Source organism: Cupriavidus nantongensis (assembly GCF_001598055.1).
GTDB classification, from domain to species: domain Bacteria; phylum Pseudomonadota; class Gammaproteobacteria; order Burkholderiales; family Burkholderiaceae; genus Cupriavidus; species Cupriavidus nantongensis.
Genome location: NZ_CP014844.1, coordinates 3105811 through 3219651, shown reverse-complemented (window position 1 = coordinate 3219651; position 113841 = coordinate 3105811). Strand labels below are relative to the sequence as shown.

Sequence of the window (113841 nt, the reverse complement as noted above, 5' to 3'; positions counted from 1 at the left end):
CGCGCACGCGCAGCAGATAATCCGGACGCTCATCGAAGACCGAGGCATCGACCTGGTACTGGCGGTCGATATGCTCGGCGGCCAGGATGGGACTGCCCGCTGCAACGCGGCCCACCAAAGGAAGCGTCAGCTGCAATACGCCGGCCATCGGCAACGAGAACTGGTCCGGCAGCTCCGAATCGCTGCGCGAGACCTTCAGCCGGATGCCACGCGACGCGCCCGGCGTCAGTTCGATCACGCCTTTGCGGGCCAGCGCGCGCAGGTGTTCTTCGGCGGCGTTGGGCGAGGAGAAACCGAACTCCGCTGCGATCTCGGCGCGGGTAGGGGGGAAGCCGGTACGGCGGATCGTGTTGCGGATCAGATCGAAAATCTGCTGCTGCCGGGGTGTCAGGGTCGCCATGGGATCGCCGTTCCGTGCAGGGCCGCTGGGATGGATGACGGAGGCTCTGGTCCGTTATCCAGCATCCGGCGGGCCGGGCACTGTATGTTTAAACAGTATGCTGTGATTTTATACAGTATCGGCGTCAGTGCAAGCAGAATTTTGAGGCTTGTCGCATGGACGCCGGCCAGGGCGCCTGATCCCGGCGCGTGCCCCCGCTACAATCGCCTTTCCCTTATCCAGAACAAAATCCTTGCGCGCTCCCATGACCCAATTGCCTCGCATCGTCGTATTGGCCACCGGCGGCACCATCGCCGGTGCGGCCGGCAGCGCCGCCAGCAGTGCCCGCTACCAGGCGGCGACCGTGCCGGTGGCCTCATTGCTGGCGGCGGTGCCGTCGTTGCAGTCGCTGGCCCGCATCGAGGCCGAGCAGGTGGCGCAGGTCGACAGCAAGGACATGACCTTCGCGCTGTGGCAGGCACTGGCGGCGCGGGTCGGGCACTGGTCGGCGCAGCCCGGCGTGGCTGGCATCGTGATCACGCACGGCACCGACACGCTGGAAGAAACCGCGATGGCGCTGCACCTGACGCAAGCGTGCCCGGTGCCGGTGGTGATGACCGCGGCGATGCGTCCGTCGACGTCGCTGTCGGCGGACGGGCCGCTGAACCTGCTCGATGCGGTGCGGGTCGCCGCCCATCCGGATGCGCGCGGCAAGGGTGTGCTGGTGGTACTGAACCAGCAGATCCACGCGGCGCGGGACGTGGCCAAGGCGCATACGTCGGCGGTCGATGCCTTTGTCTCGCCGTGCGGGCCGCTGGGGTTCGTGCAGGACGACTACGTGCGCTTCGCCCGTGCGCCCCGGGCGGCAACGCCGATCGGGCCGATGCCGGCGGCGTGGCCGCTGGTGGAGATCGTAGCCAGCTACGCCCAGCCGGGCAGGGTGGCGGTGGATGCGCTGGTGCAGGCAGGAGTCGCCGGGCTGGTCGTCGCCGCGGCCGGCAATGGCTCGGTCCACGAGGTGCTGGCGGCGGCCCTTGCCGACGCCGCGGCCGCCGGAGTGGCGGTCGTGCGCAGTTCGCGTACCGGTGCCGGGCATGTGGCGATCCCGCCGCAGCCCAGTCCTGCCGATGGTGTGTTCGTGTCTGCCGCGGACCTCAACCCTTACAAGGCGCGCGTCTTGCTGGCGCTCGCCCTGGCGGCGGATGCGGGGCTGGCGCGCGCTCCGGCGCGGTTGCAGGCAGTCTTCGCCAGCGCCTGATTTGTCCGTGAAATCAGCGGCTTGCGTTGTTGCGGCGCGGCGGGCTATAATTTAAGGCTATTCAACCTTGCCACACCGGACTCGTGACGCCCGGGTGGCTAATCCCAAAAGGAGCGTCAATGCGTCATTACGAAATCGTCTTCATCGTCCACCCGGACCAGAGCGAACAAGTGCCGGCCATGATCGAGCGCTACAAGCAGCTCGTGACCTCGCAGAACGGCAACGTTCACCGCGTGGAAGACTGGGGCCGTCGCCAGATGGCTTACATGATCCAGAAGCTGGCCAAGGCCCACTACGTTTGCCTCAACATCGAATGCGGCAAGGAAACCCTGGCTGAACTGGAACACGCATTCAAGTTCAACGACGCCGTCCTGCGCCACCTGATCGTGCAGACCAAGAAGGCCGAGACCGCACCTTCGCCGATGATGAAGGAAGTGCAGCGCGAAGAAGCCCGCAAGGCCGCGCAAACGACCACCGAAGGCCAGGCCGCCTAAGTGCGGACTGCGGTGCGCGCCGTGGCTGACAGCGTCGGCCGAGGCACCAGCGGAAACCGCAACGATTGCAACCGGCAAGAGGCCCCGCGTTGAACCAGCTTCGGCTTGCCGCCACCCTGGCGGAACGCGATGCCCTGCGCTATACCCCGGCCGGGGTCCCCGTCGTGAACTGCATCCTGCAGTACAGCGGCGAGGCCGTCGAGGCGCAGACGCCGCGACAGGTCGAGTTTGCAATCGCTGCGATGGGAATCGGCCAGGTTGGCCAGCGTCTGGAGCGGCTACCGCTCGGCACGCTGCTCGACTGCGAAGGATTCCTGGCCCGCAAGCACCGCAACAGCAAGGCTCTCGTCTTTCACATCACTGGATGTAAAGCATTCGAAAAGGATTGAATCATGGCATTCGTCAAACGTGACAACAAGAACAAGAAGCGCTTCCAGCAACAGAACCCGCTGTTCAAGCGCAAGCGCTTCTGCCGCTTCACCGTGGCTGGCGTCGAACAGATCGACTACAAGGATCTGGACACCCTGAAGGACTTCATCGGCGACAACGGCAAGATCACGCCGGCCCGCCTGACCGGTACCAAGGCTCACTATCAGCGTCAGCTCGATACGGCCATCAAGCGCGCGCGTTTCCTCGCGCTGATGCCGTACACCGACCTGCACAAGAACTGATCAGGCCCTAGGTCCGTAAGGAGAGAACACGATGCAAATCATTCTGCTGGAAAAAGTCGTCAACCTGGGCAACCTGGGTGACATCGTCAAGGTGAAGGACGGTTACGCCCGTAACTTCCTGATCCCGGGCAAGAAGGCCCGCCGTGCCACGCAAAGCGCCATCGCTGAATTCGAAGTCAAGCGCGCCGAGCTGGAAAAGGCCGCTGCCGAGAAGCTGGCCGCCGCGCAAGCCGAAGGCGAGAAGCTGAACGGCCTGAACGTCCAGATCACCCAGAAGTCGGGTGTGGACGGCCGCCTGTTCGGTTCGGTGACCAACGCCGACATCGCTGAAGCCCTGGCTGGCCAAGGCTACAAGCTGGAAAAGGCGCAGGTTCGCCTGCCGAACGGTCCGCTGAAGACGGTTGGCGATCACCCGGTCAGCGTTGCGCTGCACACCGACGTCGTGGTCGACGTGACCGTGTCGGTGGTGGGCGAGAGCGTCTAAGGACGCGCCGCCTTGGCCGGCGCACGGCGCCGGCCAAAGCCCCGCAAGCATTGAAAGAAGGCAGGAGCCCCGGCTCCTGCCTTTTTTGTTGCCCGGCCGCCGGCTTGACCGGCTGCGCTGGACGGCGCTGTCGCCAAATGTCCGGCGAAGTGTGTCCACCCGCCGTTATAATCCCTCCCCATGAACGCGCCCGTCGCCGACCCCCAACTCGATAACCTCAAGGTTCCGCCGCACTCCATCGAAGCCGAGCAATCGGTGCTCGGTGGCCTGCTGCTGGACAATGCCGCCTGGGACCGCATCGCGGACTTCCTGTCCGAGGCGGACTTCTACCGTTTCGACCACCGGATGATCTTCCAGAGCATCGCCCGGCTGATCTCGGCGACCAAGCCCGCCGACGTGATCACGGTCTACGAGATGCTGCAGGTGGCCGGCAAGGCCGAAGAGGTGGGCGGGCTGGCGTACCTGAATTCGCTGGCGCAGAACACCCCCAGCGCGGCCAATATCCGCCGCTACGCGGAAATCGTGCGCGAGCGCTCGGTGTTGCGCAAGCTGGTGACGGTGGCCGACGATATCGCCTCGGCCGCGTTCGCGCCCAAGGGGCGCGAGGTGCGCGAGCTGCTCGACGAGGCCGAATCCAAGGTCTTCGCGATTGCCGAAGAAGGCTCGCGCGGGCAGAAGGGCTTCCAGGAAATCCAGCCGCTGCTGACCCAGGTGGTGGAGCGCATCGACGAGCTGTATCACCGCGATTCGACCACCGACGTCACCGGCGTGCCGACCGGCTTTATCGACCTGGACAAGATGACCAGCGGCATGCAGCCGGGCGACCTGATCATCGTCGCCGGCCGTCCGTCGATGGGCAAGACCGCGTTCTCGCTGAACATCGGCGAGCACGTGGCGGTGGAGCAGGGCCTGCCGGTGGCGGTGTTCTCGATGGAAATGGCGGGCACGCAGCTGGCCATGCGTATGCTGGGCTCGGTCGGGCGCCTCGACCAGCACCGGCTGCGTACCGGGCGCCTGCTCGACGAGGACTGGCCGCGGCTGACGCATGCGATCCAGCGCATGAACGACACCCAGCTGTTCATCGACGAAACCCCGGCGCTGAACCCGATGGAACTGCGCGCGCGCTCGCGGCGCCTGGCGCGCCAGTGCGGGCAGCTGGGCCTGATCATCATCGACTACCTGCAGCTGATGTCGGGCTCCGGCGGCGGCGAGAACCGCGCCACCGAAATTTCAGAAATCTCTCGTTCCCTGAAGGGCCTGGCGAAGGAACTGAATTGCCCGGTGATCGCGCTGTCGCAGCTGAACCGCAGCCTGGAACAGCGCCCCAACAAGCGCCCGGTGATGTCCGACCTGCGCGAATCGGGCGCTATCGAACAGGATGCCGACGTGATCCTGTTTATCTACCGCGACGAAGTCTATAACGCCGATTCGCAGGACAAGGGCACCGCCGAAATCATCATCGGCAAGCAGCGTAACGGCCCGATCGGCACGGTGCGCCTGACCTTCCTCGGCCAGTTCACGAAGTTCGACAACTTCAGCGGCGGCCCGGCTTTCTTCGACAACGACACCTGACGAAGTCAAGCGGGTCGGCCCTCCGGCGTGCCTGCCCGTCTCGTTTGTGCCAAATACGCGGGCAATGTCCCGCTAACCCTGTAAAATATTGCGCTTTGATGACAGTCGCCATCCGCGGCGGTCATGCTCGCGTCCGCTTAATCCCGCAACACCATCCGCAGCGATACCACGCTGCCACAAGGAACATTCCATGTTCGGCCGATTCATGCCCACCGAGGGCAAGTTCTTCGAATATTTCAACCAGCACGCCGACTGCGCGGTGACCGCCGCCCATGAACTGCAGGCCCTGGTCAACGACCTGCCCAACGCCGAGGCCCATGCCCGGCGCGTCCAGGCCACCGAAAAGAAGGCCGACCGGATCACGCACGACACCATCGACCTGCTGCACAAGACCTTCATCACGCCGCTGGACCGCGACGAGATCCACAAGCTGATCACGACCATGGACGACATCCTCGACCTGATGGAGGACGTGGCCGAGACCATCTCGCTGTATGACGTGACCAACCTGACCGACGAGGCGCTGCGCCTGGCCGCGATCTGCGTGCAGTGCTGCGACCAGGTCAAGATCGCCGTGGGCCTGCTCGAGGACATGGGCAACGCCAGCACGATCCTGAAGACCGCGCAGCAGATCGACCAGCTCGAATCCGAGGCCGACCGCGTGATGCGCTCGGCGATGTCCAAGCTGTTCCGCGACGAGACCGACGTCAAGCGCCTGATCAAGCTGAAGGCCATCTACGAGCAACTCGAGACGATCACCGACAAGTGCGAGGACGTCGCCAACATCATCGAAGGCATCGTCCTGGAAAACGCCTGAGGCGGCAATCGGCATGCAGACCATACAAATGAGCCTGTGGGTGATCGCCTTGCTGGTGGCACTGGCCTTGCTGTTCGACTTCATGAACGGCTTCCACGACGCGGCCAACTCGATCGCGACGGTGGTGTCCACGGGCGTGCTCAAGCCGCACCATGCGGTGGCGATGGCGGCGATGTGCAACGTCGTCGCGATCTTTGTGTTCCACCTGAAGGTGGCGGCCACGGTCGGCACCGGCACCATCCAGGGCGGGGTGGTCGACCACTATGTCATCTTCGGCGCGCTGGTCGGGGCGATCGCGTGGAACGTCATCACCTGGTACTACGGCATTCCGTCGTCGTCGTCGCATGCGCTGATCGGCGGGCTGGTCGGTGCCGCGGTGGCCAAGGCCGGCACCGGCGCGCTGGTGGCCAGCGGCCTGCTGAAGACCGTGGCGTTCATCCTGGTGTCGCCGTTCCTCGGCTTCCTGCTGGGTTCGCTGATGATGGTGATGGTCGGCTGGACCTTCTTCCGCACGCCGCCATCGCGCGTCGACCGCTGGTTCCGGCGGCTGCAGCTGGTCTCGGCCTCGCTGTACAGCCTGGGCCATGGCGGCAATGATGCGCAGAAGACCATCGGCATCATCTGGATGCTGCTGATCGCCAGCGGCCACGTGCTCGCCGGCGATCCGCCGCCGACCTGGGTGATCGTCAGCTGCTACGTGGCCATCGGCATGGGCACGCTGTTCGGCGGCTGGCGCATCGTGCGCACCATGGGCCAGAAGATCACCAAGCTCAAGCCGGTGGGCGGCTTCTGCGCCGAGACCGGCGGTGCGCTGACGCTGTTCTTTGCCTCGGCGCTGGGCGTGCCGGTGTCGACCACGCACACGATCACCGGCGCCATCGTCGGGGTTGGCTCGTCGCAGAAGATGTCGGCGGTGCGCTGGGGCGTGGCCGGCAATATCGTCTGGGCCTGGGTGCTGACGATTCCGGCTTCGGCCTTCATGGCGGCGATCGCATGGTGGATCGGGCGCCATATCCTGTAACGCGGCATTAGCCGCTGATGCAAAAAGCCAGGCAAATGCCTGGCTTTTTGTTTGTCCGCGCTGGTTGCTCAGCGGTTGGCGAAGGCGGCGATGGGATCGTCGTCGTCGGGCAGCGGGGCGGGTTCCGGCACGAGGGGCGCCGGAACGGGCGCGGGCACCGGTGTCGCCGGCGCCGGCGGCAGGTTGACCGCACCGGCCACCACCCGCCGCGCGCCGTTGTAGCGCGAGGCCCAGTAGGGCTTGCCCATGTCCTCCAGGCGCACGGTGCCGCCGGACGATGGCGCATGGACAAAGCGGTTCTGGCCGACGTAGATGCCGACATGCGAGTTGGCGCGGCCGGTGGTGTTGAAGAACACCAGGTCGCCGGAAGCGACTTCGCTGCGGTCGAGCGAGCTGCCGCGCGTGCCCATGGCCTCGGTGGTGCGCGGCAAGTTCACATTGGCGGCGCGCGCGACCACATAGCGCACCAGGCCGCTGCAGTCGAAGCCGGCATCGGGCGTGTTGCCGCCGTAGCGGTAGGGGGTGCCGACCAGCGACATCGCCTGGATCGAGATTTCCTCCAACCCGGCGCTGGGATCGGTCATGGGCTTGCCGGGCGCACGCGGCAAGCTGCCATGGCGGGAGGGCGGGGAGCTGGCACACGCCGCCAGCAGCAGCGCGGCGGCACACAGCAGCGGCAGCCCGGCCCGGGTGAGCGGGCCGGGCAGTGCGGAAGGACTGGAAGAACTACGGGTACGGCGCAATGGCATCGCTGGATTCCGGTCGCCGGCCTGCCGGCGCACCGGAAGCCTTGCCGCTACCAGCGTAGCTGGGCGTTGCGCGTACCGGTGCTGACCTTGATCGACTTGGCCTGGCCCTTGTAACTGGCCTCGATATTGTAGCTGCCTTCAGGCGCACGTATCAGGCAGCGGGGGCCGGCGGCGCGGAAGCTTGCGACCTCCTGCTCGTCGCGCACCAGCCTGACCGCGACATCGGACAGGAACTCGCCCGCGGCGCCCTGCGTGAACAGGACGCCGATATTGAAATCCTTCTCGCGCGCGGCCAGCGCCTGGCGCTCGTCTTCGGCGACACCGCCGCAGACATAGCTGACCGGGCCCATGGTGCGGATCACCAGTTCGTCAGCCGCGGCGCGCGCCTGAAGCGGTCCGGCCAGGACCATGGCGGCGCCGATCAGCGCGGCCCGGCGGAGATGCTGTGGGTTCATCGACGCCTCCAGTTGGGGATGCGGGACAACAAGCGGACGTGCGGACATCATAGCCGCATTGCGCTTGCCGCTCACGACAGCGGGCCCGGGCCCCTTCCGCGGGGAAGGGTGCCCGGGCCCGCTGTCAGCGTCAGAGCACGTCGCCGGCGTGGTCGGCCAGGCGCGAGCGCTCGCCGCGCGCCAGCGTGATATGGCCGCTGTGGCTCCAGCCCTTGAAGCGGTCGACCACGTAGGTCAGGCCCGACGAGCCCTCGGTCAGGTAGGGCGTGTCGATCTGCGCGATATTGCCGAGGCAGATGATCTTGGTGCCGGGGCCGGCGCGTGTCACCAGCGTCTTCATCTGCTTGGGCGTCAGGTTCTGCGCCTCGTCGATGATGACGAACTTGTTGACGAAGGTGCGGCCGCGCATGAAGTTCATGCTCTTGACCTTGATGCGCGAGCGGATCAGCTCCTGGGTCGCGGCGCGGCCCCAGTCGCCGGCGCTGTCGTCGCTCTTCTGCAGCACTTCGAGGTTGTCGTCGAACGCGCCCATCCACGGCTGCATCTTCTCTTCCTCGGTGCCGGGCAGGAAGCCGATGTCCTCGCCCACCGGCACGGTGGCGCGGGTGACGATGATCTCGTTGTAGAGCTTCTGGTCCAGCACCTGCTCCAGCCCGGCCGCCAGTGCCAGCAGCGTCTTGCCGGTACCGGCCTGGCCCAGCAGCGTGACGAAGTCGATGTCCGGGTTCATCAGCAGGTTGAGCGCGAAGTTCTGCTCGCGGTTGCGCGCGGTCACGCTCCACACGTTGTTCTTGTGGTGCGTGTAGTCCTTCAGGGTCTGCAGCAGCGCGGTCTTGCCGTTGATCTCCTTGACTTGCGCATAGAGCGGCAGGCTGCCGTCGACGGGCTCGAGGTAGACGAACTGGTTGACCAGGAACGACGGCACCAGCGGGCCGGTGAGGCGGTAGAACATGGCACCGGACTTGGGGTCCTGCCAGCTTTCGACGCCCTTGCCGTGCCTGGCCCAGAAGTCGCCGGGCAACTGCATCACGCCCGCGTAGAGCAGGTCCTTGTCCTCGAGGACCTGGTCGTTGAAGTAGTCTTCGGCGGGCAGGCCCAGGGCGCGCGCCTTGATCCGCATGTTGATGTCTTTCGACACCAGCACCACCTGGCGCTCGGGATACTGCTGCTGCAGCGCGCTGACCACGCCCAGGATCTGGTTGTCCGCCTTGCCCTGCGGCAGGCCTTCGGGCAGCTTGATGTCGTTCAGGCGCGTCTGGAAGAACAGCTTGCCCTGCGCGTCGCGGTTGCCCAGGCTGGCCAGCGACAGGCCTTCGTCGAGCACGCCGTCGGTGCCGCCCACCAGAGAATCGAGCGTGCGGCTGACCATGCGCGCGTTGCGCGCGACTTCGCTCATGCCCTTCTTGTGGTTGTCCAGCTCTTCGAGCGTCATCATCGGCAGGTAGATGTCGTGCTCTTCGAAGCGGAACAGCGAGGCCGGGTCGTGCATCAGCACGTTGGTGTCGAGCACGAACAGCTTGCTCGGGCCTTCGGCCTTGCGCGCGCGGCGCGTGGTGCCGGTCGACGGCTTGACCAGGCTTACCGGCGCGGCGCTGACGGCCGGCGTCGATACCGCGGGTGTCTCGGTGCTGCGGGCGCGGGTGCCGCCGGCGGCGCGGGCCTTGACTTCAGGCACCTGCGTGTCGCCGGTTTCCAGCAATGCCACGCGCTCGAGCGCCGGCACAGGTTTCTTGCCCTGTGTGGCGGCTTTGGCCTTAGGCACCGCGGAGACCGGAGCAAACTCGCTCGGATCCAGCAATTGGGCAGGCTTGGCGGGCATGGTAGGCAGCGGCATGCTTGGCTTTCCTTTCAGGGGGACAAGAAGGGGGCGGGGATGTCCGCGGATGAGGACAGACGTGGCTGCAAACAAAAAAGCCGCCATGCCTGCGGAACAGGGGTGGCGGCTCTTGGGCGGACTGCCGACATGGCAGGTCCGCTACCGGCCTGTGGCGCAAAGCGCCTGGGCCGGGGAGTCGAAACAGCGTGGCATCCGGAATCTGAACTCATTACGGGCCAATGTATCTGAAGGCTTTGGGTTTGGCAATTGGGTTTGCCAACGTTTGCCACGTCCGGATCGAAGCCATTACGGTCAACGGCACGCGGGCATTGCGTCAGAGGCCGCGCACGATCTCCAGCACTTCGTCGACGTGGTTGGGCACCTTGATGCCGCGCAGCTCGTGTCGCAGGATGCCCTTGCCGTCGATGACAAAGGTGCTGCGCTCGATGCCGCGGTGCTCCTTGCCATACAGCTTTTTCATCTTGATGACATCGAACAATGTGCACACATTTTCGTCGGCATCGGAGATCAGTTCGAACGGCAGTTCCAGCTTGGCCTTGAAGTTTTCATGCGAGCGCAGGCTGTCGCGCGAGATGCCGAACACGTGCACGCCGGCCTTCTCGAAATCCTCGTACTGGTCGCGGAAGTTCATTGCCTCGGTGGTGCAGCCCGGCGTGTTGTCCTTCGGGTAGAAGTACAGCACCACCGTCTTGCCGCGGTAGTCGGCCAGGCGGAAGGTGGCGTCGCCGGTCATCGGCGCGCTGAAGTCGGGGATGGCCTTGTTGAGACTGACGGTCATGCTTGTGGCTCCTTGGGGGAGGGGCAGGGGATCGGTGAGATCGTTGGAATCGGGACAGGGGCTGCCGCCTCAGCGCGAGCAGATTGGGGCGCCTCACGCGGACTTCAAGCGTGGCGGCTGCTCAACTTTCGCCGTGGCCGCGTCAGGCGGCCTCGGGCTCGAGCAGCAGCACCGCCGCCACCTTGCGGCCCTCGGCCATCAGGATGTTGTAGGTGCGGCACGCCGCCTGCATGTCCATGGCATCGACGCCGACATGGCGGCGCGCCAGCGACGCGGTCAGGCGCGGGTGCGGAAAGCGCAGCCGCGAGCCCGTGCCGAGCAGCACCACTTCGGGTCCCAGTTCGGACAGCTGCTCGAAATGCGCGGGCTCCAGGTCTTCGAAGCGGTCGACCGGCCAGGGCCGGACTTCGCCCTCCGGCATGACCAGCACCGAGTTGGTGTGGCGCACGAGGTTGATTTCGATATAACCGGGCCCGTAGGCCGTGACGGTATTGAGCGACTGGGGCTGGTCGGCGTGGAGTTTCACTTGGGGATCTCGGCGGTGGCGGGCGCGGGCTGGCGGGCGGGTCCGCAGAGCGGCGGGCCGGCGGGCCTGGCGGGCCATGGATGGACGACAGCGGGCAGGCGGCCGCGGTGCGCGCGGACAGCGCACGCTGCAATGCAAGAATCCCTGCCGAAGTCTGTCATAATCCGATAAATTATAGCTTTTGCCTCCCTGTCTGCCACGTTTGCGTTGCATCGCAGCGGACGGCGCCTCCGCATTCTTTCAGATTCTGTCAGATCGCCCCGATTCCCAGTCCGGTGCCGCCGACGCGGCACGCCACGCTTGCCCGACATCGCCGTGAAACCCATCCAGAAATCCAACAAACTCAATAACGTTTGCTACGACATCCGCGGGCCGGTGCTGGAAAAGGCCAAGCAGATGGAGGAAGAAGGGCACAAGATCATCAAGCTGAATATCGGCAACCTGGCCGTGTTCGGCTTCGATGCGCCGGAGGAAATTCAGCAGGACATGATGCGAAACCTGCCGAATTCGGCAGGTTATTCTGATTCCAAGGGCATTTTCGCCGCGCGCAAGGCGATCATGCACTATACCCAGCAAAAAAATATCGAAGGCGTCGGCCTGGACGATATCTATGTGGGCAACGGCGCCTCCGAGCTGATCGTGATGGCGGTCAACGCGCTGCTCAATACCGGCGACGAAGTGCTGGTGCCGGCGCCGGACTACCCGCTGTGGACCGCCGCGGTCAGCCTGTCGGGCGGCACGCCGGTGCACTATATCTGCGACGAGTCCAACGAGTGGATGCCCGACCCGGCCGATATCCGCGCGCGCATCACGCCGCATACCAAGGCCATCGTCATCATCAACCCGAACAACCCCACCGGGGCACTGTACTCGGACGAACTGCTGCTCGAGATCGTCGCGATCGCGCGCGAGCATGGGCTGATCATCTTCGCCGACGAGATCTACGACAAGGTCCTGTACGACGGCAATACCCATACCTCGATCGCCTCGCTGTCGACCGACGTGCTGACGGTGACTTTCAACGGCCTGTCGAAGAACTACCGCTCGTGCGGCTACCGCGCCGGCTGGATGGTGGTGTCGGGCGACAAGCGCCCGGCCATCGACTACATCGAAGGCCTGAACATGCTGTCGTCGATGCGCCTGTGCGCCAACGTGCCGGGCCAGTGGGCGATCCAGACCGCGCTGGGCGGCTACCAGAGCATCAACGACCTGGTCGCCGAAGGCGGGCGCCTGCGCCGCCAGCGCGACCTGGCCTACGAACTGATCACCGCGATCCCGGGCGTGACCTGCGTCAAGCCCAAGGCGGCGCTGTACCTGTTCCCGAAGCTGGACCTGTCGATGTACCCGGTGCAGGACGACCAGGAGTTCATCTATGAACTGCTGCAGGAGTCCAAGGTGCTGCTGGTGCAGGGCTCCGGCTTCAACTGGGCCCGTCCGGACCATTTCCGCATCGTGTTCCTGCCGCACGAGGAAGACCTGCGCGAGGCCATCGGCCGCATCGCGCGCTTCCTCGAGGCCTACCGAAAACGCCACGGCAAGGCCGCGGCCTGATTATTTTCGCCGGCCGCGCCGCAACCCATCCTTAGCAACTCAGAAGATTGTCCATGAACCCCATCAAAGTTGGCCTGCTCGGCATCGGTACCGTCGGTAGCGGCACGTTCAACGTGCTCAAGCGCAACCAGGAAGAAATTCGTCGCCGCGCCGGCCGCGGCATCGAGATTGCCGTGGTGGCCGATCTCAACACCGAACGCGCGCGCGAGCTGACCAACGGGGAAGTGGAAGTCGTCAGCGACGCCAACGCGGTGGTCAACCGCCCCGACATCGACATCGTCATCGAACTGATCGGCGGCTACGGCATTGCGCGCGAGCTGGTGCTCAAGGCGATCGAAAACGGCAAGCACGTGGTCACCGCCAACAAGGCGCTGCTGGCCGTGCATGGCAACGAGATCTTCGAGGCCGCGCGCAAGAAGGGCGTGATCGTCGCCTTCGAGGCCGCGGTGGCCGGCGGCATCCCCATCATCAAGGCGCTGCGCGAAGGCCTGACCGCCAACCGCATCCAGTGGATCGCCGGCATCATCAACGGCACCACCAACTTCATCCTGTCCGAGATGCGCGACAAGGGCCTGGATTTCGACGCGGTCCTGAAGGAAGCGCAGCAGCTGGGCTACGCCGAGGCCGACCCGACCTTCGACATCGAGGGCGTCGACGCCGCGCACAAGGTCACGCTGATGAGCGCGATCGCCTTCGGCATGCCGGTGCAGTTCGACAAGGCCCACGTGGAAGGCATCACGAAGCTGTCGGCCATCGACATCAAGTACGCCGAAGAACTGGGCTACCGTATCAAGCTGCTCGGCATCACCCGCCGCCGCGAAGACGGCGTCGAGCTGCGCGTGCATCCGACGCTGGTGCCGGCCACGCGCCTGATCGCCAATGTGGAAGGCGCGATGAACGCGGTGCTGGTGCAGGGCGACGCCGTCGGCGCCACGCTCTACTACGGCAAGGGCGCCGGCGCCGAGCCGACCGCCTCGGCGGTGATCGCCGACCTGGTCGATGTGACCCGCCTGCACACCGCCGATCCCGAGCACCGCGTGCCGCACCTGGCGTTCCAGCCTGACGAGCTGTCGAGCGTGCCGGTGCTGCCGATCGAAGAGATCAACAGCTCGTACTACCTGCGCATGCGCGTGTCCGACGAGACCGGCGTGCTGGCCGAGATCACGCGCATCCTGGCCGAGGGCGGGATCTCGATCGACGCCATGCTGCAGAAGGAATCGCGCGAAGGCGAGCCGCAGACCGACATCATCATCCTGACCCACATCACGCGCGAGAAGCACGTCAACGCCGCCATCGCCAGGATCGAGGCACTGCCCACCGTGCTGTCCGCGGTGACGCGCCTGCGCATGGAAGAACTGAACTAAGGGCCGGACCGGACCATTGTCATGAAATACCAGTCGACCCGCGGCCACGAGATGCCGCAATCGTTTTCCGAGATTTTGCTGGGCGGCCTGGCGCCGGACGGCGGGCTGTACCTGCCCGCACAGTATCCGCAGGTCACGGCCGATGAGCTGGAAGCGTGGCGCAAGCTGCCGTACGCCGACCTGGCCTACGAGATCCTGCGCAAGTTCTGCGACGACATTCCCGCCGAAGACCTGCGCGCGCTGACGCGCAAGACCTACACCGCCGAGGTGTACTGCAACGCGCGCGCCGGCGACAACACCGCCGACATCACGCCGCTGCGCACGCTGGGCGAGGAAGGCGGCACGAAGCTGCAGCTGCTGGGCCTGTCCAACGGCCCGACGCTGGCGTTCAAGGACATGGCGATGCAGCTGCTCGGCAACCTGTTCGAGTACGCGCTGGCGCGCGCCGGGCAGGAGCTGAACATCCTCGGCGCCACTTCCGGCGACACCGGCAGCGCGGCCGAATACGCGATGCGCGGCAAGCGCGGCATCCGCGTGTTCATGCTGAGCCCGCACCGCAAGATGAGCGCGTTCCAGACCGCGCAGATGTTCAGCCTGCAGGACCCGAACATCTTCAACATCGCCATCGACGGCGTGTTCGACGACGCCCAGGACATCGTCAAGGCGGTCTCGAACGACCACGCCTTCAAGGCGCGCCAGAAGATCGGCACGGTCAACTCGATCAACTGGGCGCGCGTGGTGGCCCAGGTGGTGTATTACTTCAAGGGCTGGCTGCTGGCGACCGACGGTCCCGGCCAGAAGGTCTCGTTCTGCGTGCCCTCGGGCAACTTCGGCAACGTCTGCGCCGGCCATATCGCGCGCATGATGGGCCTGCCGATCGACAAGCTGGTGGTCGCCACCAACGAGAACGACGTGCTCGACGAGTTCTTCCGCACCGGCGCCTACCGCGTGCGCAAGTCGGCCGAGACCTACCACACCTCCAGCCCCAGCATGGACATCTCCAAGGCCTCGAACTTCGAGCGCTTCGTGTTCGACCTGCTGGGCCAGGATGCCGGCAAGCTGGCGGCGCTGTTCCGCGACGTGGAAGAGAAGGGCGGCTTCGACCTGGCGGGCACGCCGGAATTCGACCGCATCCGCCAGTTCGGCTTCGTCTCGGGACGCAGCATGCACCAGGACCGGCTGGCGACCATCCGCGACCTGTCGTCGCGCTATGGCATCACCATCGACACGCATACCGCCGACGGCATCAAGGTGGCGCGCGAGCATCTCAGCGCCGGCGTGCCGATGGTGGTGCTGGAAACCGCGCTGCCCGCAAAATTTGCCGACACCATCCGCGAAGCGCTCGGCCACGAGCCGGAGCGCCCGGCGAAGTTCGAGGGTATCGAGAGCCTGCCGCAGCGCTTCGAGGTGATGCCCGCCGACGCCGCGCAGGTGAAGGCCTATATCGCCCGCCACACCGGCCTGTAAGCGCGGGAAGGTACGGACGCGGACGTGGCTGCGGCGCCGCCGCGTGCCGGGTCCGGTCCAACTCGCTACAATCAGGCTGCGGGCCCGATCCACGGTCCCCGGATTGCCAGCCCCGCGCGCGGGTGCCGGCAATGCGCGGGCCGTTTTTCATGGGCCAACCCTTTCCCACATCGCACCATGACTCAAGCCGCAGCACCTTCCCGTCCCCCGATGCTGACCATGGCCCAGGCGCTCGACGCGCTGCTTGCCGCCGCCCGGCCGCTGGCGCAGGCCGAGCCGATCGACACGCTGGCCGCCAACGGCCGCGTGCTGGCCGCGCCGGTGACGAGCACGCTGCGCGTGCCGCCGGCCGACAATACCTCGATGGATGGCTACGCCGTGCGCGCCGCTGACGTGCCGGCCGCGGGCACGCGGCTGCGCGTGTCGCAACGGATTCCCGCCGGCCATGTCGGCACCGCGCTGGAGCCGGGCACCGCGGCGCGCATCTTCACCGGCGGGCTGATTCCTCCCGGCGCCGATGCCGTGGTGATGCAGGAGCAATGCACGGCCGACGGTGACGACGTGATCGTCAACCACGTGCCGCAGTCGGGCGAATGGGTGCGGCGCGCCGGCGAGGACATCGAAGCCGGCAGCGTGATCCTGCCGGCCGGCACGCGGCTGACGCCGCAGGCGCTGGGGCTGGCCGCATCGGTCGGCCAGGCGCAGCTGGAGGTGGTGCGCCGCGTGCGCGTCGCGGTGTTCTTCACCGGCGACGAACTGGCGATGCCGGGCGAGCCGCTCAAGCCGGGTGCGATCTACAACTCCAACCGCTTCACGCTGCGCGGCCTGCTGGAAAACCTGGGCTGCGAGGTCAGCGACTTCGGCATCGTGCCCGATACGCTGGCGGCCACGCGCGAGACGCTGCGCCGCGCGGCGCAGGGCCATGACCTGATCATTACCTCGGGCGGCGTCTCGGTCGGCGAGGAAGACCATATCAAGCCCGCGGTCGAAGCCGAAGGGCGGCTCGATATGTGGCAGATCGCGATCAAGCCGGGCAAGCCGCTGGCGTTCGGGCAGGTCGACAGCGGCAGCGCGCCGGCGTTTTTCGTGGGGCTGCCGGGCAATCCGGTGTCCAGCTTCGTGACCTTCCTGCTGTTCGTGCGCCCGTTCATCCTGCGCCTGCAGGGCGTGGCCGAGGTGACGCCGCGGCGCCTGCCGCTGCGCGCCGATTTCGAGCTGAACAAGGGCGACCGCCGCAACGAGTTCCTGCGCGCGCGAATCAACCCTGAGGGTGGGCTCGATCTGTTCCCCAACCAGAGCTCGGGCGTGCTGACCTCCACCGTGTGGGGCGACGGCCTGATCGACAATCCGCCCAACCAGGCGATCGCGCGCGGCGACACCGTGCAGTTCATTCCGTTTGACGGCCTGCTCGCGTAGCGGCCGGCATGACCAGGATGCAGAAGGCAGCAATGATCATCGAACTCCGATTCTTTGCCAGCGTGCGCGAGCAGCTCGGCGTATCCGCCGAGCGCGCCGAGGTGCCGCCCGAGGTGCGTACCGTCGGCGCGCTGCGCCAGTGGCTGCGCCAGCGCGGCGGTGCCTGGGCCGAGACCCTGGCCGAGGGCCGCGCGCTGCGCATGGCGGTCGACCATGCCGTCGCCCGCGCCGATACCGTGCTTGCCGACGGCTGCGAAGTCGCGTTTTTCCCGCCCGTGACCGGAGGCTGAGATGAGCGTCAGGGTGCAGCGTGAGGATTTCGATCTCGGCGCGGAAGTCGCGGCACTGCGCGCCGATAACCCGCAGGTCGGCGCCGTGGCCAGCTTTATCGGCACCGTGCGCGATGTCAGCGAGGGCAGCGCCGTCAGCGCGATGGAGCTGGAGCACTACCCGGGCATGACCGAGAAGGCGCTGGCGCAGATCGAGGCGGCGGCGTGCGCGCGCTGGGAACTGCTGGGCGTCACCATCATCCATCGCGTCGGCCCGCTGCTGCCGCTGGACCAGATCGTGCTGGTCGCGGTGGCATCGAAGCATCGCGGCAATGCCTTCGCCGCGTGCGAATTCATCATGGACTACCTCAAGTCCGAAGCGCCGTTCTGGAAGAAGGAAGAAACGCCGGAGGGCGCGCGCTGGGTCGATGCACGGGTGACCGATGAAGACGCGCTGAAGCGCTGGGGCATCCAGTCGATCAACGCCAGCGGCGAGGACCAGCCCTGATGGGGGCGTTGGGGTTTGTCGCGGTCGGTGTCGGCGCCGCGGCGGGGGCATGGCTGCGCTGGGGATTCTCGGTGCTGTGGAATGCCGTCAACCCGGCAATGCCGTACGGCACGCTCGCGGCCAACCTGCTGGGCGGCTACCTGGTCGGGCTGGCGGTCGGCTTCTTCGATACCCATGCCGGCCTGCCGCCGGAATGGCGCCTGCTGGCCATCACCGGTTTCCTTGGCGGGCTGACCACGTTCTCGACGTTTTCGAGCGAAGTCGTCGCCAACCTGATTGCCGGCGACTATGGCTGGGCGGCGATGCACCTGCTGCTGCATCTCGGCGGCTCACTACTGCTGACCGCGCTGGGGCTCTGGACCTACCGCATGCTGGCCTGATCGGCGTCCCGGATCAGCGCCAGCAGCGCGGCATTGAAGGCCTGTGCCTGCTCCATATGCGGGCTGTGGCCGGCACCGGCCACCACGCTGAACCCCGCCGCGGGATGCAAGGCCCGCGTGGCCATGCCCACTGCCGGCGCATACAGCCGGCTGGACTCTCCGTACAGATGAAACAGCGGCAGGCGCGCCGTGCGCAGCGTGTCGCGAAAATCCTGCCGCGCCATGTCTTCCCACAAGCTGGCCAGCGTCGCGGCATCGCACAGCTGCGCCATGTGCGCGACGCGCTGCGTCGCCGCTGCCTGCGGTCGCCGTCCTGCCGCCCACAGGCCTGAAGCCACTGACGGCGCCAGCCGCAGCCAGTCGGCGCGGACGCGCTCCGCCATCTGGCGGGCATGGGCGAGGTCGTAATGGCCGTGCAGCCCATGCGGCCAGCCCGGGTCGGTGACCATGCGGGGCGTCATGTCGATGCTGCCCACCGCCGCGATTGATAGTTGCGGCTGGTCGCGCAGCAGCGCCCATGCCACCATCGCGCCCATCGACCAGCCCGCCACCACCACGTCAGCCAGCCCCAGGTGCGCGACCAGCGCGGCCACATCGCGCGCCAGCGCCGCGATGGTCGCGCCCGCGCGCTGCCGCGACAGCCCATGCCCGGCATGGTCGGGCGCGATCACACGGAAGCCGGCCAGTGCCAGCGCGCGCTGTCCGTCAAAGGCCGCGCCGTTGACCGACCAGCCGTGCAGCAGCAGCAGGGGCCGTCCATGGCCAGCCTCGCGCCAGCCGGGCAGCGCGCCGCGCGCCGGATGGAGCGCATAGGGCGGCGCGGCGGGGCTGGCGGGTACCGGATCGGAAGCGTCCAACGGCGTGTCTCGGCTGGTGGAAGGGGAAAGGAATGTCCCAAAGGATGTCCCGGATGCTGCCCGGGTGAGGGTGCCCCTCTATTGACATCCACGCCGGGCAATTTATACGATGAAACATGAATCAGATATCAGGTTTTGCCTGAATGTCGGTTCCAGGCGACGGCAGGGGCGAGGAGGCAGCTGTAGGCGCCGTCATTACAGGCAGCGGTCGGCATTTCCATGACAAGGCGCGCAGCGCCACCGGAGACAAGATGTCCACCACCCAGACTGGCGACACCGGCATAGCCGACGTCGACGCCACCGGCCCGGCCGGCGGCATGGGCCCGCCCAAGACCGCGCGCGGGCAGAAAACGCGCGAAGCGCTGCTGCGCGCCGCCGAGAAGGTGTTCGGCGAGAAGGGCTACTACGCCGCGTCGATCTCCGAGATCACGCAGGAAGCCAAGGTGGCGATGGGCACCTTCTACCTGTACTTCAAGGACAAGGAAGACATCTTCCGCGCGCTGGTCGGGCACATGCTGGAACTGGTGCGCGCGCACCTGCGCAAGCACGTGGCCGCCGCCGAAACCCAGATGGAGGCCGAGCGCCTGGGCCTGAAGGCGTTCCTGTCCTTCGTTTCGCGCCACAAGAACCTGTACCGGATCGTGCTGGATTCCTACTCGGTCGACGAGACCATCTACAGCAGCTATTTCCAGGTGTTCGCCGAGCTCTACAGCCGGCGCCTGACCCGCGCCGAAGAGCAGGGCGAGATCGTGCCGGGCGATGCCGAGGTGCGCGCCTGGTGCCTGATCGGCATCAGCAATTTCCTCGGCATGCGCTATGCGCGCTGGAAGCGTCCGCCATCGATGGAGAAGGTGGTCGACACCGCGTTCGACCTGATCGCGCACGGCTTGCAGCCGCGCCAGACGCGATAGGCGCGACAGGCCCGATTGCGCCGTACCGGCCCGCATGCGCCGCCAGCCGGCATGCCACGCAGTTGCAGCAGGTTTCATCCCTACAAACACAAACGAGACCGAACCAGGAGACCGCAATGCATTGCAACCCCCACGCCCTACGCGCCCTGGCCCTGGCCGCCGCGCTGCTCGGCACCGGCGCCGCGCTGGCCAAGGACATCCGCATCGCCCACGTCTACGACAAGACCGGCGCGCTCGAGGCCTATGCCAAGCAGACCCAGACCGGCCTGATGATGGGCCTGGAGTACGCCACCAACGGCACCATGACCGTCAACGGCAACAAGCTGGTGGTGATCGAGAAGGACACCCAGGGCAAGCCGGACGTGGCCAAGGCGCAGCTGGCCGCGGCCTACAGCGACGACCGCGCCGACATCGCGGTGGGCCCGACGTCATCGGGCACGGCGCTGGCGATGCTGCCGGTGGCCGAGGAATACAAGAAGGTGCTGCTGGTCGAGCCCGCCGTGGCCGACTCCATCACCGGCGACAAGTGGAACCGCTATATCTTCCGCACCGGCCGCAATTCGTCGCAGGACGCGATTTCGAATGCGGTGGCGCTGGACAAGCCGGGCGTGACCATCGCCACGCTGGCGCAGGACTACGCCTTCGGCCGCGATGGCGTGAAGGCGTTCAAGGGCGCGCTGAAGAACGCCAAGATCGTGCATGAGGAATACCTGCCGACCAATACCACCGACTTCACCGCGGGCGCGCAGCGGCTGTTCGATTCGCTCAAGGACAAGCCGGGCCGCAAGGTGATCTTCATCATCTGGGCCGGCGCCGGCAACCCGTTCAAGATCGCCGACCTGGATCCCAAGCGCTACGGCATCGAGATCGCCACCGGCGGCAATATCCTGCCCGCGATGGCCAGCTACAAGAATTTCCCGGGCATGGAAGGGGCCACGTACTACTACTTCGGCATCCCCAAGAACAAGGCCAACGAGTGGCTGGTGTCCAACCACTACAGCAAGTTCAAGGCGCCGCCTGATTTCTTTACCGCCGGCGGCATGAGCGCGGGCATCGCGCTGGTCGAAGCGCTGAAGAAGACTCATGGCGAAACCGGCTCCGAGAAGCTGATCGCGGCGATGGAAGGCATGTCGTTCGACACGCCCAAGGGCCGGATGACCTTCCGCAAGGAAGACCACCAGGCGATGCAATCGATGTACCACTTCAAGATCAAGGTGGACCCGGCCTTTGCCTGGGGCGTGCCTGAACTCGTGCGCGAGATCAGGCCCGAGGAAATGAACGTGCCCGTGCGCAACCACCGCTGATGGACGCGCCAGCCTCCTTCGCCAGGCCTGCCCCGGTGCGGCCCCAGCCTGCGGGCCAGCCCGCGGGCGCGGCGGCGTCCGCGGCACGGCCGCTGCTGGAAACGCGCGGGCTCACCATCCGCTTTGGCGGCCACGTCGCCGTCAATGCGGTGTCGTGCGCGTTCCGGCCCGGCGAGCTGACCTGCATCGTCGGCCCCAACGGCGCCGGCAAGACCACGTATTTCAACCTGATCTCGGGACAGCTGCCGCCCACTGCAGGGCAGATCCTGCTCGACGGCGAGGACGTGAGGCGCCTGCCGGTGTCGCACAAGACCCGGCGCGGCATCGGCCGCGCGTTCCAGCTGACCAGCCTGTTCCCGCAGCTGTCGGTGCTGGAGAACGTGCGCCTGGCGGTGCAGGCGCGGCAGCAGCGCGGCATCGATTTGTTCTCGATGTGGTCGGCCCACCGCGACCTGCAGGCGCAGGCCATGGCGATCCTGGAGCGCGTGGCGCTGGCCGGCAAGCGCCAGCTGACGGTGGCGTCGCTGCCGCACGGCGACCAGCGCAAGCTGGAGGTCGGCATCTTGCTGGCGCTGCAGCCGCGCGTGTTCATGTTCGACGAGCCCACCGCGGGCATGAGCGTCGACGAAGTGCCGGTGATCCTGGACCTGATCCGCGAGATCCGCCAGGACCGCAGCAAGACCGTGCTGCTGGTCGAACACAAGATGGACGTGGTGCGCTCGCTGGCCGACCGCATCATCGTGCTGCACAACGGCACGCTGGTGGCCGATGGCGACCCGGCCGAGGTAATCGCATCGCCGGTGGTGCAGCAAGCCTACCTGGGCCTGCCGGAAGAGGAGGGCAGCCATGGCTGAGGCGACCACGGCGCAGCCGATCCTGCAACTGCGGGACGTGCAGACCCATATCGGCCCGTACCACATCCTGCACGGCGTCAGCTTCACGGTGCCGCGCGGCGGCGTGACCATGCTGCTGGGGCGCAACGGCGCCGGCAAGACCACCACGCTGCGCACCATCATGGGCCTGTGGCAGGCCAGCGCCGGCAGTGTCAGCTTCAATGGTGCAGACATCACGCGCCTCAGCACGCCGGCGATCGCGCAGGCCGGCATTGCCTACGTGCCCGAGAACATGAGCGTGTTCTCCGACCTGACCGTGGCCGAGAACATGCGCCTGGCCGCCCGCACCGGTGCCATCGACGAACGCCGGCTGGACTGGGTATTCCGCATGTTCCCGGCGCTGAAGACCTTCTGGCACCAGCGCGCCGGCGTGCTGTCGGGCGGGCAGAAGCAGATGCTGTCGGTGGCACGCGCCATCATCGAGCCGCGCCAGCTGCTGATCGTCGACGAGCCGACCAAGGGGCTGGCGCCGGCGATCATCCAGAACATGATCCATGTGTTCCGCGAGCTGAAGCAGACCGAGGTGTCGATCCTGCTGGTGGAGCAGAACTTCCATATGGCGAAGTCGGTGGGCGATACGGTGGCGGTGATGGACGATGGCCGCACGGTGCATAGCGGCACGATGGCGGCGCTGGCGCAGGATGAAGGATTGCAGCAGAAGCTGCTGGGGCTGTCGCTGGCGGCGCATCAGTAGGCCTTTGCAGTTGCGCAGGTTGACTGCCCTCTCCCGCAAGCGGGAGAGGGAGCACACAATCAGCACGAACAGACACATGACAACTTCAACCACCTTGCCGGCCGCAACCCCGGCCGCACCACCCGGCGTCCGCCTCGACTGGACCCCGCTCGCGCTCGCGCCGCTGCTGATGCTGCTGGCCTTTCCGCTGGTCGGCAGCCCGTCGACCTGGCTCACGCTGACCATTGCCGGCCTGGCGATGGGGATGATCATCTTCGTGGTGTCGTCCGGGCTGACGCTGGTGTTCGGCCTGATGGACGTGCTCAACTTCGGCCATGGCGCGTTCATCGCGCTGGGCGCCTATGTCGCGGCGTCGGTGCTGCTGCCGCTGGCGGGCTGGGTCGAGGCCCACAGCCTGGCGCTGAACCTGTCGGTGTTCGCGCTGGCGATCGCCGCGGCGATGGTGGCCGCCGGCGCGGTCGGGCTGTTCTTCGAGCGCGTGGTGGTGCGTCCGGTCTACGGCCAGCACCTGAAGCAGATCCTGATCACGATGGGCGGCATGATCGTGGCCGAGCAGCTGATCAAGGCGATCTGGGGCCCGGAGACGATCGCGCTGCAGGTGCCCACCACCTTCCGCGGCGCAGTGCTGCTCGGCGACGCGGCGATCGAGAAATACCGGCTGATCGCGATGGCGCTGGGGCTGGTGATCTTTATCGCCATGCTGCTGCTGCTCAACCGCACCCGCATCGGCCTGCTGATCCGCGCCGGGGTGGAGAACCGCGAGATGGTCGAGGCGCTGGGCTACCGCGTGCGCCGGCTGTTCGTCGGCGTGTTCGTCGCGGGCGCAGGGCTGGCAGGTCTGGGCGGCGTGCTGTGGGGCCTGTACCAGCAGAACATCACCGCGGCGATCGGGGCACAGGTCAATGTGCTGATCTTCATCGTGATCATCATCGGCGGGCTTGGTTCGACCACGGGCTGCTTTGTCGGCGCGCTGCTGGTAGGGCTGGTGGCCAACTACACCGGTTTCCTGTTCCCCAAGGTGGCTCTGTTCTCCAACATCCTGCTGATGATGCTGATCCTGCTGTGGCGCCCGCAAGGGCTGTTCCCGGTGGCGCGGCGCTGAGGGCAACGACCATGATCCGACTTCTCTCCGGCGACCTGCCGCGCAGCCGCGTGCTGGCGGCGTTGCTGCTGCTGATCCTGATTGCGCTGGCGTGCGCGCCGTTCGCGTTCCCCGGCGCGCGTGCGCTCAACATGGCGGCCAAGATCTGCATCTTCGTGGTGCTGGTGGCCAGCTACGATTTGCTGCTGGGCTATACCGGCATCGTCTCGTTTGCCCACACCATGTTCTTCGGCATCGGCGGCTATGGCGTGGCCATCGCCATGTCGCGCATGGAGCCGGGCTGGGGCGCCTTGCTGGCGGGCACGGCCGGCGCGCTGGCGGTGTCGGCGCTGCTGGCCTTGCTGATCGGCTTGTTCTCGCTGCGGGTGCGGGCGATCTTCTTTGCCATGATCACGCTGGCGGTGGCCACCGCCTTCGCCACGCTGGTGTCGCAGCTGTCGGAGTGGACCGGCGGCGAGGATGGATTGACCTTCAAGGTGCCGGAGGTGCTGCGTCCCGGCTTTACGCTGGGCGACGCCGAATGGCTGGGCGTGCCGCTAAGCGGCAAGCTGCTGAGCTACTACCTGGTATTCGGCGGCGCGCTGGTGCTGTTCCTGGCGCTGCTGCGCATCGTCAACTCGCCGTTCGGCCGGGTGCTGCAGGCGATCCGCGAGAACGACTTCCGCGCCGAGGCGATCGGCTACCGCACCGTGGTCTACCGTACGGTGTCGACGGTGCTGTCGGCGATGTTCGCGACGCTGGCGGGCGTGCTGATGGCCATCTGGCTGCGCTACAACGGCCCCGACACCTCGCTGTCGTTCGAGATCATGGTCGACATCCTGCTGATCGTGGTGATCGGCGGCATGGGCACGCTCTACGGCGCGGTGATCGGCACCGTGCTGTTCCTGCTGGCGCAGACCTACCTGCAGGATGTGATGAAGCTCGCCAGCGACGGCACCGCCGCGCTGCCGCTGCTGTCGGCGCTGCTGCATCCCGACCGCTGGCTGCTGTGGCTGGGCCTGCTGTTCGTGCTCAGCGTCTATTATTTCCCGCAAGGCGTGGTGGGGCGGCTGCGCCGCAGCGGGCCGGTCCAGGACATCGCCAGCTGAGCGGAGGCCAGCCCATGTACGTGATCGACTGGCTGCACCGGAACGCGCAGCATTTCCCCGACAAGGTCGCGCTGGTGGACGTGGAGAGCGGCCGCCACGTGACCTATCGCCACGTCGACGAGCGCGCCAGCCGCTTTGCCGAATACCTGCGCGACCATCTGCGGCTGGCGCCGGGCACGCGCGTGGCGGTGCTGGCGCACAACAGCTCCGACTATCTCGAGATGCTTTATGGCTGCGCCAAGGCCGGCATGGTGATGGTGTGCCTGAACTGGCGCCTGCCCGCGGCCGAGCTGCTGCCGATCCTGCACGACTGCACGCCGCAAGTGCTGGTGGCGGGCGACGGCTTCCTGGGCGTGGCGGCGGAGCTGGCGCGTGCGGTGCCGCTGCGCGCGGTGCTGCACCTGGCCGATGACGAAGCCGCCGACGTGCCCGGCGGCTGGACCGAATATGAGGCCGTGCTCGACGCCGCGTCCGGCCGCATCATCGAGATGCCGTGCCGCGACGAGAACGAAATCTGGCACCTGCTCTACACCTCCGGCACCACCGGCAAGCCCAAGGGAGTGATCCAGACCTACGGCATGGTGTTCTTCAACGCCGTCAACGCGATGCTGGCCAACCAGATCACGCGCGACGACGTCTTGCTCAACGTGCTGCCGTTCTTCCATACCGGCGGCCTGAACCTGTATGCCAACCCGGTGCTGCACGCCGGCGGCACGGTGCACATCATGCGGCAGTTCGAGCCGCAGGCCGTGCTGGCCCGGCTCGACCGCGGCAGCGGCACGGGCATCACCATGTTCTTCGCGGTGCCGTCGGTGTACCTGTTCCTGAGCCAGCATCCGGGCTTCGCGCAGGCGGACCTGTCCGGCGTGCGCAATATGGCGGCGGGCGGCTCGCCGGTGCCGCGGCCACTGCTGGAAGCCTACCTGGCCAAGGGCGTGACCATCCGCTTCGGCTTCGGCATGACGGAGACCGGCCCGACGGTCTTCGTGTGCGACGAGGACACCGCGCGCCGCAAGCTCGGCAGCATCGGCAAGCCGGTGGGATCGATGCTGACCCGCATCGTCGATCCGCTCGGCGTCGACGTAGGCCCTGGCGAGCGCGGCGAACTGCTGATCAAGGGGCCGGGCGTGACACCGGGCTACTGGAACCTGCCCGAGGCCACCGCGCAGGCGCTGCGCGACGGCTGGCTGCATTCCGGCGACATCGCCTATTGCGACGAAGACGGCGACTACTACATCGTCGACCGCGCCAAGGACATGTTTATCTCGGGCGGCGAGAACGTCTATCCGGCCGAGGTCGAGAACGTGCTGTTCCAGCTGCCAGGCGTGGCCGAGGCCGCGGTGATCGGCACGCCGGATCCGCGCTGGGGCGAGGTAGGCATGGCGCTGGTGGTGCTGCGCCCGGGTGCCGCGCTTGACGCCGATGCCGTGATCGCTCATTGCAAGGCGCACCTGGCCGGCTACAAGGTGCCGCGCCAGGTGCGCTTTCTCGACGCGCTGCCGCGCACGCCGTCCGGCAAGGTGGAAAAGCACAAGCTGCGTGCGGGCCTGGCCGGAAACAGCGGCTGAAGCGCGCACCAGTTGCCGTGGCTTGATGTCGTTCCCGTTGTTCGCGGTCGAAGTCTTCGCAGTCTTCGCAGTTTCCGCAGTCTTCCATCGACGTATGTCTCGACGGCCCGCGGGGCGGGCGACAGAAGGAGGTTGACATGCAATCCACGCAGCATTCGCCGCGGTACCGCGGCCTCAGGCTCACGGCGCTGGCGGCGGCCACATCGATGCTGGCCGCATGCGGCTCCAGCGACGACATCGACAACGGCAACGGCAACGGCAACGGCGGCAACCCCAATACCAAGCCGGCCTATATCGGCGCGGTCACCATCAACAGCTACGACGGCGCCAGCGACGACTTGCTGACCGGCGGCCTGGGCAAGGACGGCCTGGCCAGCAGCACGGCGCCGCTGCCGCTCAATCCGGCCGCGCCCACCGCGGCGGAACTGCGGCGCTATGCGATCTATACCAACTATCGCGCCATTGTCGATACCAGTGCCGGCGGCGGCTACGGCTCGCTCTATGGGCCCAACGTCGATGCGCAGGGCAATGTCACCGCGTCGGAAGGCAAGGTCGCGGGCGTCGAGTACCTGGCCTATTCCGACGACGGCTCGGGCCAGCAGAACGTGACCATGCTGGTGCAGATACCGACCACGTTCAACCCCGCCAGGCCGTGCCTGATCACCGCGACCTCGTCCGGCTCGCGCGGCGTGTATGGCGCCATCGGCACCGGCGAATGGGGCCTGAAGCGCGGCTGCGCGGTGGCCTATACCGACAAGGGCACCGGCGCCGCGCCGCATGACCTGGATACCGACACGGTGCCGCTGATCGACGGCACCCGCACCACGCGCGCGGCCGCCGGCAAGAACGCGCACTTCGCCGCGCCGGCCGGCGCTACCTCGCTGGCCGAATTCACCGCCGCCAACCCGCACCGGCTGGCGTTCAAGCACGCGCATTCGCAGCGCAACCCGGAGAAGGACTGGGGCAAGTTCACGCTGCAGGCGGTGGAGTTTGCGCTGTGGGCCATCAATGACCGCTTCGGCGCCGTGTCGGCCAACGGCACGCGCCAGCGCACGCTGGACCAGGACAAGGTCCTTGTGATCGCATCGAGCGTGTCCAATGGCGGCGGCGCTGCCGTGGCGGCCGCCGAGCAGGATGCCGGCGGCCTGATCGACGGCGTGGCGGTGGCCGAGCCCAACCTGAACATGCCGCCCAACACCGGCATCGTGGTGCGTCGCGGTGCGGCGCAGGTGGCGGCATCCGGCCTGACGCTGTACGACTACACCACCACCGCCAACCTGCTGCAGCACTGCGCCGGGCGCGCCACCGCGCTGACCCAGGCGCCGTTCTACACCAATCCCACGATGGCGCCGTTCTTCGCCGCGCGCTGCCAGACGCTGGCCGAGAAAGGGCTGGTCACCGGCGCCAACACCGACCAGCAGAGCGCCAGCGCGCTGCAGGCGCTGCGTGCCGCCGGCTGGGAAGCGGAATCGGATGACCTGCATCCGTCGCTGGCCGCGTTCGACGTGGCCGCCGCGATCGCGGTCACCTACGCCAATGCCTACGCGCAGGCCAGCGTGACCGACCGGCTGTGCGGCTACAGCTTTGCCGCCACGCTGACCGACCTGAAGCCCGCCGCCGTTGCACCGGCCGCGCTGGCGTCGATGTACGCCACCGGCAACGGCATTCCGCCGCAGGCACCGGTCCAGCTGATCAACGACCGCGATCCGCAGCACGGGCCCTACCTGAACCTGCCATCCGTGTCCGCGTCGACCCAGCGCGCCGACCTCAACTACGACGGCGCCAGCTGCCTGCGCAACCTGCTGACCGGCTCCGATGCGGCGGCACTCGCGCTGCAGGCCGGCCAGGCGCTGACGCTGCGCAACGGCAACCTGCGCGGCAAGCCGGCGCTGATCGTGCATGGGCGCAGCGACGCGCTGCTGCCGGTCAACCATACCTCGCGCCCCTACCTGGGCCTGAACCGCCAGCAGGAGGGCGTGACCAGCAAGCTGTCCTACGTCGAGGTCGAGAATGCGCAGCATTTCGATGCCTTCATCGGCGTGGTGCCGGGCTATAGCAACCGCTATGTGCCGCTGCATGTCTACCTGAACCGGGCTTTGGACGCGGTCTACGACAACCTGACCAGCGGCAAGGCGCTGCCGCCGTCGCAGGTGGTGCGGACCACGCCGCGCGGCGGCACCCTCAACACCCCGGCGCCGGCGCTGCTGCCGTCCAATGTGCCGCCGTTCGCCGCCACGCCTGCGCCCGGCAACGCCATCACCGTCACCGCCAATACCGTACAGGTGCCCGACTGATGCACGACGACCTGCCGCGCGTGCTGTCGCAGCGCGATTTCGACCGCTTCGCCGCGCTGTCGCGCGACGACAACCCGATCCACTGCGATCCGGCCTTTGCCCGCGGCACGCATTTCGGTGCCACGGTGGCGCACGGCATGTTGCTGTTCTCGCTGCTGTGCGCGCACAGCGCGCGGCAACTGCCGCAGCCGGCCTTGCCGGTCGCGCAGACGCTGATGTTCCCGGCGCCGGCGTTCGTTGGCGATGCGGTGCAGTTTGCGCTGTCCGCACAGCCGGCGCCCGCCGGGCTTGCCGCCTACGCCACCACGGTGACCTGTGCAGGCGGCCCCGGCCACGCGCCGCGGGTAACGGCCGTCGGCGAGTCGTGCTGGCTGGCGGACGCGAGTCCTGCCGCACTGGCCGGCCAGTCAGTCGCAGCGGACCCGGTTGCGCAGGACGGCGACGCGGCCCTGTACGGCCTGCGTCCGGGCCAGCAGGCGAGCGCGGTGCGGGCCTTCACCGCGGCGGACCTGGACGAGTACATCGCGCTGACCGGCGATGCCAACCCGTTCCATGCCGATGCGGGCTTTGCCCGCACGCGCGGTTTCGCCGGCCCGGTGGTGCCGCTGCCGCTGCTGGCCGGCATGTTCTCGGACCTGCTCGGAACCCGGCTGCCCGGCCGCGGCACCGGCTGGATGAAGCAGTCGCTGCGGCTGGCGGCGCCGGCCCGTCTGGACGAGCCGCTGACGGCCCGCGTGCGCATCGTGCGGCTGCGCGCGGACAAGGACCTGGTCAATCTCGCCAGCGTTGTCATCGGCGCCGACGGCCGGGCGGTGGTGCAGGGCGAGTCGCTGGTGCTGGTGCGCAACCTCGCCGACAAGGCTGCAGACCGCGCCGCGTAGCCGGCGCGCGTATCGCTGGCATCACATCCCGCCTCGACAGCGCGCCTGCGCCGGGCAACGCTGGAGCGCGCGATTCCGCGCGGAATGCGGCCTTGAAATGTCACGGCAAAGCCTTATCTTTCGGTATGACATCGAGTGTCCGGCAGGGCATACGGGCGCGCCGGCAAGCAACGCCGGCGCCAGCGCCCGCGCATCAGGACACGACCTATCCGAGAGAGGGAATCCTTATGCGTCTTGACAAGCTGACCACCCGGTTCCAGGAAGCGCTGGCTGATGCGCAAAGCCTGGCGCTGGCCAACGACAACCAGTACATCGATCCGCAGCACGTGCTGCGCGCCCTGCTGGCGCAGGACGACGGCGCTGCCAAGGCGCTGCTGGCGCGCGCCGGCGCCAACGTGCAGGGCCTGCAGACCGCGCTCGATGCGGCCATCAAGCGCCTGCCGCAGGTGCAGGGCACCAGCGAGGTCCAGATTGGCCGCGAGCTGGTAAATCTGCTCAATGCCACCGAGAAGGAAGCGATCAAGCGCGGCGACCAGTTCATCGCCAGCGAGCTGTTCCTGCTCGCCGTCGCCGACGACAAGGGCGAGGCCGGGCGCATCGCGCGCGAGCACGGACTCAACCGCAAGTCGCTGGAGTCGGCGATCCAGGCCGTGCGCGGCGGCGATTCGGTCAACAGTGCCGAGGCCGAAGGCCAGCGCGAGGCCCTGAAGAAATACACCATCGACCTGACCGAGCGCGCCCGCATCGGCAAGCTCGATCCCGTGATCGGCCGCGACGACGAAATCCGCCGCGCGATCCAGATCCTGCAGCGCCGCACCAAGAACAACCCCGTGCTGATCGGCGAGCCGGGCGTCGGCAAGACCGCCATCGTCGAAGGCCTGGCGCAGCGCATCGTCAATGGCGAGGTGCCGGAAAGCCTGAAGAACAAGCGCGTGCTGGTGCTGGACATGGCCGGCCTGCTGGCCGGTGCCAAGTACCGCGGCGAGTTCGAGGAACGGCTCAAGGCCGTGCTGAACGACGTCGCCAAGGACGAGGGCCAGACCATCGTCTTCATCGACGAGATCCACACCATGGTCGGTGCCGGCAAGGCCGAAGGCGCGATCGACGCGGGCAACATGCTCAAGCCGGCGCTGGCGCGCGGGGAGCTGCACTGCATCGGCGCGACAACGCTGGACGAATACCGCAAGTACATCGAGAAGGATGCCGCGCTCGAGCGCCGCTTCCAGAAGGTGCTGGTCGACGAACCTAGCGTCGAGGCCACCATCGCCATCCTGCGCGGCCTGCAGGAAAAGTACGAGCTGCACCACGGCGTCGAGATCACTGACCCGGCCATCGTCGCCGCGGCGGAGCTGTCGCATCGCTATATCACCGACCGCTTCCTGCCCGACAAGGCCATCGACCTGATCGACGAGGCCGCCGCGCGCATCAAGATGGAAATCGATTCCAAGCCGGAGTCGATGGACAAGCTCGAGCGCCGTACCATCCAGCTGAAGATCGAGCGCGAGGCGGTCAAGAAAGAGACCGACGAAGCCTCGCTGAAGCGCCTGGAGCTGATCGAGCAGGAGATCGCACGCCTGGAGAAGGAATACGCCGACCTCGACGAAATCTGGAAGGCAGAGAAGGGCGCCGCGCAGGGCACGGCCGCGCTGAAGGAAGAGATCGAGAAGGTCAAGCTCGAGATCTCCAGGCTGCAGCGCGAAGGCAAGCTCGACAAGGTGGCCGAGCTGCAATACGGCAAGCTGCCGGGCCTGGAAGGCAAGCTCAAGGCCGCGACCGATGCCGAGGCGCGCGAGCAGAAGCAGCCCAACAAGCTGCTGCGCACGCAGGTGGGCGCCGAGGAAATCGCCGAAGTGGTCAGCCGCGCCACCGGCATCCCGGTGTCGAAGATGATGCAGGGCGAGCGCGAGAAGCTGCTGAAGATGGAAGAGCGCCTGCATGCGCGCGTGGTCGGCCAGGACGAAGCCGTGCGGCTGGTGTCCGACGCGATCCGCCGTTCGCGTGCCGGGCTGGCGGACGAGAACAAGCCTTATGGCTCGTTCCTGTTCCTGGGCCCGACCGGCGTCGGCAAGACCGAGCTGTGCAAGGCGCTGGCCGAGTTCATGTTCGACTCGGAAGAGCACCTGATCCGCATCGACATGAGCGAATTCATGGAGAAGCACAGCGTGAGCCGCCTGATCGGCGCGCCACCGGGATACGTGGGCTATGAAGAAGGCGGCTACCTGACCGAGGCCGTGCGCCGCAAGCCGTACAGCGTGGTGCTGCTCGACGAGGTCGAGAAGGCCCACCCGGACGTCTTCAACGTGCTGCTGCAGGTGCTGGACGACGGCCGCCTGACCGACGGCCAGGGCCGCACCGTGGACTTCAAGAACACGGTGATCGTGATGACCTCCAACCTCGGTTCGCAGATCATCCAGTCGATGGCCGGCGAGCCGCAGGAAGCGATCAAGGGCGCGGTCTGGCAGGAAGTGCGCACGCATTTCCGGCCGGAATTCCTCAACCGGATCGATGAAGTCGTGGTGTTCCACGCGCTCGACCAGAAGAACATCGAGTCGATCGCGCGCATCCAGCTGCAGCGCCTGCAGGCTCGCCTGGCCCGCATGGACATGACGCTGCAGGTCAGCGACATGGCGCTGGAGAAGATCGCCAGCGCGGGCTACGACCCGGTGTTCGGGGCGCGTCCGCTCAAGCGTGCGATCCAGCAGCAGATCGAGAACCCGGTGGCGCGGGCCATCCTCGAAGGCAAGTTCGCGGCCAAGGATGTGGTGCCGGTGGATTATGCCGACGGCGAGTTCACGTTCGGGCGGAAGCTGGACTGAGGCTGAGCGTCGCCTCCCCGCACATGGGGAGGCGTGGTCAAGCGTTGCCATGCACAATCCCTGCGCGCGAGCGCAGGGATTTTTTCTTTCTTGGCCGCCGTGTAATGTGGTCCGCACCCGTGCAAATATTTCACGCGGCATTGGAGACAGCGCTACGGCAGCCAAGGGATTGCAGGGTGATGCTAAGTGGCACGTTTTTCGCGTTGCAAAAGGGTTGAGTTTCCGCACAAGGCGCTGCGCCCACGCAGCCCCATCCCCCAGGAGCCCTTTATGACCGACAAGCCTTTCCTCACAGACGTCAAGACCCTGCGCGAGCGTGCGCGTCAGCACATCGACGAAGGGGCGGTGACCGCGGGCTATGCCGCCGACCGCGACACCGTGCTGAAGCTGCTGAACGACGCGCTGGCGACCGAACTGGTCTGCGTGTTGCGCTACCGACGCCACTACTACATGGCCAAGGGGCCGAATTCGAAGAGCGTCGCCGATGAATTCCTGGCCCATTCCAACGAAGAGCAGGGCCATGCCGACCAGATTGCCGAGCGCATCGTGCAGCTGGGCGGCGAGCCTGACTTTGCCCCGGACGGGCTGACCAGCCGCTCGCATGCGGAGTATGTGCCCGGCACCTCGCTGACCGACATGATCAGGGAAGACCTGGTGGCCGAGCGCATTGCCATCGACAGCTACCGCGAGATCATCCAGTTTCTGGGCGAGCGCGACCCGACATCGCGCCGGCTGATGGAGTCGATCCTGGCCGTGGAAGAGGAGCATGCCGACGAGATGGCCGACCTGCTGAGCCGGCAGGGCGGCGGCTGATGCGATTGCCGCGCACTTGATATGGGTCAAGCCGCGGCCGCAGGCGGCCCGATAAGATCTGCCCTGTCATGGAGATGCGGGGGCGCTCTTCATGACTTGTCTACCCGTTTCCAGAATGGAAACTTCGCCCGCACCGGTTTGCCGGTGCGGGCGTTTTCTTTTTGGGCGTGCTGTTTGCGCCACCCGCACGCTCAGCCATCCCTGCCGGTGAGTGCCTCGCACCGGCATGCCCATATTTCCGTCGGATCTTATGCAGAAAACGGCGAAGGATCGGCGAAACCCTTCGTTCCGTTCGGATTGCCCCGTCGGTAGTCTTGCTCCTGACACAGCCCGCCCTGCCAGGCGGGCCAAGCAAACAGGCGCAAGGCGCCATTCACGACACTGACGGGAGCAACACAAGATGATCCGCAAACTGGCCATCGGCCTGGCTGTGCTGGCAGCAATCGGCGCGGCGCAGACCGCGAGCGCTGCCAACCTGCTGAACGTTTCCTACGATCCGACGCGCGAGCTGTATGTCGATGTCAACGCCGCGTTCGCCAAGGCATGGAAGGCGCAGGGCGGCGACGCCGTGAACGTGCGCCAGTCGCACGGCGGCTCGGGCAAGCAGGCGCGCTCGGTGATCGACGGGCTCGACGCCGACGTGGTCACGCTGGCGCTGGGCTACGACATCGACGCCATCGCCGAGAAAGGCCTGATCAGGCCGGACTGGCAGAAGCGCCTGCCACACAACGCTTCGCCGTACACCTCGACTATCGTGTTCCTTGTGCGCAAAGGCAATCCCAAGGGCATCAAGGACTGGGGCGACCTGGTCAAGCCCGGGGTGCAGGTGATCACGCCCAACCCCAAGACCTCGGGCGGCGCGCGCTGGAACTACCTGGCGGCGTGGGGTTATGCGCTGCGCCAGCCGGGCGGCAACGACGCCAGGGCGCGCGAGTTCGTCGGCGAATTGCTCAGGCATGTGCCGGTGCTGGATTCGGGCGCGCGCGGCGCCACCACCACCTTTGTCGAGCGCGGCCTGGGCGATGTGCTGATCGCGTGGGAGAACGAAGCCATCCTGGCAATCAAGGAGCTGGGCCCGGACAAGTTCGACATCGTCGCGCCGTCGGTGTCGATCCTGGCCGAGCCGCCGGTGGCGGTGGTCGACAAGGTGGTCGACAAGAAGGGCACGCGCAAGGCGGCCGAGGCCTACCTGCAGTTCCTGTACACCGACGAAGGGCAGGAGATCGCGGCGAAGAACTACTACCGCCCGATCTCGCAGAAGGTGGCGGCCAAGTACGCGGCCAATTTTCCGAAGGTGAAGCTGTTCACCATCGACGAGGTGTTCGGCGGCTGGCAGAAGGCGCAGAAGACCCACTTCGCCGACGGCGGCTCGTTCGACCAGATCTACCAGCCCGGCAAGAAATAAGACCCCCAGACTGGAGCGCCGGGCCGCGTGGGGCGGCCGCGGCGTCGACCGGTCGATCCGAACAAGGAAGCCCGATGTCCATCCTGACGCTCTCCGGCAGCCCGTCGGCCCAGTCCCGCTCCGGTCTCGTGCTGGCGCACCTGCGCGCGGCGCTAGAGGCTGCCGGCGAACGCACCCGCCATCTCGACCTGCGCGACCTGCCCGCCGGCCCGCTGCTGGCCGCGCGCACGGACGATCCGGCCATCGATGCCGCCATGCGCGCCGTGGCCGAGGCGCAGGTGGTGGTGTTGGCCACGCCGGTCTACAAGGCCGCCTACAGCGGCCTGCTCAAGGCCTTCCTGGACCTGCTGCCGCAGACCGGGCTGCGCGACAAGATCGTGCTGCCGATCGCCACGGGCGGCAGCCTGGCGCACGCGCTGGCGATCGACTACGCGCTGCGGCCGGTGCTGGCCGCGCTCGGCTCGCGCCAGATCCTGCCCGGCATCTTTGCCGTCGACCAGCAAATCGAAGCGGTCGATGCCGCCGGCGCGCGCCAGGCGCGCTTCGATGCCGCGCTGACGGCGCGGCTGGACGAAGGCGTGCTGCGCGTGCGCGATGCGCTCGCGCATGCCCGCATCGAGGTGCCGCTCGACGTGGTGCCCGGCGCCTATGTCCACCGCGCCGCCGCGATCGCGGTGGCCGAGCGATGTTCCGCCTGAATTGATGGCTTGACTGTAGTGGCGCCGGCCAGCCCGGCGCAACGGCAGCGACGCGATGCCACCCGCCATGCGGTGGCAGGGCGGCGTGCTGCCGCAACCATCCCGGACATCGATCTCGCCCGCGGCACATCGTCGCGGGCCATGGAGGACTTCACATGACAACGACCAACCCGCTGCGCGCGGCAAGCCAGCGCCGACGACTCATTACCGCAGCGCTGGTGCTCGCCACCGGCCTGGCCTACGGGATTCTGCCCGGCCGCGCCGAAGCGCAATCGACCAGCATCGACCCCAAGGTGCTGCGCATCGGCTACCAGAAGTACGGCACGCTGACGCTGCTGAAGGCGCGCGGCACGCTGGAGAAGCGCCTGGCGCCGCAAGGCATCAGCGTCAGGTGGACCGAGTTTCCGGCGGGGCCGCAACTGCTCGAGGGGCTCAATGTCGGCGCCATCGACTTCGGCACCGTCGGCGAGGCGCCGCCGATCTTCGCGCAGGCCGCGGGCGCGCAGCTGGCCTATGTCGGCAACGAACCGCCGGCGCCGGTGGCCGAGGCCATCGTCGTGCCCAGGGGCTCGGCGCTGCGCTCGGTGGCCGACCTGCGCGGCAAGCGCGTGGCGCTGAACAAGGGCTCCAACGTGCATTACCTGCTGGTGCGCCAGCTTGAGCAGGCCGGCATCCCCTACAGCGAGATCCAGCCGGTCTACCTGCCGCCGGCCGATGCGCGCGCCGCCTTCGAGCGCGGCGCGGTCGATGCATGGGTGATCTGGGACCCGTTCCTCGCCGCCGCCGAGAAGCAGCTGGGCGCGCGCGTGCTGGCCGATGGCCGCGGCGCGGATGGCAAGAACGTGGTCAGCAACCACCAGTTCTACCTGGCCTCGCGCCCTTATGCGCAGGCCCGGCCGGAAATCGTCAGCCTGATCCTGGAGGAACTGGCGACGCTCGGCACCTGGGCGCAACAGCACCCGAAGGAGGCCACCACCGTGCTGACCGGTGAAACCGGCCTGCCGGCCGATGTGCTCGCGCTGGCGGTGTCGCGCTTCTCGTACGGCGCGCGCCCGGTCAGCGCCGAGGTGCTGGCCGAGCAGCAACGCATTGCCGATGCCTTCTATTCGCTGAAGCTGATTCCCAAACCGGTCAAGGTCGCCGATGCACGCTGGACCGCGCCACAGCAGCAGGCCAGGCGCTGACACGCCAGCCGACAAGAACAGGAGCACGACATGCAAGTATTCTGGTTCATCCCCACCCACGGCGACAGCCGCTACCTGGGCACCTCCGAAGGCGCGCGCGCGGTGGGTTTCGATTACCTCAGGCAGGTCGCCGTGGCCGCCGACACGCTCGGCTATGAAGGCGTGCTGATCCCGACGGGCCGCTCATGCGAAGACCCGTGGGTGGTGGCATCGGCGCTGGCCGCGGTGACGCAGCGCCTGAAGTTCCTGGTAGCGGTACGCCCCGGCCTGATGGCACCGACGCTGGCCGCGCGCATGGCCGCGACCTTCGACCGCGTTTCCAACGGCCGCTTGCTGATCAACCTCGTCACCGGCGGCGATCGCGCCGAGCTCGAGGGCGACGGCCTGTTTCTCGACCACGCCGAGCGTTACGAGGCCTCGGCCGAATTCCTGCGGATCTGGCGCCAGGTGCTGGCCGCCAGCCATGACGGCGGCAAGGTCGACTACGACGGCAGGCACCTGAGCGTGAAGGGCGCCACCGTGCTGTACCCGCCGCTGCAGCAGCCGCATCCGCCGGTGTATTTCGGCGGCTCGTCGGCGCCGGCGCATGCGCTGGCGGGCGAGCAGGTCGATACCTACCTGACCTGGGGCGAGCCGCCTGCGGCAGTGGCGCAGAAGCTGGACGACGTGCGCGGCCACGCCGCGCGCCACGGCCGCACGGTGAAGTTCGGCATCCGGCTGCATGTGATCGTGCGCGAAACCGATGCCGCGGCGTGGGCCGCGGCCGAGGAGCTGATCAGCCGGCTCGACGACGACACCGTGGCGCGCGCGCAAGCGGTGTTCGCCAATATGGATTCCGAGGGCCAGCGCCGCATGGCCGCGCTGCATGCCGGCGGCACGCGCCGCACGCGCGCGGCGCTGGAGATCAGCCCGAACCTGTGGGCCGGTGTCGGCCTGGTGCGCGGCGGCGCCGGCACCGCGCTGGTGGGCGATCCGCATACCGTTGCCGAACGCCTGCGCGAATACGCCGCGCTGGGCATCGATACCTTCGTGCTGTCCGGCTATCCGCACCTGGAAGAAGCCTATCGTTTCGCCGAACTGGTGTTCCCGCTGCTGCCGCGCGCGCTGCGGGCGAAATTCGACACGCTGCCGGGCAAGGTGCTGTCCGGCCCGTTCGGTGAAGTCATGGCGACCGGCATCGTGCCGCGCGCCGCGCAAAGCTGAGGAGGGCAACCATGACCGCTCCGCTGTTACCGCCGCCGCGCCAGGCGCCGCAGGCCTTGTGGCGCGCCGCGGCGCCGTGGATCGTGCCGGTGCTGCTGATCGTCGCGTGGCAGCTGGCGTCGCAGCATGGCTGGCTGTCCAGCCGCGTGCTGCCGGCCCCGCTGGCCGTGGTGCAGGCCGCGTGGGAACTGGCGCGCTCCGGCGAGCTGTGGCGGCACGTCGGCGTCAGCACCTGGCGCGCACTGCTGGGGTTTGCCATCGGCGGCGGGCTTGGGCTGCTGCTGGGGCTGCTGACCGGCACCTTCCGCAGCGCCGCCACGCTGCTCGACAGCACGCTGCAGATGGTGCGCAACATCCCCGCGCTGGCGCTGATCCCGCTGGTGATCCTGTGGTTCGGCATCGACGAGAGCGCCAAGCTGTTCCTGGTCTCGCTGGGCGTGTTCTTCCCGGTGTACCTGAACACGTATCACGGCATCCGCTCGGTCGATGCGGGGCTGGTGGAGATGGCGCGCAGCTACGGCCTGTCTGGCTGGCAGCTGTATCGCGAGGTGATCCTGCCCGGCGCGCTGCCGGGCATCCTGGTCGGCGTGCGCTTTGCGCTGGGGCTGATGTGGGTGGTGCTGATCGTCGCGGAAACCATCTCCGCGCAAGCGGGCATCGGCTACATGACCATGAATGCGCGCGAATTCCTGCAAACCGACGTGGTGCTGGTCGGCATCCTGCTCTATGCGCTGCTGGGCAAGCTGGCCGACTGGCTGTCGCGGGGGCTGGAGCGCTACTGGCTGCGCTGGCACCCGGGCTACGCCGCCGCGTGAACGGCGCGGCAACCAATCAAGGCAAGGAGAGCGAGATGCAGATGTATCCGGTGGAACAGGCGGCGCTGGCCGAGCTGGAAGCAGGCCTGGCGCGGCGCGAGGCGTCCGCTGCGGCGGTGGTGCCCGAGGTGCGCGGCAAGGACGCGGCGGGCGGCGTGGCGGTGCGCGTGAATCAGGTAGTCAAGCGCTACGACGGCCGCACCGTGCTGCACGACGTGGCGCTGGAGGTCTCGCCGGGCGAGTTCCTCGCCATCGTCGGGCGCAGCGGCTGCGGCAAGAGCACCCTGCTGCGGCTGGTGGCCGGGCTGGAAGCGGCCGACGGCGGCAGCATTGCCATCGATGGCGACTCCGCCGCCATGGGCCGGGCGCGCCAGGCCGACGTGCGCGTGATGTTCCAGGACGCGCGGCTGCTGCCGTGGAAGCGCGTGCTGGACAACGTGGCGCTGGGCCTGCCGCGCGCACGCCGAGCCGAGGCGGCGCAGGTGCTGGCGCAGGTAGGGCTGGCCGACCGCGCGCAGGCGTGGCCGGCACGGCTGTCGGGCGGCCAGCGCCAGCGCGTGGCGCTGGCGCGCGCGCTGGTGCACCACCCGCAGCTGTTGCTGCTCGACGAACCGCTGGGCGCGCTGGATGCGCTGACGCGCATCGAAATGCAGGCGCTGATCGAATCGCTGTGGCGCCGGCTAGGCTTCACCGCGCTGCTGGTCACGCACGATGTCTCCGAAGCGGTGGCGCTGGCAGACCGCATCGTGCTGATCGAGGGCGGCCGCATCGCCATGGATACGCGCGTGGCTTTGGCACGGCCGCGCGAGCGCGGCGCGGCGGGTTTTGCGCAACTGGAAGCCGAGGTGCTGCAGCGGGTGATGCGGCCGTCGCGGGCCGCCGGAGCAGCCGGAGCGCAGTCTGCCGCGCCCGCCGCACCTGCGCCGCTGAATGTGAGCTGGGCTGCCTGACGGCGCATATCGACAGTCCTAAATCTTCATACGCCTGCGCCTGCCGGGCTCCTATCATGAGCAGGCAGGCGGCCGCCGGCGTGGCGCTTGCCCTTTTCAATCAGACCGCCGGCCCCGAATGTCCCGAACGGCCCCGTCAACCCAAGGATCACCATGCCAGGCGAGCATGAACCCACGGGCGCAGCGTCTGCGCTCCAACGCTATCTCGAATCGCTGCCGCGCCAGCCGCTGGCGGACCGGCAACTGTGGCGCGATGCGCGCGGGCAGGTGCAGGGACAATTTTTCAACTGCTCGCTGACCAGTGCGTTCGAGCCGCTGGTGACGCTGGCGGACCGGCAGGTGGTGGCACATGAAGGCGCGATCCATACCTATGCCGAGGACGGCGTCGGCCTGGCGGCATGGAAGCTGTTCGCGATGGCGGCGGACGATCACACGCTGGTGTCGCTGGATCGGCTCTCGCGCCTGCTGCATGCCATCAACTACTTTGCCGCGGACGGCGAGCACAAGCTGGTGCTGAACGTGCACAACCGGCTGCTGGCCGCGGTGGCCGACGACCACGGCGCGGCCTTCCGGCGCGCGCTGCAGTCGCTGGGGTTGCCGCTGGAGCGCTTCGTGATCCAGGTGCCGGCCAGCGCCAACGACGACCTCGCGCTGCTGCTGCATGTGGTCGGCAACTACCGGCGCAATGGCTTCGCGGTGAGCCTGCAGGCGTCGGATCCGGCGGAGGCGGGCGCGCTGATGGCGCATGCGCTGCCGGACTGGCTCAAGCTGGACATGCGCCGCACCTGGACCGACCGCCAGCTGTCCGGCCTGCGCGCCAGCGCGGCCAGCGCCGGCGTCACGCTGATCGGGCGGCGCCTGCAGGACGCCGAGAGCATCGAGCGCCTGCAGGCCGCGGGCATCGGCCTGGGGCAGGGCGCCTTTGCCGGCGGGCTGGTGAGCGCGGCCAGGCTGCGCGCGGGGGAGGGCGCAGCGGCGCACGCGGCGCGATCGCAGGCACTGAGCGGGGAGCCGGTATGACGCAAGCGGACAGGACCTTGCCGGGCCGTGCCACGCGGCTGGAGATTCCCCGCCATCTGCAGGTGCTGACGGTGCCCGGCCTGCACGGCAGCGGTCCGGGGCACTGGCAGAGCCGCTGGGAACAGCAGTTTCCGGACTGGCAGCGGGTCGAGCAGCATGACTGGTCGCGGCCGAGCCTGCCGCTGTGGGCCGAGCGCGTTTCCGAAGGCGTGATGCGGGCCCGGCGCGTGGCCGCGCGCGGCGCCGTGCTGGTGGCGCACAGCTTCGGCTGCCTGGCGACGCTGCGCCAGGCGGCGCTGGACCCGGTCGGTATCGCCGGCGCCTTGCTGGTGGCACCGGCGGATCCGGACAAGTTCGGCGTGGCGGCGTTGCTGCCCGCCTACCGGCTGCCGTTCCCGACCATCCTCGCGGCCAGCCGCAACGACCCGTGGATGCCGCAGCGCACCGCGTTTTCGTGGGGCACGCTGTGGGGCAGCGAGCTGGTCGACGTGGGCCATCTCGGCCATATCAATGCCGACTCGGGGCTCGGCGAGTGGCCCGAAGGCCTCGCGCTGCTCGATACGCTGGTGCAGCGGATCGCCCAGGCTGGCGATGCCAGCATTCAAAGTGCTTCCGGAACCCCTTGGGAGGCAGGGGTCGAAGTCGCCTCGACCGTTCCTTATATCTAAAGCGTCTAAGAAAATTCATAAAGATTCGTTCTTTTTATAAAGACGGCTCTGCAAAATCTGTCTCGTAGGCCGGCGCAATATGCGCCGGCGTCATAAAGAACGGCGTGCCGGACCGGGCCACCAGGCCCGGCAGCGCACCGCTCACAGACGAGACGACATGCCTCCATCCATCTCCCTGGCGGACACGCCGCCGCCAGCCGCGCCCCGCGCGCCCGGTTCCGGGTCCGGCTCGGCGCCCGCGCCGCGCAAGCCATCCACGCAGCGCTTCACCGTGCTGCCGGGCTTCGGCCTGTCGCTCGGGTTCACGCTGTTCTACCTGACGCTGATCGTGCTGGTGCCGCTGTCGGCCACGTTCCTGAAGACGTTCACGATGACGTGGGACGCGTTCTGGACCGCGATCACAGCGCCGCGCGTGGTGGCCTCGCTGCAGCTGAGCTTCGGCGCGTCGCTGATCGCGGCCATCGTCAATACGGTGTTCGGGCTGGTCGTGGCGTGGGTGCTGGTGCGTTACCGCTTTGCCGGCAAGCGCCTGATCGATGCGCTGGTTGACCTGCCGTTCGCGCTGCCGACCGCGGTGGCCGGCATCGCGCTGACCGCGCTGTTCGCCGGCAACGGCTGGATCGGCCGCTACCTGGAGCCGCTCGGCATCAAGGTCGCGTTTACGCCGCTGGGCGTGGTGGTGGCGCTGACCTTTATCGGCCTGCCGTTCGTGGTGCGCACGGTGCAGCCGGTGCTGGAAGACGTCGAGCAGGAACTGGAAGAGGCCGCGGCCAGCCTCGGCGCCAACCGGCTGCAGACCTTCCGCCGCGTGATCCTGCCGGCGATCCTGCCGGCGCTGCTGACCGGGTTTGCGCTGTCGTTCGCGCGCGCCACCGGCGAGTACGGCTCGGTGGTATTCATCTCGGGCAACATGCCGATGGTGTCCGAGATCGCGCCGCTGATGATCTATTCCAAGCTGGAGCAGTACGACTACGCCGGCGCCACCGCGGTGGCGGTGGTGATGCTGGTGATCTCGTTCGCGCTGCTGCTGCTGATCAACCTGCTGCAGGCCTGGACGCGCCGCCACCAGTCCGGTGCGCGCGCCGCGCTGGCGCCGGAAGCGCCCGCCCCGGGCAAGGAGTTCTGAGATGGCCGGATCGATCTCGGGACGCCTGGGCGGGCACGGCAGCGCCAGGGGACATCACCGCTTCGACGCCACCGGCGAGGCGCCATGGGTGCGCTATACGCTGATCGCGCTGGCGGTGCTGTTCCTGACGCTGTTCCTGTTCGTGCCGCTGGCATCGGTGTTCTATGAAGCCTTGCGCAAGGGCGTGCAAACCTACTGGCAAGCGCTGGTCGAGCCCGACGCGCTGGCCGCGATCCAGCTCACGCTGACGGTGGCGGCGATCGCGGTGCCGCTGAACGTGGTATTCGGCGTCGCGGCGGCGTGGGCCATCGCCAAGTTCGACTTCCGCGGCAAGAACTTGCTGATCACGCTGATCGACCTGCCGTTCTCGGTGTCGCCGGTGATCTCGGGCCTGGTCTATGTGCTGCTGTTCGGCGCGCAGGGATGGCTGGGTCCGTGGCTGGAAGCGCACGACATCAAGATCATGTTCGCGGTGCCGGGCATCGTGCTGGCCACCATCTTCGTGACCTTCCCCTTCGTCGCGCGCGAGCTGATCCCGCTGATGCAGGCGCAGGGCAGCGAAGAGGAAGAGGCCGCGATCGTGCTGGGCGCCTCGGGCTGGCAGACCTTCCGCCATATCACGCTGCCCAATATCCGCTGGGGCCTGCTGTACGGCGTGATCCTGTGCAATGCGCGCGCGATGGGCGAGTTCGGCGCGGTGTCGGTGGTGTCGGGCCATATCCGCGGGCTGACCAACACCATGCCGCTGCACGTGGAGATTCTCTACAACGAGTACAACTTCGCGGCCGCGTTCGCGGTGGCGTCGCTGCTGACCCTGCTGGCGCTGGTGACCCTCGGCATCAAGACGCTGGTGGAATGGCGCGCCCGCAAGGAAACCGAAGAGGCCGCGCCGGAGCGGCCGCTGGCAAGCCTGCCGGCTTCAGTGCAAGGACTAGCATCATGAGCATCCAGGTCAAGAACGTAGAGAAGCGCTTTGGCGATTTCATCGCGCTGGACAATGTTTCGCTCGATTTCGACGAGGGCGAGCTGACCGCGCTGCTGGGGCCTTCGGGCTGCGGCAAGACCACGCTGCTGCGCATCATCGCCGGGCTGGAGCGCGCCGACGCCGGCCAGATCGTGCTGGCCGGGCGCGATGCCTCGGACCAGCACGTGCGCCAGCGCCAGGTGGGCTTCGTGTTCCAGCATTACGCGCTGTTCAAGCATATGAGCGTGTTCGAGAACGTCGCCTTCGGCCTGCGCGTGAAGCCGCGCGCCGAGCGCCCGAACGAGGCGCAGATCGGCGACAAGGTGCATGCGCTGCTGGATCTGGTGCAGCTCGACTGGCTCGCCGACCGCTACCCGGCGCAGCTGTCGGGCGGCCAGCGCCAGCGCATCGCGCTGGCGCGCGCGCTGGCGGTGGAGCCGCGCGTGCTGCTGCTGGACGAACCGTTCGGCGCGCTCGACGCCAAGGTGCGCAAGGAACTGCGCCGCTGGCTGCGGCGCCTGCACGACGAGCTGCATGTGACCAGCGTGTTCGTCACGCACGACCAGGAAGAAGCGCTCGAGGTAGCCGACCAGGTGGTGCTGATGAACCGTGGCCGCGTCGAGCAGTACGGCTCGCCCGAGGCGGTCTACAACCATCCGGCCACGCCGTTCGTGTTCGGCTTCCTCGGCAACGTCAACCTGTTCCACGGCCGGCTCGAAGTGGGCGACAGCGGCGGCCTGCTGCATACCGGCGAGGCGGTGCTGCCGGTGGTCGGCAGCGGCCACGAGACCGCCGGCGATGCGGTCGCCTATGTCCGTCCGCACGACCTGGACCTGGAGCGCTATGCACCCGGCGCCGACGGCATTGCCGTGACGCTGCGCCGCGCGCTGACGCTGGGCCCGGTGGCGCAGCTCGAGCTCGAGCGCGAAGACAACCAGGACGTGATCGAGGTGGCGCTGCCGCTCGAGCGCTTCCGCCATGCGGGTTTCCGCGAGGGCGAGCTGCTCGCCGTGCGCCCGCGCCAGCTGCGCGTCTTTACGCAAGCCAACGGCACCGCCCCCATCCAGAAACAAGAGGCCGCACGATGAACTTCCAGCAACTCCGTTCGATCCGCGAGGCGGTGCGCCGCCAGTTCAACCTGACCGAGGTCGCCAACGCGCTCTATACCTCGCAGCCCGGCGTGTCGCGCCAGATCCGCGAGCTGGAAGAAGAGCTGGGGGTAGAGATCTTCGAGCGCTACGGCAAGCGCCTGACCGGGCTGACCGAGCCCGGCCGCGAGATCGTGCGCATCGTCGAGCGCCTGCTGCTCGAGGCCGAAAACCTGCGCCAGGCCGGCGACGAATACGCCGGCCGCCACACCGGCCGGCTCACCGTCGCCACCACCCACACCCAGGCGCGCTACGCCCTGCCGCGCGTGGTGCAGGCGTTCCGCCGCGAATATCCGCATGTGACGCTGGCACTGCAGGAAGCGTCGCCCACGCATATCGTCGAGCTGCTGCTGACCGGGCAGGCCGATATCGGCATCGCCACCGAGGCGCTGGCGACCGAGGCCGGGCTGACCTCGTTCGAGGCCTACAGCTGGCAGCACGTGCTGGTGGTGTCGCCGGACCATCCGCTGACGCGCCTGCCGGAGCCGACGCTCGAAGACGTCGCGAACTTCCAGCTGATCACCTACGACGCCGGCTTCACCGGCCGCCGCAAAATCGACAGCGCCTTTGCCGAGGCCGGGCTGCAGCCCGAGATCGTGCTGACGGCGCTCGATGCGGACGTGATCAAGACCTATGCCGAACTCGACCTGGGCGTTGGCATCATCGCGTCGATGGCCTATGACGAACGCAAGGACGCCGGGCTGGTGCGGATCTCGGCCGACCACCTGTTCGCGCCCAACACCACCAGCGTGGCGGTGCGCCGCGGCGCCTATCTGCGCGGCTATGCGCACGCCTTTATCAACATGTTCGCGCCGCACCTGTCGCGCGACACTGTCAGCAGCGCGCTGTCCGAGCACGACCGCCAGGCCCTGGCCGCCTGATCCGGGCGCGCGGCGCCCGCAGCACCCCGCGCGGGCTGGCGGATGCACCGTCCGCACCGGCTCTGTGCCGTTCGCACCCCGTGCCAGCCATTCGTCGCAACAGACTTTCTTCCACCCCCGCGGCGGGGTACATTCCCTGCACGTGCCCGCGCCGGCGTTCCGGCCAGGCGCCGCACGTGTACCGCAGCGCAGCAAAGTTTGCGCACGGCCACCGGTCGGCAAGGACCGGGCAAGGGAGAGAGAGACGATCATGCGCGACGAAGAACCGCTGCTGCGCCGGCAGTGGCGCGGCTATGCCCGCAACCACCAGCATCCCCGCAACCTGCTGCTGCATATCGTGGCCGTGCCGATGTTCATGGCCGGCACCGTGCTGGGCCCCTATGGCCTGCTGCGCCTGAACCTGCCGGCGATCGCGCTGGGGCTGGTGTGCATGGGCATGTCGATGGCGCTGCAGGGCCGCGGCCACCGGCTCGAGGCCCATGCGCCGGAGCCGTTTGCCGGCCCGGCCGATATCGCGGGTCGCATCCTGGCCGAGCAGTGGATCACCTTTCCGCGCTATGTGCTGTCCGGGCAATGGTGGCGAGCGGTAACAGGCCGCGGCGCGGCCCCGGCGCCTGCACCCGTGCGCTCCGGCGACGCGACGACGGGGCAGGGTCGCTGACGTAACCAATGTCTCCGTCACATCACCCGCTGTATTGCGCATGGCGAAAGCCGCGCTAACATGAACGCCATGGACCGCTGCTTCACACACGCCTGCACCGCCATCCCGTCCCGCCTGAATATCCTCGGGCGCGACCTGCTGTTCGTGCTGTGCATGAACTCGGTGATCGCCATCAGCCTGAACTACGGCTTCCAGACCGGCGGCACGCTGTGGCACAACTTCGTCTACAGCCAGCTGATCGGGCTGTCGATCTGGGCGCTGATCGACATCCCGCGCGTGGTGATCTGGTGGAACGACCGGCCGCGCCGCTGGCCCTTCCTGCTGCTCGCCGCCGCGGCCGTGCCCGCCGGCGTGGTGTTCGGCAGCTGGGCCACGCGCGTGGTGCTGGACCTGCCGCCCAAGTCGGCCGACGAGGCCGGCGGCATGCTGCGCATGTGCCTGGTGGTGGGCATGCTGGCGGCCGCGTCGATGATCTATTTCTACTGGTCGCGCGAGAAGCTGGCGTCGCTGGAGCGGCAGGCGGCGCTGGACGCGCTGCAGCGCGAGGAAGCCGAAAAGCAGCTGGTGCGCGCGCAGCTGATGGCGCTGCAGGCGCAGATCGAGCCGCACTTCCTGTTCAACTCGCTGGCCAACCTCGACGGCCTGATCGCCACCGATCCGCCCGCGGCGCGGCAGCTGCTGCAGCGGCTGATCGGCTTCCTGCGCATGTCGCTGGCGCATACTCGCGCCGAGCAATGCACGTTGCGGCAGGAGTTCGAGCTGCTGCGCAGCTATCTCGAGATCCAGGCCATGCGCTTCGGCCAGCGGCTCTCGTACGACATCGACCTGCCGCGCGACCTGGCGAAGGTCGAGATTCCGCCGATGCTGATCCAGCCGCTGGTGGAGAACGCGGTCACGCACGGCATCGAGCCCTGCATGATCGGCGGCCATATCCGGCTGTCGGCGCGCGCCGCAGGCGACAACGCGGTGCAGGTGGTGATCGCCGATACCGGGGTCGGGTTCGGCCATGCCTCGGGCAAGGGCTCGGGGCTGGGCATCACCCATGTGCGCCAGCTGCTGGCGCGGCTGGAATCGCTCGAGCATGCCGCGCCAGGTGCGGCCGGCGCGCCGCAGCGCCATTACCTGCGTTTTATCAAGGCGCTGGTGGGGCAGGAGGTGCGCATTATCCCGGTCGATGAGGTGATCTACCTGGAAGCCACCGACAAGTACGTCAACGTGGTCTCGGGCGCCGGCGAGGCGCTGATCCGCACCAGCCTGCGCGAGCTGACCCAGCAGCTCGATCCGGAGCGCTTCTGGCAGGTGCACCGCGGCACCGTGGTCAACATCAGCTGCGTCGCCAGCGCGGTCAACCAGTCGCTGGGCCGGCTGTCGCTGCGGCTGCGCGACCGGCCGGAGCTGCTGCCGGTGGCGCGCCAGTACGCGCACCTGTTCAAGCAGATGTGACGGCGAGGGTGGGGCAGCAGCGGCCGGCGCCCAGGCGCCGGGGCCGCCACCTGCCAGCAGCGAACAGGGGTTTTCCTCTATGATGCGGGCTTCGGCCCGTATTTTTTTGCCCGCCGTCCAGCCCACCGCATCGCCTCTCCGACTGCCAGCGCCATGTCCATCGCCGCCCTCGAGCCCACGCCCAATTCCCTTCGCCACGATGCCCAGGTGATCGGGCTGGTAGGGCTGGCGCATGGCGTCTCGCACTTCTACCACCTGTTGCTGGCGCCGCTGTTCCCGTGGATCAAGGCCGAGTTCGGGCTGAGCTATGCCGAGCTGGGCCTGCTGATGACGGTGTTCTTTGCGGTCTCGGCGGTGGTGCAGACCGCGTCGGGCTTCGTGGTCGACCGCTTCGGCGCGCGGCCGGTGCTGTTCGGCGGACTGGCCTGCCTGGGCGCCGCGGCCTTGCTGCTGTCGGCCAGCGGCGGCTATGCCGGGCTGCTGTTCGGCGCGGCGGTGGCCGGGCTGGGCAACGGCGTGTTCCATCCGGCCGACTTCACGCTGCTGAACAAGCATGTGTCGCAGCCGCGGCTGGGCCACGCGTTCTCGGTGCACGGCATTTCCGGCAACCTGGGCTGGGCGGCGGCGCCGCTGTTCCTGGTGGCGATCGCCAACCTGGCGAGCTGGCGCGTGGCGCTGGCGGCGGCATCGGCGGTGGCGTTGATCGTGCTCGCTGTGCTGGTAGCTTTGCGCCGCGTTCTGGACCCGCGCGAAGTGCAGGGCGCCGTGGGCCGGCCCGCGGCCCGGGCCGCGGCAGCAAACGGCAGCGTGCTGGGCTTCCTGCGCCTGCCGCAGGTGTGGGTGTGCTGGGGCTTCTTCCTGCTGACGACGTTCTCCGCCGCAGGCATCCAGAGCTTTGCGCCCACCGCGCTGACCTACCTGTACGGCATGCCGTTCACGCTGGCGACCGCGTCGTACACCGTCTACATGCTGTGCAGCGCCGGCGGCATGATCGTCGGCGGCTTTGCCGCCAGCCGCACCAGCAACCATGACCGGCTGATCGCGGTCAGCTTCACCGTGTCGGGCCTGATGGCGGTGCTGGTGGGGCTGAACCTGGTGCCGGCGCTGCTGGTGCCGGTGCTGATGGGCGTGATCGGCTTTGGCGCCGGCACCGCCGGGCCCTCGCGCGACCTGCTGGTGCGCGCGGCAGCGCCGGCCGGCGCCACCGGACGCGTCTACGGCGTGGTCTACTCGGGACTGGATATCGGCCTGGCCTGCGGCCCGCTGTTCTTCGGCGCGCTGATGGACGCCAGGCTGCCGGCCTGGGTCTTCTTCATGATCGGCGGCTTCCAGCTGCTGTCGATCTTCACCGCGGTCACCGTGGGCAACGGCAACCGCTCGCGCAGCCAGGCCGCGGCACGGGCGGAGGCCGCCTAGCCGAGCCAGTCAGCGAGCCAGTCAGTCCGCAGCCCGCCAGTCCGCCGCTATCCGAATCCGCTTGCCTGAGGAACGTTTCCATGCCAATGACGCCGGCCAACGCCACCCAGCCTGAAGACACCGATCGCGACACGCCGCTGCCGGGCGGCCATATCCTGGTCGATGCGCTGCTGGCGCACGGGGCCGAACTGGCCTTCGGCGTGCCCGGCGAGAGCTACCTGGCGGTGCTCGACGGCTTCCACCGCCGCCGCGACCGGCTGCGCTTTATCGTCTGCCGCCAGGAGGGCGGCGCCGCGGTGATGGCCGAAGCCTACGGCAAGCTGACCGGCCGCCCGGGGCTGGCGTTCTGCACGCGCGGGCCCGGTGCGACCAATGCCAGCATCGGCGTGCATACCGCGTTCCAGGACTCAACCCCGATGATCCTGTTTATCGGCCAGGTCGGCACCGACTTCATGGACCGCGAGGCCTTCCAGGAAATCGACTATCGCCGCATGTTCGGCCAGATGGCCAAGTGGGTGGCGCAGATCGACCGGGTCGAGCGCATCCCCGAATACATCGCGCGCGCCTACCAGACCGCCACCTCGGGCCGTCCCGGCCCGGTGGTGCTGGCGCTGCCCGAAGACATGCTGGCGCAAACCGCCGTGGTGCCGCAGTTGCAGGGCTACCAGCGCGTCATGGCCTGGCCCGGCGAGGCCGAGCTGGCGCGGCTGGCCGACATGCTCCAGGCCGCCGAGCGCCCGTTCGTGCTGGCCGGCGGCAGCGGCTGGACCCCGCAGGCCTGCGCCGACCTGCAGGCCTTTGCCGAGCGCTTCGCGCTGCCGGTGGGCTGCGCCTTCCGCGGCCAGGACCTGTTCGACAACCGCCATCCCAACTACGCCGGCGATGTCGGCATCGGCATCAATCCCGCGCTGGCCGAGCGCATCCGCGATGCCGACCTGGTGCTCGCGATCGGCCCGCGGCTGGGCGAGATGACCACCGGCGGCTACGCGCTGATCGCGGCGCCGCGGCCGGCGCAGAAGCTGGTCCATGTGCATGCCGGCGCCGAAGAGCTTGGCAGCGTGTACCAGGCCGACCTGATGATCCAGGCCGCGATGCCGGCCATTGCCGCGCGCCTCGCCGGACTACAGCCACCCGGCGCGCCACGCTGGAAAGCGTGGACCGAGGCCGCGCATGCCGATTACGAGCGCTACCTGCAGCCGCCGCCGTTCACGGGGCAGGGCGTCGACATGGCCGAGGTCATCCGCACGCTGGACCAGCTGCTGCCGGCCGACGCGGTGGTGACCAACGGCGCCGGCAACTATGCCGGCTGGCTGCACCGCTATTTCCACTATCGCCCGTTCACCAGCGGCGGCCGCGGCCAGCTGGCGCCGACCAGCGGCGCGATGGGCTACGGCGTGCCGGCGGCAGTGGGCGCCAAGATCGCCTTCCCGCAGCGTACCGTGGTGGCGCTGGCGGGCGACGGCTGCTTCCTGATGAATGGCCAGGAACTGGCTACGTCGATGCAATACCAGGCGCCGGTCATCATCATCGTCGTCAACAACGGCATGTACGGCACCATCCGCATGCACCAGGAGCGCGAATACCCGACGCATGTGTCCGGCACCGAGCTGCACAATCCCGACTTTGCCGCGCTGGCGCGCGCCTACGGGGCACGCGGCGCCACCGTGACCACGACCGAGGCCTTTGCGCCGGCCTTGCGCGAGGCGCTGGCGGCGCCGGTGTCGACGCTGATCGAGATCCAGGTGGACCCGGACGTGATCACGCCGCGCACCACGCTGAGCGCGATCCGGGCGCAGGCGCTGGCCAGCCGCAAGCCGTGACGCTGCGCGGCCCGACAGTTTTTTTTCTTACCGACCAGGAGACCCGAGATGAAGCCCGTCACCACCGACCTGTGCGACGCGCATGAAGACCGCCTTGCCGACGGCACGCTGCGCGTGATGGCGCCGGTGTTCCGCGCCTTCGGCAAGCAGCCGGCGTTTGCCGGTCCGGCCGCGACGCTCAAGGTGTTCGAAGACAACTCGCTGGTGCGCAGCACGCTGGAGTCGCCGGGCCGCGGGCGCGTGCTGGTGGTCGACGGCGGCGGCTCGCTGCGCTGCGCGCTGGTGGGTGGCAACCTGGGCCTGCTGGCCGAGAAGAACGGCTGGGCCGGCATCGTCGTCAACGGCTGCATCCGCGACACCGCCGAGCTGGACGTGTGCGATATCGGCATCCGCGCGCTGGCCGCGCATCCGCAGAAGAGCCAGAAGCGCAACGTGGGCGAGAGCGAGGTGACGGTGCAGATGCCGGGCGCGGTGGTGCGCCCGGGCAACTGGATCTATGTCGACGTCGACGGGATCCTGGTCGCCGACGCACCGCTGGAGCGCTGAGCATGCCGCGCGTCTTCGTCTATGGCACGCTGCGCGCCGGCGAGGTCAACGACCTGAACGCCGCCGCGCGGCGCCACGGCATCGCCGCGCCCACGCTGCTTGGAACGGGCACGGTAGCTGGCAGGCTCTATGACTTCGGCACCTATCCTGGCCTGGTGCTGGACGCCGGCGGCGGACCGGTGGTCGGGGATATCTACGAGATTGCCGACGCGCTGCTGCCGGTGCTGGACGAGATCGAGGAGGTCTATCCGGGCCAGGCCACGCTGTTCGTGCGCGAGGAACAGGCGGTGCAGTGCAACGGCCAGCCGGTTGCCTGCCTGCTGTATCCAGTGGCTGAAGCAGCGGCGGCCGCGCTGCCGCGCATCGACAGCGGTGACTGGGTCGCCTATCGCCGCGCCCGCGATACGGCCGCGGCCTGAATCCCGCACGCGTTTCAACACGTTTAGACGCGTTTCAAACAGGCGGTGCCCATTCGCGGCGCCGTTTGCTTTTGCGTAGCATGGCCGACCATGACATCGAACGATGGAACCGACGGCCATGCATGCTCCGCAAGTCCTGCAGCAAATTCCGCCGCAATTCCCGCCGCAAACGTGCTGCGTCGATGCCGGCGACGTGCGCCTGGCCGTTAGCCGCTGGGGCGAGGCCGGGCCAACGCGGCCGACCATCGTGCTGGTGCACGGCTATCCCGACAACAGCGACGTCTGGCACGCCGTGGCGGGGCAACTGGCCGGGCGCTTCGACGTGGTGGCCTATGACGTGCGCGGCGCCGGGCGCTCGACCGCCCCGCACGCGACCGCGGCCTACCGGCTGCAGAAGCTGGCCGACGACTTTATCGCCGTGATCGACGCGGTGTCGCCGCAGCGCGCGGTGCATCTGGTCGGCCACGACTGGGGTTCGATCCAGGGGTGGGAGTTCGTCACCGATCCGCGTTTGCAGGGCCGCATTGCCTCGTTCACTTCCTGCTCGGGCCCATGCCTCGACCATGCGGCCATCGCGCTGCGCGAACTGTGCGGGCAGCGTTCGCCGGCGGCGCTTGGACAGGCGCTGCGCCAGCTGGTGGCATCGTGGTATATCGGCGTCTTCCACCTGCCGTGGCTGCCCGAGCTGGCCTGGCGGCTCTGGCTGGGCCGGGCCTGGCCGCGCTACCTGCGCCTGACCGAGGGCGTGCGCGCCAGGCCGAACCCGACCCAGACCGCCGACGGCTGCCACGGCGTGCGCCTGTACCGCGCCAATATCCTGCCGGTGTTGCGCGTGCCACGCCGCCGTGCTGCGCATGCGCCGGTGCAGCTGATCGTGCCGCTCCATGACCGATACGTGAAGCCCTCGGTGACAGAAGGCATGCACCGTTGGACCCCGCGACTGTGGCGCCGCACCGTGCCGGCGCAGCACTGGCTGCCGTTGGCGGACCCGGCCGGGTTTGCGTCGATGGTCGGCGAATTTGTCGACCATATCGAAGGCGCGCCGGCCTCTGCGGCGCTGCAGGCGAGTCGCGTCCACTAGCAGCTTGCGCCACATTCGCCGATTTTTCACGATGTGGAAAATGGTTTTGGACCCGCAAAAATACCCGGTTTGCGGAGCACAACGCCATTTCTCATGATGGAAGATTCTGTCCCGTATCGTGAAATGTTTTAGATAAACCAATGATTTAAAACAGAAATAAATCTTGGTTCAGTCCGAGGTCCGGGGTTGTTGCAACGCGGTAGCGTTCTCTACACTCTTATATAAGACACAGGACATCGGGCACGAAAACAGCGGCCAACGCATCGGCGACGCGACGCGGCCCGGGTCAGGCGAGCACGAGATCCACAGCCATTCCCAATCACGTTCAGGAGAGCGACCATGAACCGCCAAGAGCAGATCCAGGCCCTGCAGAAAGACTGGGACACCAATCCGCGCTGGAAGGGCATCAAGCGTAATTTCACCGCCGAAGACGTGGTGCGCCTGCGTGGTTCGGTTCAGGTCGAGCACACCCTGGCGCGTCGTGGTGCCGAGAAGTTGTGGCACCTGCTGCATACCGAGCCGTTCGTCAACTCGCTCGGCGCGCTGACCGGCAACCAGGCCATGCAGCAGGTCAAGGCGGGCCTGAAGGCGATCTACCTGTCGGGCTGGCAAGTCGCCGGCGACGCCAACCTGGCTGGCGAGATGTATCCCGACCAGTCGCTGTATCCGGCCAACTCGGTGCCGCAGGTGGTCAAGCGCATCAACAACACCTTCCAGCGCGCCGACCAGATCCAGTGGAGCGAAGGCACGGGCGACACCGACTTCTTTGCCCCCATCGTCGCCGATGCGGAAGCGGGCTTCGGCGGCGTGCTGAATGCGTTCGAGCTGATGAAGGCGATGATCGAGGCAGGTGCCGCCGGCGTTCACTTCGAAGACCAGCTCGCCTCGGTCAAGAAGTGCGGCCACATGGGCGGCAAGGTGCTGGTGCCGACCCGCGAGGCGGTGGCCAAGCTGACCGCCGCGCGCCTGGCCGCCGACGTTTCGGGCGTGCCGACGCTGGTGATCGCGCGCACCGACGCCGAGGCCGCCGACCTGCTGACCTCGGACATCGACGACAACGACAAGCCGTTCTGCACCGGCGAGCGCACCGTCGAAGGCTTCTATCGCGTCCGCAACGGACTGGAGCAGTCGATCTCCCGCGCGCTGGCCTACGCCGAAGTGGCTGACCTGGTGTGGTGCGAAACCGGCAAGCCGGACCTGGAGTTTGCCAAGAAGTTTGCCGAAGCCGTGCACGCCAGGTTCCCGGGCAAGATGCTGGCGTACAACTGCTCGCCGTCGTTCAACTGGAAGAAGAACCTGGACGACGCCACCATCGCCAGGTTCCAGCGCGAGCTGGGCGCGATGGGCTACAAGTTCCAGTTCATCACGCTGGCCGGCTTCCACTCGCTCAACTACTCGATGTTCAACCTGGCCTACGGCTACGCCCGCAACCAGATGAGCGCGTTTGTGGAGCTGCAGGAAGCCGAGTTCAAGGCTGCCGAGAAGGGCTTCACCGCGGTCAAGCACCAGCGCGAAGTCGGCACCGGCTACTTCGACGCCGTGACCCAGACCATTGAAGGTGGCCAGTCGTCGACGACCGCGCTGAAGGGTTCGACCGAAGACGAGCAGTTCTTCGAAGACAAGAAAGTGGCCTGACTCTCCTGGTCACTCCCGCCGGCTCGTGGGTCCGGCGGGATCGGGAGGGCGTGCGACCATCACGCTCTCTCTTTTAGGCGACGCGCCGTTCTCTCTCAGGGACGGCGCGATTTTTTTATTCCGAATGCGACCGCCGTACCTGCGCCCGTGCAGGGGAGCGCGCACCGGCGCTTCACTCGAAGGTGCCAGCCGCCTTGGAAAGCGTCCACCCCACGCCGAGGCACAGGCCCACCCATCCAATCGCGATCAGGGCGACGTCGTGCCAGTTCATCGTGCGCCGCCCAGGCCGACGCAATTTGAAGGTGTCCCGTGACGAAGGCATGGCCGTCTCCCTCGAAAGCATGGGAACAGGCTAGGGCACCGATCCGGGATTTCACGGAAGGATTTGTAAAGGTTTGTTGCGGTGCGGATGGGCCACCCGGCCTTGCGGTAGGTGTGGCCAGAGCGCCCTTCGAACTGGAACATTGTCCAAATGCAACAAATTGTCATTTTTGGCGGCTTTCAGCATTTGGGTGATTCCCTCGCACGGGCGGATGGCTTAAAGTGCCGGGGCCTTTATCGGCACCTCCGAGCCACTCCACCCAGAACAACATCATGAAAGCAACTCTCTCGCTCGCTGCCTGCGCCGTCGCGGCGGCACTGCTGGCCGGCTGCTCCGGCGGCATGCCCACCAATGTCGACGGCATGCTGAGCGCCGGCACCTCGCTGGCCAAGGCTGCCACGCTGTCGGACGCAGACGTCAGGAGCCTGTCGGACCAGGCCTGCGCGGAATCGGACAAGACCAACAAGATCGCAGCTGCCAACAGCACCTACAACAAGCGCCTGGTCAAGATCATGAGCGGGCTGAAGAACAGCGACGTGCCCAACGTCAACGCCAAGGTCTACCTGACCAAGGACGTCAACGCCTGGGCCATGGCCAACGGCTGCGTGCGCGTCTACAGCGGCCTGATGGACATGATGACCGACGACGAAGTGCGCGGCGTGCTGGGCCACGAACTCGGCCACGTGGCGCTGGGCCACACCAAGAAGGCCATGCAGGTGGCCTACACCGCCACCGCGGCGCGCGGCGCGGCGGCGGCGGCCGGCAATGGCGCGGTGGCAGCGCTGTCGCAGTCGCAGCTGGGCGAGCTGGGCGAGAAGCTGATCAACGCGCAGTTCTCGCAGTCGCAGGAAACCGCGGCCGACGACTATTCGTTCGACCTGCTGACCAAGAACAAGGCCAGCACCAAGGGCCTGGTCACGGCGTTCCAGAAGCTGGCCAAGCTCGACGGCGGCAAGTCCAGCATGTTCTCGTCGCACCCGGGCTCGGAAGACCGCGCCAAGCATATCGAGCAGCGCATCAGCAAGGCTTCGTAAGCCACCTGCGCAACAAAAAAGTTCTGGTGTCAAGTCCTTCGTGGAAATCACGCAAGGCTTGAAACCGTATATGGGACAGTAGGTTAGCTCTTTTTTGGGCCGCGTTGCAGGACTGCGGCTTGGTGGGCTAGGAGCCACATAGGAGCGTCGGGAGAGAAAGCCGCATCGCACGGTGTCGTGCTGGATTGCCGAGGAAGGGCGGGCCTGTCGCATCATCATAGCCCAAGAGGCTTAGCGGCATCCAGAATGAAGAACGCGCAGCCTGGGGCTGCGCGTTCGATGGATGCCGTTGGTACGCGACGCCATCATGTCGGCTTCGATGGCGCGCTCCGGGTCACTGTGCCCTTCCTGAATCCCCGATCGCCCGCCATGAACGCTTCCAGCATGTGCGGGATCAGCGTCGCCGCATCGACCGGTTCGCCATAGGTCTGCGCATGTAGCGCGGCGTAGCGGTCGAGGTCGGCTTTCAGGCTGGCCGGGCAGGCAAAGGTCAGCTTGACGCTCTCGGTCTTGGGCAGCGGTCCAAGCCGCAGCTTCTTGATCGCGTTCATTGCGAAGTTCCCCGGTTGAAGAACATCGGCTGGTACGGCCGCAGCACCAAATCGCGGTTGACGATGATGCGCACCGGCAGACCCGGCCGCTCGGTCAGCGTCGGCTGGATGTTCATGTTGCGCCGGGTCATCTCCTGCCCGACCTGGTTGATGCTGTCCTGGGCGCTGTCGCGCCCCGCGATCACGATGCGGTTGCCATCCTGGCGGTTCTCCGGCGCGGCCAGCTCGGCGCCGACGCCCAGCAGCGTCGTCAGCACCGCGCCCGCGACGATGCGCTTCCAATGCCAGTCCACGTCGTCCTCCAGACCCGCATAGCCGGCCGGGTCGGTGCCCACGAGGTTGTCGAGCGTCAGCGATGACGTGTCCGGCAGGATGACACGATTCCACACCACCTGAACGCGGCTCTGCCCGTAGCTGACCTGGCTGTTGTAGCGCCCGAGGATGCGCGATCCCTGCGGGATCAGCAGGAACTTGCCCGTGGCCGTGTCAAAGACCGGCTCTGTCACCGTGGCGATCACGTCGCCCGGCAAGTCCGACTTGATGCCCGTCACCAGCGCGCCCGCGATCACCGTTCCGGCCATCACCTGATAGGGCGACGCCGGCAGCGCCAGATTCCCTGAATTGCGGGTTTCAGTAGAACCGGCTTTCAGGAACGCCTCTTTCTGGTCTTGCCGGTTCTGCACAGCGGTCGGATCGGCAGGCTGGGCCGCCGTCGAGGCCGGCCCGGCGGCGAGCGGGTCGAAGGCCGCGAGTGCGTTTGGAGCGCCAGGCGCACCCGGCGCGGCCTGCGCCACCGTGGCGGCGGCTTGGCCCTGTTTGCCCGAGCGGAAGAACACCGTCGAAGCTGCCGCCGCTTCGGCCTCCTTGCGCAAGGCGTCCGCTGGATCATGGCCCGGCGGCGCATACGTCGGCGTCACCGGCTGCTGCGACTTCACGATGGCCGACCCCAGGTCGCCCGGCAGCGGCGGCCCCAGCTCGGGCGCCTTTCGCAGCTTCGAGTAGTCGGAAGGCAGGCCATCCAGCCCCTCGGACTTCGACACACGATCGACGTTGTACAGCTCGGTCTGTTCGCCCGCGCCGCGCCGATGCGGCTGCAATGACCAGATCGTGGCGCCGAGTACGGCGACCGACAGGCCGCCGACGAGGATGGCCAACGTGCGCCGGTTCAAGCGCGTGACCGGGCGCGGCTGAGCGCGCAGCGCCACCGCTTCGGGCGCCACCTTGCCGGCCTGCGGCGCGGCAAGGTCGGGAGTGTCGTCCTGGCTCATGGTCAGTTCCTCCGCGTGCCATCCGTGCGCTCGATCCGCACCACGTCGCCCTTGTCACCGCCCAGGCGCAGCTCGGCCGCGCCGAACAGGCGATCGACGATGTAGTACGGCGCACGAAAACGGTAGTTCACCAGTTGCCCGTCGCCCTGCGCGCCGATGACGAACAGCGGTGGCAGCTCGCCCTGCGCGATGCCGGCCGGGAACTGGATATAGACCTTCTGCCCATCATCGAAGGCGCGCAGCGGCTTCCACGGCGGATTGCTGCCGCTGACCGCGTAGCGGAAGCGCAGCTTCTCCAGCGACATCCCGGTATCGACCGGCGCGGCGGCGCTGGCTGCCTGTGACTGACGCTGCAAGGCCAGCATCTTGTCCTTGGGATACTCCCAGGACACCGACGCCATCCATGTCTTTTCGGTCGAGGTCAGCTCGATCAGGTAGGTACGCCGGCTGGTCGTGATGACCAGATTGGTCTTGAGGCCCGAGCGGATGGGCTTGACCATTACGTTCACGCGCAGCGCATCGCCGCTGCCGCTGGACGTGTCGCCCACGATCCAGCGTACCGTGTCGCCGGCTGCCACCGTCACCAGTTCCTCGCCCGGCTGCAGGGCGATCACGGTCACGCGGCCCACGGCCGCATAGACCTGATACAGCGCGCCGTCGGTGAACGGCCACACCTGAATCGCATTGACGTAGCCCTCGCGCGTGGGTGCGACGCGGGCCTCTGTGTTCGCCCGCGACACGCGCACCTTCTCGTCCACCGGCTCCGGCGCAGGCTTGGCCTCGTCGGCCTCGGGCGCTGGCTTCAACTGCGCCGGCATCGGCAGCACCTCGGGCACGGCGACCGCCTCCACAGGTGCAGGCGGCTCCGGCAGCGGCTGCGCCTGCATCGGCTCATCGAGCGAGATGACCGGCGGCGGCTTGCCCTGCGTGGCGCAGCCCGCCAGGGCTGCAAGCGCCAACATGGAAACGTAAATACGGAAAGACGGGTTCATGGCTTGGCTCCTTCGGAAGAATCCAGTTCGCGGCTCCACGACAGGCCGTTGACGTAGATGCCCAGGGGGTTCTTGCGCAGGCGCTGTTCGGTGCGCGGGGTCTGCTGCACGATGGAAATCACCGCGTTCCAGCGCTCGGTGCCGGCAGGGGCGCCGTTGACGAAGCGTTGTTCCGTCCAGCGCACGTTGAACGAGGCGTCGCTGGCGCGGGTGACACTGGTGATCTGCACCGTCACCGACTCCTTGCCGATGCGCGCGAACGGATCGTTCACGCGGGCGTACTCGTTGAGCACCACGGCACCCTTGTCGGTGGTGTAGTCGTAGGCGTCCAGCCAGTTCTGGCGGACGACTATGGGATCAATGGACAGCGAGCGCACCAGGCCGATGAAGCGGCCCAGGTGGTACGCGATCTGTGCATCGCTGGGCCGGTACGGCGTGGCCGCTTCGCCGACTGCTCGCACCTGGCCCGCGTTGTCCACCTCCACCACGTAGGGCGTCACGATGGACTGCGCGGAACGCCACACGAGGCCGCCGGCCATCAGCATCGCCAGCGTAAGGCAGCCAAAGGCCATCAGGCGCCAGTTCCTGGCCTGCACGCGGGACGAACCGATGCGTTCGTCCCAGACTTGCGCCGCAGATTGGTACGGGGTGGCAGGTTGCGGCGTGTCCGCGTAGCGCACCTGTGCGCGTTTGAATCGCATGGTCGGTTCTCCTTATGAATCGGAATCACGAAGGCTTGGCCCCTGGCTGGAGCCGCCGCCGTCGCCGCCGCGCAGCGTGTGGGCGGCGGTGGTCGCGGCATGGGAGAGTTGCTGACGGCGATGCAGCCGCTTGGCCCAGGCGGGTTGCGCCTGCGGCGTTGCCGGCGGCGGATCGCCGCCTGCCGCAGCGCCGCCCGATGCGGCGGCTGCGCCGGCCCCGGTAGTGCCTTCCTGGCGGAAAGCTGCGGCCGCACGCTCCTTCACCGAACGCGCGCCCTCGGCCACCTTCCGCCCGGCCGCCTGCGCGCCGGTCTTGGCGACGTTGCCCATGCCGGCGGCAGCGCCCTTGAGGCCGCCACCAGCCGAAGCGGAGCCAGCCTGAAACGCCGATCGCGCACTGCTGGCCGTCGAAGTGGCAGCACGCGCGCCGCTGCCGGCCAGCCTGGCGGCGGCGGGCGCCATGCGTGCCCCGGCGGCGACTGCGCCGCCGACGCCCGTGGCCGCGGCGCCGACGGCCACGGCAGCGCCCGCAGCGCCCAGCGCCGCGCCGGCCATTGCGCCCGCGCCGAGTTGCGGGCCGCCAGACACAAGGCCCGTGGCGATGCCCGGCCCGAAGATGCCGAGCGCGAGCATGGCGAGCGAGGCCAGCATCACGACCAGCGCATGGTCGATGGATGGCTCGTTCGGTGTCGTCTGGAACTCTGCGAACAGACCCGTGCCGATGCCGACGATGACGGCCAGCACCAGTACCTTGATGCCCGAGGACACCACGTTGCCCAGCACTTTTTCAGCGAGGAACGCAGTCTTGTTCCACAGCGCGAATGGCACCAGCACGAAGCCCGCGAGCGTGGTCAGCTTGAACTCGATCAGCGTGATGAAAAGCTGCACTGCCAGCACGAAGAAGCACAGGATGACGATCAACCACGCGAGGAACATCACGACGATGGGCGTGATGTTCACGAACACCTCGGGGAAGCCCGCCATGTTGCCGATCTGCTCAAGGATCGGCGCCCCGGCGTCGATGCCGACCTTGGCCAGCCGTCCAGGGTGCAGGAAGTTATCCATGCTCAACGTCGAGCCGCTGGCCGTCAGGCCCAGCCCGGCGAAGGAGCGGAACAGAATGCCCGCCAGCGTGTTGAAGTTGCCGATGATGTAGGCGAAAGCACCGACATAGAGCACCTTGCGGATCAGCTTGGCGATCACGTCTTCGCCCTGGCCGACGGCGTGGCCCATCGCCCAGAACAGCCCGGCGATGGTCATGTCGATGACGATCAGCGTGGCGGTCAGAAACGCCACCTCGCCATGCAGCAGCCCGAAGCCCGAGTCGATGTAGCGCGAGAAGGTATCGAGGAAACGGTCAATCACCGTCACGTCATTCATGGCGAGTCCTCCTGCCCCGGCTCATTGGCATCGGCGGGTTCATCGAAGCTGGGCGGAATGGGCGGCAGGTCGGCGAGCGTCTGGTACTCGCCCGGCCCGGCCTGGCCGGAGAGAAAGCGCCGCAGGTCGGCCTGGGCCACCTGCGCGCAAAACGCGCCGTCGTGCTCGCCCGCGCGGCACTGCGCGCGCAGTGCGTGCAGCCGGGACAGATCGGCGGCCAGCGCGTCCACCGACAGCGGTTGCGGCCGGTCGCAGCCGGCCAGCAGGAGCGCGGGAACAGCGACGGCGAGCAGGACGGGCGCGTGCTTCATGTCGCACCTCGTCAGTGGTTGTAGAAATCGACGGCTTGCGGCGTGTACGGCGTGCCGCTGCCCAGGAAGCGGCGCGTCACCTCGCGCCCGCGTTCGGTGGCCGCCGCCTGCCGCGCCAGTTCCAGCGCGGCAGCGCGATCCTGCGTGATCTGGAGCCGCTGCGACTGGATCGACTGCTTGGCCTGCAAGGCCAGCAACTGGTTCATGGCCTGCATGGCTTGGAGCGCCCCTTCGGCAGACTGGCTCTTGCCCACGAGGTCGGCCAACACGCTTTCGTCTTCGCCCAGGTTCTGCGACACCTGCGCCTGCATCTGCATCGTGGTCTGCAAGCCGTTGAGCGTGTTCCGCCAACGCTCCTGCGCGTCGCGGTACATCTGGTCGCCGCTGACGGTGGCGGCGTACTGCTCGGGATACAGGCGTGCGAACTCCCGATCCAGATTCGTCACGTCATAGGCCAAGCCTCGGGCCTGGGCGATCAGCCGCTCGGTCGTTGCCAGATTCGCGCGCAATTGGCCGACCACGCTGGACGGCAGGCTGGCGAGGTTGCGCGCCTGGTTCATCAGCATCTGCGCTTCGTTCTGGAGCTGCTGGATCTGGTTATTGATCTGCTCCAGCGTGCGGATCGCGGTCAGCGTGTTCTGCACGAGGTTCGTGGGGTCGATCACGACCCATTGCGCATGGGCGGTGGCGGTGCAAAGCATGGCCGCGATGGCGGCGGCAAGAAGGCGCTTCTTCATGGCAGGTTCTCCAGGGGTTGGTCAGCGAGGGAACCCGGCGCGAGGCCGGGGAACGAGGGCAGCAGGTCGGCCGCCCAATCGAGGCCGCGATGGCGCAGCCAGGCGCCCGCGAAGCCGGGCACGCTGGCGTCCTGCGGCACGCGGCCAAGAACCTCATCAATGGCGCGCTGGTCTTGCGGCGTGGAAGCGCCCGCGAAGGCCAGCGCCGCCGGCCCCAGGTCGAGGTCGAACAGGCGATTGCCGAGACGCGATTGGTAGTAGTAGTCGCGCTTGGGCTGCGCGTTGGCGACGATCTCGATCTGCCGCCGGTTGAGGCCGAAGCCCTCGTAGATCGTGCGAATCTGCGGCTCTGTCGCCTGCGGGTTGGGCAAGAAAATCCGACTCGCGCAGCTCTCGATGATCGCGGGCGCGATGCTCGAATCCTTGATGTCGGCGAGGCTCTGCGTGGCGAAGATGACGCTGACGTTCTTCTTGCGCAGCGTCTTGAGCCACTGGCGGATACGCGCGGCAAACACCGGGTCATCGAGGAACAGCCACGCTTCATCGAGGATCAGCAGCGTGGGCGCCCCGTCGAAGCGTTCGTCGAAGCGCGCAAAGAGGTAATGCAGCACGGCCATGACGGCGGCCTTGCTGTGCATCAGCTCCTCCATCTCGAAGCACTGCACGTCGGCCATGCCGAGGCGGTCATGGTCGGCGTCCAGCAGCTTGCCGTGGGCGCCACCCAGCACATAGGGCGACAGCGCCTGCCGCAGCGCGTTGGACTGCAAGAGGACGGAAAGCCCGGTCATGGTGCGCTGCTCCACCGGCGCACCGGCAAGGCTTCCCAGCGCCGACCAGATGGCCGCCTTCTCGTCGGGGCCGACCGCCACGCCTTCGTGCAGCAAGCGGCCTTCGATCCATTCGGCGGCCCAGGTGCGGTAGCCCTCGCGGTCGATGCGTGCGAATGGCTGGAAAGCGATTTCGCCATCCGTTCCCAGGTCGTAGTGCTCGCCGCCCAACCCGAGAACCGTGGCGCGCATCGAGCGGCCCATGTCGAACGCGAAGATGCGCGAGCCGCGATAGCGGCGGAACTGCATCGCCAGCGTGGCGAGCAAGACCGACTTGCCCATGCCAGTCGGACCCGCGACCAGCGTGTGGCCCACGTCGCCGATGTGCGTGACCAAGCGAAAAGGCGTCGCGCCATCGGTGCGTGTGACGATCAGCGGCGGGCCGTCGAGATGGTCGTTCTTCTCTGGCCCGGCCCAGACCGCCGACACCGGCATCATGTGCGCCAGGTTCAGCGTTGAGACGATGGGCTGGCGCACGTTCGCATAGGCGTTGCCGGGGATCGACGACAGCCAGGCATCCACGGCGTTGAGCGTTTCGGGAATGGTGACGAAGCCCCGGCCCTGGATAACGCGCTCCACCATGCGCAGCTTCTCGTCTGCGACGGCGGCGTCCTCGTCCATGACGGTGACGGTCGCCGTCAGATAGCCGAAGGCGACTTGATCGCTGCCCAGCTCCTGCAAGGCAGCGTCGGCATCGGCGGCCTTGTTGTTGGCGTCGGTATCGACCAGCGGGCTTTCCTGCTGGAAGATCGTTTCGCGCAGCAGCGCGATGACGTTCTTGCGCTTGGCAAACCACTGGCGGCGCAGGCGGGACAGTTCTTTTTCCGCTTCGGCTTTGTCGAGGCAGAGAAAGCGCGTACTCCAGCGGTAGGCAAAGCCGAGGCGGTTGAGGTCGTCCAGAATCCCCGGCCAGGTCGAGGTCGGGAAGCCCCGCACCGACACCACGCGCAGGTGCTGGTCGCCCAGCATGGGTGCCAGGCCACCGACCAGCGGCGAGTCGGTCAGCAGCGCGTCGATGTGGAACGGCACTTCAGGCACGCCGACGCGATAGCGCCGCGTCGAGATGGTCGCGTGCAGGTAGGTCAGCGTCTGCGCGTCATCGAGCCAGTCAATTTCCGGCATCACGCCGTCGAGCAGGTCAAAGACGCGATCCGTTTCCGCGACAAAGGCTTGCAGCCGCTCGCGCCAGTCCACGCCATTCGTCGGCGTGTTCTCGTAGAGCATCTTGGCTGCACGGGCGCGGGATTCTTCCGGTGGCAGATAGACCAGCGTCAGGTGATAGCCGCTCTCGAAGTGATGGCCCGATTCCTCGAAGGCGGCCCGGCGTTCTTCCTCCACCAGCCACGAAAGCGGTTCGGGAAACTCCGAGCGCGGATAGTCGGCGGCGGCGCGGCGCTCGGCCTCGATGAACAGCGCCCAGCCCGATCCCATGCGGCGCAGCGCGTTGTTCAACCGCGCCGACGTGGCGATCAGCTCGCCTTGCGTCGCGCTGTCGAGGTCAGGCCCGCGAAACCGGGCCGTGCGCTGGAAACTGCCGTCCTTGTTCAAGACGACGCCCGGTGCGACCAGCCCGGCCCAGGGCAGCCAGTCGGCCAGCAAGGCCGGGCGCTGGCGGTATTCGGCGAGATTCAACATCGCGGCGTCCTCCCCTCACACGTCCAGCAGCGGGCGGTGCTTGATATGCCGGGCGAAGACCTGCATGAACTGCGGATCGACGCGCGCGCCCCATACCGCCAGCGAATGGCCGACGATCCAGAGCACCACACCGGGAATCCACAGTTGCAGGCCCAGGCCGACAGCGGCGGCCAGCGTGCCGTTGGCGATCGCCACGGTGCGCGGCGCACCGCCAAGCAGAATCGGCTCGGTCAGCGAGCGATGCAGCGGCACCTCAAAGCCGTCCGCGAAGGTGTCCGGGGCACTCATACGACGGCCCCGCCGGAGAAGCTGAAGAACGACAGGAAGAAGCTCGAAGCCGCGAACGCGATGGACAGACCGAAGACGATCTGGATCAGCTTGCGGAATCCGCCGGACGTGTCGCCGAAGGCGAGCGCGAGGCCCGTGGCGATGATGATGATGACTGCGACGATGCGCGCCACCGGCCCTTGGATGGATTCGAGGATGGATTGCAGCGGGCCTTCCCACGGCATCGAGGAACCGGCGGCTTGTGCCGTGCCGGCCAGGAACAGCATCAGCGCGGCCAGCAGCAGCCCTTGCCCCGCAGGGCGGGCCAGGCAGCGCAGCCGCGCAAGACGCAAAGCCGGATTTGCAGAAAAACGGAAAGCAGGAATGGTCATCTGCGTCATGGCAGTTCTCCAAGTGAGTGAGGGGATGGGGAGGTCGCCGCAGCGAGTGCGGCATCGGGAAGTGGCAGCAGCTCGGGAAACGGCGTTTCCAGTGCGTCCGCCAGTTGGTAGCCCACGCCATCGAAGCCGACGACGCGGGCGATGCTCTCGATGCGGCGCTTGCGCCCGCGTCCGGCGATGTGGATCACCACGTTGACTGCCTCGGCGATCAGCGCACGGGGCGGATTCACCGCCACTTCGAGAATCAGTTGCTCCAGGCGCAGCAGCGCGCCGAGCGCGGAGCCGGCATGGATCGTGGCGATGCCGCCCGGATGGCCTGTGCCCCACACCTTGATGAGATCCAGTGCCTCGGCGCCGCGCACTTCGCCAACGACGACGCGATCAGGCCGCAGGCGCATGGATGAGCGGACCAACTCTGTCATCGACACGACGTTTTGCCGCGTCCGCAGCGGCACGTGGTCGCGGGCCGCGCATTGCAGCTCCACCGTGTCTTCGAGCACCAGCACGCGGTCGCCGGTGGCGGCGATTTCGGCGAGCAAAGCATTGGCGAGCGTGGTCTTGCCGCTGCTGGTGGCGCCGGCGATCAGCACGTTCTGCCGCTCGCGCACGGCGCGAACGAGAAAGCCCGCTTGCGCGCTGGTCATCATCCCGTCGATGACGTACCGCTCCAGCGGAATCACGCCGATGGCGCGCTTGCGCAGCGCGAAGGCCGGCCCCGGCGCTGCCGGCGGCAAGATGCCCTCGAAGCGTTCGCCCGTTTCGGGCAACTCGGCGGACAGCAGCGGCTGGCCGCGATGGACTTCTGCGCCAACGTGGGCCGCGACCAGGCGGATGATTCGCTCGCCGTCCGCCTCGGGCAGTTCCACGCCCATCGGTGCGCGTCCACTGGAAAGCCGATCCACCCAAAGGGTGCGATCAGGATTCAGCATCACCTCCACCACGTCCGGGTCTTCGAGCGCGGCGGCGATCAGCGGCCCCATCGCCGTACGCAGCATCTGGATGCGGCGGTCGAGCGACGTGGCACTCATGGACTGCGGAACGGCGCTCATGACGCACGCTCCTGCGCTTGCGCGGTTGCCGCCGCGTCCTCCATCCGCATCGGGTCGGGGTGCAGTTCTTCCACCACGTCGCGCACTAGGCTTCGGCCCCGCAGCAGATGGCGGCCAAGCTGCTCGGTGAACTGCTCGAAGCGCGCCTTGCCCTGCGCGCGTGCCGCGTCTTGGTGCGCCTCGGGAACAGGCGTACTCACGGTCAGGTAGTAGCGGATGAACAGCGCCAGCGTTTCGATGGCGATGTTCTGGTCGCGCTCCATGCGCTCGGCCTGGCGCGAGAGGCGATCCAGCCGCTTGGCGATGGCTGCCTCGCGCTGGTCGGCGGCATCGGGTGACAGCCACGATGCGAGCGCCGCCGCGACGATGGATGACTTGGACACGCCTTTCTTGGCGGCAAGCTCGTCGAGCCGCTTGGCGTGCTCGGGCTGGATAAAGAGGTTCAGGCGATAGTGGCTCATAGCTCGATTCCGTCGTTGGGGTCGAGGGAAGCCAGCCGGGCCGTGCGCTGCATGGCTGGATCAAGCTGGCGAGAAAGAGGAAGCGGCAGGTCGTCGTCGTCGTCGAGCAGCGCGAGGTCGGCCGCGGGCGCGGCCAACTCGGGGGCGTAGGCGACGGCTTCGGAAAGCTCGGGCTGACGGCGCGGGCCGCCGTCGTCGGCCGAACCCAAGTTCTCCAGGCCATCGGCGGATGCCGTGGCAGGCGCAGCGGGCACGGACGGAATCGCCAGCCCGCTCCAGTCGTCGGGCCGCGACGGCGGCGCGTCTGCGTACTGCCCGTCCGCCAGCGTGGGCGGTGGTAGCACGCGACGCTTGAAATTGGCGTCCGCGTAGTAGCGCAGCTTCGTCGCCTTGATCGGCGCCACGCTGGACACCATCACCACGGCCTCGTCAGGCGGAAGCTGCATGACTTCGCCCGGCGTCAGCAGCGGGCGCGCGGTTTCCTGGCGCGACACCATCAGGTGCCCGAGCCACGGCGCGAGCCGGTGGCCCGCGTAGTTGCGCTGGGCGCGCAGCTCGGTGGCCGTGCCCAGCGTCTCGGAGATCCGTTTGGCGGTGCGCTCGTCGTTCGTGGCGAACGTCACGCGCACATGGCAGTTGTCGAGAATGGAGTGGTTCTGCCCATACGCCTTGTCGATCTGGTTGAGCGACTGCGCGATGAGGAAGCTGCGGATGCCGTAGCCCGCCATGAAGGCCAGTGCCGTCTCGAAGAAGTCCAGGCGCCCCAGCGCCGGGAACTCATCGAGCATCAGCAACAGCTTGTGGCGGCGCTCGATGCCATCGGAGCCATCGAGCGATTCGGTGAGGCGCCGGCCGATCTGGTTGAGGATCAGGCGGATGAGCGGCTTCGTCCGCGAAATGTCCGAAGGCGGCACCACCAGATACAGCGACACCGGATGCTCGGCCGCAATCAGGTCGGCGATGCGCCAATCGCAGCGCGACGTGACTTCGGCCACCGTGGGATCGCGGTAAAGGCCGAGGAACGACATGGCCGTGGACAGCACGCCCGAGCGTTCGTTGTCGCTCTTGTTGAGGACTTCACGCGCCGCCGATGCGACGACCGGATGCGGCCCATCGCCGAGGTGCGGCGTGGTCATCATCCGGTGCAAGGTCAGCTCGAAGGGGCTGGCCGGGTCGGACAGGAAGTTGGCGACGCCCCGCAGCGTCTTGTCTTCGCCCGCGTAGAGGACATGCAAGATGGCCCCGACCAGCAGCGCGTGGCTGGTCTTTTCCCAATGGTTGCGCTTCTCCAGCGCACCTTCTGGGTCAACCAGAATGTCGGCGATGTTCTGCACGTCGCGCACTTCATGCGCACCGCGCCTCACCTCCAGCAACGGGTTGTAGGCCGCCGACTTCGCATCGGTCGGGTTGAACAGCAGGCAATGCGAGAAGCGCGAGCGCCAGCCAGCGGTGATTTGCCAGTTCTCGCCCTTGATGTCGTGGATGACCGCCGAGGCCGGCCAGCTCAACAAGGTTGGCACCACCAGGCCCACGCCCTTGCCCGAGCGTGTGGGCGCGAAGGTCAGGACGTGTTCCGGGCCTTCGTGGCGCAGGTACTGGCGGTCATGCTGGCCGAGGAACACGCCGGCCGGTTGCGTCAGACCCGCCTTGCGAATGTCCTCCGCGTTCGCCCAGCGGGCCGAGCCGTAGGTTGTGACCAGGCGCGACTGGCGCGAGCGCCATATCGACATGCCGATGGCGACCACCACCGCCAGCAAGCCGCTGCCGCCCGCGATGGCGCCGCCGGTGTCGAACACGCGCGGCGCGTAGGCGTCGAAGAAGAACCACCACTCGAACAGCCGCCACGGGTGATAGACCGGCGTGCCGAAGAAATCAAACCAGGGCGAGCCAAGGCGTAGCTGGTAGCCAAGGGCTGCTGCTGTCCATTGTGTGGCGCCCCACACTCCGGCGATCACGATGCCGAATACCACGGCGATCTGACCGAACAGCACGTTCGTCCCTTGCATAACCTCGCCTCCGATCACGGCACACGGAGGTGCCGCAGCACTGAGGATCAAGGCGTGCGTGCAGGTCGGTCAAAGGCCGTTACGGCAGTGATTTAGGCCGAAAAAGCCAGATTTCTTGTAGAGGCAAAAGCAATAAGAACGCCGCAAGCGCGAGCGCGTTGCGGCGTACTGAGGTAACAGTGAGAACTTCGTCGCGGCGAAGCGACCGAGAGGTAGCCTACTTGGATTTCTGCTCCGGCCGATCACCGAAAAAGCGCCGTTTGGCTGCTTCGGCAGCACGCAGGCAAAGCTCATCGCCAACCTTCGTTCGATCTTCCTTGCATTGGCGTTGAATCTCCTTGATGCGCTCGGGATTAGCGACGAGCGTGTCCACGGTTTCCGAAGGCTGGGAGGGGCCACATGCCGTCAACGTGGCGGCGACGATCAGCAGCATCGTTTTGTTCATGGTTCCAGTCCTTTCATCTAATGAGTCAAGAATCCTCGGCGTCGCCGAGGCCGTCCGTTGAATCAATGAAGGCCACTCGTTCGATGAACCGGGCCAGCATTTCGGATGGTTCCGCTTCGCGGCGAAGAAGATAGGTCGTGAGCATGCACGGCTTGCCCGCCAGGCGCCTGGCTACGACGCCTGACTCGCGGGTGGCGGCAATATGCGCTTCGCCTGCCAGGCCCAAGGCCAGCCCGGCTGAAACCAGGGCCAGCATCACATCGAAGGTCGCTACATACTGCGCGATCAGTGGTTCCTGTCCGCACGTGCGAAGGAAACGGTCGATCTGGCGCGCATGACCTTCGCAGATTGCCGGGTCGCCCAGTGTCAGGGGATAGCGCAGCACTTCCTTCAGCGGAATCTGCTTGAAGGCGAGTACGGGGTGGCGAGCCGGTACTGCTACCATCAATTCGTCCTCCCATGCAGGAGTGACGATGATGCCATCGCCCGCGTCTTCGGCCATCGAGAAGCCCGCGTCATACAAGTCGCTATGAAGTCCCTTGATCTGCTGATCCAACGGCACTTCGAACAGTCGGATTTCAACCTCGGGGTCTTCTTCACGACTGCGCGCCAGTAATGCCGGCAGGCGCGAAGGTGTGACGCCATCGGACAAGGCAATGCGCAACTGGCCGCAAAAGCCGTTGGCAGAGGACTTGACACTATCGCGAGCCTGCTCCAGCACTGTAAACACCCGCGGAACGTGTTCAAGAAAAAGTCTCCCGGCACGGGTCAGTTGCGTGCTTCGGGTGGTGCGGACGAACAGGCGGGTGCCAAGTTCCTCCTCCAATTCCTTGATCGCCCGTGACAGCGGCGATTGGTCAATGTGTAGCCGTTCGGCAGCGCGGGCGAAATGCAACTCCTCTGCAACGGCCATAAAGCAACGAAGATGGCGCAACTCCATGATTGAGTGCCCTCCTGTAGTTATTTGAAGCGCGCGCCAGGAAGCGCGGCGCGTAACAGGGTGACTTGCAGCTCTTATTTGTCATCGAGTCCCCAAATCATGTGTGCGTCTATCAAGAGTCGATAGCGCGCCTTCACGGCCTCTACGCGAGCTGCCAGCGAAGCGCCAGCGGCGTCAACGGATTGCCGACGCAGCAGCAAAAGCGCCTGCAAATCTCCTTCACCGAGGCCATAGCCTCGTTGGCCGAGCGTGGCGTTCTCCCGAGCCATCTGCGCTGACTGTTCGGCTAACTTCCATCGCCGCAACGCAGAGCGGGCATCGTTGATAGTCTCCGCAGTCGCTAGATCGATTTCCTTTTGCTGACGCTCCAATTCGGCCCGCGCTACGTCCACCTGCTTGAGAGCCTCTCGCATGGTTTCGCTGCGATAGGTCCCTCCGAGCGGGATGCTCACGCTGATGCCTACGATGCGTTCACTGCGGCGAGCCTCCGAGGCCGTGTAGATGCCAACCGTGGGATCAGGAATCCGATCGGCCCTTGCTCGATTGGCAGTCAGTTCGGCCCGCTTCAGTGATTCCTGTGTGATCCGCAACGTGTCACTTTCGGCCAGGACCCGTTGGCGCCACTGCAATTCGTCTAGCTCAAGCTCCACAGGTTCGCTCAAAGACTGCGGCTCCATCACAAGGGACGGAAAGCGTGAGCGCAGGCGAAGAATCGCTTTGGCCTCCTGTGCCTGTGCTGCATCGAACTGCCGCCGCGCTTCAGCCGCGTCCGCTTGTGCTGCGTTGAGATCCAGTAGCGACGCATCGCCGGCTTTGCGGCGTCCGGCGACTGCTGACGCACTCGATTCGGCGAAGCCGAGTTGCTCTTTAGCCAGTTCTCGCGCTTGGATAGTTGCCAACCAGTCGATCCACAAATCAGACAGTGCACGTGTCGCTTCATGTCGTGCTTGCGTCAACTCGGCGCGAGCTATCCGTTCGGTTGCATCGCCAAGGCCTTGATCGAGTTCGGCCTTGCCGCCAATTCGGATCGGTCGCTCGACTCTGGCGGTCCATTCGTTGGAATAGCCGCCTGTCTCGTAGCGGCGTCTCTGGCCGTCGATCCCTACAGACCACTCGTAGGGCGATACAGCGATCTTGCGCCCCGCATGGCCTGCTGCTTCCAGCGCATACCGGGCTTTCACCACGGAAGGCTCCTGCTCGATGGCCGCACGTGCAAGGTCGGCAGGAGGTAGGTCGGACGGAGTGGCGGGCTGAGCAACCACCTGCAACGGCAGCACCAGCGCCCACCCCAAGGTCATCATGATCCAGGACTTCATGCAATCTCTCCATCGATCGACAACGGTGTTGCCCAGTAACGCAACCCGGTGCCGGCAAAACGTTCTCGCAGCAGTTGCAGGAGTTGCTCCTGCCGTTCCTCGGTGACCAGGATCTGCACCCGGACCGCGTGGCTGCGCCCCATCACTTTTTCCTCTTCCGACAGCCGCCCGTGGGTCGTGCCATGGCTGAACGCCGGCGTGCTGACGAAGAGTTCGTCACCAGCGACTTCGAGCAGCAGGTCGAGCAGCTTTTCCTCGATCTGCGGATCAAGAATCAAGGTCAGGCAGGACTTAGGCATGACTCACCTCCGGGGCCGCCGCCGGCTTGGCGTGCGCGAATCTCAGGTAAAGGATGGGCAGCAGGATCAGCGTCAGTGCGGTGGCCGTGATCAGGCCGCCGATGACGACGATGGCTAACGGGCGCTGGATTTCCGAGCCCGGGCCGGTAGCGAACAACAGTGGTATCAGCCCGAAAGCGGTGATCGATGCGGTCATCAGCACCGGCCGCAAGCGCCTTCTCGCGCCCTGGGTGACGCACTCGACGAGCGGCAGACCCTCGGCATGCAACTGGTTGAAGTAGCTCACCAGCACCACGCCGTTGAGCACGGCGATGCCCAGCAACGCAATGAAACCCACCGAAGCCGGCACGGACAGGTACTCGCCCGTCAACCACAGCCCCATGATGCCGCCCACCAGCGCGAAGGGAACGTTGCTCAGCACCAGCAAGGCTTGGCGCACCGAGCCAAAGGTGGAGAACAGGATCACGAAGATGAAGCCCAGCGACAACGGCACCACCAGCGCCAAGCGCGCGGCCGCGCGCTGCTGGTTCTCGAACTGCCCACCCCAGGCAATGCGGTAGCCGGTGGGTAGCTGCACCGATTGCGCGATCTTGGCCTTGGCCTCTTCGACGAAGCCGACCAGATCGCGCCCGGTGACGTTGGCGATCACCACGCCATAGCGGCTGCCCATCTCGCGGTCGATCTTCACTGGACCGCTTTCGCGCTCCAGCCTAGCTAGCTGATCCAGCGCCACGCTCTGCCCGCCAGGTGTGGTGATGTGCAGCGCCGCGAACTCTGCCGGCGACACCTTCACGCTGTCCGGCCCGCGTACCACGATCGGGATGCGCCGGCTGCCATCGATCACCGTGCCGGCGCGCATGCCCTCTATCTGCACACGCAGGGCATCCTGCACTTCCTCAACCGACAGACCGTAGCGTCCTGCGGCCAGCCGATCGACCACCACACGTAGGTACTGCACGCCATCGTTCTCGACGGTGTAGACGTCCTGGTTGCCGGGCACTTCCTTGACCAGCTTTTCGACCTGGGCGGCGAGGTCATTGAGCGTCTTCAAGTCCGGCCCGAAGATCTTGATCGCCACGTCGCCGCGCACGCCGATGATCATCTCGGACACGCGCATGTCGATCGGCTGCGTGAAGCTGTAGACCACGCCCGGCAACTGGTCGAGCACCCCACGAATCTTTTCTTCCAGCGCTGGTTTGCCGCCTGCAGGCCATTCGCTGCGTGGCTTGAGCACGAGGAAGGTGTCGGTCTGGTTCAGGCTCATGGGGTCCAGGCCGATCTCGTCGGCGCCGGCCCGCGCGACGACGCCGGTGATCTCGGGCACGCCCTTCATCAACGCCTGATGAATCTTGAGGTCGAGTTCTGCCGTCTGCTCCAGGCTCACCGAGGGCAGCTTCTCGATGCCGACGATGATGTCGCCTTCGTCCATGGTCGGCATGAAGGTCTTGCCCACCAGGGTGTACACACCCACCGCGAGCGCCAGCATGACGCCAGCCACGATGAAGACCAACTTCTGCCGACGCAGGGCAAAGTCCAGGACCGGCGAATACAGCCGCAATGCCTGGCGCGGCAGCCAGGGATCGTCGTGCTGCACCTTCTTGAACAGGAAGGACGACAGCACCGGAATGACGGTCAGCGACAGGATGAGCGAACTGGCGAGCGCGAACACGATCGTCATTGCCACGGGCACGAAGAACTTGCCTTCCAGACCTTGCAGCGTCATCAAGGGCAGGAACACGACGGCGATGATCAGAATGCCGGCAGCCACCGGCGCGGCCACCTCGCGCACCGCGCGGAACACCACGTGCTGGCGCGGCAGCTTGTCCTTGCCGTCATGGGCCAGGTGCTGGACGATGTTTTCGACCACCACCACCGCACCGTCCACCAGCATGCCCAGCGCGATAGCCAGACCACCCAGGCTCATCAGGTTGGCCGACATGCCGTACCAGCGCATCAGGATGAAGGTGGCCAGCGCTGACAGCGGCAGCACCGCGGCTACCGTCACCGCGGCCCGCAGGTTGCCCAGGAAGGCTCCCAGCAGCACCAGCACCAGCACGGTCGCCTCCAGCAGCGCCTTGGACACGGTGCCCACGGCCGTCTCCACCAGATTGGCGCGGTTGTAGAAGACCTTGATCTCGACGCCCTTGGGCAAGGTGGGCTTGAGTTCTTCCAGCTTCTGCGTCACGCCTTGCACGACCTTTTGTGCATTGGCCCCAGCCAATCCAAGTACGAGACCTTGCACAGCTTCTCCTTGGCCACTTTGCGTCACTACGCCGTAGCGCGTGAGGTAGCCCTCACGGACCTGAGCGATGTCAGCGATGCGCACGCTCGCGCCGCCCTCGGCCTTAACGACGATGGCACGCAGATCGTCCATGGTCTTGATGCTGCCTTCGCTGCGAACCAACAGCACTTCATCGCCTTCACCCAGACGGCCGGCGCCGTCATTGCGGTTGTTTGCCTCGATGGCGGTTCGCAATTGCGTGGTGGATAGGCCCACCGCAGCGAGCTTTACTGGGTCGGGAATGACCTCGAAGGTGCGCACCTTGCCGCCCAGCGCATTGACATCCGCCACGCCTGGCACCGAACGCAGGGCGGGTCGGATCACCCAGTCGAGCAAACTACGTCGCTCCTCCAGCGACATCTCTTTGGATTCGACGGTGAACATGAACATCTCGCCCAATGGCGTCGTGATCGGCGCCATGCCGCCGCTGATGCCCCCAGGCAAATCAGCGCTGATGTTGGACAGCCGTTCAGCCACCTGCTGACGGGCCCAATAGATATCGGTGCCGTCCTCGAAATCGACCGTGATATCGACGATGCCGTACTTGGACATCGAGCGCAGGATGCGCTGGTTGGGAATGCCCAGCATCTCGACTTCGATCGGTACGGCGATGCGAGTTTCGATCTCCTCGGGCGTCATGCCCGGGGCCTTCATGATGATCTTGACCTGCGTGCTCGCTACGTCGGGAAACGCATCGATCGGCAGGTTACGGAAGGCATACCAGCCCGCGCCGGCCAACAGGGCGCCGGCCAGCAGGACGAACAAGCGCTGCGCGAGCGCGAATTGAACGAGACGGGTTAGCATGTCATTCACCCTTCTCGCCGCCGCCCTTGCCGAGCCAGGCTGCTTTCAGGCCGATTACGGACGTGATGGCGATCTCCTGGCCCGGGCGCAGCGCGCCCGTGATGCGCAGGGCCTGGCCGGCGCTGTCCAGTACCTCCACTGGCGTGGCCACGAAGCCCTTGTCGGTGCGTACAAAGACATAGGCTTTGCCGTCCTGTCGCGCCACGGCGGCGACCGGCACCGGCCAGCCTTCGCCGCTACCGAAAAAGGCCACTTGGGCCTGCACGAACTCGCCCGGCCGCAGCAATGCCGCCCCGCGCGTGACCTGCGCGCGCAGCACGATCGTCTGGTTGTCGCTGACCGTGCTGCCCAGGCTTGCGGTGACGGCGCTCGCATCCCGACCTACGATGCCCACCTGACCGCCGCGCGCCGTCACCTGCGACTGACGCTCCACCGGCAATTGAATGTCGAGCCACAGCTTGCCGGTGTCGGCAACCCGCACCAAGGGATCGGAGAGTGCTACACGCTGGCCAGGCTTGATGCTCAGCTCGGTCACGATGCCCCCGGCGCGTGCCCGGATGACTAGCGCATCCTGCATGGCGTTGCCTTCAGCAACGCGGCGTATGGATGCGGCATCCAATCCGGCCAGCCGCAAAGCGGCCTCAGCCTGTCGCACGCGAGCTTGCTCCTCTGCGGCGGCGTTCTGTGCGTCCTGCGCACGGCGCTCGGGCACGATGCCTTCGGATGCCAGTTGCTTCTCGCGTTGCAGGGTTCGTTGCGCCAAGCGGTTGCGTGAAGCCGCCTCCATCAGCTTGAGCTGCTGCTCGCCCAATTCCGGGCTGGCCAGGCGGAGTAAGGCTTGCCCCGGCTTGACGGCTTCGTTCTGACCGACCAGCAATTGATCGACCACGCCGGCCAGCGGCGCGCTGACGACGTATTCCTGCGAGGGAGGCAGCACGACACGGGCTGGGTAGGTCATGCCCGGAATGGATGCAGGTTTATCGAGGCGCTGTAGCTTTACGCCCAGGGCCTGCATCTGCGCGGCGGAAACGGCGAACTCGTCGGCAGCCAAGGCCGTTGACGAGAGAGAGAACGCGATTGCGGAAGCGCAGAGCGTGCGCGTCCATAGTGAAGATTGGTAAGACATAAATACTCCGCGGAAATGCCAGCCCGCCGCCGCAACCGGCGGGCAGGCCCTTGACTGGTCAATGGGGAACCGATGTCAAGCGCGGAGTGGGGGTGCCCTTACCTGTGGACGGATTACGCCTGTGAAGTACAGGGGTGCCGCCTGACGGGGCCAATCGTCAGGCTGTCGGCGAATATCGACCGAAGGTGCTCCCACTGCCATGAGCAGCGCAACGAAGGCTGCATGCTGCTGGTCAGCATCGGACTTCTCGGCCGAGGCGATGACCGTCCTGCCCTCAACGCGAAGTGCGAGGACCGAATGGCCGTTACCGATGCCCTGGCAACCGTCGACATGCAGAGCATCTACGGTGTTCCCGTCGTGCACCTCGGCGGCGTTGTGCGCATGCACGTCTGCGAGGGCCAGACCGTCGATACCGAAGTCATGGTGATGCGCATGCAGCGGTGCTCCTACCTGATCGACCACCAACAGCAACACCAAGGCCAGCCGTATCAGCAATGCGATTGCGCGCAGGACAGCGTTCGCTGGCATTGCGTGCACCTTGGTTGCTGGAAATGGTGTCTGCTGGATTGCCATCGTCATGTACCAGCGATCTTCACCCGCAACAGCTTCACGGAGTTCAGGAACACCAGGACGTCAGGGCCGAGGTGGATGAAGGCCGCCTGAATCGGTCCGATCCACCCCAGCAACGCGGCAGTGATCCCAAGTACATGCACAACGCCAACGCCAACCCACAGGTTCTCCTGGATGGTGCGGTAGGAGCGGCGGGCAATGCTGCGTGCAGCCACGATCCTGCTCAGGTCGTCGGTCATCAACGCGATGTCTGCCGCTTCAAGGGCTGCTTGGGCGCCGCCGCCGCCCATGGCGATGCCGACATCTGCGCTCGCCAGCGCGGGGGCGTCGTTGACGCCATCGCCGACCATGGCGACCTTGAGCCCCTGCTTCTGAAGCTCTGAGATCGCGGCGACCTTGCCCTCCGGCATCAGGTCGGCTTTCACGTCATCCACGCCGAGTTCGCCCGCGATCGCGTTGGCCGTTGCGGCGTTGTCTCCCGTCAACATGACAACATGCTTGACGCCGCTTTCCTTGAGCGAGGCAATCGCCTCACGCGCTCCCGGCCGCAGCGTGTCGGCAATGAAGATGACACCGGCGAGCTTGCCGTCTACCGCCACATGCACCGGGGTACGGCCGGACTCTGCGACAGGTCGGTCGATCGTCACCCCGGCCTCAAGCAACAAAGCCGGATTGCCCACCAGCACGATCCTGCCGTCGACGGTTGCCTTGACGCCGCGCGCCTGCAACTGCTCGAAGGTTTGTGGTTCCGGCACCTGAATGCTTCGGCGCGTCGCACCCTCGAAAACAGCTTTGGCCAGCGGATGCGCGGAGCGTCGGTCTGCCGCAGCCGCAAGGCGCAGAAGATCGTCCTCATTGAGGGTCGGATCGAAGGACTGAATCTGTACGACCTCCGGCTTGTTCGCGGTCAGGGTGCCGGTCTTATCAAAGACCACCGCGTCGGCCTTCGCCAGCAGCTCCAGATAGAGGCCGCCCTTGATCAGAATGCCGCTCCGCGCAGCGCGGGCGATTGCAGCAATCATGACGAGCGGTGTCGCCAGGCCAAGCTCTGCCGGCGACGTGAAGATCAACAGCGTCACCACCTTCGAGACATCGCGCGTGACGAGGAATACGCCGACCAGAAAGATCAGAACGACCGGGATCAGCCAGCTCGCCACCTTGTCCGCCAGCTTCTGTACTGGTGCTCTCTCGGACTCGGCGCTCTCGACCAAGGCAATGATGCGGGAAAAGATCGTGTCGCCGCCGACCCTATCCGTGCGCACGTCGATCGCGCCGGATTCGACGATTGTTCCGGCGAAGACTTGCGTGCCTTCGGTTTTGTCCTGGGGCACGCTTTCGCCCGTGATCGGCGCCTGATTCACTGCAGCGCTACCGCCGACCACCACGCCGTCCACCGGAATCTTCTCGCCGGTACGCACGAGAACGACTTGTCCGGCCTTGACCGCGGTGATGGGCACTGTGCGCTCCGTACCATCCTCGCGGACCAGTGCCGTTTGCGGCACAGCGCCGATCAGCTCCTTGATGGAAGCCCGCGCGCGATCGGTGTTCAACTCGGCGATGAACTCGGCGATGAGGATGATGACCATCAACACTGCACCCGCGACCGTTTCGCCGCCGAACACCGCGACGAGCGTCGCAATCGTGACGAAGATTTCGGTGCCGATCTTCCGTTCGGTGAACAGATCAATCAGCCCGGTCTTGACGAGCGGGTAAAGGCCGATGGCCACCGCTACCCACAGAACGTAGAGCGGCACGAGTTGTCGCCAATAGAGCAGTGCGACGGCTCCCGTCAAAGCGATGCGCCCGACCTCGATCCAACGCTCCCGCGTCATAAGCCCGAGGACGCTACTCTTGGATGTATCAGCTAGGTGGTTCATCGTTCTAGTCCCGGCCAACGTGGGTGCAGGTCGTCCACCACATAGGGGTGGGTATGGCGCAGTCTTACGGTCCTTGGCTCAGTGCCATCCGCGTGCGCGTGCCCTGGCGGCAGGTCATGGTGCTCATGCTCAAGCACTTCCGGGTCATCGACCGGCCAGAGCTTCAGGGTCAGCACGAGTGCGACGATTGCTGCTGCGCAGTGCACTGCGAAGGTCCAGGGCAGCCCCGCTCGTGCCCCAAGCCATCCGGCCAATGGATAGAACACCAGCCAGCAGGCATGCGATAGCGCGAACTGCGCCGCGTACACTGCCGGTCGATCTTCCGGATGCGCAGAGCGGCGCAGCAAGCGACCCGAAGGCGTCTGAGCGGCGGAGTATCCAAGGCCGAGCACGAACCACAACGGCAGCAGGCCATTCATTCCCTGAACGATCGGCCCAAGGGCCAACCCCAGCACCAGCACGGCCAAACCCGCGAGCATCACTGGCCGATCGGGTAAGCGCTCCAGTGCCCGCGGCAAGGCCAGCGCTGCCACCATGGACCCCGCACCGAATGTCGCCAAGGCCAATGCCACCTGGGTTTGGCTCAAACTCCAAGCGGACTGCACCAGTACCACGGTGTTCACGAAGACCATGGCACCGGCCGCCGCCACACCCGCCTGCACGGCCCACAGTCCCCGCAACCGGGGCGTCGCGAGGTAGATGCGCAGGCCGCGCGTCGTGCGGTCGTAGATGCCGCGACGCTCGCTCGGCTTGGGGCTCGGCAGCACGACTGAAACCACAAGCGCGGCGGATGCAAGAAAGCCGACGACTGTGCCGGCGAACAGGTTGTGAAAGCTGACGACCGTCAGGAGCGCCGCCGCCAGCATCGGGCTCACGAGACTTTCCATGTCGTAGGCCAAGCGCGAAAGCGAGAGCGCCTGCGTGTATTCCTTCTCATCGGGCAGTACGTCGGGGATCGTCGCCTGGAAGGTCGGCGTAAAGGCCGCCGACGCCGCTTGCAGTACGAAGATCAGGACATAGACCTGCCACGCCTGCGAAACGAAAGGCAGCAGTAGCGCAACGGCAGCGCGTACCAGATCCAGACAGACCAGCATCGTGCGACGAGGGAATCGGTCTGCCAGCGCGGCTGCAACCGGGGCCACACCAACGTAGGCCACCATCTTGATCGCGAATGCCGTGCCGAGCACCGTTCCTGCGTCCGCCCCTGCCAACTGGTATGCCAGCAGCCCGAGCGCGACTGTCGCCAATCCCGTACCGACGAGCGCGATCACCTGTGCAAGGAACAGGTGTCGGTACGTGCGGTTGGCAAGAATCTGCAGCATGGCGTCAGACGCTCGCGGTTCCCTGGTGAATCAGTTGGGCAAGAGACGGCATAGAAGGCTCACAGGTATCGGGTGATTTCTTTGAACTCGGCCATGGACTCGCGTTGATCGCGCGCCAAGGGGCCAACCACATCCTCCAGGCAGTGATCAAGGTGGTCCTGAATGAGCGTCTTCTTCGCCTGCTGAATTGCCTTCTCCACCGCCTGTAGCTGCTGGGCTATGTCGAGGCAGGAGCGGCCTTGCTCGATCATTTCCACGATGCTGTTCAGATGACCTCCGGCGCGGCGCAGCCGCTTGACGATCGCGGGGTGTGTTTGATGTACGTGAGGGTGAGGTGAGTTCATAAGCTCGGGATGGTTAATTTATCCTATGCCACTGGAGGGGATATGATATCGCTTTTGGGCCACCATTTCCATCCCTCCCACACCGCTCATGCCACCAGCATCCGGCTTCGCCTACATGATGCGTTCCTCCGCTATGCGCTGGGCAGCGCTCGTGATCATCGCGTTCGGAATGCTGTATTCCGCCATTGGTATCACAAGCTCACACGGCTTCTCGGAGCTGGCGGCTATGGACCACGGCATTGAAAGCGACTCAGATCGAACACATGGCCATTGGCACAGCGACCACGATGATGCTGGCGGGGACATAGGCTTCGATCATCCTCACCATTCCAACGATCACCTTCACGACCAGCCCCACGCCTTGCCAGCGGGCTTCAAGGCGTGGACTTCAGAGTCGCCCGATTGGTGCGCAAGCGGTCAGCGTGAGTCCGGGCGACTTCATGCGTCTCGTTTGGAAAGGCCTCCGCGGATGGACCACGAGCATCAATGTGCACGCATGCGCGTGCCGCGATCAGCTTTTCTCTAGTCCATCCTCCTTGGAGTCTTCATGCACATCCGCTCTCGCGGCGGGTCACCAGTTCTTCCGTGGTTGAACTGGCGGTCCCGTCTGCTCCTCACTACGCTCGTTTTCGCCACCCTACTTACCTTTACGGCAGAGGCCATCGCCCATGCTGTGACCGAAGGCGACAAAGGGTACATCCAGGAAATCTCTGGAGTGAACCTGCTGCCCTTCGTCTATCTGGGTGCCAAGCACATGATGACGGGCTACGACCACATTCTCTTTCTGTTCGGCGTCATCTTCTTCCTCTACAGGATGAAGCACATCGCCATCTACGTGAGCTTGTTCGCTCTGGGTCACTCGACCACCATGATCCTGGGCGTGTACTTGAACGTCGGCATCAATAGCTATGTCATCGACGCCATCATCGGCTTGTCTGTGGTGTACAAGGCACTCGACAACATTGGTGCCTTCCAACGTTGGCTGGGGTTCCAGCCCAACACCAAGGTTGCAACCTTGGTGTTTGGACTGTTCCACGGATGCGGCCTCGCTACCAAGATTCTCGAATACGAGATTTCGCCCGATGGACTAGTCCCTAACTTGCTGGCCTTCAACGTTGGGGTGGAGTTAGGCCAGTTGATGGCTCTCGCCGTCATTCTTATCGTCATGGGCTATTGGCGTCGCACCCGCAGCTTCTTGCGTCACGCCTACAGCGCCAATGTGGTCATGATGAGCCTGGGCTTCATGCTTGTGGGCTATCAATTGACCGGCTTCTTCGTTTCCTGATTTTTCAAGGATTGAATTTATGTACAACAGTGATAGCCCAACTCGCGTTGAACTTCCTTCCTCCAAGCAACTTCTACGCTCGACCATTGTTGCCGCGACTTCTGCCGCCATACTGCTCGTTACCGTGGTCTTGCCGGCCGAGTACGGCATCGATTTCACCGGTATGGGGCGGACTCTGCGGCTGAGCGAGATGGGCGAGATCAAGATGCAACTGGCTGCCGAGGCTGCGGCAGATGCCTCCGCTGATGCAAAGCCTGCAGGTCGAACCGACGCTCAATCCAAGCAGATGCCCCCTGCAACAGCGGACGACGCGGCTCGGATTGCTGCGGCAGAACGGTCAGTTCCCTCTCAGGCCCAAATCGACTGGAAAGACGAGGAGCGCTTCAGCTTGTCTCCAGGGCAAGGCATCGAAATCAAGCTCGTGATGAAGGAAGGAGCCAAAGCCGAGTACGCCTGGATAGTCAATGGCGGCGTCGTCAACTACGACGCACACGGCGATGCTAGTGGCCGATCGATCAGCTATGAGAAGGGGCGAGGCGTTCCAAAGGATGAAGGCGTGCTTACGGCTGCCTTCACTGGCAATCACGGCTGGTTCTGGCGCAATCGCGGCACAACCAAAGTGGAGATGCTATTGCGCACTCGTGGGGAGTACAGCCAACTCAAGCGAGTTCAGTGAGTTCGAGTTCCGGCGTGTGTCTGATTTATCAGGCACATGCCACTGCGATTTCACAGTTTCAGCGGAACTGCAGATATTTGCCTTGGTACTCAAGAGACGCGAAGGTGGCGCTGTTTACCGACCTTCACCGCACGCCGCCTTCATGCACGCATGCCGCAAGTTGCGCCCTGGTCGCTGCTCGATCATCGACATCCATAGCGCCAGGCTGAATCTCATACCGTCATCGAGCATGACGAAGCGCCCGTAGATACCCGCTACGCACTAGCCGACGGTGAGGTTAATCGGACTTGGAGCCGCTACTGATGGCGGTGAGGCAATGGCAAGGCAGCGCATTTCCGGGTGCGGACGGGAATCAGGAAAGGGAAGGGCCTGCCTCGCCGACAAGGTGAAACGGATCCATTTGGAGTGTTCGGACCGGACTGCGGCGTATGAGGGCCGCGAGCCATCGCTGATCACGGTAGAGAAGTGGCGAGTCAAGCGGCGCAAAGTGCGCAGCAGTAACGATGGAGTACAAGAGTGGCGGCTTTGGGCGTTGACCTGCTCGGCCGCCGTGGGTCGCAGCTACGTGCGATTTGCTGTAAGGCCTAGGCGACTCGCGATTGACACGATTCAAGGCGCTCCACCAAGTTATTGGCCGCCAGAATACAGCTTGAGCCGTTCGCGCCGAGCCTCCGGTAACTCGTTACGCATTTCCTCGATAACTTGCGCGCGCGTCTTCGGCGACTCCGAACTCTTGATGGGCACAGGCAGTCCACGCGCCATCAACGCGAGCGTACCGTCCTTGCGAGCTACCTCGACCTCGGCCATCACCTGGGCGCGGGTCTTGGTGCTCTTCCAATGGTCGGGATGGTAGGTGAAGCCTTCTTCAGTGGGTGCAGGATGCCAGATGGAATTCGCCTGGGCTGACATCGGCAGTGCCGTGACCAATACGACAGCCTGGAGGGCGACGAGGTGGGTAAGTTTCATTGCGCGGTCCTTTGCGGTTCAAGACTGGAAAATCAACATGCCCGAAGGCATGAGCGCAATGTAGGCAGAGACCTCGAACGGGAGCAAAACGTGCAGATGACAATTTCGACAGATAGCGAGCAGCCGGTGACGGCGTGGTGCAGGCCATGAAGCTGCTTATCGTAGAGGATGAGGTCAAGCTCGCGGACTATCTGCGCAAGGGGCTGGCTGAAGAGGGCTACGTGATTGATGTGGCCGCCAATGGCATCGATGGTCTCCACATGGCCTCTACCAGCAACTACGACCTAATCGTCCTGGACACGATGCTGCCGGGTATCGATGGCTTCGGCTTGCTGGCTGCGCTGCGACAAAGCAAACAAACACCGGTGATCATGTTGACGGCCCGCCATCGCGTCGAGGATCGGGTGCGTGGGTTGAAGGCCGGTGCGGATGACTATCTTGTGAAGCCCTTCGCGTTCTCCGAGTTGGTTGCGCGCATCGAGGTGCTCCTGCGTCGCGTGGCCGGTACAGTACCGGCACCCGACGCGCTTGTTCTGCTTCTGGGAGACTTGCAAGTGGACTTGGTAAAGCGGCGCGCGACTCGGGCAGGCCAGCGCATCGACCTGTCAGCCAAGGAGTTCCAGTTGCTGACACTTCTTCTGCGACGCAAGGGAGAGGTACTGTCACGCACCGAGATTGCTGAACAAGTGTGGGACGTGAATTTCGACCACGGCACCAACGTGATCGACGTCGCCGTGCGTCGGCTGCGCAACAAGCTTGATCTGCCCTTCGCGCGACCGCTGCTGCACACCGTCCGCGGCATGGGCTACGTGCTCGAAGATAGGCCATCGTGAGTACGCAGCAAGGCGGATCGCTGGGCCGACGACTTGCACGTTGGCTCGCTCTCCTGACGCTGGCGGGGCTCGCACTGACCTGTTTGGCGGTCTATACCGCTACGGCGTTGAGCTTCGAGGAGCGCCAGATGGACACGCTGCGACAGAAGCAGCTTCAAGTGAATCACCTTATTGCCGAGGGAGGAACGCTGGACAATGCGATGCTCACGCACAAGCTCGACGATGCCATGGTCGGGCACTCGAACGTGGGGATCATCCTGATCGACGCCGATGATCGAGTGCTCTACACCAACTCTGCTGGTCGCCGGCTCCACTCTGGCGCCGTTGGCCGCGTGCCTGAGGCCAACCCGGTTGTGTCAGCCAAGCACCGCACGATGAACCTGCGATTTGAGGGCAAGACGGACGCCAGTTCTGTTCACGGGCTACTGAGCCTCGACGTTAGCGAAGACGACCGCGTGCTCAAGCGCTTGGCGCGCACGCTGATCGTGGCCGCACTCGCTGGAGCCGTGGTGATTGCGGCCGGAGGCTTCACGCTCGTACAAATCGGTCTGCGGCCGGTACGCGATCTATCTCCCCAGATTCAGGCGCTGGAAGCCGATACGCTGCATCAACAATTGGACGGCACCGGGCAACCCGACGAACTGGTTCCGCTTGTGACTCATGTCAACGGACTGTTGAGGCGTCTTCACAAGGCCTACGAACAATTGGAAGCGTTCAACGCTGACGTCGCTCACGAATTGTTCACGCCGCTGGCGACTTTGATGGGAAGCACCGAGATTGCTTTGCGCAAGGCACGCAATGTCGAGTCGCTCCGGGACGTGTTGGGCGCGCACCTCGAAGACCTGCAACGCATGTCGATGATCGTGCAAGATATGCTGTTTCTGTCGCAGGCCGATCGCGGAACCGAGGCGCGTCGTGAGGCGATCGATAGTCTGGCTGACGTTGCGCGCGCGGTAGCAGATCTTCACGAGGCCGCCATTGAGGAAGCTGGACTTCAGTTGCTTGTGGACGGTGACGCCACTGGCGCGGCAGACATGCGGCTGCTGCAGCGCGCCCTGTCCAACCTGATTGGCAACGCGACTCGGCATGCTCGCCCGCAGAGCACGATTGCGGTGAAGATCGAGCGGCTGGGCGACGAGGTAGCTCTACGAGTTGTGAACCAGGGCCACACGATCCCCGCTGAACACCTGCCGAACCTGTTCAACCGCTTCTACCGCGTGGACGCGGCGCGAACGGATGGCCTTCGCAATCACGGGCTTGGCTTGGCCATTGTGGCCGCCATCGCCCGCATGCACGGAGGGCGTACCGTGGCCGAGTCGAGCGATGGCGTCACGTCCATTGGGCTAGTAGTACCTTGCCATTAAAGTCCTCTGGACCGCACCCAGCAGCCGTAGTCAATTGAGCACTACCAGCAGACTTTTCCCCGTGTCCGTGAAGACTACCAGCGGCAGAATTGCCGCATGATGCAGGTTCACTTGTCCGCGTAGCTGCTTCAGCCAATAGATATGCCGCGCTGTCGCCCAATCTCCCACGACACTCCGCCACTGCGTACTGTTGCGGCTATTTGATGACCTAGCCGTTGCTCAATCACCGGCTTCCACGGCACCAGGCTGAATCCCATGCCGTCATCGAGCATCGCGTAGCGCCCGCTGGCTAGCATGATGCTGCGCCGGTAAATGCCGGCCATGCGCTGCCCGTTAGCCGTCGGGCGGTGCTCAAGGCCGGTTTCGGCCGCAATGTCCTTGGCGGCTTGCGCCAGCTCCCGGTTGCGCAGCGTGCCCAGCAGGTTGCGCGCGAGGATCACGCGCTGCCCGCGTCGCTCGGCCAGCCCCTGTTCGGCCAGGAAGTCGGCGCGCTGCTGCATGGCCAGTTTGGCCTCGCCGCCGAAGCCCAGGCCGCCTAAGCCCTTACCGCCGCCGATCAGTTGGTGGTCGAGCCAGGTGGCCCCGATCACGCGGGCCTGCCGCTCGATGGGCAAGTGTGATTTCAGTTCCACGGCCACGCCGCCCAGGCGCTGCGCGTCGTAACGGCGGCCCTGCTCAGGCAGATCGTCCGGCACCTTCCATAACCCCTCGGCCACGCGCTCCACGATGCCGGCGCGGCGCAAGGCTTCCAGCCGGCGGACGTGGGCCGCGACGACTTCCTGCGGATCACGGCCGGGCATGGCCTGCCCCTGCGCGATGGCAAGGTGGTGGTCGGTGCGGTACAGCCCATCGCTCGCCAGCGCGGCGATGTTCTTGTCGGCCGCGCGCACGTCGGCCGATCCCTTCACCTCCACCACGGCGCCGGCGGGATAGTTCGCCAGTTCGTCGCGGGCGTTGAGCGCGACGTAGTGGGCCTTGCCGTCCACGCCGTCGATGACCAGATAGCCCCGGTCGCGCAGTTCGTCGGCCAGTCCCTTCGCGGCCACGCGGCCGAGGATGGTTCGGCCATCATCGGCAGGCTCGAAAACCGTCAGCTCGCGCTGCTCGCCGCGCATGGCCCGCTGCATGGTGCGGATAATGTCGCCACGCTCGCCCAGGGCGCGCAAGGTCTTCTCCGCGTCGGCATGGACGGCCCAGGTGCCTGGCTGCATCTCGTCGGCCAGGCCCAGCCACTGCAAGCGTTGCAGCCGGCCGATCAGCAGCAGGCGCTGGCGTTGCAGCCGGGGTTCGTTGAAGCGTTCGATCTGCACCCGGCCATCCTCGCCGGCCTCGCGTTGCAGGGTGCGGTCGAGGCTCGTCCACCGCTGTTGCTCCACCTCGCGCTGCAAGGTCTGCTGGATCTCCAGCTCGGTGCGCGGCCCCAGCCATTCGGTCGCCAGTTCGGCGGCGCGATGGCGGTAGCCATCGGCGATGTAGTCGCCCGCGATGATGAGATCCTTGCCGGTGTCATCACGCCCGCGCACGACGATGTGCGTGTGCGGGTTGTCGGTGTTCCAGTGGTTGACGGCTACCCAATCGAGGCCCGTGCCCAGGTCGGCTTCCATGCGGCCCATAAGGTGCCGCGTGTAGGTGCGCAGGTCTTCCAGCTCGGCGCCGTCCTCGGGCGAGAGGATGAAGCGGAAGTGATGCCGGTCGTCGGCGCAGCGTTCCTTGAAGGTATCGAGGTCGGCGGCATCGGTCTGCGGCCCGTAGGCTTGGCCCGGCTCGCCATCGCGGCCCACGCCATCGCGCTCGATGTAGCGCAGGTGCTTGGCGAGCGACTGCGGGCTGGCCCGCTGCTGATTGACCAGCAGCGTCTTGATGGTCACGCGCCGCGACATGGGCGTGAGCTTCGCCCCCGCGAAGCGCGCCGCCGTGTGGCCGCGCCCCAGGCGCGAGCCGGGCCGCTGACCGGCGTGCTGCCCGTTGCCGCTGGCGCCAGGACGGCGCACCGCCGACTTGCCGCTGCTGGCCTTGCCTGCCTGCTTGAGCACCTTGGAGACGAAGCCCTGGCCCCGGTTCTTCGGGGCGCTGGGGCGGATGCGGAAATCGTCGTCGCGGCGGTTGGTCATGGCTGCACTCCTTGCAAGCTATGGCGTGTCCGGTCGTGCGAAGCACGCGGACTTGCCTGCATTGGCGCGGGCTTCGCGCCCCCAGCGGCACGGCGGCGAAGCCGCTGCGTGCCGCGCCACCCCCACGTGCAGACTGTCTTTGCGGCCCGACAGGTGCCGCCCCCTTTTGTCTTGCCTTCCGCCTTTGCCCCTCGCTGGCGCTCCGGGCAGCGGCGGCCCGGTGGCGCTGCTGCACGAGCAGTCAGCGCGTCGGCGAACGCGAACACGGCCGCAGGCCGGGCGCGTTCGAGCCAAGACGTCTGCACGTTGGACGGCTGCGCCGCAGGCAGCGCGAAGTGCGGCGCGGATGCGCTCGCACTGCACGCGCGACGACACGGCGACGGCCAGCAGCACGACACCCCCGATGGCACGATGAGATGCACGGCAACGTGCAGCGAGTCGGCGGCCATCATGGGCGGGACTCCAGCCAGACCGGATGCGCGACGCCGATCACGGCGCCCGCATTGACCGGCCCGAAGTACCGGCTGTCGAACGACGCCGGGTTGGTCACACTGAGCAAGAACAGCTCGCCAACTTCAAGGCGACGGCACTGCTGCCAGGATGGCAGCGGCCGACCCCAGCGGTCAGCAGGCAGCACGGCGGCCGAAGGCACGCCGGCGATGCGGACGATGCGGCCAGTGATGCACACCTCCTGCGGCGCGACGGCGCCCACGCGCTTGAGCAGCGGCACGCGCGCTGGCAGGTAGCCGCGTTGCGCGGCCAGCGCGGCGGCATCTGGCGGCAGCGTGGTCAGGACGATGCTGCCCACGGACAAAGGACGTGGCAGCGAGCCGGCGCCGTGGCCCAGCGGATCGACGCGATACCAGCCGACCGCCACGCTGTCGGATGGGTTGTAGATCAGGCGCGGCAGCGGATGCACGAAGGACGCCCAGGCCAGCGCAGCGAGGCCGCAGGCGGACAGGCCCGCCAGCACGATACGAGCGCGCAGGCGCGAGCGAGGACGCGGCGCGGTGTCGGCAGTGGAAACGACGGTCACGGCAGCGCCCTCCCGATGAGCAAGGCGGCGTGCCGCTCGGCGGTGTATTCGGGCAGCGGTAGGCGCGCAGCGAGCCGGTTGGCGAGCGTGCGCCAGTACGCGGGCGAGACGGCGGCGGGTGTGATGCCCAGCGCCTCGATGGCGTCGATGCGATCCAACACGGCGCGCACCTGGTTCTCGCCCTCGGCGTGCAGCAGCAGGCGCGCGCCCGGCTGCACGCCGGGGATGCGCTGCGCCGCGTCCAGCGGCGTGTAAGCCTGCATCACCATTAGTTGCCAGCGCACGGTGCCGTAGTCGTTGGCCTGCCAGCGGACACGGCACAGAACCGCGCCCGGCAGGAACACGGCGCAGCGCCGCCAACGGTCGAGCTGGTGCGTGCGCGCGGGTTCGCCGAAGCGCAGGTAGAGCTTGAAGCGCGGTTCGATGTAGGCCAGCGCAACGCGCGTCAGCGGCGCACTGGCAGGCTGGCTGGAAGGCGCTGCGAGCGCAGCCGTAGCCGCGATGGCGGCAGGCGCGGAGGCAGGCGATGCAAATGCAGTCATGGTGCGTTCTCCCTGCGGTGTTCTGGAAACTCGCGCTCCAGCAGGCCGCGCAGCAGGTCGGCGACGGTCACGCCCTGCGTGAAGGCCGACACCTTGATGCGTGCCCGCATGGCGGGCGTGATGTCGAGCGTGAGGCGGGCTGTGTAGAGGTCGCCCTTGCCCAGCGCATCGGCGTCGCCCTGGCGAATCCACGCCTCGGCGTGAGGATTCGCGGGCGGACGCGCACCGATGCCGACGCGCTTTGCGCGAGGTGGCGGCTTCGCGGTCATGTCGGCCACCGCAGCAGCTCGTCCACCAGCGCGGTGATTTCGCGCGCGGCGGCGCTGTCCGGCGCCGTCTCGCGTGCAAGCCGGCCAGCGGCCACGCTGTCGGCGAACACGATGCGCTGATGCACTTCCGCGCGCAGCGCAGGAAGCGGCTGGTCAGCAAGCGCCTGGCGCGCTTCGCGCCCGATCACGGTGGTACTGACGCGCCGATTGATGACGAAGGCCGCGCGCAGCGCAGGCCGAAACACCTGCGCCTCGCGGATCAGCGCGACCATCTCGGCGCTGGCCCACAGGTCGTAAGGACTGGGCTGCACGGGGATCAGCACGCGCTCGGCCGCCAGCAGCGCGGAGCGCGCCAGTGCCGCGATGCGTGGCGGGCCGTCGATGATGACGTGATCGGCCCGCCTGGCGAGTTCTGGCGCCTCTTGGTGCAGCGTTTCGCGTGCAAGGCCCACGGCGCTGAACAGCCTTGGAAGACCTTGCTGGCTGCGGCGCTGCGTCCAGTCCAGCGATGAACCCTGCGGGTCGGCGTCCAGCAGGACGACGTGCTGGCCGCGCATCGCCAGCTCGCCGGCGATGTGCGTTGCGAGCGTGGTCTTGCCCACGCCGCCTTTCTGGTTGAACAGTGCGACGATCATGGCCTGGCCCTCCGTGTTGGAAAGCCGGGTTGTTGCTGCTGCTTTTCGTGCCGTGTGGTGGTTATCCACCGTGGCACGGCGCTTCTACTACCAGTTAGAGGTTTTAAGTTAGGGAAGTTAGAGGGTCCGCAAACCCGCGCCGTTATTGGCTTTGCGGCCGATTCGTACTCCTGATAGCACGATAGCTGTACTCCCGATAGCACGATACCTCGTACTCCTGATAGCACGAGCCCGTCCACAAGCTGCGCACCGTTTATCCCCGTGCCGTGTGCGGCACGGGCCGGAAGGTCAGCAGCTCGGCGCCGTTGTCCGGCATCCGCTCGATGCTCAGGGCGTAGCCCGGCAGCGACTGCCGCGCGACCAGCGTGCGCAGGTCGTAGGCGAAGTCCGAGAAGCGCGTGGCGCTGCCCGATTTCCGATACAGGTGTCGGAAATCGAATTGCCAGCCGCCCGGCTGTCGCCCGCCGTGCTTGCGCACCAGCCGATACAGCCACCGCTCGATGCCGCCGGTCAGCCGGAAATACGCCGGGTCGATGGTCAGCACCAGGGCGGCGTCGAGCACGCCGGCATAGAACCAGTCCGGCAGGATCAGCTCCAGCCCCAAAGGCGTGCCCTTGGCATCGGCCAGTTCCTTCCATTCGTTGATCCACGAGAAGCGGTGCAGGCGCCGCCCGGTCGTCTCGCGGATGGACGTGGCCACGGTGGTCGATTGCAGGCGATCCAGCGCGGCCTTGAGGCGCTGGTAGTCGCGCAGCGACGTACCGCGCCCGATGAAGCGCAGGATCTCGTAAGGCGTGGCCTGCATCAGCCGCGACGGGCGCAAGCCCGCATCGCGCGCTTCCACGATCTGCGAGGCCGCCCAGATCAGCACGTCCGCATCCCAGATCGTGGCGATGCCGTGCTCGGCCGTGCCCTCCACGCGGATCGTGACGTTCCCCGCCCGGAAGTCGATCGGCGCGACGCGCCGCGACTTCGCCAGCGAGAAGAACGGAAAGGCCATCAAGTCCTGGCTGTCGCGCGGCGCCATGTCGCCCGGCAAGGCGCGGAACAGGTCGAGCTGTTCGCGCTCCGGCACGGGCCGCTGCCGGGACGGCAGCGCAGGGCTGGACATGGCGAAGGCCATCCGCGCGCAAGCGATCAGCGCGCACGGCTGTCGGCCGAGTGGTGCTCGGCGTACTCGGGATCGGAAGTCGTCTCGAAGCTGCGATCAGCCGCCCAAGCGTCGAGGTCGGCCACGGCGTACATGACGCGGCGACCGAACTTGCGAAAGCGCGGGCCGCCGCCGATCACGCGCTGCTTTTCCAGCGTGCGCGGTGACAGGCGCAGGTATTCGGCGGCTTCGTCGTTGGTCAGGTAGCGTTGAGGCTGCGCGGCAGCAGTCGAGACAGCGGCGGCAGGCCGCAAGGGAGCGGGACGCATGGTGTGAACCTCCATCGGTTGAAAAACGACCGGCCACACAGCGCGACCGGATGGAGGCAGTCTCAGAAAACGAAGCTCTGTTGCTCAGGGACGTTTTGCGTCCTCTTCAAAACGTCCCTTCTCAAGCAGCGGCAGTTGTGCTAAGCGGCGATAGCCGCCGCGCATCAACGCATCGCCGCGCCGCGCCAGGCGGCGCACGCGGGCGCGCAGGTCGCCATCGGCGTGCCAGTCGGCGGCCACGGCATCAGCGCCGAACAGCCCTTCGGCCACGTCGCGCAAGGACGCGCCCGCCAGGGTCGCGTCGAGCGCCTGCAAGGTGTGCAGTTCCAGCAGCGCGCCCGGTGTCGGCCTCGGTCTGGCATCGGCCAGTGCTGGGCCGGACACATGACCGCGTGCGGGCGCGGCGGCGCCGCCGCGGTGGGCATAGGCGACAGCCATGCCGTCTTCCAGTCCAGGCGCGAGCGCGAAGCGCAGGCAATGGCCGGGGCTGCGCGCGGTGAGCGCCAGCCCCTTGCCGTCGTGGAGCAGTTGCTTGTGGCCAGGGATACGCCAGAACGCGAAAGACTCCGCATCCACGGGCGGGTCGGCATCGGGGTAGAGCTGCACCACGGCTGCGTGGCCGGGCTGCCAGGCCGGATGCGCGTCGCGCGCATCCAGGGCCGGGTCTTCCAGCAGGCGCAAGCCCCAGCGATGCGCCGCGTGCTGAGCGGCTTGCGGGCGGCGATGACGGCGCAGCCAGTCGAGCCGGTAGTCTGGATGCCTGCGCAGGTACTCCCAGGCCAGTGCAAGCGTATCCAGCCCCAGGATGTAGAGGTAAGCGGCAGTCGGATACCAGTGCGCGAAATGATGAGGACTGACCATGACGAAAGCTCCTGTCGAACAGCAGGAACGTCGCCACGGCGTCGAACATGCGGGAGCATCAAATCAAAGTAGAAATCCGGTTAGGCTGTAACAATTGGTGTCAAGACTGGATGGCTCCGGCATGTTGTGAATTCCGTCCGAATGCGACGGCCGCATGGCATCCAAACGTCATGCGGCACTGAACACCGTGCCGCAAGCCGCATGAAAGATCGTGACTGTTTCTGCCGCGCCCGCACAGGTTTGGTGCAAGAGTGCTGATTAAGACCGGATAGGTCTGGAGCAAGACCGAAATAGTCTGAATGCGCCCGACTTGGCCGGGGTGCGAGCGGTTCAATCGACGATGGAACCGTTCTCCTGCGCCAACCGCAGGTATTCCGACAGCGGGCGCACTGCCTGGAAATACCGATCCCGCATCACAGGTTGTTGGCGTGGCCCGACGATGGAGGCTAGGTCAGACAGCTTCACGCGGCCCAACTCGGGCAGGCTGATTCCCAGGTCGATCAGGCCATAGGCCGTGTCACCGTCAATGGGATCGAGCGAGGTCAGCAGCCAAGTGGCGTGCGCATCGGGAGTAAACAGCCGCACGACCGGCAACGGGTCGAGCGATTCGCCGGCGGCGGCAAGCCGCCCGTTCACCAGCAGCGCGGCGCGCTGCGCATCGGTGACGAGGGGAGCGTTCATCGTGATGCTCCTGTTCCAACATGGAATGTCGGTTTTGCGTTTCCACGCCAAAGCGTGGGTGCGTATTCCACGAAAGCCGTGGAAACACGAAAGCGCAAAAGCGGCATTGTAGAAATATGGAAAGGCACGTTGGCAGTTTTCCGGTTCCGTCGGAATCCACAAAAGCGGATTTCCGTAAAAGCACGAATAAGGCCAAAGGCGTGAAAGAGTTAAAGATAACGTGGTTTTAATTGTGCTGCGACTTGACGCTTCTGTCTATGCAGAAGCGACCCATCCAGCGCGGCCGACCGGCCGGCGCCACCACATTCGACGCCGAGCTGGCGCAAGCCTTCGGCGCGGCGGTGCGTGCGCTCCGCAGCGAGCAGGGAGTCGCGCAGGAAGCGTTGGCACATCAGGCTGGCATCGAGCGTTCGCACATGGGCAAGATCGAGCGCGGCGAGCATATGCCTACGCTGGCGATCATCTTCAAGATCGCGCGTGCGCTGGGGTTCAGCGTCGCCCACTTGATGAGCGCGGTTGAAGAACTCCTGGGCAAAGCACAGGAGTGACCCTGTAGCACGCGGCCCTGTTGGGCGGGTGCTACGGCTTTGAGAAGGAACGCAATGGCAAAAACATGCATCGTGTGCGGCCAAGCCGCAGGCTCTGGGGAGCACGTTTTCCCCGCCGCGCTTGGAGGTCGGCGGGTCAATTCAGGCATCTATTGCCCCAAGCACGACAACAGCTATTCCGGTCTCGTCGGCGAGATCGCTGGACAGCTTGATTTTCTCAACGCCTACCTGGGTGTCCGCCCGGATCACGCCAATCAGCCGAAGACCGCTTATGGCGAGCACACGCTGACTGGGGAGACGGTCTCCATCTCTGCCAAGGAGATCAGATTCACGGAGCCCCGGGTCATCTCGCGTACCCCGATTGGCGAAGGTGAAAAGTTGCACCTCGGGTTTCCCAACCAGCAGTCGGTCAAACAGTTCACCAAGAAGATGGAGGACGAAGGATACGAGTGGACACCCTTGTCGAAGCCGTCCACGCGGCCGTACATCACGGGCTCCATTCACCACAAGCGCAAATTTGGTGGCGCATGTGGTCTAGGTGCAATCGCGTACATGACGCAGACATTTTTCGCTCAGGAGTTCCCGGAAGTCGCGCGGTCAGGGGCGTTGTCGGATTTCATCAACTACACGCAAGCCATCGCCAAGGTCGCGGCGCTGGGTGGCTGCGAGCAGCAACCCGAAGAACGCGAAGAACTGACCGAGGCGCGCTCGGCGTTGACGGCCGCGTTGGAGCCCTTCGGAGGCACAGCACCGGTCTGGTGGGATTTCAGCCTGCCGGTAGGCGCGGACGCCAACAACTTTGAGTTTGGGCATCGAGTGACGGTTGGTATTGATGGCTCCGACGGCCAAATCTATGGCCGTGTTGCGCTGTTTTCCTCCTTAACCTTTGCCATGCGCTTGGGCACGGCCCCGCAAGGTTCCGCCACGCGCGAAGTGACCGTGGACATTGATCCGCTCGCGGAGCATCCGCCACAAGACATCGACAAGCATCAAATGCACTCAGCGCCAGGCCGCGTACAAGTACCGGAACACGCCACCGAAGAGCTTGCGAATGCGCTCGCCAATGGCACGCAACAGCGTGCGTTCGGCAATCTCTTGGAGCGCTTGGAAGAACATCAGCTTCTCAAGCTCGCTCGCACCATGAGCAAGGTCCTCGCGCCGTGCTCCACTTTGTCGCCGCTTGAAGCGCGCGCACTGATTGAGCAAGAACTGGGCTCACAACCGCAGCAAATTTGGCGCATGGTCACGTGCGTGGTGGAGGGCTTGAAGGAAAAGATGGTCGAGGGAAATCTGCAGGCCATCACACCGATGCTTGATGGCCTGATTGCCCACGATGCCCAATCGGTGAGCGGCTTGTCGCAGCAAGCCGAAGTCACGCTGGCCTTAGCCAGAGCTGCACTGGTTGCGCAAATGGAAGAAGACTGCGCAGCAGGATTGCTCAATGAGGCGCGCCTTGCTGAACTCATGGGCCGAGGCCCCGGCCTTCACGTTGTGGGCCAGGCGGTACTGGCCCCTGTCTTGCAAGTGTTTGGTGAATCCGATCACTCGGATGAAGTGAAGGGATGAGCCGAATCGCCCCGCCACAACAGGCGGGGCGTTGCGGCGGTTACGCCGCCTGGGGCTTGCTGCGCGACCAGATCAGGTCGTGCGTGCCTTCCTCGCCTTCGATCAGGCGGGCGTAGACCGTGGCCGGGAACGAAGGATCGTCGAGGGTCACGGAGATGTACTCCCGCCCGGCTTCGCTGATCTTCTTCCACGCCGCGCCGATGTCGTGACTGGCGGCCTGCAGGCGAAAGTCCGGGGCCTTCTCGTTGTCTCCTTTGTCGTTGGGCACCAGCTTGACCTTGACATTGAGCGTCAGGGTGCGAAGCGTGCCGGTGAAGCCGTCTTTGTCTGCGGTGAAGGTGCCGATGTTGGCCATGATGGATCTCCTTTTGGTGGAACAAGGTTCGCGCCCATCGCGTCCTTGTTGTGATCCGGCCGGCGGGGGACGGGCGGGCTGCACCGCTTGCGGACGCAACGCAGTGGAGAGCCGGGAGGCGAAAACAATTTGGCCCGCGAGGAATGCGCCGAACGCAGTGACAAAGCAGGGGAAATTGTTTTCGCCGGACGGTTGCAGCCATGAAGCCCCGAGGCGCAGCCGCGCCACCGCCAGGATTCACAACAACACAAGGACGCCTTGGGCCGAACCGCACCGAAAGGAGACAGGGCTGGCTCGGCATCCCCGCACGAAGGCTGCACCGGCTCGCCCACTGACGCGGGCCAGGTCAATAACCCAACGACGGGCGAGAACGCCCCGGCCGCACCTTGCGGCGCCGGTCTTGAGGCGTGGCGTGGAAGCTCCATAGCGATGCCTGGCGGGATGTCCGTGAACCGTCCTTCGTGACGTGATGGGCGAGAACCGCCAGCGTTGAGGACGGCACGTATTCGCACAACTCACCGCAGCAAGCTCCAGCGTGTTCGCCAGCCCCGTCCATGGTTGCGGGGCGCTGGCCCTGGCCGATCCGGCGCTGCCGGTTCGGTGGCATCAAGGGGGCGCCAAGCATCGCGCGGCGGGGATAGCCCGCAGGGCTTTCCCCCTGGAGGCAAGCGAAGCGCGCAGCGCCGCAGGCGCGAAGGCGTGAGGGATTGAAGCCGAATGGCCGTGACGGCAAAGACGGCACGGGGCGCAGCCCGAAAAGTCCGGCGGCGCGGAGCGGCGACACGCTCTGCTTGCGAATTTTCGCGAAGCTAGACGCTAGGGACAGGAAGCTGGATAAACCGCTCCGGTGACGAAATCGTCAGTGATCGAGTGGCCCGAGAAATAGCCACATAAAAGAGCTTTGCCTGAGCCTGACGCTCATTGGCGAAGTGGGTGGCGTCAGGGATAACCACATGGTCGAATTCCAGCCCCTTCAATAGCAATGGGGTTGAGACAGTGCGCTTGGGGAGCTTCCGGCCTGAGTTGCTGACTCGCTGACGAATGCTGAGGGTTGCCACGGCCATCGTCTCGGCTCGATCCGATGCCACTTCAGTTGCTGCTCGTTCCGCATCGCGCCACAGCTCATTGCGGTAGAGCTTCCATCTTGGGCGTTTGCGGGCCAATGCGAACATCTGGGCAACGGCTTCCGCCCCATTGCCATTGCCCAGACTGGGAACCAAGTCCCGCATTGCTTGCTGAAGCGCAGCGTCCTCGGGATCAAGAGGCTCGCCTTCTACAATCGGTTTTTTGTGAAAGCAGTCCTCAATGAGAGCGGTAAACGCTCGAAGTCTGCCAGCACTGTCAGTCGCCCGATCCCACGCGGATGCAAAATCTCGTAGTCGATTTGCGGCGATTTCCTCGATGGCTTGGTAGCCGCCATTCGCGGCTTTGGCCAATCTGTAGCAGATGGTCTTGTTGCAATGGATGGCAGCGAAGCTGCCATCTTTGCCGTCGATACCTTCAAACAGCGCTCCCATATCGAAGGCGTCGTTGGATTCACGGTAGTTGATGCGGGGGTCGGACAGGTCGATGACTTCACCGCGGATGAGCTTCAATCGGGTCTCGGCGATCCACTGCCCGAGTTCGGGATTCTTGCCAGCCCAGCGGTGAGGCGTTTCGAGCGTTCCCGCAAATGGGAAGCCAGGATGAATCTCGTCGCTCCAGCTCAACGTCGCGCCAGCGAACTCGAAGATACCCTGCATCGGGTCGCCGAAGATCAAGGTCGGCACGATGCTTGAGAGTTCGACCGCAAGTTGATGCTGCAAGCCGTGGCAGTCCTGATATTCGTCGATCAAGATGCGGTCGTAGGAGGCCGCGATGACTTCGCGGACGGCCTTGACCCCGAGGGCGCACGTCGCGCCACGGTAGAGCTGATTCCATTGCTCGCCGGTTTGCGGCATGCCATCAGGCGGTTGAGCCACGCCGGGGAAAGCATGGGCGTAGCGCATGCACCATCCAGCGATGGTATCGACGGCGACACGCGCGTGAGGGATGCCCAAGCGCTTTATGCGCGCTCGAATGGCATGCACCCCCGCGTGCGTGTGAGTCAGGATCAGCGCGCGACCACCCAAGGCTGCGACATTGGCAATGATTTCCGTCTTGCCATGCCCGGCAGGCGCCACCACTGCTGCGTTGCCCAAGGCGGAAAGTTCAGCGGCGTCAGGCATACAGCCATGCCTCTGCTTGGGTCAAGGCTGTCGCAAGGGGAGATGCAGGGTTTTCTGAGGCGATCCGCCAGACCATAGGCGCTAAGCCTCGACCGATCCTTTGATCCTTGAACCATTTTTTCCGGCCAGCCACTTCGGAAATCGCTTCCCTAAGCTGGGCGCCATCCATTTCCGTGAAAAGCTCCCAAGCCGCAAAGTCTCCTCTGATCGTCGCTATATCCAGGTCGGGAATTTTGATGTCGATGTTGTTATCGACGGCGTCGTCGCCCCGTTCTGCGCGCGCGTAGACCAGCAGCTCTTGAACCAGGGCATCGCTTGCCGTCGAGAAAATGGCCTGTTCGGTGTTGAGTCCTCCGCCGTACTCAAAAATGGGAACATCAGCCGCCACCAGCGCGGCCACGATGGCGGGGGCCAAAACCGTGTCCGAGTCACGATAGATCGCAGTCGCATAGCCGAGACCAACGAGCGCAAGAGCCATTGATGACGCTTGCTCACCATTGCCGTCGGCGAGGGCCGCTCCCAGTTGCTCAATGGGACGATTGGCATGACGCGACGGCCAGTTTTCGCGCAGACCAAGAAGAAGGCCAAGCTCCGTGTTTCCTTCAGTCACCAAGATGCGCCGGGCGAACATTGCCCTGGGCGTGAAGCGCATCAGCGCACGGATCGGATCAGGGGAATTCGGGTGAGCAATAGTGGCGGCCCGTCCTGGTCGGGATGTTTGAATCACGCGCAGACTGGTCGCACCGGCCTCTCCAAGTGCAACATCGGAGTGCGTGGTCATCAGGACTTGCCCCACCGGCTTGCCCGCATCCTTCGCCTTGGCTTGATCGGTCTTGAGTTGCGCAATCGCACCGATGATCCGATGTGGCTCAAGCCCATGCTCGATTTCGTCGATCAGGACAATGGCCCCTTCAGTAATCGCGGACTTCTGGATCGCCAGGGTGGCGAGTCGTCGGGTGCCAAGGCCGGACAGCCGAAGCGGTACCCCACTGTCATGAAGGGCGATAGAACCCGAAGACAGCCCGGATCGTCCAAGCTCCAAGCCGGGCTCATATGCGCCCTCGACGTATGCGCCCAATCCTTTGGCAAACCCCTCGGCCAACTCGGCCGTATCGGCTAGCGCTTCGATGCCGCCCAGATTGGCACTCGCTCGGGCAGCTCGATATGCCTCTGCGAGACGAGCTGCTGCCTCTCTGTTGTCGCCTGTCAACCTAGCCAAAACCGATCCTTGGCCCCAAGCCAAGTGCCGCGCGTCTTCACCGGCCAACCGCACAAGGCCGAACAGTGCGCGGTCACGGTTGGACAGCGTGCGAGGCTCCTCGCTTCGATCGCACACCAGTTCCCAGACAGGCTCCATCGTGGCGTCCACAGTGAGGCGGACGGTCAACACGGGCTCGTCATCATCTTCGGGTTCGTCGCGTAGCTGGCCAACAGCCGTCCAGCCTCGGATGTAGAGGCCGAGTCGCTCATCCGATTTCAGCGACTTGGAAAGCTCACCGACTGTGGCCTCGATGACGATGGGGTTGGAGGTGTCGCAGGCAAGGAAGTCGGGCTCGGTGAACGAGAACCAGCGAGACGAGAGTGCCGCTTCGGCTGCATCGAGCAAGGTGGACTTACCCGAGTCACCCGAGCCGATTAAGCAGCAGAATGAAGAGTCAGGCTTCCAGTCCAGCGCGGAGATGCCTCGAAAGTTCGCGATCTTGAGTTGTCGAATTTGCATGCGCCCCCTTTCGATGCACGCCGGGTGATTTCTATTTTCAACTTGGAAATAGTATGTCAGGAGCCGCAAACCCAGCGCTTTAAACGATGGTTGAGGGTAAACCCGTCATCCCCATTCCCGACTTCAATGCCGCCGTCTGAGTGCCAGCGAAGACGGCGGCGTGATGTTTGGCTTTAACACCGGGCGCGGCCACTGCCGCGCCCGGATTTTCGAAGTTCACCGCGCCCAGGGCGGAGCGGCCTGGACGCGGTGCTGACGATGGTTATTCCTTCGTCTCGATGATCCACCACAAGGCACGCGGCAAGGCGCAGCCCGTGATGGGATGAATGTCGGTGAGGTCGGCGCGGGCTGCCCAGCCCGAGGGCGGCCGGTAGCCGCGCACGTCGCCATCGCCATGCCAGCGGCGGGCGCGTACCGTGCCGGGGGCGTAGACCGCCGCCATGCGCGGGCGGCTGGTGGTGGTGCGGGTCATGGGGGCTTCTCCTTCCAGCGAAGCGCCCCGGTCGAGGCCGGGGCGCTTGCCGTCGGTGCGGGTCAAGCGGCCAGCGCCTCGGCGGGTTCATCCGCCATTGCCTCGGCATCCTCCGGGGCGTCCTGCTCCGGGTCTGCCTCCTGCGCGGCATCCTGCGGGCCTTCGGCCTTGAAGATGGCAGGCATCCAGCCCGTGCCATCGGCCAGCCGCTCGGCTTCGCTGGCAATGTCGGCCTTCTTGAGCTTCGCCAGCCGGGTGACGGATTCCGGTGCAAACGCGCCCACGGCATCCAGAATCACGGCCTTCGGAACGTGCTTGAAGTAGCCTTCTGCGGTCGGCTTCCACCATGCGGCCATGTCGAGGCCCACGGCCTGCGCCAGTTCCGCGCCGGGCTGGTGCGGCGTGGCGCGGGGCGTCACTGCGTCCACGGTCGAAGCTACGCACACGGCCAGCAGTCGCACCAGTTCGTCTTGCGACTTCGCCAGCAGCGCGGCGAACAGTTCGGCGCTGTCCTCCGGCAAGGCTTCGCCCGCCACCTGTTGCAGTTCGCGCAGCGCCATGGCGGCGGGCGATTCCGGCCAGTCCGGGGCCATGCTTTCCAGCCGGTCTTGCACTTTGAGGCTCACGCCCAGCGGCAGATCGTGGCCGTAGCGGCTTTCCTGCAAGACGGTCTGCACCATGCCATGCACCACAGCGGCCAGCGCCACTTGCGGATGCCGTGCGACTTCGATTTGCAGCGCGGCGGTGCGATGGGCGCTCAAGCGTTGTGCCAGCCGGTCGGACATGGCGGCGGTCTTGGGCTGCTCGTCGTCCTCGCCTTCGTCGTCGTTCGCGGCTTCGCCTTCGCTGCCGAAACCTTGGCGCAGCCGTTCCAGCGTGCGCAGCGCCTTGGCCTCGGCCTCGCGCAGCAGGCCGCGATGAATAACGGCCTCGCCGTTGCGGTCGATGGTGACGATGGCACCGGCTGCGGCCTTCGCGTTCGCACCGTAGTCCTGCAAGCCATCTTCCAGCGCCTGCAACTGCTCGCCCACGGTTTCGCCTTCCTCCTGCAAGGCGTCGGCCTTGTCCTCGTCGTCAGCGTCCAGCGCAGCATCCACGGCTTCGGCCAGTTCGTGCATCTTGGTTTGCAGCTTCTCGATGCGTGTAGCTTCGCGCTTGTTCGGCTCGCGCCGTTCCCTCGGCACACGCTGGAAGGCGTGCAGGTCGGCATGGGTCACGCCCGGCGTGGCATCCACCCATGCCCAGCCTTCGGCCTTCACCTCGGCGGCGATGCCTGCCAGCTTGTCTTGCGCCAGCCGCTCCAGCATTGCGGCATCGGTCAGATACACGCCCGCGTCACCTTCCGCGAACAAGTCGCGGCGGATGCCGCCGCCTGCGGCCTCGTAGGTGTCCAGTCCGACGAAGCGCACCAGCGGATGCCGGTAGGCGTCAATCTCGCGCTCGGTGAGGCGTTCGCGCAGTGCGGAGGGTTGGCGCTGCCACTGCGGGGCATCGTAGAACGCGCTTTCCTGCGCGGCGTGGTCGTCGGTGATGGACAGGGCCATCAACTGATCGAGCGTGACAGCATCGGCGCGATAGTCGGCCATCAGGCGCGGCGACACGTTGGCGAGTTTCAGACGGCGTTGCACCACCAGCGGCGTGACGCTGAAATCCGCTGCAATGTCCTCGATGGGTCGGCCTTCGGCCACCAGCGCCGCGAAGGCTTCAAACTGGTCTGCCGGGTGCATGGCTTCGCGCTGCACGTTCTCGGTGAGGCTAGCCGTGCGTGCGGTGCCATCGGCCACCAGCAGGCAAGGCACTTCCCATTCCTTGCTGATGCGGTGCTTTTTCGCCAGCAGCTTCAACGCGGCGAGGCGGCGGCCACCGGCCACAACTTCGTAATGCTCGCCATCGGCGGATGCGATCACGATCAGGTTTTGCAGCAGGCCCACGCGCTGGATGCTCGCGGCCAGTTCGGGGATGGACATGCGCGGGGTCTTGCGCACGTTGCGGCCCGTGGGGCGCAGCACCAGCCGCGACAGCGGAACCAAAATCAGGTTCTTGGTCGGGTCGGCGGCTTCCAGCGCGGGGGCTTGGATGGCGCGGGCTTCGGTTTGGGTAACGGCGTTCATGGTGTATCTCCAATCGAGTGAAACAAGGGAATGGAGGGGAACCGCCCCTCCGGCGGGGGAACGGTTCAGGCTTTCAACTGGCGCAGGCCATCGGCCAGCATCCAGAGGGCGCGATTCAGGCGCACATCGGAATCAATGCCCTGCACGGGTCGGGTTTGCTGGCGGCGTCCGTTGGCGCTGCGGCCATGCAATCCGCCTTTGGTCAAGTTCTCCTGCATGCGGTTGAACACACTCCACAGGTCGGGGCGGCGGTCGTCGAATCGGCGCGGCATCAGGATTTGCGATTCGGTGATGGGCGCGGGCTTGTTGTCGGTGGGGTCGTACTTGAGGGCCAGCGCGGAACGGGCGAACACTTCGGCTTCGCCTTCGTCCAGCGTGATCGCGCGCATGGCATCGCGGGATTCCTTCACGCGCTCGAAGCCGCTCAATACCTCGAAAGCACCTTCGATGACGGAACCGGCCACGTCGCCTTTGTGGGGTACGCGCACGTCCGCCACGGTGTCGCCGCACACAAGGCCATTGCTGCACACGAAGCGGAACATTCCGGCCAACATCTGATAGCTGCTGGTGCCGTCATGCGAGTTCAGCAGCACAATTTCGTTAGCCTCCGCGCCGTTGATCTGGCTGGCGTGGCGCAGGCGAATCATGTGTTTGGTGTGTTCGCGGCGGCCTTCATCGCGCACGCGGGTCTGCGTCACCATGAAGGGTTGAAACCCCTCCTTGCGAAGCTCGGTCAGCACTGTGGCGGTGGGGATGTAGGCGTACCGCTCGGAACGGCTCTCATGCGGGGCGTCCGCGAAGATGGACGGGGCCACGCGATGAATCTGGTCATCGGACAGCGGGTAATCGCTGCGCAGCGACGGCGAACGGGAAGCGAAACGGGATGCGAGTTGCATGTCTTTCTCCTGAACAAAAAGGCTGTTGAAGAAAACCGCACACCGGATTCCTAGATTCGGAGCCCAGCCTTTCGGCTGTTCGGTGCGGTCGGCACGAGGAACCCGGTTGGCCCTGTTGCCACCGTCTTTCCTGAGTTCATCGCCCGCGACGGTCAGGAGCGCGCGAACGGGTGCCGTCAAGAAGACAAGCGCAGGGTTGGTGCGGCCCGCAGCGAAGCGAGGACACGGCCCTGCGCGCCTTGACGGCACACGGGCGCGGGCTACAGTCGCGGACAAGGTGATGAAGTCAGGGGAGACGGCTCGACATGGCAACGGCCATCCCTGTGTGCCGAACCGCACGGCAAGCGAAGCGCGCAGGCCCGAAGCTGGAAGCCGGGCCGGAGGCGTCAGCCGAGCGGAGCGAGGGAACGATGGAAGCCCGTCAGGGGCGAGACGCCGCAGGTGGCTCGATGCGTAGCGTGCGACCAGAAGTCGCATGAATCTCTGTTTCAGGAGGAAGAAATGACTTGATGAAACCGGCTGTTCCATCAGCCGTTCCCTACCCGGACATGCGGAGTTGGCAACGGCTCGGTGTGAAGCTCTGGGAACAATGTAGCCGCCGGGGTACCCGGTAAGCCGAGCCGCGAGGCAAGGCCGAACCTGCGAGCACGAATGCGGGGAGGCGCTAGGGACGGATGGGTACGACCAACATATGTGAACGTTCGCATAGGCACCGTCATCGAGAACAAGCCAAACGTGCTGACAGGCTTGAACCAAAAGGTGTGCGGCAGGCATGGCCTTAGCTACGTGGGCCATCATGGACACAGCGCCGCCGGTGCCGTAGAACGGGTCCGACCTATCCTGAGATACATGTGGAACTGGGTAAGCCCATCATGTCGCCGGCAACGGCAGGCGAACCGCGAGGGACGCTGTTGGCATGGTGGGTAAAGGATTGCGGAGAAAGCGAATGCCTGTCTGTAGTGGGTGGGATACGGGCTGGGACATCGCCCGACGCGAAAGCGGGCAGACTTCCGCATGGTCATTCATGGCGAGAGAATCTTGACCAACCGTTGTACGAGGAAAAGCAGATGACGGCGAACGATGCGAAAGTGTCGAGCGCTGGTGCGTCCTCGCCTGCTGCGCAGATGTGGGACCAGGCGAACTGGCCGCACATCGAAGCGGAAGTGAAGCGGCTTCAGATGCGTATCGCCAAGGCAATCCAGGAAGGCAGGTGGGGTAAGGCGAAATCCTTGCAGCGCCTGCTGACCCGCTCGCACAGCGGCAAGATGCTTGCCGTGAAGCGAGTGACGGAGAATCGAGGCAAGAGAACGCCGGGGGTGGATGGCAAGGTCTGGAAACCTTCGGCGGCCAGGTGGAACGGGATGCTGTCAATGCAACATCGTGGCTACCGCGCGATGCCGCTGCGGCGCATCTACATCCCCAAGAGCAACGGGAAGAAACGGCCGCTGGGCATACCTTGCATGCGGGACCGGGCGATGCAGGCTTTATGGAAGCTCGCTCTGGAACCCATCGCGGAGACCCTGGCGGACCCAAACTCCTATGGCTTCCGGCCCGAACGCTCGACCGCCGATGCCATCGAGCAATGCTTCAAGGCTCTGGCCGGACCTACTTCGGCGGAGTGGATTCTGGAAGGTGACATCCGGGGTTGTTTCGACAACTTCAGTCACCTCTGGTTCTTGGAACACATACCGATGGACAAGGTGGTCCTGCGCCAATGGCTGGAGGCTGGTTACGTCGATGAAGGAACCTTGTTCGCGACCCGGGCGGGGACACCCCAAGGGGGGATCATCTCGCCCATCATCGCGAACATGGCGTTGGACGGCTTGGAGGCAGTAGTTCATGCGAACTCCGGAAGGACGTACCGTGAACGCCAAAGGGCCAGAGTCAACGTCATCCGTTATGCCGATGATTTCGTGGTGACCGGCGCGTCGAAAGATGGGCTCGAATCCCAGATCCTGCCTGCGATTCGCCAGTTCTTGGCGGAGCGTGGGTTGGAGCTGTCGGAGGAGAAAACGCGGATCACGCACCTGACGGATGGGTTCGATTTCCTGGGGCAGAACGTTCGTCGATATGGCGGCAAACTGCTGATCAAGCCGGCAAGGAAGAGCATCAAGTCCTTGCTGGACAAGATCCGGGAGATCCTCAAAGGCAACACCAGCTCCACGCAGGAGCTGCTGATACGGCAACTCAATCCGGTCATCCGGGGTTGGGCGATGTATCACCGTCACATCGTGGCGAAGGCAGTCTTCACTCTGGTGGATCACCGCATTTGGCAACTGCTCTGGATTTGGGCAAAGCGCAGGCATCCCAACAAAGGAGCGCGGTGGGTGAAGGAGCGGTACTTCCCGACGAACGGCAGCAGGAAATGGAGCTTTGCCACGAAGGGCTCAGCCAGAGACAAAACCTCTGGTGTCGAACTCTTCCGTGCATCGACGGTGGCGATCATCCGTCACATCAAGGTCCGCGCAACTGCCAACCCGTTCGATCCAGAGGGAGCCGAATACTTCGCTCGCCGGCGAACCTCGAAACGTCCTGTTGGATGGCCCGGTGCCAGTCCATGGTGCTGAAGAAGGGCTTGAGCCGTATGCGGGGTGACCTGCACGTACGGTTCTTAGGGGGCGGCGGCACAGCAATGTGCCGCCGCTACCCGACACGACAGCGCGGCCCGGCAAGGCCGGGAGACGCCCAATTGGGCTATCGTTTGTCAACCGAGAGAAGGATCATCGACATCGAACAAAAGGGATCATGACGACTGGAACCGCGAGAGAAGACAGCACAGCGAAAGAGCGACTGCGACTCGGGCGTGCATTGAGATCTGGGCACTTGGTTTTTGACAGCGCGGAGAAGATGCTGCACGTGGTTCACGATGGAAAGGCACTTCACAGCATTTCCTACGCTTCGCTTTCGCCTTCACAATGGGGCTATGTGTACGAGCGTCACGTCGGCCTACAGTTTGAAGCCGAGGGCTATGCGGTGACCTATCGAGGACTCCAGTTCGGCTTCGTGGACAGCGGCGTGGATCTGGTTCTTGAACGCGACGGCGAGACCATTTACGTCCAGTGCAAATACACGTTCGGAAAGCGCATCAGCGCCAATGAAGTCCGTTGGATTCTGCACAAGGCTGATGCTTACCTTGCGAAGCAATACCAAGGTCGCCGACTGCATTTCCATCTGGTGGTGCCTGATTCAGAGCGGTGTTTCTCGTCGGTCAAGTTGCGGCTCAATGGCACTGTCAAAAAGCATTCGACTGCACGCTACTTCGAGGAGCACAACAATCTCCAAAATCGCGTCAGGCTCAAGGTCGTGGAAGTACCCATGCGCCGCCACAGCGGCGAAATACAAAATCGATTCCCCGGCTAAGACGATTTGTTACTATTGCCAGTAATGGACAGGCAGGGGGCGGGTTTGCTGCCATAGCCGGGGGGTAATAGCTTAAGACATGGCGCATCGGAAGATGCGCTACACGCCCCTGCCTTATCGTCGTGCCCGCCCTCCAAGAATCAGCATAAGGACTTAGGTATGGCCGAGGCGCCCACCGATAAATTTTCAGCCGGCGAGCAGGGTCTGGGATATATCTACCAGGCACGTCTCGCGCTGCTACAACTGCTTCAATTGCCGGAAGACACTGCCATCTTCCTGGAAAAGGACGACGACCTCGACTTTGTCGACGGCGACGGCGGCAAGTCCTTGGCTTCACTCAAACACAAGGCGATCGGCGATAGGTTGACCGACCTGTCGACGGATTTCTGGAAGTCCGTCAACATCTGGCTGGCGCGGTACAAACGAGATGGCCGCGCTGCATCGAACCTGCGGTTCTTTCTGTTCACCACCGGCACGGTATCGACCGGCTCGTTCCTTGCCCGTCTTCTCCCCGATCGGCCCGCCGCCTCCGGCGATACGACAACGCTGACCGAATTGGCCGATACCGCACTTGCCGGATCGACATCAAAACTCATCGCGCCGATCGCTACAGCCTTCAACGAACTGAGTGGACCCGAAAAACAAGATTTTCTCGAACGCATCCTGATCCTCGATGGCAGCCCACGCATCGGCGACATCCCGGCGCTCATAAGGGACAAGCACATGCGAAGTATTCGGCGGGAGCACCGAGAGTTCGTCTTCGAGCGGCTGGAGGGCTGGTGGACCGATGCGGTGATCAAACAGTTGACTGGCGCCAAGTCGGAAGGGATCTTCGGCTATGAAGTCTCGGACAAGCTCTCGAACTTCGCCGAGGAATACAAGGCGGACAACCTGCCTATCACGTTCCGTGGAAAGGTGCCCACCGACGAGATCGACACTGATACCGATCCGCGCCTGTTCGTGGCGCAATTGCGCGAGATCGGCATTTCCTCCAATCGGATCAGGAGCGCGATTCTGGATTACTACCGAGCGTTCGAACAACGATCGGCCTGGGCGCGCGAGAACCTGCTTGTGTTGGGAGAAGTCGAGGAGTACGAAGATCGCCTCACCGATGAGTGGGGCCGCTACAAGGATGTCGCTTTCGAGAAACTGAAGGACGACAGCGCGGACGAAGCACTGCGCGAAGCCGGCGCGACTCTCTACAACTGGGCGGAATTCGAGACTGGGAAGATCGAATCCCTGCGCATTCGCGCACGGGTGACGGAGCCCTATGTCCTTCGCGGCAGCTTCCATATCCTGGCGGATGCCACGCCCGAACCCAAGGTCTACTGGCATCCCAGATTCCTCGACCGCCTTGGCGAGGTGCTGGGGGTGGCCTCGTGAAGCGATGGGATCAGCGCCCCTTTGAAATCCGAAACCTGTTCAACCCTGCATTCTGCGGCTTGGTCCTGTTCCGCGCTCTGCATGGCTACGAGGAAGAAGACGCTCGCGGCATGCCATTTTCGCTGTCGCTGCTTGTGCTGCCCCTGTGCCTGCATAAGGATTCACGCGAGGTGATCGCCAGCAGTCCACGCAGTTACCTGCTCAAGACCGCGGAGAAGAACCAGCAAATCATGGTGGGCTTCACCGACCGGGTTACGCAGATGCTGCCGTATGCCTTCGAGGGATTCGGTCTGCTGATGGAAAGGGGCTGCATCGCCGTCGCGGACGACGGTCGCATCCAGACCGTACCCAAGAAGGTCCGCAAGACCGTCGATGGAACCGCCGAAACCGTTGCCTGCCAGAAAGTGGCACGCATCATCGGAAAGGAATTTGCACGCATCGCCGACCGGGCGACCGTTTACACGACTTTCGGGATTCGTCCATGAAGATCAGATCCATCCACATCTACAGCCATGACGGCCAGCGCCGCGACCTCCAGTTCAAGGTAGACGGACTCAACGTGATCACCGGTCGCTCCTCCACCGGAAAGTCTGCGCTCTCCGAGATCATCGAATATTGCATGGGACGTTCCTCGTTCAACGTCCCCGAAGGCATCATCCGCGACAAAGTGGCCTGGTTCGCCGTGATCTATCAGTTCGAGAAAGAACAGGTGCTGGTTGCCAAGCCGACCCCGCCCGGCGGAGGCGCCAGCTGCAGCACGGCAATGCTGCGAAGGGGCGCTCAATTGCAGGTGCCCGAGTTCAAAGATCTGGTGGTCAACACCGACGACGACAGCATCGTCGAACTGCTGTCGCGCCTGCTCGGCATTCCCGAGAACCGCACGGAAGTCGCGCTTGAACACAGCCGCGACAGCTACGATGCGAACGTCAAGCACACGTTCTACTACCTGTTCCAGAAGCAGGGACTGGTTGCCAACAAAGACCAACTTTTCTATCGGCAAAACGAGCAGTTCCAACCGCAGGCGATCCGCGACACGCTGCCAATCCTGCTCGGCGTCTCCTCGCACGATCGCTACGAGCTGGAATCCAAGCTGCGCATAGCGCAGCGCGATCTGAGGATCAGCAACAAGAAGCTGGAGCAGGCGCGCGACGCCGTCGACACGTCGCATGAACAAGCTATCGGCCTCCACTCGGAAGCAAAGACGGTCGGAGTCATCGGCAATACCGACGAGAACCCGAATGCCGACGGGATCATCGACGCATTGAGGTTGGCGCTCTCGTGGAAGCCCGAAACGGTGCCAGACGACGACGGCAGCCGGGTTTCGCTTCTGGAAGATGAACTGGCCCGGTTGCGTCAGGATCGCCGTGATACCCAGGCCCGGATCGACGCGGCACGACAGTTCGCCAAGCGGTCGGGCGGCTACGAAAACGAAGCCGCCGAACAGATAGACCGGCTGGCCTCGATCAAGGCGCTGCCGAAGAACCCCGACAGCGGCGAATGGCAATGGCCGTTCAGCGAGCAAAACTTGGCGCTGGAGTCCCCGGTCGCCGTCGTCCTGCTCAAGGAACTGGAATCGCTCGACAAAGAATTGCGCATCGCCACCGGCCAGCGCCCCAAGCTCGAAGCCTACCTGGCCGAACTGACCGGCAACGCAGACGGGATCGCGGGCGATATCAAGCAGAAGGAAGCGGAGCTATCCGCGGCGATCTCGGCCAATGAAGTCATCGCCCAGATGGGCACCCGTAACAACGCGGCGGCGCGCGTGGTCGGCCGTATCAGCCTGTTTCTGGAAACGCTCCTCCCGAATGAAGATCTTGCCAAACTGGAAGCGGAGAATCGCCGTCTCAACAACAAAGTCAAGCAGCTTGAGGAACAGATCGGCGCCGACGACAGCAACGAACGCCTGACTTCGATCCTCAACAACATCTCCGCACAGGTATCGCGGTACATCCAAAAGTTCAACGCCGAATTCGGTCCTTACCCTGCGCGGCTCAACCTGCCGCAGTTGACAATCATCTTTGATCGACCCGAGCGTCCTGTGCCGATGGGCCGGACCGGCGGCGGCGAGAACCATCTGGCCTACCATCTGTCGGCACTGCTGGCCCTGCATCTATTCGCGGCGCAGAACAACCGTCCGATTCCACGCTTCCTGCTGATCGACCAACCAACCCAGGTCTACTTCCCCTCCGAGCAGGTCTACAGGGATGCCGACGGCTCGGTGCAGAAGACGGAACAGGACGCTGATCTCGATGCGGTGCGTAGGCTGTTCGAGTTGCTGCTGAAGTTCACGCAGGAAGATATCCCAGGCTTCCAATTGATCGTTACAGAGCATGCGAATCTGCGCGAACAGTGGTTCCAGGACGCGCTGGTCGAAGAACCATGGACCAAACCGCCCGCGCTGGTTCCCGAGGATTGGCCGCCGGAAACGGCGAATTGACCCATCAAGCCGATGTGCAACGGCCCGTATGGGGAACTATCGGGGTGGTTGCGTCGGCCTCCACCTCGCCCCCGTACACGGGAGGCTGATCGATCTGCCCGCAGTTGCGTTCAATCTGCACTGGCTAGGCAAAGCTGGTGCCGTTGGCCGAACTCATTTGCCTCGTTCTGGTAGACCCGGCTATCTCTTGCGCTTATTCGGGGCCATCGTCCCGCGAGACTCGATCAGCCGCCGCGTTTTCTCCAACTCCTTTTGCAGCACTTCGGCATCCGGCAGCACCATCTTGTAGTTCGCCGCCATCACCTTGTTGGGCAAGCCTTCCAGCGCATACCGCGCCAAGGCGTGTCCCTTGTCGGCGCAGAGGATCAGGCCCACGGGCGGGTTTTCCTCGGGGAACGTCCAGTGCTCCTTCGCATAGTTGCAATACAAGTGCATCTGGCCCACATCGGCATGCGTCAACGCACCGAGCTTCAAGTCGATGATGACCAGGCAGCGCAAGCGACGATGGAAAAATAGCAGATCGACGCGATACCACGTCTGGTCGATGCGCAAGCGACGCTGCCGCCCGACGAAGGTGAAGCCATCGCCAAGTTCGAGCAGAAAATCCTCTAGCCGGCGAATCAAGGCGTGTTCGAGGTCGGATTCTGAATACTCGTCCTTGAGGTCGAGGAACTCCAGCACGAGCGGGTCTTTGATCGCATCATCGACCGTCACGGCATCGGCCGGCTTCGGTACGGCGCACTTGACCAGCATCGCCGCCTTATTCTTCGACAGCGCCGTGCGCTCGTAGAACTGGCTGTCGATTTGCCGGTCGAGCTGGCGCACGCTCCAGCCGCCGCGCAGGGCTTCGGCTTCGTAGAACTGGCGCGCGTGGTCATCTTTGACCATCAGCAGCCGCACATAGGCCGACCACGGCAAGGGGAAGACCTGGGCCAGTTCGTCCAGCCGCCCAGGGCGCCCCTGCGCCAGCAGGGAATGCCCTTGCGACGGCGCTGGGGAAGATTCGCTAGACACTGTCTGGCGAATTGGCCAGGTCAGGAAGAACGACCGCATCTGCTGCAAGTTCGGGCGGCTGAACCCGCGCCCGAACTGCGCGGTCAGGTCAGCCGACAGCCGCTCGATCAACTGCTCGCCGTACCCTGCGCGGCGTTTGCCCTGTTGCTCGGCCTCCACGATGCGGCGGCCGATTTCCCAATAGCTGGCGGTCATCAGCGCGTTGACGCTGCGCGCCGTGGCGCGGCGTGCAGCGTCGAGCAGTTCCACGATGCCGCCGTGGATGCCGGCGTAGCCGGCAGGCAAGGCGGCAGCCCTGACCGTCACTGCGGACGATTGCTTGCTGCTCATGCCGTTGCCTCCTGCGGCTGGCGTTGCCGCGCACCCGTGATGGCCTGCCTTCGGCTGGCCACCAGCTCAGCCGCATCGCGCACCGGCTTGTCCTCGGTGTGGACGTAGTGCATGAACATCGCCACGGTCTTGTGGCCCGTCAGCTTCATGCCTACTTTGGTGGGTACGCCCGAATTGGCAATGTCGGTCGTCGAGCGGTGGCGGATGCCGTGCGTGCCGACGTGCGGCACGCCGGCGGCCTTGAGCACCCGGCACCAGCCGCCATAGTGCTCGCCAAAGGTCAGGTGCTTGTCCGGGTCGTGGGGCGAAGGCAGGACATAGGGGCAGCCTTCCCGGCGTGGAGCTGTCGAAAGCAGCCGATAGGCTTCCGCACTCATGGGTTTGGACATGCCGCCGGTCTTGCTATCAGGCCAGACCACGCGCCGGTTCTCCAGATCGACCCAAGCCCATTCGAGGGTGCAGATTTCGGAGCGACGCCCAGCGAACTCGAATTGCAGGCGGATCGCCAGCGGGATGACGTAGTTCTCCAGCCCTTCCGCCTCCAGCTTGTCCAGGTGTCGGAAGATCAGCGCCATTTCATCGTCCACGATGAGCCGCGTTTCCTTGCCGGGCGGGAACATCGGAACATGGCGGCACGGGTTCGTGCCGTCAGGGCGGTAGCCCCACACTTCGGCCAAGTTGAACATCTTGCGCAGCACACCGAAGGCGTTGTTCGCCTCGGCCGGCTTGTAGGCCAACTTCTCCATCAACCCGGCAATGTCGGGGCGCTTCACGTCCTGCACCTTCTTGCGGCCCAGCATCGGGACGATGCAACGGTCGATGACGGCCTGGTAGCCGCGCCGCGTGCTGGGCTTGTTGCGCTTTTCGGAATAGTCGGTCATGAACTTCTTGCACAACTCGGCCACCGTAGGCGCCTTGCGCGCCTCGGCCTTGGCACCGCCAGGATCGCCGCCCCGACGAACCTCGGCCAGCCAGTCCTGTGCCATGACGCGGGCCTGCTCCACGGTCAGTTCCCCGAGCAGCCCCAGCGAGGGCTTGCGGGACTGCCCGGAGTTCGTGCGGTACTGGAGCATGAACACCTTGCGGCCCGCCGGGGTGATCTTGCACAGGAAGCCGGGCACCACGGTGTCCCGCAGTTCGACGTCCTTGGCCTGGGGTTGCGTCGCCTCCACGGCGGTCTTGGTGAGCTTGATCTTTGCCATGATGACTCCTCGGAACGACCCGGTTCCAGGAGCCACATAGGAGCGGCAAGAGGGGAAGCCGGGTCAGGTTTCAGAAAGCACCGGCATATGATGGACGCGCGTAAGTTATTGATAAACCTGCTGTATAGAACTACGGCGCAGTCCAGCGAAGTACCGGGCTGGGGTCATCGTCAAACAAAAAACCGCCCGCACCGGTGTCATGCCGGTGCGGGCGGTTTTGCTTTGGCGCGCGCTGCGCCGGGGTTCAGCGGTAGACGATCACCGGGATGTCGGTATGCGTCAGCACCTTTTGCGTCTCGCTGCCGAGCAGCAGGCCTGACAGTCCGCGCCGGCCGTGCGAGGCCATGAAGATCACGTCGCAGCCGTGGCGCTCGGCGGCGTCGATGATGCCAAGGTAGGGCACGGCGAAGGTCGACATGTCGGCGTCGAAGGTCACGCCGGCCGCCGTGGCCAGGTTTTCGACTTCCTTCAGATACAGCTTGGCCTGGTTCTCGATGCGGTCCTTGAATGCCTGCGGGGCCTCGACCACGATTTCGCTGAACGGCGTGTACGGGTATTCCTCCAGGCAGACATAGGCCGTGACGCGCGCGCCGATGGCCTTGGCGAGCTCCAGTCCGCCGTTGATGGCTTTCTTGGAGAGTTCCGAGCCGTCGGTGGGAAGCAGGATATGTTGGAACATGCGGGGCTCCTTTGCTGACTAGGGGTCGGGGCAGGGCGGTGGCCCGCCGCTTCGCGGCATCGCCGCGGCGCCGGGCAGCGCCTGTCTTGAATTCATTGTAGTCAGTGTGCCGAGAAGGTCATTGCGTAATGTCAATGGCATCCGAAGGGCCGCAAGCCCGCCACCGTGGCTAGTCCGCCAGCACCTCCGTCATGGGCAGCGCGCAAACCTGCTCGGCGCGCCGCCAGTAGGACGGATTGCCGTAGGTGTTCTTCAGGTGGTCGATAAACAGCCGCACCCGCAACGGCAGGTGCTTGCGCTGCGGGAACACCGCATGGATGCCGATCGGCGGCGCCTGGAATTCGTCCAGCACCGTCACCAGCCGTCCGCTGGCAATCTCGCTGCCGACTTCCCACCACGAGCGCCACGCCAGCCCGTTGCCCTGCAGGCACCACTCGTGCAGCACCGCGCCGTCGCTGCATTCCATGGTGCCGCCCACCTTCACGGTCACGGCGCGGCCTTCTTCCTGGAACACCCAGCCGCGCTGCATGTTGGCGCTGGCGCCGAAGGCCAGGCAGTTATGGCGCTGCAGGTCCTCGGGCGTGTCCGGGCGCCCGGCGCGGGCCAGGTATTCCGGCGCGGCCACCACCACGCGGCGGGTCTCGGCCAGCCGGATCGAGACCAGGCTGGAATCGGGCAGGTCGCCCAGCCGGATGGCGCAGTCGAAGCCTTCGTTGACCAGGTCGACCACGCGATCGGACAGGTCCAGCGTGATCGACACGTCCGGGTGCGACTCGATAAACAGCGGCACCAGCGGCGCCACGTGCTTGCGCCCGTAGCCGGCCGGCGCGGTCACGCGCAGGTGGCCGCTGGCCTTGACGCCGCCGGCCGAGACGCTGGCCTCGGCGTTGTGCAGGTCGTTCAGGATGCGCTGGCAGTCTTCCAGGAACGCCGAGCCTTCGAAGGTCAGGCTGATCTTGCGCGTGGTCCGCACCAGCAGCTTGACGCCCAGCCGCTCTTCCAGTGCGTCGATGCGCCGGCCGATGATCGCGGGCGCCACACCCTCGGCCGCGGCGGCGGCGGACAGGCTGCCGCGCGAGGCGACGGATACAAAGGTCTCCAGTTGTTTGAAATGGTCCACGAATGTTTCGCCTGATATGCGCGGGAGATCCCGCATGGTGCTGCGCTGGCCACGCACAGGGTGCCTCAGCAGGCCTGTGATCACCAGTGGAGAGGATTTGGTGCGGAGTTTTGTTTTAGTCAGCCAAGATTAGTTGTGTAAAAGTAAAAGATCAAGTGACCGGCGGCCACTTTGCCGCACTGCAGCGTCTCCCTACA

The 113841-nt window shown here is 65.7% G+C and carries 108 protein-coding genes (1 of these 108 only partly in view); 58 read left to right on the top strand and 50 right to left on the bottom strand.

The genetic code is table 11. The annotated features are described in order from the left end of the window. Positions 1–400, bottom strand: the 5' portion of a protein-coding gene (gene lexA / locus A2G96_RS14860; protein ID WP_012353084.1) for a transcriptional repressor LexA. The gene continues 254 nt to the left of window position 1, outside the view; the window shows 400 of its 654 coding nt (coding positions 1–400); its start codon is at positions 398–400; the stop codon falls past the left edge of the window. Positions 401–644: 244 nt separating this feature from the next. Here lexA and A2G96_RS14855 point away from each other — a divergent pair, with 244 nt between their 5' ends. From A2G96_RS14855 to A2G96_RS14820, 8 genes are all read left to right on the top strand, one after another. Continuing rightward, a complete protein-coding gene (locus A2G96_RS14855) occupies positions 645–1637 on the top strand; it encodes an asparaginase (protein WP_062800472.1) in 993 nt (330 codons plus the stop codon). A gap of 119 nt (positions 1638–1756) precedes the next feature. Further along, positions 1757–2131, top strand: a complete 375-nt coding sequence (rpsF, locus tag A2G96_RS14850; protein ID WP_010809513.1) for a 30S ribosomal protein S6 — start codon at positions 1757–1759, stop codon at positions 2129–2131. An 89-nt stretch (positions 2132–2220) separates the two neighbouring features. Continuing rightward, positions 2221–2520, top strand: coding sequence for a primosomal replication protein N (gene priB, locus A2G96_RS14845; protein ID WP_012353082.1), 300 nt, complete (start codon positions 2221–2223; stop codon positions 2518–2520). A 3-nt stretch (positions 2521–2523) separates the two neighbouring features. Beyond that, positions 2524–2802 carry a 30S ribosomal protein S18 gene (gene rpsR, locus A2G96_RS14840; protein WP_006163606.1) on the top strand — a complete coding sequence of 93 codons (279 nt, stop codon included), beginning with the start codon at positions 2524–2526 and terminating at the stop codon, positions 2800–2802. Between the two features lie 31 nt (positions 2803–2833). Beyond that, complete coding sequence (rplI, locus tag A2G96_RS14835; protein WP_062800470.1) at positions 2834–3286, top strand: 50S ribosomal protein L9; 453 nt, start codon at positions 2834–2836, stop codon at positions 3284–3286. Positions 3287–3466: 180 nt separating this feature from the next. Continuing rightward, positions 3467–4858 carry a replicative DNA helicase gene (locus A2G96_RS14830; protein WP_018007703.1) on the top strand — a complete coding sequence of 464 codons (1392 nt, stop codon included), beginning with the start codon at positions 3467–3469 and terminating at the stop codon, positions 4856–4858. 190 nt (positions 4859–5048) lie between these two features. Further along, positions 5049–5675 (top strand): DUF47 domain-containing protein, encoded by a 627-nt coding sequence (locus A2G96_RS14825; RefSeq protein ID WP_010809517.1) that lies wholly within the window; start codon positions 5049–5051, stop codon positions 5673–5675. A 13-nt stretch (positions 5676–5688) separates the two neighbouring features. After that, positions 5689–6696 carry an inorganic phosphate transporter gene (locus tag A2G96_RS14820; RefSeq protein ID WP_018007702.1) on the top strand — a complete coding sequence of 336 codons (1008 nt, stop codon included), beginning with the start codon at positions 5689–5691 and terminating at the stop codon, positions 6694–6696. A 68-nt stretch (positions 6697–6764) separates the two neighbouring features. Here A2G96_RS14820 and A2G96_RS14815 read toward each other — a convergent pair whose 3' ends face one another. From A2G96_RS14815 to A2G96_RS14795, 5 genes are all read right to left on the bottom strand, one after another. Further along, the gene (locus A2G96_RS14815; RefSeq protein WP_062800467.1) at positions 6765–7445 is read right to left on the bottom strand and encodes a C40 family peptidase; all 681 of its coding nucleotides are present in this window, start codon (positions 7443–7445) and stop codon (positions 6765–6767) included. Between the two features lie 47 nt (positions 7446–7492). Then, complete coding sequence (locus A2G96_RS14810) at positions 7493–7900, bottom strand: hypothetical protein (RefSeq protein WP_062800465.1); 408 nt, start codon at positions 7898–7900, stop codon at positions 7493–7495. A gap of 130 nt (positions 7901–8030) precedes the next feature. Further along, positions 8031–9734: a PhoH family protein gene (locus A2G96_RS14805; protein WP_062800463.1), complete on the bottom strand. Its 1704-nt coding sequence runs from the start codon at positions 9732–9734 to the stop codon at positions 8031–8033. A gap of 316 nt (positions 9735–10050) precedes the next feature. Further along, positions 10051–10515 (bottom strand): peroxiredoxin, encoded by a 465-nt coding sequence (locus tag A2G96_RS14800; RefSeq protein WP_062800461.1) that lies wholly within the window; start codon positions 10513–10515, stop codon positions 10051–10053. 142 nt (positions 10516–10657) lie between these two features. Continuing rightward, positions 10658–11041, bottom strand: coding sequence for an Mth938-like domain-containing protein (locus tag A2G96_RS14795; protein WP_062800458.1), 384 nt, complete (start codon positions 11039–11041; stop codon positions 10658–10660). Positions 11042–11356: 315 nt separating this feature from the next. Here A2G96_RS14795 and A2G96_RS14790 point away from each other — a divergent pair, with 315 nt between their 5' ends. The 7 genes from A2G96_RS14790 (at position 11357) to crcB (ending at position 17996) form a co-directional block, all read left to right on the top strand. Then, positions 11357–12592 (top strand): pyridoxal phosphate-dependent aminotransferase, encoded by a 1236-nt coding sequence (locus tag A2G96_RS14790; protein ID WP_062802206.1) that lies wholly within the window; start codon positions 11357–11359, stop codon positions 12590–12592. 53 nt (positions 12593–12645) lie between these two features. Next, positions 12646–13956, top strand: a complete 1311-nt coding sequence (locus A2G96_RS14785) for a homoserine dehydrogenase (RefSeq protein ID WP_062800456.1) — start codon at positions 12646–12648, stop codon at positions 13954–13956. Positions 13957–13977: 21 nt separating this feature from the next. After that, a complete protein-coding gene (gene thrC, locus A2G96_RS14780) occupies positions 13978–15423 on the top strand; it encodes a threonine synthase (protein ID WP_062800453.1) in 1446 nt (481 codons plus the stop codon). 177 nt (positions 15424–15600) lie between these two features. Continuing rightward, the gene (locus A2G96_RS14775) at positions 15601–16839 is read left to right on the top strand and encodes a molybdopterin molybdotransferase MoeA (protein WP_062800451.1); all 1239 of its coding nucleotides are present in this window, start codon (positions 15601–15603) and stop codon (positions 16837–16839) included. Positions 16840–16871: 32 nt separating this feature from the next. After that, positions 16872–17129 (top strand): molybdopterin converting factor subunit 1, encoded by a 258-nt coding sequence (moaD, locus tag A2G96_RS14770; protein ID WP_062800449.1) that lies wholly within the window; start codon positions 16872–16874, stop codon positions 17127–17129. 1 nt (position 17130) lies between these two features. Then, complete coding sequence (gene moaE / locus A2G96_RS14765) at positions 17131–17616, top strand: molybdopterin synthase catalytic subunit MoaE (RefSeq protein ID WP_062800446.1); 486 nt, start codon at positions 17131–17133, stop codon at positions 17614–17616. Beyond that, positions 17616–17996, top strand: a complete 381-nt coding sequence (crcB, locus tag A2G96_RS14760; RefSeq protein ID WP_062800444.1) for a fluoride efflux transporter CrcB — start codon at positions 17616–17618, stop codon at positions 17994–17996. Before moaE ends, crcB begins: the two co-directional genes overlap by 1 nt. On the opposite strand, the gene A2G96_RS14755 is transcribed toward crcB, so the two are convergent. After that, positions 17978–18853 (bottom strand): alpha/beta fold hydrolase, encoded by an 876-nt coding sequence (locus A2G96_RS14755; RefSeq protein ID WP_150124150.1) that lies wholly within the window; start codon positions 18851–18853, stop codon positions 17978–17980. The genes crcB and A2G96_RS14755 overlap by 19 nt on opposite strands. Positions 18854–19104: 251 nt before the next feature. On the opposite strand from A2G96_RS14755, the gene A2G96_RS14750 reads away from it, so the two are divergent. From A2G96_RS14750 to loiP, 32 genes are all read left to right on the top strand, one after another. Next, positions 19105–19764, top strand: a complete 660-nt coding sequence (locus tag A2G96_RS14750) for a TetR/AcrR family transcriptional regulator (protein ID WP_012353065.1) — start codon at positions 19105–19107, stop codon at positions 19762–19764. Positions 19765–19880: 116 nt separating this feature from the next. Continuing rightward, positions 19881–21068 carry a substrate-binding domain-containing protein gene (locus tag A2G96_RS14745; RefSeq protein ID WP_062800442.1) on the top strand — a complete coding sequence of 396 codons (1188 nt, stop codon included), beginning with the start codon at positions 19881–19883 and terminating at the stop codon, positions 21066–21068. 92 nt (positions 21069–21160) lie between these two features. Next, on the top strand, positions 21161–21922 hold the full coding sequence (locus tag A2G96_RS14740) for an ABC transporter ATP-binding protein (protein ID WP_062802205.1): 762 nt from the start codon (positions 21161–21163) through the stop codon (positions 21920–21922). Next, positions 21915–22655 (top strand): ABC transporter ATP-binding protein, encoded by a 741-nt coding sequence (locus tag A2G96_RS14735; protein WP_062800440.1) that lies wholly within the window; start codon positions 21915–21917, stop codon positions 22653–22655. The genes A2G96_RS14740 and A2G96_RS14735 overlap by 8 nt, the downstream gene beginning before the upstream one ends. A gap of 76 nt (positions 22656–22731) precedes the next feature. Further along, positions 22732–23757 carry a branched-chain amino acid ABC transporter permease gene (locus tag A2G96_RS14730; RefSeq protein WP_062800438.1) on the top strand — a complete coding sequence of 342 codons (1026 nt, stop codon included), beginning with the start codon at positions 22732–22734 and terminating at the stop codon, positions 23755–23757. Between the two features lie 11 nt (positions 23758–23768). After that, entirely contained in the window at positions 23769–24845 is a 1077-nt protein-coding gene (locus A2G96_RS14725) for a branched-chain amino acid ABC transporter permease (protein WP_062800435.1), read from the top strand. A gap of 14 nt (positions 24846–24859) precedes the next feature. After that, complete coding sequence (locus A2G96_RS14720; protein ID WP_062800432.1) at positions 24860–26413, top strand: acyl-CoA synthetase; 1554 nt, start codon at positions 24860–24862, stop codon at positions 26411–26413. Between the two features lie 137 nt (positions 26414–26550). Continuing rightward, positions 26551–28707 (top strand): D-(-)-3-hydroxybutyrate oligomer hydrolase, encoded by a 2157-nt coding sequence (locus A2G96_RS14715; protein ID WP_062800431.1) that lies wholly within the window; start codon positions 26551–26553, stop codon positions 28705–28707. Beyond that, a complete protein-coding gene (locus A2G96_RS14710) occupies positions 28707–29588 on the top strand; it encodes a MaoC/PaaZ C-terminal domain-containing protein (RefSeq protein WP_062800429.1) in 882 nt (293 codons plus the stop codon). Before A2G96_RS14715 ends, A2G96_RS14710 begins: the two co-directional genes overlap by 1 nt. Before the next feature lie 227 nt (positions 29589–29815). Then, a complete protein-coding gene (gene clpB / locus A2G96_RS14705; protein ID WP_062800427.1) occupies positions 29816–32404 on the top strand; it encodes an ATP-dependent chaperone ClpB in 2589 nt (862 codons plus the stop codon). 270 nt (positions 32405–32674) lie between these two features. Continuing rightward, positions 32675–33217, top strand: coding sequence for a ferritin-like domain-containing protein (locus A2G96_RS14700; protein WP_062800425.1), 543 nt, complete (start codon positions 32675–32677; stop codon positions 33215–33217). Positions 33218–33617: 400 nt separating this feature from the next. Continuing rightward, on the top strand, positions 33618–34622 hold the full coding sequence (locus A2G96_RS14695) for a sulfate ABC transporter substrate-binding protein (RefSeq protein ID WP_062800420.1): 1005 nt from the start codon (positions 33618–33620) through the stop codon (positions 34620–34622). Between the two features lie 74 nt (positions 34623–34696). Next, on the top strand, positions 34697–35320 hold the full coding sequence (gene ssuE, locus A2G96_RS14690) for an NADPH-dependent FMN reductase (protein ID WP_062800418.1): 624 nt from the start codon (positions 34697–34699) through the stop codon (positions 35318–35320). A 155-nt stretch (positions 35321–35475) separates the two neighbouring features. Beyond that, positions 35476–36504 (top strand): sulfonate ABC transporter substrate-binding protein, encoded by a 1029-nt coding sequence (locus A2G96_RS14685; RefSeq protein WP_062800415.1) that lies wholly within the window; start codon positions 35476–35478, stop codon positions 36502–36504. A 30-nt stretch (positions 36505–36534) separates the two neighbouring features. Beyond that, positions 36535–37707 (top strand): FMNH2-dependent alkanesulfonate monooxygenase, encoded by a 1173-nt coding sequence (ssuD, locus tag A2G96_RS14680; protein ID WP_062800413.1) that lies wholly within the window; start codon positions 36535–36537, stop codon positions 37705–37707. An 11-nt stretch (positions 37708–37718) separates the two neighbouring features. Continuing rightward, a complete protein-coding gene (ssuC, locus tag A2G96_RS14675) occupies positions 37719–38522 on the top strand; it encodes an aliphatic sulfonate ABC transporter permease SsuC (protein WP_062800410.1) in 804 nt (267 codons plus the stop codon). 35 nt (positions 38523–38557) lie between these two features. Beyond that, complete coding sequence (locus A2G96_RS14670) at positions 38558–39472, top strand: ATP-binding cassette domain-containing protein (protein ID WP_062800407.1); 915 nt, start codon at positions 38558–38560, stop codon at positions 39470–39472. A gap of 153 nt (positions 39473–39625) precedes the next feature. Next, the gene (locus A2G96_RS14665) at positions 39626–40492 is read left to right on the top strand and encodes an EAL domain-containing protein (RefSeq protein ID WP_062800405.1); all 867 of its coding nucleotides are present in this window, start codon (positions 39626–39628) and stop codon (positions 40490–40492) included. After that, a complete protein-coding gene (locus tag A2G96_RS14660; RefSeq protein WP_062800402.1) occupies positions 40489–41160 on the top strand; it encodes an RBBP9/YdeN family alpha/beta hydrolase in 672 nt (223 codons plus the stop codon). Before A2G96_RS14665 ends, A2G96_RS14660 begins: the two co-directional genes overlap by 4 nt. Positions 41161–41317: 157 nt before the next feature. Next, complete coding sequence (gene cysT, locus A2G96_RS14655) at positions 41318–42286, top strand: sulfate ABC transporter permease subunit CysT (protein WP_062800398.1); 969 nt, start codon at positions 41318–41320, stop codon at positions 42284–42286. A 1-nt stretch (position 42287) separates the two neighbouring features. After that, complete coding sequence (gene cysW / locus A2G96_RS14650) at positions 42288–43229, top strand: sulfate ABC transporter permease subunit CysW (RefSeq protein WP_062800395.1); 942 nt, start codon at positions 42288–42290, stop codon at positions 43227–43229. Further along, entirely contained in the window at positions 43226–44338 is a 1113-nt protein-coding gene (locus tag A2G96_RS14645; protein WP_062800393.1) for a sulfate/molybdate ABC transporter ATP-binding protein, read from the top strand. The genes cysW and A2G96_RS14645 overlap by 4 nt, the downstream gene beginning before the upstream one ends. After that, positions 44335–45279 (top strand): CysB family HTH-type transcriptional regulator, encoded by a 945-nt coding sequence (locus A2G96_RS14640; protein ID WP_062800390.1) that lies wholly within the window; start codon positions 44335–44337, stop codon positions 45277–45279. The genes A2G96_RS14645 and A2G96_RS14640 overlap by 4 nt, the downstream gene beginning before the upstream one ends. A gap of 250 nt (positions 45280–45529) precedes the next feature. Continuing rightward, positions 45530–45940 carry a DUF962 domain-containing protein gene (locus A2G96_RS14635; protein ID WP_062800387.1) on the top strand — a complete coding sequence of 137 codons (411 nt, stop codon included), beginning with the start codon at positions 45530–45532 and terminating at the stop codon, positions 45938–45940. A 60-nt stretch (positions 45941–46000) separates the two neighbouring features. Then, positions 46001–47383: a histidine kinase gene (locus A2G96_RS14630; RefSeq protein ID WP_082818975.1), complete on the top strand. Its 1383-nt coding sequence runs from the start codon at positions 46001–46003 to the stop codon at positions 47381–47383. Between the two features lie 153 nt (positions 47384–47536). Continuing rightward, positions 47537–48799: an MFS transporter gene (locus tag A2G96_RS14625; RefSeq protein ID WP_062800384.1), complete on the top strand. Its 1263-nt coding sequence runs from the start codon at positions 47537–47539 to the stop codon at positions 48797–48799. A gap of 80 nt (positions 48800–48879) precedes the next feature. Next, a complete protein-coding gene (locus A2G96_RS14620; RefSeq protein WP_417926413.1) occupies positions 48880–50619 on the top strand; it encodes a thiamine pyrophosphate-binding protein in 1740 nt (579 codons plus the stop codon). A 48-nt stretch (positions 50620–50667) separates the two neighbouring features. Further along, on the top strand, positions 50668–51165 hold the full coding sequence (rraA, locus tag A2G96_RS14615) for a ribonuclease E activity regulator RraA (RefSeq protein WP_062800378.1): 498 nt from the start codon (positions 50668–50670) through the stop codon (positions 51163–51165). Between the two features lie 2 nt (positions 51166–51167). Beyond that, entirely contained in the window at positions 51168–51584 is a 417-nt protein-coding gene (locus A2G96_RS14610) for a gamma-glutamylcyclotransferase family protein (protein WP_062800375.1), read from the top strand. Between the two features lie 118 nt (positions 51585–51702). Beyond that, complete coding sequence (locus A2G96_RS14605) at positions 51703–52665, top strand: alpha/beta fold hydrolase (protein ID WP_062802204.1); 963 nt, start codon at positions 51703–51705, stop codon at positions 52663–52665. 339 nt (positions 52666–53004) lie between these two features. Then, a complete protein-coding gene (aceA, locus tag A2G96_RS14600) occupies positions 53005–54300 on the top strand; it encodes an isocitrate lyase (RefSeq protein WP_062800373.1) in 1296 nt (431 codons plus the stop codon). Between the two features lie 594 nt (positions 54301–54894). Continuing rightward, entirely contained in the window at positions 54895–55656 is a 762-nt protein-coding gene (loiP, locus tag A2G96_RS14595; RefSeq protein ID WP_082818973.1) for a metalloprotease LoiP, read from the top strand. A gap of 305 nt (positions 55657–55961) precedes the next feature. Here the strand turns inward: loiP and A2G96_RS14590 are convergent, their stop codons facing one another. The 23 genes from A2G96_RS14590 to A2G96_RS14480 all read right to left on the bottom strand — a co-directional run bounded on the left by A2G96_RS14590 (position 55962) and on the right by A2G96_RS14480 (position 79566). Further along, a complete protein-coding gene (locus A2G96_RS14590) occupies positions 55962–56207 on the bottom strand; it encodes a DUF2274 domain-containing protein (RefSeq protein WP_062800370.1) in 246 nt (81 codons plus the stop codon). Further along, positions 56204–57475 (bottom strand): TraB/TrbI/VirB10 family type IV secretion system protein, encoded by a 1272-nt coding sequence (locus tag A2G96_RS14585; protein WP_062800368.1) that lies wholly within the window; start codon positions 57473–57475, stop codon positions 56204–56206. Before A2G96_RS14585 ends, A2G96_RS14590 begins: the two co-directional genes overlap by 4 nt. 2 nt (positions 57476–57477) lie before the next feature. After that, on the bottom strand, positions 57478–58467 hold the full coding sequence (gene trbG / locus A2G96_RS14580) for a P-type conjugative transfer protein TrbG (protein WP_062800366.1): 990 nt from the start codon (positions 58465–58467) through the stop codon (positions 57478–57480). Beyond that, positions 58464–59168, bottom strand: a complete 705-nt coding sequence (trbF, locus tag A2G96_RS14575) for a conjugal transfer protein TrbF (RefSeq protein WP_062800364.1) — start codon at positions 59166–59168, stop codon at positions 58464–58466. The genes trbG and trbF overlap by 4 nt, the downstream gene beginning before the upstream one ends. A 12-nt stretch (positions 59169–59180) precedes the next feature. Beyond that, positions 59181–60548 carry a P-type conjugative transfer protein TrbL gene (trbL, locus tag A2G96_RS14570; protein ID WP_062800361.1) on the bottom strand — a complete coding sequence of 456 codons (1368 nt, stop codon included), beginning with the start codon at positions 60546–60548 and terminating at the stop codon, positions 59181–59183. Beyond that, a complete protein-coding gene (locus A2G96_RS14565; protein ID WP_062800359.1) occupies positions 60545–60859 on the bottom strand; it encodes an EexN family lipoprotein in 315 nt (104 codons plus the stop codon). Before A2G96_RS14565 ends, trbL begins: the two co-directional genes overlap by 4 nt. An 11-nt stretch (positions 60860–60870) precedes the next feature. After that, positions 60871–61596: a P-type conjugative transfer protein TrbJ gene (trbJ, locus tag A2G96_RS14560; RefSeq protein ID WP_062800357.1), complete on the bottom strand. Its 726-nt coding sequence runs from the start codon at positions 61594–61596 to the stop codon at positions 60871–60873. Further along, positions 61593–64058, bottom strand: a complete 2466-nt coding sequence (gene trbE / locus A2G96_RS14555; RefSeq protein WP_062800354.1) for a conjugal transfer protein TrbE — start codon at positions 64056–64058, stop codon at positions 61593–61595. Before trbE ends, trbJ begins: the two co-directional genes overlap by 4 nt. Positions 64059–64073: 15 nt before the next feature. Then, positions 64074–64346, bottom strand: coding sequence for a VirB3 family type IV secretion system protein (locus tag A2G96_RS14550; protein ID WP_003103993.1), 273 nt, complete (start codon positions 64344–64346; stop codon positions 64074–64076). Beyond that, the gene (locus A2G96_RS14545; protein ID WP_062800351.1) at positions 64343–64726 is read right to left on the bottom strand and encodes a TrbC/VirB2 family type IV secretion system protein; all 384 of its coding nucleotides are present in this window, start codon (positions 64724–64726) and stop codon (positions 64343–64345) included. The genes A2G96_RS14550 and A2G96_RS14545 overlap by 4 nt, the downstream gene beginning before the upstream one ends. After that, positions 64723–65775, bottom strand: coding sequence for a P-type conjugative transfer ATPase TrbB (gene trbB, locus A2G96_RS14540; protein ID WP_062800348.1), 1053 nt, complete (start codon positions 65773–65775; stop codon positions 64723–64725). Before trbB ends, A2G96_RS14545 begins: the two co-directional genes overlap by 4 nt. Then, positions 65772–66236 carry a ribbon-helix-helix protein, CopG family gene (locus A2G96_RS14535; protein ID WP_062800346.1) on the bottom strand — a complete coding sequence of 155 codons (465 nt, stop codon included), beginning with the start codon at positions 66234–66236 and terminating at the stop codon, positions 65772–65774. Before A2G96_RS14535 ends, trbB begins: the two co-directional genes overlap by 4 nt. Continuing rightward, positions 66233–68242, bottom strand: a complete 2010-nt coding sequence (locus tag A2G96_RS14530; RefSeq protein WP_062800344.1) for a conjugal transfer protein TraG — start codon at positions 68240–68242, stop codon at positions 66233–66235. The genes A2G96_RS14535 and A2G96_RS14530 overlap by 4 nt, the downstream gene beginning before the upstream one ends. Positions 68243–68459: 217 nt before the next feature. Continuing rightward, positions 68460–68687 (bottom strand): EexN family lipoprotein, encoded by a 228-nt coding sequence (locus tag A2G96_RS14525; RefSeq protein WP_062800341.1) that lies wholly within the window; start codon positions 68685–68687, stop codon positions 68460–68462. 25 nt (positions 68688–68712) lie between these two features. Continuing rightward, positions 68713–69627, bottom strand: coding sequence for a LysR family transcriptional regulator (locus A2G96_RS14520; protein ID WP_062800339.1), 915 nt, complete (start codon positions 69625–69627; stop codon positions 68713–68715). A gap of 74 nt (positions 69628–69701) precedes the next feature. After that, positions 69702–70943: a TolC family protein gene (locus A2G96_RS14515; protein ID WP_062800336.1), complete on the bottom strand. Its 1242-nt coding sequence runs from the start codon at positions 70941–70943 to the stop codon at positions 69702–69704. Then, positions 70940–71242 (bottom strand): DUF3240 family protein, encoded by a 303-nt coding sequence (locus A2G96_RS14510; protein WP_058142322.1) that lies wholly within the window; start codon positions 71240–71242, stop codon positions 70940–70942. Before A2G96_RS14510 ends, A2G96_RS14515 begins: the two co-directional genes overlap by 4 nt. Next, the gene (locus tag A2G96_RS14505; RefSeq protein WP_062800334.1) at positions 71235–74327 is read right to left on the bottom strand and encodes an efflux RND transporter permease subunit; all 3093 of its coding nucleotides are present in this window, start codon (positions 74325–74327) and stop codon (positions 71235–71237) included. The genes A2G96_RS14510 and A2G96_RS14505 overlap by 8 nt, the downstream gene beginning before the upstream one ends. 1 nt (position 74328) lies before the next feature. After that, entirely contained in the window at positions 74329–75453 is a 1125-nt protein-coding gene (locus A2G96_RS14500; RefSeq protein ID WP_062800332.1) for an efflux RND transporter periplasmic adaptor subunit, read from the bottom strand. A gap of 75 nt (positions 75454–75528) precedes the next feature. After that, a complete protein-coding gene (locus tag A2G96_RS14495) occupies positions 75529–76032 on the bottom strand; it encodes a hypothetical protein (RefSeq protein WP_134502713.1) in 504 nt (167 codons plus the stop codon). Next, positions 76029–77900 carry a heavy metal translocating P-type ATPase gene (locus tag A2G96_RS14490; protein ID WP_062800326.1) on the bottom strand — a complete coding sequence of 624 codons (1872 nt, stop codon included), beginning with the start codon at positions 77898–77900 and terminating at the stop codon, positions 76029–76031. Before A2G96_RS14490 ends, A2G96_RS14495 begins: the two co-directional genes overlap by 4 nt. Further along, positions 77897–79222 (bottom strand): MFS transporter, encoded by a 1326-nt coding sequence (locus tag A2G96_RS14485; RefSeq protein WP_062800324.1) that lies wholly within the window; start codon positions 79220–79222, stop codon positions 77897–77899. The genes A2G96_RS14490 and A2G96_RS14485 overlap by 4 nt, the downstream gene beginning before the upstream one ends. Before the next feature lie 59 nt (positions 79223–79281). Beyond that, entirely contained in the window at positions 79282–79566 is a 285-nt protein-coding gene (locus A2G96_RS14480) for a metal-sensing transcriptional repressor (protein WP_062800322.1), read from the bottom strand. Between the two features lie 547 nt (positions 79567–80113). Between A2G96_RS14480 and A2G96_RS14475 the strand changes: the two genes are divergently transcribed. Together A2G96_RS14475 and A2G96_RS14470 are read left to right on the top strand one after the other, a co-directional pair. After that, a complete protein-coding gene (locus tag A2G96_RS14475; RefSeq protein WP_082818972.1) occupies positions 80114–80851 on the top strand; it encodes a HupE/UreJ family protein in 738 nt (245 codons plus the stop codon). A gap of 19 nt (positions 80852–80870) precedes the next feature. Then, positions 80871–81527: a hypothetical protein gene (locus A2G96_RS14470; protein WP_062800319.1), complete on the top strand. Its 657-nt coding sequence runs from the start codon at positions 80871–80873 to the stop codon at positions 81525–81527. Positions 81528–82154: 627 nt separating this feature from the next. On the opposite strand, the gene A2G96_RS14465 is transcribed toward A2G96_RS14470, so the two are convergent. Beyond that, on the bottom strand, positions 82155–82493 hold the full coding sequence (locus A2G96_RS14465) for a DUF4148 domain-containing protein (RefSeq protein ID WP_062800317.1): 339 nt from the start codon (positions 82491–82493) through the stop codon (positions 82155–82157). A gap of 146 nt (positions 82494–82639) precedes the next feature. On the opposite strand from A2G96_RS14465, the gene A2G96_RS14460 reads away from it, so the two are divergent. Continuing rightward, a complete protein-coding gene (locus tag A2G96_RS14460; RefSeq protein ID WP_062802201.1) occupies positions 82640–83326 on the top strand; it encodes a heavy metal response regulator transcription factor in 687 nt (228 codons plus the stop codon). Beyond that, a complete protein-coding gene (locus A2G96_RS14455) occupies positions 83323–84690 on the top strand; it encodes a heavy metal sensor histidine kinase (RefSeq protein WP_082818971.1) in 1368 nt (455 codons plus the stop codon). Before A2G96_RS14460 ends, A2G96_RS14455 begins: the two co-directional genes overlap by 4 nt. Before the next feature lie 128 nt (positions 84691–84818). Here A2G96_RS14455 and A2G96_RS14450 read toward each other — a convergent pair whose 3' ends face one another. From A2G96_RS14450 to A2G96_RS14410, 9 genes are all read right to left on the bottom strand, one after another. After that, on the bottom strand, positions 84819–86801 hold the full coding sequence (locus A2G96_RS14450; protein WP_062800315.1) for a relaxase/mobilization nuclease domain-containing protein: 1983 nt from the start codon (positions 86799–86801) through the stop codon (positions 84819–84821). A gap of 448 nt (positions 86802–87249) precedes the next feature. Continuing rightward, positions 87250–87837 (bottom strand): S26 family signal peptidase, encoded by a 588-nt coding sequence (locus tag A2G96_RS14445; protein WP_062800313.1) that lies wholly within the window; start codon positions 87835–87837, stop codon positions 87250–87252. Next, complete coding sequence (locus A2G96_RS14440) at positions 87834–88379, bottom strand: DUF2840 domain-containing protein (protein ID WP_062800311.1); 546 nt, start codon at positions 88377–88379, stop codon at positions 87834–87836. Before A2G96_RS14440 ends, A2G96_RS14445 begins: the two co-directional genes overlap by 4 nt. Next, positions 88376–88648: a hypothetical protein gene (locus A2G96_RS14435; RefSeq protein ID WP_034032526.1), complete on the bottom strand. Its 273-nt coding sequence runs from the start codon at positions 88646–88648 to the stop codon at positions 88376–88378. Before A2G96_RS14435 ends, A2G96_RS14440 begins: the two co-directional genes overlap by 4 nt. Beyond that, on the bottom strand, positions 88645–89283 hold the full coding sequence (parA, locus tag A2G96_RS14430; protein WP_062800309.1) for a ParA family partition ATPase: 639 nt from the start codon (positions 89281–89283) through the stop codon (positions 88645–88647). The genes A2G96_RS14435 and parA overlap by 4 nt, the downstream gene beginning before the upstream one ends. Before the next feature lie 253 nt (positions 89284–89536). After that, positions 89537–90394: a replication initiator protein A gene (locus A2G96_RS14425; protein ID WP_062802199.1), complete on the bottom strand. Its 858-nt coding sequence runs from the start codon at positions 90392–90394 to the stop codon at positions 89537–89539. A 26-nt stretch (positions 90395–90420) separates the two neighbouring features. After that, positions 90421–90702, bottom strand: coding sequence for a helix-turn-helix transcriptional regulator (locus A2G96_RS14420; protein ID WP_013721771.1), 282 nt, complete (start codon positions 90700–90702; stop codon positions 90421–90423). Between the two features lie 84 nt (positions 90703–90786). Further along, positions 90787–91563, bottom strand: coding sequence for a DUF2285 domain-containing protein (locus A2G96_RS14415; protein WP_062800306.1), 777 nt, complete (start codon positions 91561–91563; stop codon positions 90787–90789). 330 nt (positions 91564–91893) lie between these two features. After that, positions 91894–92244 carry a DUF2958 domain-containing protein gene (locus tag A2G96_RS14410; protein WP_062800304.1) on the bottom strand — a complete coding sequence of 117 codons (351 nt, stop codon included), beginning with the start codon at positions 92242–92244 and terminating at the stop codon, positions 91894–91896. Positions 92245–92501: 257 nt separating this feature from the next. Between A2G96_RS14410 and A2G96_RS14405 the strand changes: the two genes are divergently transcribed. Both A2G96_RS14405 and A2G96_RS14400 read left to right on the top strand, forming a co-directional pair. Next, positions 92502–92792 (top strand): helix-turn-helix domain-containing protein, encoded by a 291-nt coding sequence (locus A2G96_RS14405; protein WP_062800302.1) that lies wholly within the window; start codon positions 92502–92504, stop codon positions 92790–92792. A 54-nt stretch (positions 92793–92846) separates the two neighbouring features. Further along, a complete protein-coding gene (locus tag A2G96_RS14400; protein WP_062800300.1) occupies positions 92847–94358 on the top strand; it encodes a hypothetical protein in 1512 nt (503 codons plus the stop codon). 40 nt (positions 94359–94398) lie between these two features. Here A2G96_RS14400 and A2G96_RS14395 read toward each other — a convergent pair whose 3' ends face one another. The 6 genes from A2G96_RS14395 to A2G96_RS14370 form a co-directional block, all read right to left on the bottom strand. Then, on the bottom strand, positions 94399–94713 hold the full coding sequence (locus A2G96_RS14395; RefSeq protein ID WP_062800297.1) for a DUF736 domain-containing protein: 315 nt from the start codon (positions 94711–94713) through the stop codon (positions 94399–94401). A gap of 809 nt (positions 94714–95522) precedes the next feature. Next, a complete protein-coding gene (locus tag A2G96_RS14390) occupies positions 95523–96920 on the bottom strand; it encodes a UvrD-helicase domain-containing protein (protein WP_062800295.1) in 1398 nt (465 codons plus the stop codon). Beyond that, positions 96913–98640: an ATP-dependent nuclease gene (locus A2G96_RS14385; protein ID WP_062800293.1), complete on the bottom strand. Its 1728-nt coding sequence runs from the start codon at positions 98638–98640 to the stop codon at positions 96913–96915. The genes A2G96_RS14390 and A2G96_RS14385 overlap by 8 nt, the downstream gene beginning before the upstream one ends. Before the next feature lie 262 nt (positions 98641–98902). Continuing rightward, entirely contained in the window at positions 98903–99112 is a 210-nt protein-coding gene (locus tag A2G96_RS14380) for a hypothetical protein (RefSeq protein WP_062800290.1), read from the bottom strand. A gap of 62 nt (positions 99113–99174) precedes the next feature. Continuing rightward, positions 99175–101223 (bottom strand): ParB/RepB/Spo0J family partition protein, encoded by a 2049-nt coding sequence (locus tag A2G96_RS14375; RefSeq protein WP_062800288.1) that lies wholly within the window; start codon positions 101221–101223, stop codon positions 99175–99177. Between the two features lie 65 nt (positions 101224–101288). Beyond that, positions 101289–102119, bottom strand: coding sequence for a DUF932 domain-containing protein (locus A2G96_RS14370; RefSeq protein ID WP_062800286.1), 831 nt, complete (start codon positions 102117–102119; stop codon positions 101289–101291). A 1067-nt stretch (positions 102120–103186) separates the two neighbouring features. On the opposite strand from A2G96_RS14370, the gene ltrA reads away from it, so the two are divergent. From ltrA to A2G96_RS14345, 5 genes are all read left to right on the top strand, one after another. After that, positions 103187–104686, top strand: a complete 1500-nt coding sequence (gene ltrA / locus A2G96_RS14365; protein WP_062800284.1) for a group II intron reverse transcriptase/maturase — start codon at positions 103187–103189, stop codon at positions 104684–104686. Between the two features lie 178 nt (positions 104687–104864). Then, entirely contained in the window at positions 104865–105479 is a 615-nt protein-coding gene (locus A2G96_RS14360) for a restriction endonuclease (RefSeq protein ID WP_150124148.1), read from the top strand. A 159-nt stretch (positions 105480–105638) separates the two neighbouring features. Further along, entirely contained in the window at positions 105639–106862 is a 1224-nt protein-coding gene (locus tag A2G96_RS14355) for an ABC-three component system protein (RefSeq protein WP_062800280.1), read from the top strand. Continuing rightward, entirely contained in the window at positions 106859–107347 is a 489-nt protein-coding gene (locus tag A2G96_RS14350; RefSeq protein WP_062800278.1) for a three component ABC system middle component, read from the top strand. The genes A2G96_RS14355 and A2G96_RS14350 overlap by 4 nt, the downstream gene beginning before the upstream one ends. Beyond that, entirely contained in the window at positions 107344–109299 is a 1956-nt protein-coding gene (locus A2G96_RS14345) for a DUF3732 domain-containing protein (RefSeq protein ID WP_062800275.1), read from the top strand. Before A2G96_RS14350 ends, A2G96_RS14345 begins: the two co-directional genes overlap by 4 nt. Before the next feature lie 180 nt (positions 109300–109479). Here A2G96_RS14345 and A2G96_RS14340 read toward each other — a convergent pair whose 3' ends face one another. The 4 genes from A2G96_RS14340 to A2G96_RS14325 form a co-directional block, all read right to left on the bottom strand. Continuing rightward, positions 109480–110643, bottom strand: coding sequence for a PDDEXK nuclease domain-containing protein (locus tag A2G96_RS14340; protein ID WP_062800273.1), 1164 nt, complete (start codon positions 110641–110643; stop codon positions 109480–109482). Continuing rightward, positions 110640–111845 carry a tyrosine-type recombinase/integrase gene (locus tag A2G96_RS14335; protein ID WP_062800270.1) on the bottom strand — a complete coding sequence of 402 codons (1206 nt, stop codon included), beginning with the start codon at positions 111843–111845 and terminating at the stop codon, positions 110640–110642. The genes A2G96_RS14340 and A2G96_RS14335 overlap by 4 nt, the downstream gene beginning before the upstream one ends. Positions 111846–112089: 244 nt before the next feature. After that, entirely contained in the window at positions 112090–112524 is a 435-nt protein-coding gene (locus tag A2G96_RS14330) for a universal stress protein (RefSeq protein ID WP_012353026.1), read from the bottom strand. A gap of 169 nt (positions 112525–112693) precedes the next feature. Further along, a complete protein-coding gene (locus A2G96_RS14325; protein WP_150124147.1) occupies positions 112694–113644 on the bottom strand; it encodes a LysR family transcriptional regulator in 951 nt (316 codons plus the stop codon). Between the last annotated feature and the right edge of the window lie 197 nt (positions 113645–113841).

Coding starts and splice junctions, on each gene's coding strand:
- A2G96_RS14855 (WP_062800472.1), top strand. CDS start 645: ATGACCCAATTGCCTCGCATCGTCGTATTGGCCACCGGCGGCACCATC.
- rpsF (WP_010809513.1), top strand. CDS start 1,757: ATGCGTCATTACGAAATCGTCTTCATCGTCCACCCGGACCAGAGCGAA.
- rpsR (WP_006163606.1), top strand. CDS start 2,524: ATGGCATTCGTCAAACGTGACAACAAGAACAAGAAGCGCTTCCAGCAA.
- rplI (WP_062800470.1), top strand. CDS start 2,834: ATGCAAATCATTCTGCTGGAAAAAGTCGTCAACCTGGGCAACCTGGGT.
- A2G96_RS14830 (WP_018007703.1), top strand. CDS start 3,467: ATGAACGCGCCCGTCGCCGACCCCCAACTCGATAACCTCAAGGTTCCG.
- A2G96_RS14825 (WP_010809517.1), top strand. CDS start 5,049: ATGTTCGGCCGATTCATGCCCACCGAGGGCAAGTTCTTCGAATATTTC.
- A2G96_RS14820 (WP_018007702.1), top strand. CDS start 5,689: ATGCAGACCATACAAATGAGCCTGTGGGTGATCGCCTTGCTGGTGGCA.
- A2G96_RS14815 (WP_062800467.1), bottom strand. CDS start 7,445: ATGCCATTGCGCCGTACCCGTAGTTCTTCCAGTCCTTCCGCACTGCCC.
- A2G96_RS14810 (WP_062800465.1), bottom strand. CDS start 7,900: ATGAACCCACAGCATCTCCGCCGGGCCGCGCTGATCGGCGCCGCCATG.
- A2G96_RS14805 (WP_062800463.1), bottom strand. CDS start 9,734: ATGCCGCTGCCTACCATGCCCGCCAAGCCTGCCCAATTGCTGGATCCG.
- A2G96_RS14800 (WP_062800461.1), bottom strand. CDS start 10,515: ATGACCGTCAGTCTCAACAAGGCCATCCCCGACTTCAGCGCGCCGATG.
- A2G96_RS14785 (WP_062800456.1), top strand. CDS start 12,646: ATGAACCCCATCAAAGTTGGCCTGCTCGGCATCGGTACCGTCGGTAGC.
- thrC (WP_062800453.1), top strand. CDS start 13,978: ATGAAATACCAGTCGACCCGCGGCCACGAGATGCCGCAATCGTTTTCC.
- A2G96_RS14775 (WP_062800451.1), top strand. CDS start 15,601: ATGACTCAAGCCGCAGCACCTTCCCGTCCCCCGATGCTGACCATGGCC.
- moaD (WP_062800449.1), top strand. CDS start 16,872: ATGATCATCGAACTCCGATTCTTTGCCAGCGTGCGCGAGCAGCTCGGC.
- moaE (WP_062800446.1), top strand. CDS start 17,131: ATGAGCGTCAGGGTGCAGCGTGAGGATTTCGATCTCGGCGCGGAAGTC.
- crcB (WP_062800444.1), top strand. CDS start 17,616: ATGGGGGCGTTGGGGTTTGTCGCGGTCGGTGTCGGCGCCGCGGCGGGG.
- A2G96_RS14750 (WP_012353065.1), top strand. CDS start 19,105: ATGTCCACCACCCAGACTGGCGACACCGGCATAGCCGACGTCGACGCC.
- A2G96_RS14745 (WP_062800442.1), top strand. CDS start 19,881: ATGCATTGCAACCCCCACGCCCTACGCGCCCTGGCCCTGGCCGCCGCG.
- A2G96_RS14735 (WP_062800440.1), top strand. CDS start 21,915: ATGGCTGAGGCGACCACGGCGCAGCCGATCCTGCAACTGCGGGACGTG.
- A2G96_RS14730 (WP_062800438.1), top strand. CDS start 22,732: ATGACAACTTCAACCACCTTGCCGGCCGCAACCCCGGCCGCACCACCC.
- A2G96_RS14725 (WP_062800435.1), top strand. CDS start 23,769: ATGATCCGACTTCTCTCCGGCGACCTGCCGCGCAGCCGCGTGCTGGCG.
- A2G96_RS14720 (WP_062800432.1), top strand. CDS start 24,860: ATGTACGTGATCGACTGGCTGCACCGGAACGCGCAGCATTTCCCCGAC.
- A2G96_RS14715 (WP_062800431.1), top strand. CDS start 26,551: ATGCAATCCACGCAGCATTCGCCGCGGTACCGCGGCCTCAGGCTCACG.
- A2G96_RS14710 (WP_062800429.1), top strand. CDS start 28,707: ATGCACGACGACCTGCCGCGCGTGCTGTCGCAGCGCGATTTCGACCGC.
- clpB (WP_062800427.1), top strand. CDS start 29,816: ATGCGTCTTGACAAGCTGACCACCCGGTTCCAGGAAGCGCTGGCTGAT.
- A2G96_RS14700 (WP_062800425.1), top strand. CDS start 32,675: ATGACCGACAAGCCTTTCCTCACAGACGTCAAGACCCTGCGCGAGCGT.
- A2G96_RS14695 (WP_062800420.1), top strand. CDS start 33,618: ATGATCCGCAAACTGGCCATCGGCCTGGCTGTGCTGGCAGCAATCGGC.
- ssuE (WP_062800418.1), top strand. CDS start 34,697: ATGTCCATCCTGACGCTCTCCGGCAGCCCGTCGGCCCAGTCCCGCTCC.
- A2G96_RS14685 (WP_062800415.1), top strand. CDS start 35,476: ATGACAACGACCAACCCGCTGCGCGCGGCAAGCCAGCGCCGACGACTC.
- ssuD (WP_062800413.1), top strand. CDS start 36,535: ATGCAAGTATTCTGGTTCATCCCCACCCACGGCGACAGCCGCTACCTG.
- ssuC (WP_062800410.1), top strand. CDS start 37,719: ATGACCGCTCCGCTGTTACCGCCGCCGCGCCAGGCGCCGCAGGCCTTG.
- A2G96_RS14670 (WP_062800407.1), top strand. CDS start 38,558: ATGCAGATGTATCCGGTGGAACAGGCGGCGCTGGCCGAGCTGGAAGCA.
- A2G96_RS14665 (WP_062800405.1), top strand. CDS start 39,626: ATGCCAGGCGAGCATGAACCCACGGGCGCAGCGTCTGCGCTCCAACGC.
- A2G96_RS14660 (WP_062800402.1), top strand. CDS start 40,489: ATGACGCAAGCGGACAGGACCTTGCCGGGCCGTGCCACGCGGCTGGAG.
- cysT (WP_062800398.1), top strand. CDS start 41,318: ATGCCTCCATCCATCTCCCTGGCGGACACGCCGCCGCCAGCCGCGCCC.
- cysW (WP_062800395.1), top strand. CDS start 42,288: ATGGCCGGATCGATCTCGGGACGCCTGGGCGGGCACGGCAGCGCCAGG.
- A2G96_RS14645 (WP_062800393.1), top strand. CDS start 43,226: ATGAGCATCCAGGTCAAGAACGTAGAGAAGCGCTTTGGCGATTTCATC.
- A2G96_RS14640 (WP_062800390.1), top strand. CDS start 44,335: ATGAACTTCCAGCAACTCCGTTCGATCCGCGAGGCGGTGCGCCGCCAG.
- A2G96_RS14635 (WP_062800387.1), top strand. CDS start 45,530: ATGCGCGACGAAGAACCGCTGCTGCGCCGGCAGTGGCGCGGCTATGCC.
- A2G96_RS14630 (WP_082818975.1), top strand. CDS start 46,001: ATGAACGCCATGGACCGCTGCTTCACACACGCCTGCACCGCCATCCCG.
- A2G96_RS14625 (WP_062800384.1), top strand. CDS start 47,537: ATGTCCATCGCCGCCCTCGAGCCCACGCCCAATTCCCTTCGCCACGAT.
- A2G96_RS14620 (WP_417926413.1), top strand. CDS start 48,880: ATGCCAATGACGCCGGCCAACGCCACCCAGCCTGAAGACACCGATCGC.
- rraA (WP_062800378.1), top strand. CDS start 50,668: ATGAAGCCCGTCACCACCGACCTGTGCGACGCGCATGAAGACCGCCTT.
- A2G96_RS14610 (WP_062800375.1), top strand. CDS start 51,168: ATGCCGCGCGTCTTCGTCTATGGCACGCTGCGCGCCGGCGAGGTCAAC.
- A2G96_RS14605 (WP_062802204.1), top strand. CDS start 51,703: ATGCATGCTCCGCAAGTCCTGCAGCAAATTCCGCCGCAATTCCCGCCG.
- aceA (WP_062800373.1), top strand. CDS start 53,005: ATGAACCGCCAAGAGCAGATCCAGGCCCTGCAGAAAGACTGGGACACC.
- loiP (WP_082818973.1), top strand. CDS start 54,895: ATGAAAGCAACTCTCTCGCTCGCTGCCTGCGCCGTCGCGGCGGCACTG.
- A2G96_RS14590 (WP_062800370.1), bottom strand. CDS start 56,207: ATGAACGCGATCAAGAAGCTGCGGCTTGGACCGCTGCCCAAGACCGAG.
- A2G96_RS14585 (WP_062800368.1), bottom strand. CDS start 57,475: ATGAGCCAGGACGACACTCCCGACCTTGCCGCGCCGCAGGCCGGCAAG.
- trbG (WP_062800366.1), bottom strand. CDS start 58,467: ATGAACCCGTCTTTCCGTATTTACGTTTCCATGTTGGCGCTTGCAGCC.
- trbF (WP_062800364.1), bottom strand. CDS start 59,168: ATGCGATTCAAACGCGCACAGGTGCGCTACGCGGACACGCCGCAACCT.
- trbL (WP_062800361.1), bottom strand. CDS start 60,548: ATGAATGACGTGACGGTGATTGACCGTTTCCTCGATACCTTCTCGCGC.
- A2G96_RS14565 (WP_062800359.1), bottom strand. CDS start 60,859: ATGAAGCACGCGCCCGTCCTGCTCGCCGTCGCTGTTCCCGCGCTCCTG.
- trbJ (WP_062800357.1), bottom strand. CDS start 61,596: ATGAAGAAGCGCCTTCTTGCCGCCGCCATCGCGGCCATGCTTTGCACC.
- trbE (WP_062800354.1), bottom strand. CDS start 64,058: ATGTTGAATCTCGCCGAATACCGCCAGCGCCCGGCCTTGCTGGCCGAC.
- A2G96_RS14550 (WP_003103993.1), bottom strand. CDS start 64,346: ATGAGTGCCCCGGACACCTTCGCGGACGGCTTTGAGGTGCCGCTGCAT.
- A2G96_RS14545 (WP_062800351.1), bottom strand. CDS start 64,726: ATGACGCAGATGACCATTCCTGCTTTCCGTTTTTCTGCAAATCCGGCT.
- trbB (WP_062800348.1), bottom strand. CDS start 65,775: ATGAGCGCCGTTCCGCAGTCCATGAGTGCCACGTCGCTCGACCGCCGC.
- A2G96_RS14535 (WP_062800346.1), bottom strand. CDS start 66,236: ATGAGCCACTATCGCCTGAACCTCTTTATCCAGCCCGAGCACGCCAAG.
- A2G96_RS14530 (WP_062800344.1), bottom strand. CDS start 68,242: ATGCAAGGGACGAACGTGCTGTTCGGTCAGATCGCCGTGGTATTCGGC.
- A2G96_RS14525 (WP_062800341.1), bottom strand. CDS start 68,687: ATGAACAAAACGATGCTGCTGATCGTCGCCGCCACGTTGACGGCATGT.
- A2G96_RS14520 (WP_062800339.1), bottom strand. CDS start 69,627: ATGGAGTTGCGCCATCTTCGTTGCTTTATGGCCGTTGCAGAGGAGTTG.
- A2G96_RS14515 (WP_062800336.1), bottom strand. CDS start 70,943: ATGAAGTCCTGGATCATGATGACCTTGGGGTGGGCGCTGGTGCTGCCG.
- A2G96_RS14510 (WP_058142322.1), bottom strand. CDS start 71,242: ATGCCTAAGTCCTGCCTGACCTTGATTCTTGATCCGCAGATCGAGGAA.
- A2G96_RS14505 (WP_062800334.1), bottom strand. CDS start 74,327: ATGCTAACCCGTCTCGTTCAATTCGCGCTCGCGCAGCGCTTGTTCGTC.
- A2G96_RS14500 (WP_062800332.1), bottom strand. CDS start 75,453: ATGTCTTACCAATCTTCACTATGGACGCGCACGCTCTGCGCTTCCGCA.
- A2G96_RS14495 (WP_134502713.1), bottom strand. CDS start 76,032: ATGACGATGGCAATCCAGCAGACACCATTTCCAGCAACCAAGGTGCAC.
- A2G96_RS14490 (WP_062800326.1), bottom strand. CDS start 77,900: ATGAACCACCTAGCTGATACATCCAAGAGTAGCGTCCTCGGGCTTATG.
- A2G96_RS14485 (WP_062800324.1), bottom strand. CDS start 79,222: ATGCTGCAGATTCTTGCCAACCGCACGTACCGACACCTGTTCCTTGCA.
- A2G96_RS14480 (WP_062800322.1), bottom strand. CDS start 79,566: ATGAACTCACCTCACCCTCACGTACATCAAACACACCCCGCGATCGTC.
- A2G96_RS14475 (WP_082818972.1), top strand. CDS start 80,114: ATGCACATCCGCTCTCGCGGCGGGTCACCAGTTCTTCCGTGGTTGAAC.
- A2G96_RS14470 (WP_062800319.1), top strand. CDS start 80,871: ATGTACAACAGTGATAGCCCAACTCGCGTTGAACTTCCTTCCTCCAAG.
- A2G96_RS14465 (WP_062800317.1), bottom strand. CDS start 82,493: ATGAAACTTACCCACCTCGTCGCCCTCCAGGCTGTCGTATTGGTCACG.
- A2G96_RS14460 (WP_062802201.1), top strand. CDS start 82,640: ATGAAGCTGCTTATCGTAGAGGATGAGGTCAAGCTCGCGGACTATCTG.
- A2G96_RS14450 (WP_062800315.1), bottom strand. CDS start 86,801: ATGACCAACCGCCGCGACGACGATTTCCGCATCCGCCCCAGCGCCCCG.
- A2G96_RS14440 (WP_062800311.1), bottom strand. CDS start 88,379: ATGACTGCATTTGCATCGCCTGCCTCCGCGCCTGCCGCCATCGCGGCT.
- A2G96_RS14435 (WP_034032526.1), bottom strand. CDS start 88,648: ATGACCGCGAAGCCGCCACCTCGCGCAAAGCGCGTCGGCATCGGTGCG.
- parA (WP_062800309.1), bottom strand. CDS start 89,283: ATGATCGTCGCACTGTTCAACCAGAAAGGCGGCGTGGGCAAGACCACG.
- A2G96_RS14425 (WP_062802199.1), bottom strand. CDS start 90,394: ATGTCCAGCCCTGCGCTGCCGTCCCGGCAGCGGCCCGTGCCGGAGCGC.
- A2G96_RS14420 (WP_013721771.1), bottom strand. CDS start 90,702: ATGCGTCCCGCTCCCTTGCGGCCTGCCGCCGCTGTCTCGACTGCTGCC.
- A2G96_RS14415 (WP_062800306.1), bottom strand. CDS start 91,563: ATGGTCAGTCCTCATCATTTCGCGCACTGGTATCCGACTGCCGCTTAC.
- A2G96_RS14410 (WP_062800304.1), bottom strand. CDS start 92,244: ATGAACGCTCCCCTCGTCACCGATGCGCAGCGCGCCGCGCTGCTGGTG.
- A2G96_RS14405 (WP_062800302.1), top strand. CDS start 92,502: ATGCAGAAGCGACCCATCCAGCGCGGCCGACCGGCCGGCGCCACCACA.
- A2G96_RS14400 (WP_062800300.1), top strand. CDS start 92,847: ATGGCAAAAACATGCATCGTGTGCGGCCAAGCCGCAGGCTCTGGGGAG.
- A2G96_RS14395 (WP_062800297.1), bottom strand. CDS start 94,713: ATGGCCAACATCGGCACCTTCACCGCAGACAAAGACGGCTTCACCGGC.
- A2G96_RS14390 (WP_062800295.1), bottom strand. CDS start 96,920: ATGCCTGACGCCGCTGAACTTTCCGCCTTGGGCAACGCAGCAGTGGTG.
- A2G96_RS14385 (WP_062800293.1), bottom strand. CDS start 98,640: ATGCAAATTCGACAACTCAAGATCGCGAACTTTCGAGGCATCTCCGCG.
- A2G96_RS14380 (WP_062800290.1), bottom strand. CDS start 99,112: ATGACCCGCACCACCACCAGCCGCCCGCGCATGGCGGCGGTCTACGCC.
- A2G96_RS14375 (WP_062800288.1), bottom strand. CDS start 101,223: ATGAACGCCGTTACCCAAACCGAAGCCCGCGCCATCCAAGCCCCCGCG.
- A2G96_RS14370 (WP_062800286.1), bottom strand. CDS start 102,119: ATGCAACTCGCATCCCGTTTCGCTTCCCGTTCGCCGTCGCTGCGCAGC.
- ltrA (WP_062800284.1), top strand. CDS start 103,187: ATGACGGCGAACGATGCGAAAGTGTCGAGCGCTGGTGCGTCCTCGCCT.
- A2G96_RS14360 (WP_150124148.1), top strand. CDS start 104,865: ATGACGACTGGAACCGCGAGAGAAGACAGCACAGCGAAAGAGCGACTG.
- A2G96_RS14355 (WP_062800280.1), top strand. CDS start 105,639: ATGGCCGAGGCGCCCACCGATAAATTTTCAGCCGGCGAGCAGGGTCTG.
- A2G96_RS14345 (WP_062800275.1), top strand. CDS start 107,344: ATGAAGATCAGATCCATCCACATCTACAGCCATGACGGCCAGCGCCGC.
- A2G96_RS14340 (WP_062800273.1), bottom strand. CDS start 110,643: ATGAGCAGCAAGCAATCGTCCGCAGTGACGGTCAGGGCTGCCGCCTTG.
- A2G96_RS14335 (WP_062800270.1), bottom strand. CDS start 111,845: ATGGCAAAGATCAAGCTCACCAAGACCGCCGTGGAGGCGACGCAACCC.
- A2G96_RS14330 (WP_012353026.1), bottom strand. CDS start 112,524: ATGTTCCAACATATCCTGCTTCCCACCGACGGCTCGGAACTCTCCAAG.